Origin of the sequence: Sunxiuqinia indica, assembly GCF_009847015.1 — a bacterium.
Classification (GTDB): Bacteria; Bacteroidota; Bacteroidia; order Bacteroidales; family Prolixibacteraceae; genus Sunxiuqinia; species Sunxiuqinia indica.
The window spans coordinates 1-113,411 of record NZ_WVEM01000012.1 but is presented as its reverse complement, the minus strand read 5'-3'; the positions used below and the strand labels follow the sequence as shown (position 1 = coordinate 113,411).

At 41.6% G+C, this 113,411-nt stretch carries 117 protein-coding genes and 1 tRNA gene (1 of these 118 running past the window's edge); 32 read left to right on the top strand and 86 right to left on the bottom strand.

Annotated features, from left to right (window positions below):
- The 7 genes from GR929_RS16845 to GR929_RS16815 all read left to right on the top strand — a co-directional run.
- Positions 1-1,213: the 3' portion of a cytochrome c3 family protein gene (locus tag GR929_RS16845; RefSeq protein ID WP_159521947.1), read on the top strand. 149 nt of this gene lie to the left of the window's left edge; only the last 1,213 of its 1,362 coding nucleotides appear in the window; the start codon falls outside the window, past its left edge; the stop codon is at positions 1,211-1,213.
- Between the two features lie 21 nt (positions 1,214-1,234).
- Positions 1,235-4,210 carry a 4Fe-4S dicluster domain-containing protein gene (locus GR929_RS16840; protein WP_159521945.1) on the top strand — a complete coding sequence of 992 codons (2,976 nt, stop codon included), beginning with the start codon at positions 1,235-1,237 and terminating at the stop codon, positions 4,208-4,210.
- A gap of 17 nt (positions 4,211-4,227) precedes the next feature.
- Positions 4,228-5,598 carry an NrfD/PsrC family molybdoenzyme membrane anchor subunit gene (nrfD, locus tag GR929_RS16835; protein ID WP_159521943.1) on the top strand — a complete coding sequence of 457 codons (1,371 nt, stop codon included), beginning with the start codon at positions 4,228-4,230 and terminating at the stop codon, positions 5,596-5,598.
- Positions 5,591-6,109 carry a DUF3341 domain-containing protein gene (locus GR929_RS16830; protein ID WP_159521941.1) on the top strand — a complete coding sequence of 173 codons (519 nt, stop codon included), beginning with the start codon at positions 5,591-5,593 and terminating at the stop codon, positions 6,107-6,109. The genes nrfD and GR929_RS16830 overlap by 8 nt, the downstream gene beginning before the upstream one ends.
- A 7-nt stretch (positions 6,110-6,116) precedes the next feature.
- Complete coding sequence (locus GR929_RS16825) at positions 6,117-7,295, top strand: quinol:cytochrome C oxidoreductase (RefSeq protein ID WP_159521939.1); 1,179 nt, start codon at positions 6,117-6,119, stop codon at positions 7,293-7,295.
- A 2-nt stretch (positions 7,296-7,297) separates the two neighbouring features.
- On the top strand, positions 7,298-7,864 hold the full coding sequence (locus GR929_RS16820) for a c-type cytochrome (RefSeq protein WP_159521937.1): 567 nt from the start codon (positions 7,298-7,300) through the stop codon (positions 7,862-7,864).
- Between the two features lie 153 nt (positions 7,865-8,017).
- Entirely contained in the window at positions 8,018-8,491 is a 474-nt protein-coding gene (locus GR929_RS16815) for an FKBP-type peptidyl-prolyl cis-trans isomerase (RefSeq protein WP_159521935.1), read from the top strand.
- A 78-nt stretch (positions 8,492-8,569) separates the two neighbouring features.
- Here GR929_RS16815 and GR929_RS16810 read toward each other — a convergent pair whose 3' ends face one another.
- The 18 genes from GR929_RS16810 to GR929_RS16725 all read right to left on the bottom strand — a co-directional run bounded on the left by GR929_RS16810 (position 8,570) and on the right by GR929_RS16725 (position 25,903).
- Complete coding sequence (locus GR929_RS16810; protein ID WP_159521933.1) at positions 8,570-8,956, bottom strand: carboxypeptidase-like regulatory domain-containing protein; 387 nt, start codon at positions 8,954-8,956, stop codon at positions 8,570-8,572.
- Between the two features lie 286 nt (positions 8,957-9,242).
- Positions 9,243-10,385 (bottom strand): carboxylate--amine ligase, encoded by a 1,143-nt coding sequence (locus GR929_RS16805; RefSeq protein ID WP_159521931.1) that lies wholly within the window; start codon positions 10,383-10,385, stop codon positions 9,243-9,245.
- A gap of 427 nt (positions 10,386-10,812) precedes the next feature.
- Positions 10,813-11,652 carry an SDR family oxidoreductase gene (locus GR929_RS16800; protein WP_159521929.1) on the bottom strand — a complete coding sequence of 280 codons (840 nt, stop codon included), beginning with the start codon at positions 11,650-11,652 and terminating at the stop codon, positions 10,813-10,815.
- Between the two features lie 6 nt (positions 11,653-11,658).
- Positions 11,659-12,006 (bottom strand): heavy-metal-associated domain-containing protein, encoded by a 348-nt coding sequence (locus GR929_RS16795; RefSeq protein WP_159521927.1) that lies wholly within the window; start codon positions 12,004-12,006, stop codon positions 11,659-11,661.
- Between the two features lie 60 nt (positions 12,007-12,066).
- Positions 12,067-12,942 carry a protoheme IX farnesyltransferase gene (locus GR929_RS16790; protein ID WP_159521925.1) on the bottom strand — a complete coding sequence of 292 codons (876 nt, stop codon included), beginning with the start codon at positions 12,940-12,942 and terminating at the stop codon, positions 12,067-12,069.
- A 1-nt stretch (position 12,943) separates the two neighbouring features.
- Complete coding sequence (gene coxB / locus GR929_RS16785) at positions 12,944-13,888, bottom strand: cytochrome c oxidase subunit II (RefSeq protein ID WP_159521923.1); 945 nt, start codon at positions 13,886-13,888, stop codon at positions 12,944-12,946.
- Positions 13,889-13,894: 6 nt separating this feature from the next.
- Positions 13,895-14,179, bottom strand: a complete 285-nt coding sequence (locus GR929_RS16780; RefSeq protein ID WP_159521921.1) for a cytochrome C oxidase subunit IV family protein — start codon at positions 14,177-14,179, stop codon at positions 13,895-13,897.
- A 10-nt stretch (positions 14,180-14,189) separates the two neighbouring features.
- Positions 14,190-14,807 carry a cytochrome c oxidase subunit 3 family protein gene (locus tag GR929_RS16775; RefSeq protein ID WP_159521919.1) on the bottom strand — a complete coding sequence of 206 codons (618 nt, stop codon included), beginning with the start codon at positions 14,805-14,807 and terminating at the stop codon, positions 14,190-14,192.
- 11 nt (positions 14,808-14,818) lie between these two features.
- The gene (locus GR929_RS16770; protein ID WP_159521917.1) at positions 14,819-16,435 is read right to left on the bottom strand and encodes a cytochrome c oxidase subunit I; all 1,617 of its coding nucleotides are present in this window, start codon (positions 16,433-16,435) and stop codon (positions 14,819-14,821) included.
- A gap of 15 nt (positions 16,436-16,450) precedes the next feature.
- A complete protein-coding gene (locus GR929_RS16765) occupies positions 16,451-17,248 on the bottom strand; it encodes an SCO family protein (RefSeq protein WP_159521915.1) in 798 nt (265 codons plus the stop codon).
- Between the two features lie 223 nt (positions 17,249-17,471).
- A complete protein-coding gene (locus tag GR929_RS16760; protein ID WP_159521913.1) occupies positions 17,472-18,194 on the bottom strand; it encodes a sulfite exporter TauE/SafE family protein in 723 nt (240 codons plus the stop codon).
- A complete protein-coding gene (locus tag GR929_RS16755) occupies positions 18,191-18,640 on the bottom strand; it encodes a FixH family protein (protein ID WP_159521911.1) in 450 nt (149 codons plus the stop codon). Before GR929_RS16755 ends, GR929_RS16760 begins: the two co-directional genes overlap by 4 nt.
- A 74-nt stretch (positions 18,641-18,714) precedes the next feature.
- Positions 18,715-20,124, bottom strand: coding sequence for a cytochrome c oxidase accessory protein CcoG (gene ccoG / locus GR929_RS16750; protein WP_159521909.1), 1,410 nt, complete (start codon positions 20,122-20,124; stop codon positions 18,715-18,717).
- Between the two features lie 22 nt (positions 20,125-20,146).
- Positions 20,147-20,782, bottom strand: a complete 636-nt coding sequence (locus tag GR929_RS16745) for a cbb3-type cytochrome c oxidase N-terminal domain-containing protein (protein ID WP_159521907.1) — start codon at positions 20,780-20,782, stop codon at positions 20,147-20,149.
- 17 nt (positions 20,783-20,799) lie between these two features.
- Positions 20,800-20,979: a CcoQ/FixQ family Cbb3-type cytochrome c oxidase assembly chaperone gene (locus tag GR929_RS16740; RefSeq protein ID WP_159521905.1), complete on the bottom strand. Its 180-nt coding sequence runs from the start codon at positions 20,977-20,979 to the stop codon at positions 20,800-20,802.
- 2 nt (positions 20,980-20,981) lie between these two features.
- Positions 20,982-23,132 carry a cytochrome-c oxidase, cbb3-type subunit I gene (gene ccoN / locus GR929_RS16735; RefSeq protein WP_159521903.1) on the bottom strand — a complete coding sequence of 717 codons (2,151 nt, stop codon included), beginning with the start codon at positions 23,130-23,132 and terminating at the stop codon, positions 20,982-20,984.
- A 4-nt stretch (positions 23,133-23,136) separates the two neighbouring features.
- A complete protein-coding gene (ccoS, locus tag GR929_RS16730) occupies positions 23,137-23,346 on the bottom strand; it encodes a cbb3-type cytochrome oxidase assembly protein CcoS (protein WP_159521901.1) in 210 nt (69 codons plus the stop codon).
- A gap of 121 nt (positions 23,347-23,467) precedes the next feature.
- Complete coding sequence (locus GR929_RS16725) at positions 23,468-25,903, bottom strand: heavy metal translocating P-type ATPase (protein WP_159521899.1); 2,436 nt, start codon at positions 25,901-25,903, stop codon at positions 23,468-23,470.
- Between the two features lie 344 nt (positions 25,904-26,247).
- On the opposite strand from GR929_RS16725, the gene GR929_RS16720 reads away from it, so the two are divergent.
- From GR929_RS16720 to GR929_RS16710, 3 genes are read left to right on the top strand one after another with little or no spacing between them, the layout of a single operon-like run.
- On the top strand, positions 26,248-26,472 hold the full coding sequence (locus GR929_RS16720; RefSeq protein ID WP_159521882.1) for a DUF4492 domain-containing protein: 225 nt from the start codon (positions 26,248-26,250) through the stop codon (positions 26,470-26,472).
- Between the two features lie 7 nt (positions 26,473-26,479).
- Positions 26,480-28,051 (top strand): cytochrome ubiquinol oxidase subunit I, encoded by a 1,572-nt coding sequence (locus GR929_RS16715; RefSeq protein ID WP_159521880.1) that lies wholly within the window; start codon positions 26,480-26,482, stop codon positions 28,049-28,051.
- Positions 28,051-29,178 carry a cytochrome d ubiquinol oxidase subunit II gene (locus GR929_RS16710; RefSeq protein WP_159521878.1) on the top strand — a complete coding sequence of 376 codons (1,128 nt, stop codon included), beginning with the start codon at positions 28,051-28,053 and terminating at the stop codon, positions 29,176-29,178. Before GR929_RS16715 ends, GR929_RS16710 begins: the two co-directional genes overlap by 1 nt.
- A gap of 204 nt (positions 29,179-29,382) precedes the next feature.
- Here GR929_RS16710 and GR929_RS16705 read toward each other — a convergent pair whose 3' ends face one another.
- From GR929_RS16705 to rsfS, 7 genes are all read right to left on the bottom strand, one after another.
- Positions 29,383-30,132, bottom strand: a complete 750-nt coding sequence (locus GR929_RS16705; RefSeq protein WP_159521877.1) for a CDP-alcohol phosphatidyltransferase family protein — start codon at positions 30,130-30,132, stop codon at positions 29,383-29,385.
- Positions 30,132-30,788, bottom strand: coding sequence for a phosphatidylserine decarboxylase family protein (locus GR929_RS16700; RefSeq protein WP_159521875.1), 657 nt, complete (start codon positions 30,786-30,788; stop codon positions 30,132-30,134). The genes GR929_RS16705 and GR929_RS16700 overlap by 1 nt, the downstream gene beginning before the upstream one ends.
- A gap of 171 nt (positions 30,789-30,959) precedes the next feature.
- On the bottom strand, positions 30,960-31,775 hold the full coding sequence (locus GR929_RS16695; protein ID WP_159521873.1) for a phosphatidate cytidylyltransferase: 816 nt from the start codon (positions 31,773-31,775) through the stop codon (positions 30,960-30,962).
- Positions 31,772-31,978, bottom strand: coding sequence for a putative signal transducing protein (locus GR929_RS16690; RefSeq protein WP_159521871.1), 207 nt, complete (start codon positions 31,976-31,978; stop codon positions 31,772-31,774). The genes GR929_RS16695 and GR929_RS16690 overlap by 4 nt, the downstream gene beginning before the upstream one ends.
- A gap of 10 nt (positions 31,979-31,988) precedes the next feature.
- On the bottom strand, positions 31,989-32,624 hold the full coding sequence (locus GR929_RS16685) for a LutC/YkgG family protein (RefSeq protein ID WP_159521869.1): 636 nt from the start codon (positions 32,622-32,624) through the stop codon (positions 31,989-31,991).
- Between the two features lie 12 nt (positions 32,625-32,636).
- Positions 32,637-34,664 carry an ATP-dependent zinc metalloprotease FtsH gene (gene ftsH, locus GR929_RS16680; RefSeq protein ID WP_159521867.1) on the bottom strand — a complete coding sequence of 676 codons (2,028 nt, stop codon included), beginning with the start codon at positions 34,662-34,664 and terminating at the stop codon, positions 32,637-32,639.
- Between the two features lie 5 nt (positions 34,665-34,669).
- Positions 34,670-35,047: a ribosome silencing factor gene (rsfS, locus tag GR929_RS16675; protein ID WP_159521866.1), complete on the bottom strand. Its 378-nt coding sequence runs from the start codon at positions 35,045-35,047 to the stop codon at positions 34,670-34,672.
- Positions 35,048-35,264: 217 nt separating this feature from the next.
- Here rsfS and GR929_RS16670 point away from each other — a divergent pair, with 217 nt between their 5' ends.
- From GR929_RS16670 to GR929_RS16660, 3 genes are all read left to right on the top strand, one after another.
- A complete protein-coding gene (locus tag GR929_RS16670) occupies positions 35,265-36,008 on the top strand; it encodes a biotin--[acetyl-CoA-carboxylase] ligase (RefSeq protein WP_159521864.1) in 744 nt (247 codons plus the stop codon).
- Positions 36,009-36,199: 191 nt separating this feature from the next.
- Positions 36,200-37,012 (top strand): ZIP family metal transporter, encoded by an 813-nt coding sequence (locus tag GR929_RS16665; protein ID WP_159521862.1) that lies wholly within the window; start codon positions 36,200-36,202, stop codon positions 37,010-37,012.
- A gap of 109 nt (positions 37,013-37,121) precedes the next feature.
- A complete protein-coding gene (locus GR929_RS16660) occupies positions 37,122-37,535 on the top strand; it encodes a lipocalin-like domain-containing protein (protein WP_159521860.1) in 414 nt (137 codons plus the stop codon).
- Here GR929_RS16660 and GR929_RS16655 read toward each other — a convergent pair.
- Genes GR929_RS16655 through GR929_RS16645 form a run of 3 tightly spaced genes read right to left on the bottom strand, consistent with a single transcriptional unit; the run spans position 37,532 to position 38,793 of the window.
- Complete coding sequence (locus tag GR929_RS16655) at positions 37,532-37,873, bottom strand: hypothetical protein (protein WP_159521858.1); 342 nt, start codon at positions 37,871-37,873, stop codon at positions 37,532-37,534. The genes GR929_RS16660 and GR929_RS16655 overlap by 4 nt on opposite strands.
- Before the next feature lie 2 nt (positions 37,874-37,875).
- On the bottom strand, positions 37,876-38,424 hold the full coding sequence (locus GR929_RS16650; RefSeq protein WP_159521856.1) for an RNA polymerase sigma factor: 549 nt from the start codon (positions 38,422-38,424) through the stop codon (positions 37,876-37,878).
- A gap of 9 nt (positions 38,425-38,433) precedes the next feature.
- On the bottom strand, positions 38,434-38,793 hold the full coding sequence (locus GR929_RS16645) for a DUF6249 domain-containing protein (RefSeq protein ID WP_159521854.1): 360 nt from the start codon (positions 38,791-38,793) through the stop codon (positions 38,434-38,436).
- 428 nt (positions 38,794-39,221) lie between these two features.
- Here GR929_RS16645 and GR929_RS16640 point away from each other — a divergent pair, with 428 nt between their 5' ends.
- The 7 genes from GR929_RS16640 (at position 39,222) to GR929_RS16610 (ending at position 46,720) form a co-directional block, all read left to right on the top strand.
- Positions 39,222-40,724 carry a 2-isopropylmalate synthase gene (locus GR929_RS16640; protein WP_159521852.1) on the top strand — a complete coding sequence of 501 codons (1,503 nt, stop codon included), beginning with the start codon at positions 39,222-39,224 and terminating at the stop codon, positions 40,722-40,724.
- Positions 40,725-40,756: 32 nt separating this feature from the next.
- Positions 40,757-42,157 carry a 3-isopropylmalate dehydratase large subunit gene (gene leuC / locus GR929_RS16635; protein WP_159521850.1) on the top strand — a complete coding sequence of 467 codons (1,401 nt, stop codon included), beginning with the start codon at positions 40,757-40,759 and terminating at the stop codon, positions 42,155-42,157.
- Between the two features lie 42 nt (positions 42,158-42,199).
- Entirely contained in the window at positions 42,200-42,787 is a 588-nt protein-coding gene (leuD, locus tag GR929_RS16630) for a 3-isopropylmalate dehydratase small subunit (RefSeq protein ID WP_159521848.1), read from the top strand.
- Between the two features lie 7 nt (positions 42,788-42,794).
- Positions 42,795-44,339 carry an alpha-isopropylmalate synthase regulatory domain-containing protein gene (locus tag GR929_RS16625; RefSeq protein WP_235934424.1) on the top strand — a complete coding sequence of 515 codons (1,545 nt, stop codon included), beginning with the start codon at positions 42,795-42,797 and terminating at the stop codon, positions 44,337-44,339.
- Between the two features lie 12 nt (positions 44,340-44,351).
- Positions 44,352-44,849 carry a hypothetical protein gene (locus GR929_RS16620; protein WP_159521846.1) on the top strand — a complete coding sequence of 166 codons (498 nt, stop codon included), beginning with the start codon at positions 44,352-44,354 and terminating at the stop codon, positions 44,847-44,849.
- Positions 44,850-44,863: 14 nt separating this feature from the next.
- Complete coding sequence (gene leuB / locus GR929_RS16615) at positions 44,864-45,928, top strand: 3-isopropylmalate dehydrogenase (RefSeq protein ID WP_159521844.1); 1,065 nt, start codon at positions 44,864-44,866, stop codon at positions 45,926-45,928.
- A gap of 126 nt (positions 45,929-46,054) precedes the next feature.
- Positions 46,055-46,720, top strand: a complete 666-nt coding sequence (locus tag GR929_RS16610; protein WP_159521842.1) for a 3-keto-disaccharide hydrolase — start codon at positions 46,055-46,057, stop codon at positions 46,718-46,720.
- A 101-nt stretch (positions 46,721-46,821) separates the two neighbouring features.
- Here the strand turns inward: GR929_RS16610 and GR929_RS16605 are convergent, their stop codons facing one another.
- From GR929_RS16605 to GR929_RS16595, 3 genes are all read right to left on the bottom strand, one after another.
- On the bottom strand, positions 46,822-47,274 hold the full coding sequence (locus tag GR929_RS16605; protein ID WP_159521840.1) for a cold-shock protein: 453 nt from the start codon (positions 47,272-47,274) through the stop codon (positions 46,822-46,824).
- 279 nt (positions 47,275-47,553) lie between these two features.
- Positions 47,554-48,321, bottom strand: a complete 768-nt coding sequence (rluF, locus tag GR929_RS16600) for a 23S rRNA pseudouridine(2604) synthase RluF (RefSeq protein WP_201301042.1) — start codon at positions 48,319-48,321, stop codon at positions 47,554-47,556.
- 94 nt (positions 48,322-48,415) lie between these two features.
- The gene (locus GR929_RS16595; protein ID WP_159521838.1) at positions 48,416-49,414 is read right to left on the bottom strand and encodes a YhdH/YhfP family quinone oxidoreductase; all 999 of its coding nucleotides are present in this window, start codon (positions 49,412-49,414) and stop codon (positions 48,416-48,418) included.
- Positions 49,415-49,623: 209 nt separating this feature from the next.
- Between GR929_RS16595 and GR929_RS16590 the strand changes: the two genes are divergently transcribed.
- Positions 49,624-52,593 (top strand): glycosyltransferase family 117 protein, encoded by a 2,970-nt coding sequence (locus GR929_RS16590; protein ID WP_159521836.1) that lies wholly within the window; start codon positions 49,624-49,626, stop codon positions 52,591-52,593.
- A gap of 90 nt (positions 52,594-52,683) precedes the next feature.
- Here the strand turns inward: GR929_RS16590 and GR929_RS16585 are convergent, their stop codons facing one another.
- From GR929_RS16585 to GR929_RS16560, 6 genes are all read right to left on the bottom strand, one after another.
- Entirely contained in the window at positions 52,684-53,031 is a 348-nt protein-coding gene (locus GR929_RS16585) for a hypothetical protein (protein WP_159521834.1), read from the bottom strand.
- 11 nt (positions 53,032-53,042) lie between these two features.
- Positions 53,043-53,606 (bottom strand): RNA polymerase sigma factor, encoded by a 564-nt coding sequence (locus GR929_RS16580; RefSeq protein ID WP_159521832.1) that lies wholly within the window; start codon positions 53,604-53,606, stop codon positions 53,043-53,045.
- Complete coding sequence (locus GR929_RS22195) at positions 53,582-53,818, bottom strand: DUF3098 domain-containing protein (protein WP_159521830.1); 237 nt, start codon at positions 53,816-53,818, stop codon at positions 53,582-53,584. The genes GR929_RS16580 and GR929_RS22195 overlap by 25 nt, the downstream gene beginning before the upstream one ends.
- A 191-nt stretch (positions 53,819-54,009) precedes the next feature.
- Positions 54,010-54,621 (bottom strand): copper homeostasis protein CutC, encoded by a 612-nt coding sequence (locus tag GR929_RS16570; protein WP_159521828.1) that lies wholly within the window; start codon positions 54,619-54,621, stop codon positions 54,010-54,012.
- Positions 54,622-54,629: 8 nt separating this feature from the next.
- Positions 54,630-55,925 (bottom strand): BaiN/RdsA family NAD(P)/FAD-dependent oxidoreductase, encoded by a 1,296-nt coding sequence (locus GR929_RS16565; protein ID WP_159521826.1) that lies wholly within the window; start codon positions 55,923-55,925, stop codon positions 54,630-54,632.
- A 143-nt stretch (positions 55,926-56,068) separates the two neighbouring features.
- A complete protein-coding gene (locus GR929_RS16560; protein WP_159521824.1) occupies positions 56,069-56,575 on the bottom strand; it encodes a thioredoxin family protein in 507 nt (168 codons plus the stop codon).
- Between the two features lie 240 nt (positions 56,576-56,815).
- Between GR929_RS16560 and GR929_RS16555 the strand changes: the two genes are divergently transcribed.
- Together GR929_RS16555 and GR929_RS16550 are read left to right on the top strand one after the other, a co-directional pair.
- Positions 56,816-57,496, top strand: coding sequence for a NigD1/NigD2 family lipoprotein (locus GR929_RS16555; RefSeq protein ID WP_159521823.1), 681 nt, complete (start codon positions 56,816-56,818; stop codon positions 57,494-57,496).
- 151 nt (positions 57,497-57,647) lie between these two features.
- Complete coding sequence (locus GR929_RS16550; protein WP_159521821.1) at positions 57,648-59,738, top strand: S9 family peptidase; 2,091 nt, start codon at positions 57,648-57,650, stop codon at positions 59,736-59,738.
- Positions 59,739-59,799: 61 nt separating this feature from the next.
- Here GR929_RS16550 and GR929_RS16545 read toward each other — a convergent pair whose 3' ends face one another.
- From GR929_RS16545 to mutY, 10 genes are all read right to left on the bottom strand, one after another.
- Positions 59,800-61,392 carry a plastocyanin/azurin family copper-binding protein gene (locus tag GR929_RS16545; RefSeq protein WP_159521819.1) on the bottom strand — a complete coding sequence of 531 codons (1,593 nt, stop codon included), beginning with the start codon at positions 61,390-61,392 and terminating at the stop codon, positions 59,800-59,802.
- A gap of 277 nt (positions 61,393-61,669) precedes the next feature.
- Positions 61,670-63,391: an ATP-binding protein gene (locus tag GR929_RS16540; RefSeq protein WP_159521818.1), complete on the bottom strand. Its 1,722-nt coding sequence runs from the start codon at positions 63,389-63,391 to the stop codon at positions 61,670-61,672.
- Between the two features lie 251 nt (positions 63,392-63,642).
- Positions 63,643-64,047 (bottom strand): DUF1801 domain-containing protein, encoded by a 405-nt coding sequence (locus GR929_RS16535; protein WP_159521817.1) that lies wholly within the window; start codon positions 64,045-64,047, stop codon positions 63,643-63,645.
- 26 nt (positions 64,048-64,073) lie between these two features.
- A complete protein-coding gene (pgl, locus tag GR929_RS16530) occupies positions 64,074-64,802 on the bottom strand; it encodes a 6-phosphogluconolactonase (protein ID WP_159521816.1) in 729 nt (242 codons plus the stop codon).
- Between the two features lie 36 nt (positions 64,803-64,838).
- Entirely contained in the window at positions 64,839-66,347 is a 1,509-nt protein-coding gene (gene zwf, locus GR929_RS16525; protein WP_159521815.1) for a glucose-6-phosphate dehydrogenase, read from the bottom strand.
- A 67-nt stretch (positions 66,348-66,414) separates the two neighbouring features.
- The gene (locus GR929_RS16520; RefSeq protein WP_159521814.1) at positions 66,415-67,041 is read right to left on the bottom strand and encodes a 4'-phosphopantetheinyl transferase family protein; all 627 of its coding nucleotides are present in this window, start codon (positions 67,039-67,041) and stop codon (positions 66,415-66,417) included.
- A 3-nt stretch (positions 67,042-67,044) separates the two neighbouring features.
- Positions 67,045-67,608, bottom strand: a complete 564-nt coding sequence (gldD, locus tag GR929_RS16515) for a gliding motility lipoprotein GldD (protein WP_159521813.1) — start codon at positions 67,606-67,608, stop codon at positions 67,045-67,047.
- Between the two features lie 26 nt (positions 67,609-67,634).
- Positions 67,635-68,954: a gliding motility-associated protein GldE gene (gene gldE, locus GR929_RS16510; protein WP_159521812.1), complete on the bottom strand. Its 1,320-nt coding sequence runs from the start codon at positions 68,952-68,954 to the stop codon at positions 67,635-67,637.
- Positions 68,955-68,972: 18 nt separating this feature from the next.
- The gene (locus tag GR929_RS16505; protein WP_159521811.1) at positions 68,973-69,419 is read right to left on the bottom strand and encodes a single-stranded DNA-binding protein; all 447 of its coding nucleotides are present in this window, start codon (positions 69,417-69,419) and stop codon (positions 68,973-68,975) included.
- Between the two features lie 129 nt (positions 69,420-69,548).
- Positions 69,549-70,610, bottom strand: a complete 1,062-nt coding sequence (mutY, locus tag GR929_RS16500) for an A/G-specific adenine glycosylase (protein ID WP_159521810.1) — start codon at positions 70,608-70,610, stop codon at positions 69,549-69,551.
- Positions 70,611-70,741: 131 nt separating this feature from the next.
- On the opposite strand from mutY, the gene GR929_RS16495 reads away from it, so the two are divergent.
- The 4 genes from GR929_RS16495 to GR929_RS16480 all read left to right on the top strand — a co-directional run bounded on the left by GR929_RS16495 (position 70,742) and on the right by GR929_RS16480 (position 76,057).
- Positions 70,742-71,029 carry an HU family DNA-binding protein gene (locus GR929_RS16495; protein WP_159521808.1) on the top strand — a complete coding sequence of 96 codons (288 nt, stop codon included), beginning with the start codon at positions 70,742-70,744 and terminating at the stop codon, positions 71,027-71,029.
- A 228-nt stretch (positions 71,030-71,257) separates the two neighbouring features.
- Entirely contained in the window at positions 71,258-72,808 is a 1,551-nt protein-coding gene (locus GR929_RS16490; protein ID WP_159521806.1) for an Rne/Rng family ribonuclease, read from the top strand.
- A 64-nt stretch (positions 72,809-72,872) separates the two neighbouring features.
- The gene (locus GR929_RS16485; protein WP_159521804.1) at positions 72,873-73,919 is read left to right on the top strand and encodes a response regulator transcription factor; all 1,047 of its coding nucleotides are present in this window, start codon (positions 72,873-72,875) and stop codon (positions 73,917-73,919) included.
- Positions 73,920-74,044: 125 nt separating this feature from the next.
- The gene (locus GR929_RS16480) at positions 74,045-76,057 is read left to right on the top strand and encodes a protein-disulfide reductase DsbD family protein (RefSeq protein ID WP_159521802.1); all 2,013 of its coding nucleotides are present in this window, start codon (positions 74,045-74,047) and stop codon (positions 76,055-76,057) included.
- A gap of 75 nt (positions 76,058-76,132) precedes the next feature.
- On the opposite strand, the gene GR929_RS16475 is transcribed toward GR929_RS16480, so the two are convergent.
- From GR929_RS16475 to GR929_RS16450, 6 genes are all read right to left on the bottom strand, one after another.
- Positions 76,133-76,498: a putative zinc-binding protein gene (locus GR929_RS16475; protein WP_159521800.1), complete on the bottom strand. Its 366-nt coding sequence runs from the start codon at positions 76,496-76,498 to the stop codon at positions 76,133-76,135.
- A 13-nt stretch (positions 76,499-76,511) separates the two neighbouring features.
- Positions 76,512-77,468 (bottom strand): permease, encoded by a 957-nt coding sequence (locus GR929_RS16470; protein ID WP_201301041.1) that lies wholly within the window; start codon positions 77,466-77,468, stop codon positions 76,512-76,514.
- 62 nt (positions 77,469-77,530) lie between these two features.
- On the bottom strand, positions 77,531-78,232 hold the full coding sequence (locus GR929_RS16465; RefSeq protein WP_159521796.1) for an aromatic aminobenezylarsenical efflux permease ArsG family transporter: 702 nt from the start codon (positions 78,230-78,232) through the stop codon (positions 77,531-77,533).
- Between the two features lie 2 nt (positions 78,233-78,234).
- A complete protein-coding gene (locus GR929_RS16460; protein ID WP_159521794.1) occupies positions 78,235-78,621 on the bottom strand; it encodes a nitrophenyl compound nitroreductase subunit ArsF family protein in 387 nt (128 codons plus the stop codon).
- Between the two features lie 2 nt (positions 78,622-78,623).
- Positions 78,624-78,863 (bottom strand): thioredoxin family protein, encoded by a 240-nt coding sequence (locus GR929_RS16455; protein WP_159521792.1) that lies wholly within the window; start codon positions 78,861-78,863, stop codon positions 78,624-78,626.
- A gap of 56 nt (positions 78,864-78,919) precedes the next feature.
- Positions 78,920-79,219 carry an ArsR/SmtB family transcription factor gene (locus tag GR929_RS16450; protein WP_159521790.1) on the bottom strand — a complete coding sequence of 100 codons (300 nt, stop codon included), beginning with the start codon at positions 79,217-79,219 and terminating at the stop codon, positions 78,920-78,922.
- A 141-nt stretch (positions 79,220-79,360) separates the two neighbouring features.
- On the opposite strand from GR929_RS16450, the gene GR929_RS16445 reads away from it, so the two are divergent.
- Positions 79,361-80,413, top strand: a complete 1,053-nt coding sequence (locus GR929_RS16445; protein ID WP_159521788.1) for a M20 family metallo-hydrolase — start codon at positions 79,361-79,363, stop codon at positions 80,411-80,413.
- A gap of 84 nt (positions 80,414-80,497) precedes the next feature.
- Here GR929_RS16445 and GR929_RS16440 read toward each other — a convergent pair whose 3' ends face one another.
- From GR929_RS16440 to GR929_RS16430, 3 genes are all read right to left on the bottom strand, one after another.
- A complete protein-coding gene (locus GR929_RS16440) occupies positions 80,498-81,154 on the bottom strand; it encodes a tetratricopeptide repeat protein (protein WP_159521786.1) in 657 nt (218 codons plus the stop codon).
- Positions 81,155-81,361: 207 nt separating this feature from the next.
- A complete protein-coding gene (locus tag GR929_RS16435; protein WP_159521784.1) occupies positions 81,362-82,066 on the bottom strand; it encodes a head GIN domain-containing protein in 705 nt (234 codons plus the stop codon).
- Between the two features lie 114 nt (positions 82,067-82,180).
- Positions 82,181-82,765 carry a hypothetical protein gene (locus GR929_RS16430; RefSeq protein ID WP_159521782.1) on the bottom strand — a complete coding sequence of 195 codons (585 nt, stop codon included), beginning with the start codon at positions 82,763-82,765 and terminating at the stop codon, positions 82,181-82,183.
- 147 nt (positions 82,766-82,912) lie between these two features.
- Between GR929_RS16430 and GR929_RS16425 the strand changes: the two genes are divergently transcribed.
- Positions 82,913-84,073 (top strand): iron-containing alcohol dehydrogenase, encoded by a 1,161-nt coding sequence (locus GR929_RS16425; protein ID WP_159521781.1) that lies wholly within the window; start codon positions 82,913-82,915, stop codon positions 84,071-84,073.
- Between the two features lie 59 nt (positions 84,074-84,132).
- On the opposite strand, the gene recN is transcribed toward GR929_RS16425, so the two are convergent.
- The 5 genes from recN to GR929_RS16400 are packed head-to-tail and all read right to left on the bottom strand — an operon-like array spanning position 84,133 to position 89,136.
- Complete coding sequence (gene recN / locus GR929_RS16420; protein WP_159521779.1) at positions 84,133-85,785, bottom strand: DNA repair protein RecN; 1,653 nt, start codon at positions 85,783-85,785, stop codon at positions 84,133-84,135.
- 17 nt (positions 85,786-85,802) lie between these two features.
- Positions 85,803-86,714 carry a type IX secretion system protein PorD gene (gene porD / locus GR929_RS16415; RefSeq protein WP_159521777.1) on the bottom strand — a complete coding sequence of 304 codons (912 nt, stop codon included), beginning with the start codon at positions 86,712-86,714 and terminating at the stop codon, positions 85,803-85,805.
- Positions 86,715-86,762: 48 nt separating this feature from the next.
- A complete protein-coding gene (coaBC, locus tag GR929_RS16410) occupies positions 86,763-87,971 on the bottom strand; it encodes a bifunctional phosphopantothenoylcysteine decarboxylase/phosphopantothenate--cysteine ligase CoaBC (protein ID WP_159521775.1) in 1,209 nt (402 codons plus the stop codon).
- A 16-nt stretch (positions 87,972-87,987) separates the two neighbouring features.
- On the bottom strand, positions 87,988-88,323 hold the full coding sequence (locus GR929_RS16405) for a DNA-directed RNA polymerase subunit omega (RefSeq protein ID WP_159521773.1): 336 nt from the start codon (positions 88,321-88,323) through the stop codon (positions 87,988-87,990).
- A gap of 6 nt (positions 88,324-88,329) precedes the next feature.
- Positions 88,330-89,136 (bottom strand): outer membrane protein assembly factor BamD, encoded by an 807-nt coding sequence (locus GR929_RS16400; protein ID WP_159521771.1) that lies wholly within the window; start codon positions 89,134-89,136, stop codon positions 88,330-88,332.
- 210 nt (positions 89,137-89,346) lie between these two features.
- Between GR929_RS16400 and GR929_RS16395 the strand changes: the two genes are divergently transcribed.
- Positions 89,347-90,540 (top strand): aminotransferase class I/II-fold pyridoxal phosphate-dependent enzyme, encoded by a 1,194-nt coding sequence (locus tag GR929_RS16395; protein ID WP_235934421.1) that lies wholly within the window; start codon positions 89,347-89,349, stop codon positions 90,538-90,540.
- Between the two features lie 86 nt (positions 90,541-90,626).
- On the opposite strand, the gene trxB is transcribed toward GR929_RS16395, so the two are convergent.
- Positions 90,627-91,625 carry a thioredoxin-disulfide reductase gene (gene trxB, locus GR929_RS16390; protein ID WP_159521767.1) on the bottom strand — a complete coding sequence of 333 codons (999 nt, stop codon included), beginning with the start codon at positions 91,623-91,625 and terminating at the stop codon, positions 90,627-90,629.
- Between the two features lie 226 nt (positions 91,626-91,851).
- Between trxB and GR929_RS16385 the strand changes: the two genes are divergently transcribed.
- Together GR929_RS16385 and GR929_RS16380 are read left to right on the top strand one after the other, a co-directional pair.
- Positions 91,852-91,925: transfer RNA gene (locus tag GR929_RS16385), tRNA-Pro, on the top strand.
- Between the two features lie 153 nt (positions 91,926-92,078).
- Entirely contained in the window at positions 92,079-93,299 is a 1,221-nt protein-coding gene (locus tag GR929_RS16380) for a tyrosine-type recombinase/integrase (protein ID WP_159521765.1), read from the top strand.
- Positions 93,300-93,330: 31 nt separating this feature from the next.
- Here GR929_RS16380 and GR929_RS16375 read toward each other — a convergent pair whose 3' ends face one another.
- The 24 genes from GR929_RS16375 to GR929_RS16260 all read right to left on the bottom strand — a co-directional run bounded on the left by GR929_RS16375 (position 93,331) and on the right by GR929_RS16260 (position 113,238).
- Positions 93,331-93,696, bottom strand: a complete 366-nt coding sequence (locus tag GR929_RS16375) for a hypothetical protein (protein ID WP_159521763.1) — start codon at positions 93,694-93,696, stop codon at positions 93,331-93,333.
- A gap of 108 nt (positions 93,697-93,804) precedes the next feature.
- Positions 93,805-94,017 carry a hypothetical protein gene (locus tag GR929_RS16370; protein WP_159521761.1) on the bottom strand — a complete coding sequence of 71 codons (213 nt, stop codon included), beginning with the start codon at positions 94,015-94,017 and terminating at the stop codon, positions 93,805-93,807.
- Positions 94,014-94,322, bottom strand: coding sequence for a hypothetical protein (locus GR929_RS16365; protein WP_159521759.1), 309 nt, complete (start codon positions 94,320-94,322; stop codon positions 94,014-94,016). The genes GR929_RS16370 and GR929_RS16365 overlap by 4 nt, the downstream gene beginning before the upstream one ends.
- Positions 94,319-94,639: a hypothetical protein gene (locus tag GR929_RS16360; protein ID WP_159521757.1), complete on the bottom strand. Its 321-nt coding sequence runs from the start codon at positions 94,637-94,639 to the stop codon at positions 94,319-94,321. Before GR929_RS16360 ends, GR929_RS16365 begins: the two co-directional genes overlap by 4 nt.
- A gap of 65 nt (positions 94,640-94,704) precedes the next feature.
- Complete coding sequence (locus GR929_RS16355) at positions 94,705-95,214, bottom strand: hypothetical protein (RefSeq protein ID WP_159521755.1); 510 nt, start codon at positions 95,212-95,214, stop codon at positions 94,705-94,707.
- Between the two features lie 14 nt (positions 95,215-95,228).
- On the bottom strand, positions 95,229-95,468 hold the full coding sequence (locus GR929_RS16350) for a hypothetical protein (protein ID WP_159521753.1): 240 nt from the start codon (positions 95,466-95,468) through the stop codon (positions 95,229-95,231).
- A 24-nt stretch (positions 95,469-95,492) separates the two neighbouring features.
- On the bottom strand, positions 95,493-100,283 hold the full coding sequence (locus GR929_RS16345; protein WP_159521751.1) for a hypothetical protein: 4,791 nt from the start codon (positions 100,281-100,283) through the stop codon (positions 95,493-95,495).
- Positions 100,284-100,307: 24 nt separating this feature from the next.
- Positions 100,308-102,170 carry a coiled-coil domain-containing protein gene (locus tag GR929_RS16340; protein ID WP_159521749.1) on the bottom strand — a complete coding sequence of 621 codons (1,863 nt, stop codon included), beginning with the start codon at positions 102,168-102,170 and terminating at the stop codon, positions 100,308-100,310.
- Between the two features lie 10 nt (positions 102,171-102,180).
- Complete coding sequence (locus tag GR929_RS16335) at positions 102,181-102,318, bottom strand: hypothetical protein (RefSeq protein WP_159521747.1); 138 nt, start codon at positions 102,316-102,318, stop codon at positions 102,181-102,183.
- Positions 102,315-102,770: a hypothetical protein gene (locus tag GR929_RS16330; RefSeq protein ID WP_159521745.1), complete on the bottom strand. Its 456-nt coding sequence runs from the start codon at positions 102,768-102,770 to the stop codon at positions 102,315-102,317. Before GR929_RS16330 ends, GR929_RS16335 begins: the two co-directional genes overlap by 4 nt.
- 56 nt (positions 102,771-102,826) lie before the next feature.
- Positions 102,827-103,312 carry a hypothetical protein gene (locus tag GR929_RS16325; RefSeq protein WP_159521744.1) on the bottom strand — a complete coding sequence of 162 codons (486 nt, stop codon included), beginning with the start codon at positions 103,310-103,312 and terminating at the stop codon, positions 102,827-102,829.
- A 26-nt stretch (positions 103,313-103,338) separates the two neighbouring features.
- A complete protein-coding gene (locus GR929_RS16320; RefSeq protein WP_159521742.1) occupies positions 103,339-103,731 on the bottom strand; it encodes a hypothetical protein in 393 nt (130 codons plus the stop codon).
- A gap of 8 nt (positions 103,732-103,739) precedes the next feature.
- Positions 103,740-104,219 carry a hypothetical protein gene (locus tag GR929_RS16315; protein WP_159521740.1) on the bottom strand — a complete coding sequence of 160 codons (480 nt, stop codon included), beginning with the start codon at positions 104,217-104,219 and terminating at the stop codon, positions 103,740-103,742.
- A 2-nt stretch (positions 104,220-104,221) separates the two neighbouring features.
- Positions 104,222-104,563: a phage head completion protein gene (locus GR929_RS16310; RefSeq protein ID WP_159521738.1), complete on the bottom strand. Its 342-nt coding sequence runs from the start codon at positions 104,561-104,563 to the stop codon at positions 104,222-104,224.
- Positions 104,564-104,583: 20 nt separating this feature from the next.
- Positions 104,584-105,150 carry a head-tail connector protein gene (locus GR929_RS16305; RefSeq protein ID WP_159521736.1) on the bottom strand — a complete coding sequence of 189 codons (567 nt, stop codon included), beginning with the start codon at positions 105,148-105,150 and terminating at the stop codon, positions 104,584-104,586.
- Between the two features lie 93 nt (positions 105,151-105,243).
- The gene (locus GR929_RS16300; protein WP_159521735.1) at positions 105,244-106,521 is read right to left on the bottom strand and encodes a hypothetical protein; all 1,278 of its coding nucleotides are present in this window, start codon (positions 106,519-106,521) and stop codon (positions 105,244-105,246) included.
- A 5-nt stretch (positions 106,522-106,526) separates the two neighbouring features.
- The gene (locus tag GR929_RS16295; protein WP_159521733.1) at positions 106,527-107,162 is read right to left on the bottom strand and encodes an HK97 family phage prohead protease; all 636 of its coding nucleotides are present in this window, start codon (positions 107,160-107,162) and stop codon (positions 106,527-106,529) included.
- Positions 107,146-108,423, bottom strand: coding sequence for a phage portal protein (locus tag GR929_RS16290; protein WP_159521731.1), 1,278 nt, complete (start codon positions 108,421-108,423; stop codon positions 107,146-107,148). Before GR929_RS16290 ends, GR929_RS16295 begins: the two co-directional genes overlap by 17 nt.
- 43 nt (positions 108,424-108,466) lie before the next feature.
- Positions 108,467-110,056, bottom strand: a complete 1,590-nt coding sequence (locus GR929_RS16285; protein WP_159521729.1) for a terminase large subunit — start codon at positions 110,054-110,056, stop codon at positions 108,467-108,469.
- Positions 110,022-110,195, bottom strand: a complete 174-nt coding sequence (locus tag GR929_RS16280; RefSeq protein ID WP_159521727.1) for a hypothetical protein — start codon at positions 110,193-110,195, stop codon at positions 110,022-110,024. The genes GR929_RS16285 and GR929_RS16280 overlap by 35 nt, the downstream gene beginning before the upstream one ends.
- Positions 110,196-110,207: 12 nt before the next feature.
- Positions 110,208-110,618 (bottom strand): P27 family phage terminase small subunit, encoded by a 411-nt coding sequence (locus GR929_RS16275; protein ID WP_159521725.1) that lies wholly within the window; start codon positions 110,616-110,618, stop codon positions 110,208-110,210.
- Positions 110,619-110,804: 186 nt separating this feature from the next.
- Positions 110,805-111,230 (bottom strand): HNH endonuclease signature motif containing protein, encoded by a 426-nt coding sequence (locus tag GR929_RS16270; RefSeq protein ID WP_159521723.1) that lies wholly within the window; start codon positions 111,228-111,230, stop codon positions 110,805-110,807.
- Positions 111,231-111,283: 53 nt separating this feature from the next.
- A complete protein-coding gene (locus GR929_RS16265; protein WP_159521721.1) occupies positions 111,284-112,420 on the bottom strand; it encodes a hypothetical protein in 1,137 nt (378 codons plus the stop codon).
- A gap of 14 nt (positions 112,421-112,434) precedes the next feature.
- On the bottom strand, positions 112,435-113,238 hold the full coding sequence (locus GR929_RS16260) for a tyrosine-type recombinase/integrase (RefSeq protein ID WP_159521719.1): 804 nt from the start codon (positions 113,236-113,238) through the stop codon (positions 112,435-112,437).
- Positions 113,239-113,411: the final 173 nt, after the last annotated feature.

The following is a 113,411-nucleotide window of genomic DNA, read 5'->3' as shown; positions in this document are numbered from 1 at the left end:
TGCTGTGAAATTGTCCTCACCAACCGATACCGCATCAACCCAATCGGATTCTGTTGTTGCAAAGGCAGTCGATGAAACTGGCGCAGAAACTCAGGTTGATAGCACAGGATCAGCTGCAAAGCCAGATACGGTTTCGAATGAAACGGCATCAGCGAAGAGCAAGCCTGTCGAAGAGGATAAATTTGGCCATTACCGAAACGATATTAAGCGCGGTGAACGTTTTTTTAGAGGATTATTGCCACACAACAATGAGCAAACATCCTGTGTGTCATGTCACAATATTACACGCTCAGATACGCTTAACTGGAATCCTTCTGCAAAGGATATTGCCAATAAGTATATTGAGAAGAGTTTTGCTGAATTTAAGGCTGTCGTCATGGAACCCTCAGGAGGTAAGATGGCCGAAGTTCATAAAGATTATAATTTTGAAGACGCAGATTTAAAAACGGTAAAAGCTTATTTGGACGACTTGTCGATGCGTGGTCCTGCTCCTGTAAAACCAACAATTGATCGACTGCTGCTCTTTCTTTTCCTCGGACTGATTGTTACGTGGGCGTTGTTGGAAATGATCTTTTTCAGAAAAATAAAATATAAGGCTGTCCCGCTAATTATATTCCTGGGAGTTTTTGGATACCAGGTTAAGATGCTTTATGAGGAGGGAGTGAGTTTAGGACGATCGCAGAATTACGAACCCGAACAACCCATTAAGTTTTCACATAAAGTCCATGCCGGACAAAATAAGATTGATTGTAAATACTGCCACTTTACCGTTGAACAAAGCAAGTCTGCCGGAATACCTCCGACCGATCTGTGTTTAAATTGCCATTCGCTTGTTCGGGAAGGAACCCGCTCTGGAAAGTTTGAAATTGCTAAAGTTATTGATGCCACAGAGAATGGTGTTCCGGTTGAATGGGTGCGAATTCATAATTTACCTGATCATGTCTTTTTTAGCCACGCACAGCACGTAAATGCAGGAAAGCTGGATTGTGTTGAGTGCCATGGGGAAATAGCCGAGATGGATGTGGTCAGACAAGTGGAAGACTTGAGCATGGGCTGGTGTCTTGAATGTCACCGAACAAAAGAAGTTCAATTTGTCGATAATAATTTCTATGAATCATACGATGAGTTTCATGAGCAAATCAAAAAAGGTGAAATTGATAAGGTTACCGTCGAAATGGTTGGTGGAACCGATTGTATGAAGTGTCATTATTAATAAACAACAAACCTATTTGGAATGAAGGAACAATATTATAAAAGTTTGGATGATTTAATTTATGACGCTCGGCAGGCATCAAGCGAGCCTGATGCCGGAGATCGAAAGTCCATTCTTCAGATGAAACAAGAGGCGAAGTCAACTGGAAATTCACGACGTGACTTTTTGAAGCTTTTTGGATTTTCGGTGGCCTCTGCTGCAATTGCAGTTAGCTGCAAACAGCCTGTTGAAAAAGCCATCCCTTTTTTAATTCGACCCGAAAAGATTATCCCGGGAGAAGCCAGCTACTTTGCATCAACCTATTTTGATGGTATTGATTACTGTAGCATTTTAGTTAAGGTACGAGACGGGCGTCCGATCAAAATTGAAGGGAATACAATGTCTTCGGTGACCATGGGTGGAACCAATGCCCGAACTCAAGCTTCGGTGTTGGGACTTTACGATAACAAACGGCACAAGAATCCGACCTACGAAGGAAAGAAAATAAGCTGGGACGAAGCCGATGACAAAATCATGCTGTTTCTGGATGAGGTAAAAAAGAGACAAGGCAAAGTCGTGATTTTAAGCTCAACCATCATCAGTCCTTCTACCAAAGCTGCTATTCAGGAGTTTCTGGATGCTCATCCCGGTTCGGAACACATTCAGTACGATGTGCTGTCGGCTTCGGGTATTCTGAAAGCCAATGAGAAAACTTTCGGAAAAGGTTTTATTCCAGCTTACGATTTCAGCAAGGCCGAATTGATTGTTGGTTTTGATGCCGACTTTCTTGGAACGTGGCTCTCTCCGGTTGAATACACCAAACAATATGCAAAAAACAGGAAACTGGTTGATGGTGAACGTAGCATGTCGCGTCATATTCACTTTGAAGGCGGCATGTCTCTAACAGGATCAAATGCTGATGAGCGTTACCAAATACGACCTTCCCAGGAAAAATTGGTTCTGGCAAATCTGTACCAGGAACTTTTATCACTAAACGGACAGTCTGGTTCATCAGTTCCAAGCTCGCCGGTTGATGTGAAAAAGATTGCCGGTGAGTTGTCATCCAAAAAGGGAAAGTCATTGGTCGTTAGCGGAAGCAATGATGTGGAAAACCAATTACTGGTAAATGCTATCAATCATCTGTTACAGAATTATGGATCAACAATCCAAACTGATATTCATTTGAAACTGCGTCAGGGCATGGATGAAGACATGGATCGACTGGTTGGCGAAATGGAAAGCGGACAAGTTGAAGGACTGATTCTTTATGATGTCAATCCTGCTTTCGATTATCCTGAAGCAGACCGGTTTGTTAGTGCGCTGAAAAATATTGATCTGAAAATTGCGATGCCCATTTTGGGTGAAGAAACTTCGGAGCATGTGCATTACGTTTGTCCGGATCACCACTACCTGGAAGCGTGGAATGATGCTGAAGTGAAAACGGGCATTTATTCACTCGCGCAACCAACTATTCGACCAATTTTTAAAACTCGGGCAGCACAGGAAAGTTTGCTGAAATGGGCTGGTAATCCGGTGGATTATCATACTTACATTCGGAAGAACTGGGAAGAGAACTTATTTGCAGGTTCTGGTGAAACCTCGTTCGATGATTTTTGGAATAGCAAGTTACACGATGGTATTTATGAGTCGGGACAGCTGGAAAATGGAATGCTTGAATTTGATGCCGGAGCTGTTGATTCCGCCCTGGCTCAAGCAAAAATTACATCTGGTGACGATTCCCTGGAACTGTCGTTCTACACGAACATAAGTGTGGGATCCGGAAAGCAAGCCAATAACCCATGGCTGCAGGAACTTCCTGATCCGGTTACCAAAGTTTGCTGGGATAATTATGCTGCAGTTTCGCCAAAGCTTGCCGAGGAATTGGAGCTTGAAGACGAACAGCTGGTTAAAATTAATGACTTTGGTCCAATTCCGGTGATTGTTCAGCCGGGGCAAGAATATAAAACGATTTCGGTGGCTTTGGGCTACGGGAGACTCAATATGGGCATTCCCGATGGTACGGTTGGAAAAAACGCTTTCCCGCTTATTCAATCCAGCAATGGAATTAAGCAATACCATTTACCACAGGTGACCATCGAGAAATTGGACGGTGCCTACCAATTGGCCCGGACGCAATCTCACCACTCCATGGAAGGGAGAAACCTTGTGCGTGAAACAACGCTGGAAGATTATTTGGCTAACCCAGCCTCAGGCAATGAAATGCGTGAAACAATCAAGGCGCACATGAAGTCACTTTATGCGCAGCGTAAGTTTGAAGGATTTCACTGGGGAATGGCGATCGATTTGAACTCCTGCACCGGATGCAATGCTTGTGTCGTAGCCTGTTCGGCCGAAAATAATGTGCCGGTGGTTGGAAAAGAGCAGGTGATTAAGGCTCGTGAGATGCATTGGATTCGTATCGACCGATATTATAAAGGAGATCCGGATAATCCGGAGCTGGTCCGACAGCCCGTGATGTGCCAGCACTGTGATAATGCGCCTTGCGAGAATGTTTGTCCGGTGGCTGCCACAACCCACAGCAATGAAGGAATTAACCAGATGGCCTATAACCGTTGTATAGGTACCCGCTATTGCAATAACAACTGTCCATACAAGGTTCGACGATTTAACTTCTTCGATTATACAGGAGCCGACTCCATGCCGGGCAACAGAAAAGATCCGGCAGAGATGACGACCGACTTGAGACGTTTGGTGTTGAATCCGGATGTGACAGTTCGTGCCAAAGGTGTAATTGAAAAATGCTCTTTCTGTATTCAGCGTATTCAAGAGAAAAAACTGGTCGCCAAGAATGAAAACAGACAATTGCAGGATGGCGAAGTAGTCCCTGCTTGTGCGCAGTCGTGTCCGGCCGATGCCATTGTTTTTGGTGATTTGAATAACGAGGAAAGCCGTATTTCAAAGTTCTTTGCCGATGAGCGTAACTACCACCTGCTGGAAGAATTGCATACGCTGCCATCGGTCGGCTACCTGACCAAGGTTAAAAATAAAACCATTTAACTTAAAACGAATTAGGAATGTATACATCTCCGCTCAGAGAACCGTTAATTCGGGGGAATAAGAACTACAAACAAGTGACAGATGATGTTTTGTCACCCATGGCAGGTAAACCCTCCAAGTATTGGTATGCCGGAATTACCTTGGCAGGCATTGCCCTCCTATTTGGTGGTTGGGCTACCTTCCGAACCGTGTTTTACGGGATTGGAGAATGGGGGCTCAATAAAACCATTGGATGGGGATGGGGAATCACCAACTTTGTATGGTGGGTCGGTATTGGCCATGCCGGTACGTTTATTTCTGCTATTCTTCTGCTTTTCAGGCAGAAGTGGCGCACCAGTATTAATCGGTCAGCCGAGGCCATGACGCTGATTGCAGTGATGTGTGCTGGCTTTTTCCCTTTGATTCACATGGGACGACTCTTGCTCGGTTTTTACATCTTTCCCTATCCCAATACACGATCCCTTTGGGTGAACTTTAACTCACCCTTGTTGTGGGACGTTTTTGCCATTTCAACCTATTTCGCGGTTTCCCTGATATTTTGGTATGTTGGTTTGATTCCCGATTTGGGTACCGTACGCGACCGGGCTAAAACAAAAATCAGAAAAGCGATTTATGGGTTTCTGAGTTTTGGATGGACCGGATCAGCCCGGCATTGGTCACGTCACGAAACCGTTAGTTTGATATTGGCAGGTTTAGCTGCTCCGCTGGTGTTATCAGTTCACACCATTGTAAGTTTCGACTTTGCTACCTCGGTCATTCCGGGATGGCACACGACCATCTTTCCTCCTTACTTTGTGTCGGGAGCAATTTTCTCTGGTTTTGCGATGGTGCTCACCCTGATGATCGTAACTCGAAAGGCACTAAACCTTGAAGACTATATAACGCTGAATCATATAGAGTCGATGAATAAAGTAATCATTCTGACCGGTTCAATTGTGGGTATAGCCTATTTGACTGAGTTTTTCATGGCCTGGTATTCGGGAGTAGAGTTTGAAACATATGCGTTTTTTAACCGTGCTTTCGGACCTTATGCGTGGGCCTATTGGATCATGATGACCTGTAATGTAATTACACCTCAGCTTTTTTGGTTTCGAAAGATTCGTAGAAGTGTGCTGTTAACTTTCATCATATCCATTTTTGTAAATATTGGTATGTGGTTCGAACGTTTCGTCATTGTGGTCACTTCATTACACCGCGATTTTTTACCCTCAAGTTGGACGATGTATAAACCTACCGTGGTTGAGGTTGGCTTATATGTTGGAACATTGGGGTTATTTTTCACTTTGTTTTTGCTGTTCATCCGGGTATTTCCGGTAATTGCTGTGGCAGAGGTAAAAGGCGTTTTAAAATCTTCAGGTGAACAAAAAAAAATAACCGATCATGAATAGATACATTACAGCTTACTATCTGGATGAAGAAGATTTACTGAAGGGCTTAGGCCAGCTGAAAGCTAAAGGTCTAGAGATTATGGATGTATTAACACCTTTCCCTGTTCATGGTGTTGATAAGGCTTTAAACATGAGGCGTTCGAGGTTGACGCGGGTCGCTTTTATTGCTGGAGTTGTTGGGGCTACTCTTGGGTTTGGTTTTCAGGCTTGGGTTTTCACGGTTGATTATCCAATTAATATTGGAGGAAAGCCGTTTTTTGCCGTGCCTTCTTTTATGCCAGTCGCTTTCGAGTTAACTGTTCTTTTTGCTGCATTTGCTATGGTGATTGCCTTTTTTGTGAGCAATAAATTGGGGCCGGCTGCTAAAGCTGTTATTCATGACGAACGTATCACAGACGATCGGTTTTTGGTTGTTGTGAAAGTGGGTGATGGCGAGGGCGAAGAGAATATCAAAGAAATCGAATTAGCACTTGCTGAAGCTGGTGCTGAAGGAATCACTTTAAAAGTATAACATGGTCATGGAGAATCAAAAATTCATATTAACAAAGAAGCTTTCAACCCTGATTTACGGAATGATCGGAATTGGTGTTCTTTCGCTGGCAGTCAGCTTTTTAATTGGCACAGGAGCAGAGCGTATTGCCGCAAACCTGTTGTTGAATACCTACTATTTTCTTGCCTTGGGACTAATCGGGCTATTCTTGGTTACCGTTCACACCATTGCTGAATCAGGTTGGCACACAAGCATTCAGCGGATTGGAGAGAGTATGGGCTCCTTTATTCCGGTAGCTGGTATTTTAATGTTGCTGCTTTTTGTTTTTGGCGGATTGCACTTGCTTTATGAGTGGACGCATGAAGACCATCTGGATGAAATTCTACTGAAGAAAGTAGCTTATTTAAATGCGCCTTTCTTTTATATTCGATTTGCGGTTTACTTCGGCGTATGGGTTATTCTGGCTCATTTTATACGTAAATATTCGCTTCTGCTCGATAAGTCAGGCGATTTAAAATATTACCGGAAGTTTCGGATTTTTTCAGCCGTTTTTGTAGTGACTTTGGCGGTTACTAGTGTTACCTCGTCGTGGGACTGGCTGATGTCGATTGACGCGCATTGGTTTAGTACGCTATACGGCTGGTATGTTTTTTCAAGCATGTTGGCTAGCGGAACCGCGGTGTTGATTATTCTTTTGATTGCTTTGAAACGCATGGGCTATATGGGGCACGTCAACAACGAACATATTCATGATCTGGGAAAATATCTCTTTGGATTCAGTGTTTTTTGGGCCTACTTGTGGTTTTCGCAGTACATGTTGATCTGGTATGCCAATATTCCCGAGGAAACAGTTTATTTTTATGAACGCCACAAAAATTTCAGCACTATATTTTATGTCAATTTGATTTTGAATTTCGTGATTCCATTTTTTGCTTTGATGACTCGGAATTCAAAACGCGGTTCTTTAATCCTGCTGCCTGTTTCGGTGATCGTTTTTATTGGCCACTGGCTCGATCTCTACCAATTAATTATGCCAGGGGCTGTTGGTGGCGAAGCGTCCGGAATTGGAATTCCTGAAGTCGGAATTACCATTGGTTTTGTCGGCCTGTTCTTATTTTTTGTTTTCCGTTCATTGGCCAAAGCTCCGCTAATACCCAAGAATCATCCATTTTATAAAGAAAGTCTTGAATACCATACGCAATACTGATTATGAGAAAATCTGTGAACCTATATCTGTTGCTTTTTGTCGTGGCTTTAACTGCGGCATGCACTCGTGATAAGAACCAGCCGGGGCGGACATATTTTCCTGATATGGCTTATTCTCCCGCTTACAAAACCTATTCGGAAAATCCAGTCTTTGAAGATGGGAAGACGATGCGTTTGCCTGCAGAAGGGACTATTCCGCGAGGGTTTAAACCATATCCGTTTGAGGGGAAGTCAATGCAAGAGCAAGTGAAAGCAGGTCAGCAACTTGAGAATCCATTAAGTGCTACACCTGAGGTATTGGATGAAGGAAAGCGCCAATATGAGATTTTCTGTATTAGTTGTCATGGAGAGATTGGCGATGGAAACGGGCATCTGTTTACGAGCAGAATGTTTCCGGCCAAGCCTCGTTCACTGATTGACGATTATTTGAAGGCCAAGCCGGATGGTGAAATTTTTCATGTGATCACAGTCGGTTCTTTCTCAGGCTTAATGGGACCTCACGGCGGACAAATCACTCCCGAAAACAGATGGAAAATTGTTCACTATGTACGAAGTTTAGCAAAAAAATAGTACTTCAGTTAATCTGTGGTTTTCGAATACCCTATTACCCTAGCATCGAGATAAAAAAGTATTGATTAGAGATTCGAGGGAGTTTATGAATCTTTTATTATCCGGAGAGTATTGATATGAAACCGGTAAATGGAATCTAAAAATTGTTGTCTTTTGAAAATCAAAATAAATACGATTGCTACCGTTCAGTATACGGTTGCTGATGCGGCAGATAAAAAAATACTTCAGCAGGTTTCTGCAGATGAAGCGCAGGAATTTTTGTTCGGATATCAACTGTTGTTGGAAGTGTTCGAACAAAATCTACAAGGCTTGTCAGCCGGGGAGAATTTTTATTTTCAGGCAACACAAGACGAAGCCTACGGCCCAATTGATCCCAAAGCAATCATCGATTTACCGGTGACCACATTTGCTGAAGAAGATGGGCGAGTTGATGATGAAGTGGTTCAGGTTGGCCATGTTTTTCCAATGGCCGACAACCAGGGAAATCAGCTTTTAGGCAAAATCGTTGGCCGGAAAAATGATCAGGTAACCATGGATTTTAATCATCCGATGGCTGGTAAAGATTTAATTTTTTCAGGTGTAGTGATGAGCGTCAGGGAAGCACTTCCTGAAGAAATTCCTGACTAGCGAGACTTTTTGGAAACCCCGTGCTATCTTGATTTTAATGCAGTTGTCTAACACTAAAGTCTCAATAATTCCGGAAGCTTACTTATCGTCTTTCTTCGTCAAAAATAGAAAACTGGTTTGCTTTCGATCCTTGATTTTTTCGGGTTTCAGATAGATTTCTTTTAGTTCGTGCGAAGCACTCAACAATGGCGTAATCTTTAGTACATATGGTTGGTAGCCGTCACAGCGGATGAGAACATTAATGCTATCACCCGGAAGGTTCCAGAGGCGGAATTCTCCATCTTCGTTGGTTATGGTGCCAATACCGAGTTGATTTTCTTCAAGACAAACATTGACCCCGTAAAGAGGTTTATGCGTCTGGTTGTCCATCACCTTACCGTAAACGTTGGAGGTTTGTGCTCTGCCTGCTGTAGCCATCAGGCTTGAAATCATCAATAAGTTAAATAAGATAAGTGGTGCTTTCATACGTTAATGTTTTAAAAGGTACGTACGAAACTCACTTTAATGTTTTCATTTCTGCTTTTTGTTTTCTGAAAGATTAATCGAATGAAATTTTAAAGTTTGTTTCCTGATTTGTTTCTGTTGTTAATGACAAACAAATTAACCAAATGGTTGCTTTCCAATTCTTAATAATTGTAAAAGAGGAATAATTCATGTTAAAAGCGTTCTTTTTGTATGATTGAATACAGAGAGTTTTTATCTGGAAAGTAGTCTATAGGTAGATTAGGTGGAAGTACTTAAAATTATCAATTTAAATTTTCAACCTTTTCTTGTACTTATTATATGTATTGTAGAATTTAGTAAAAAGACTAGGCAGAGGATCCTTTATAATAAATTCTAAAAATGTATTATCAAAAAATAAATCATTTCGCTTTATAAATAATCGTTTTAGTATCATCTTTATTGCAGGTCCGGTTCTTACAACGCGTTTATTTTGCGTTTTGATAACGGGAAGCTCTCTTTTTAAACCTGAAAGGCAAGACACATATGGAAAGTTAACGCCAGCAAACAATGAAGCGGATACACTCGCCCAAAATCGGGGGTTCATCTCAATTAATTTTGCTTTTTGTTCAACTTCATCATACCTCAAATCAATATGAACAACTCCAGACCATTTGAAGTTCCGGACAACTTTTTTGACAATGTTGAATATTTCGTCATTATCTAAAAATTCTATTCCAAAAGGCCATGTAACAGAATCAGTTTCATATTTTAAGCTTTTTTGAATTGTGTGCGCAAGAATTTCTCCTTCAAGGCATAATACGCTACAATCAATGTCGTAGCCTTTTATATACGACTGTATAATGAAATCCTCAGAATGATTCGATTTATTATACCAATTTTGGAGTTCTTCAGCATTTTCAAATATTTCTATCCCTTTTCCTCCTGACCCTTTTCGTGGCTTTATTAGTATCGGAAATATTAGGGAAGAAATCGTGTCGTCTAAACTAATGGTTGAGTTGCAGAGAATAGTATTTGGATGAGGAATATTGTTTTCCTGAAGCCATAATGAGAGTAACCATTTATCGTTAGCGATATCAAATGAATGAACCTTCGGAACGGGAGCAATAGCTATCAGGGGTGTGAGTTTTTCTTTATACTCGGCAATCAAACGTATGGTTTCAACATCTACTGGCAGTAAGACATCAGCGTCTGTCTTTTTTATTGCATCTATAATTGCAGTTAGTTTTTCCTCTTTACTTTCCCCACTCAAGTAATGTATAAACTGCGATGTGTAGCGTGAAAAACGAATAGGTGCATTCTTGTGGTTAGAAAAAACAAATGTTTGAATGTTCTTTTCATCAGCTAAGCATCTTACCACAGAGGTAGCATAAGAACATTCACCATCAGGTATCAAGACAGAAAACGAACCGTTTGTTACAGATTGCTTCATATTTTATTGTAAATAACTATGGTTGACGTTAATTTTAAAATGTTAAGAGTCGCCTTAATCAATCTCTAATATATAAAATTATCTGTTTTATTTTGGTAGGTCATTCGTATAATTTTTCGGTCAATTTCCCTCGTTAAATAATTTATTGTGTAAATAAGTAGTGGGGAAGGAGTTTTTTATTGGAATAGATTTTTATGCTGCGGACATTGTAGGTTGAATCTCATTAATAGGCATATTATATTCTATAAAAAGGTATAAGTAAGAGATATACCAACCATATTTAGTATAAGCTCTTCGTTATGTTAAAACAGGTGTGCTTGTCATTGCTGTCAAATTTTTATTAGTAAGAAATTGCTTATTTGCTAAAAAGCCAGCTTTCAAATATGATCTTATTAATATCGATTTACGACTAGCTCAGGGGCATAGTTCATAGTTCTTTACGTAAAAATTGGTCAATCCCCGATTGAGGTTCGCCTAGAATATGCCAGGTTTTTTCAGCCACAAATCGCTCTTTGAAGTTCTCGTAATATCCCATTAAAGCCTTAAATTTTCCAGCGTCTTCATTAATAGGTGCTCGCTTAATCCTTAATGTCGGATTAACAAGTTCGTTATACTTTTCTCCGAGTTCTGTAAAAGTCATTGCATTTTTTCCCTGCACTGGAAACTCCTGATTAAACGATGACTTATTGTCAATTGCATTTGCAATCAGATCTGCGAAATCAGTAGTGTTAGTCCAATAAAGCGGAAACTCATCTTTGCCATACACAATAAAATTACCATCGTTTACAAACCAAGGCAGAGCATTTGCAAACCAGGTCGGATGCAATATCGTGTAATTGATTCCGGATTTCTTAATTAATTGATGACTTTTTATTCTTATTTCGTTGGGTTGAAATTTTTCACCCTTTAGGTTAAACTCAGGATGAAGAGCGCCGATAGCTGAAATTTTAATGATATGCTTTAGTGGTGTTCCCGACGCTGCACTCAACAGGTTTTTGACACCATCAATCTCAGCTTGAAAGCCGTCCGACGATGGGTGTGTTGATAAATTCAGGTAAAGCGTTTCGGTACCCTGTAAAGCACTGTTTAACGAATCAATATCTTTCAAATCAGCAACAAGTAACTCAACATCAGGAGAAAGAACCTGCTGTGCTTTTTTAAGATCGCGAACAATAGCTGTTACAGCTATCCCATTTTCAAGTAAGCGATTGATAACTGGGATCGCCAGCTTTCCGGTAGCCCCAATTACGCTGATCTTTTTTTTCATAAGCATTTATTCAACTACGTGATAACCTCTTTTTTCAATTGCTGCAATTATCTCTTTGGCATCAGTTTCAGCCGGATTGTAAACAACATGTGCTGTTGAGTCTTCGTGGTTGGCTTCAACCAACGAGATCCCATTCAGCTCATTCACCCCTTTTTGAATCGATTTTTCGCAGTGGTCGCACGTCATTCCTTCAACATGATAAACCAGCTCAATCTCTTCAACATTTTCCTTGTCGGCTGTTGTTGATTTTTTTTGATTACAGGCTATGGAAAAAAGACTAAGCGCGACAAAAAGCAAGCTTATTTTCATGCGCTTTTTCAGTTCAGTTAGAAACAGTATTGATTTTTTCTGCATGATTAGAGTATTAATAAATCCAAATATGTTGATGTAACGTCTGGATTTTTTGTTTGTTCATTAACGAAAAAGAATGCTGTCGACGATTATAGCAATCATCATAAAAAGATATAGAAAATTCAGTTTGAAGAACGTGCCTCGTACCTGAAGGTTGTGTTTTAAAAGAAGCTGTGAACTGGTGGAAATCAGCACATAGAAGATGTACGTCAATAAAATGATGATTACAACTTTGCTGATCATGATTTTGAAGGCGATGATTAATGCGGCTGCAATGGTCGATAAAATCCAGGTGTAGCTTAGGCGTTTGATCTGGTTTTCGCTAAATATATCTGTCAAACTAGGATATCCGACCAGTTTGTATTCTTTTCCAAACATGAGCAGCAGCAACCAGAAATGAGGGATTTGGCCGATAAAAAAGAAAACAGCTACCCAGAAGATAATTGGGCTAAACAGATCGCCCCCGGTAGCCAGCCAGCCAATATATGGAGGTAAGGCACCGACCAGTGAGCCCGGCACAACAGCAAAAGCGGTGTATTTTTTTAGTGGAGTGTAAAAGCCGTTGTACGAAATGAGTGTGACTGTGCTTGCGATGAGTGCTGCTGGCGGAAAATGAATGATTAAAATTGCTGCACCGGATACAAAATAAAGTAAGACGACTAACGAGGCGAGTAAAGGCGAAATTTTTCCTGAAGGAATTGGCCTGTTTTGTGTGCGTGGCATTTTCTTATCAATCTTGTGCTCTTGCAAGTGATTGATTGCTCCAGAGCTACATGAAATTAAAAATACACCAATGCCCAAGTAAAGCCCTTCAAGGCCAACGGTTCCCATTTGAAGGGCGTAACCGGTGAGGGATGATAAAGCAACGGGCAAGGAAATCCGAGCTTTGCCCAGCTGTAGAATAATTTGAAAATAGGAGCCAATGGTTTGACGCCTCATACTATTGAAGAGTTTTCAGATATTCAGTGATTTTGGCAATGTCGTCGTCACTCAACTGGCCTCTGTAACTTTGCATCAATCCCTGGTTAAAACCATCAACAACATCAGCACCCGGCTCATAAATCGATCGTTTGATGTATTCATCATCAACGGTCACGGTGCGCTCGCTGCCGTCTGTTTTTACTGTCACTTCGTGGCCATAGATTCCTTTAAAGGATGGACCAATAATTTTTGATCCATCGATTGAGTGACAAGCAAAACATCCGATGTTGGTCATAATTCGTTTTCCTGCAGCTGCAGGCGAGGTAACTTCAGCGCTGGCTACCTGTTGGGTCGTGTCAGTATACCATTTATTAAAATCTTCCTGAGGCATTACTTTCACCCAATTATACATGTAGGAGTGCTGCAGTCCACAGTACTCCGTACAAAAGAGTTCATAAATGCCTTCGTTGGTTGGTGTAAACCACATGAATTTTTCGCTTCCTGGCACCACGTCTTCTTTCACCCTAAATGCTGGAATGTAAACCGAGTGGATAACGTCCATCGATCGAAGGTTTAACTTAACGGGCTGGTCTTTTGGAACAAACAAGGTGTCAGTTCGTCTGCCGTTGTCATATTCGAACGTAAAGTTCCACATGCGGCCAACTACGGTAATTTCAAAACTATCATCCGGAGCCGTTTTCATAGGTTTCCATCCTGCCCATCCGTAGTAAAACATGATGAGCACCAAAATGGTGGGAATGATGGTCCAGGTGAATTCCAACCAGTTGCTTCCTTTAATTTGGACAGCCTTTGGATGTCGTTTTCTATTGTATTTGAATATAAAATAGATCATGACTGCTGTGAGGCCTATCAAAAAGAAAAAGCTTACAGCAAGGATGAAAATGAATGCCCGATCAACGTCGGCAACAAAATTAGAGGCTTGTGGTGATGCTAAAATATACATAGTTTCTTATCTGAAATAGTAGTCAAAAAACGTAACTAGAACGACAGCAATAAATAACAAAATAACCAATCCAACCATTATTTGGATGTAGGCTTTGTCAAATTTCAGGTGCATGAAATAGACCAGCACCAAACTCGACTTGATTGAGGCAAGCAATAGTGCTCCGGCAACAGTGAATGCTCCTAGTTCGATATTTGTTATCGCTATTGACAGAAAGGTCAATAACAGCAAGAGCAGCAAAATAATCGCATAAATTCTGTACGGAACAATATGATGTTTTTCATTCTCCATGATTCAGTTGTTAGGTGATTAAGTAAAATAATGGGAAAAGGAAAATCCAAATTAAGTCGACCAGATGCCAGTACAATCCGGCATTTTCCAATAGCGATGGGCGATCGGCGTGTACCGTGCCTTTTTGCACCCTCGCCAGGGCAAATCCCATAATGACCAATCCAGCTATAATGTGCAGGGCATGCAGTCCGGTCATGACGAAATACAATCCAAAGAATAATACTTCACCTTGGCTCATCTCCGCCTTCATAAATTCCGATCCCGGGAAAATACCATGATCAAATTTCACACCCCACTCAAAGTATTTGTTTACCAGGAAAATTAACGCCAACATGAAGGTAATTTCCAACAATACAATGGTGGTTGCTTTTTGCTTTTTCTGAAGAGCCGTTGTTGACATGGCAATGGTCATACTACTGATCAGCAGAATAACGGTATTTAAAGCACCAACAGTTGTGTTTAGCTCTTCGGCAGCCAGGTGAAATGCATCAGGATTCATGTACCGGTAAACCGAATAGACAATGAAAAGTCCTCCAAAAAGAAGCAATTCAGTAAAAATGAAGAGCCACATTCCGATTTTGGATCCTTCCGGGTCATAGTGCTCATCATGGTGAATAACTTGTGACATAGGTATAGCGTTTATTGATATTCGTATGGTCCGTCGTGTTCTTTATATTCAGGAATTTCATCAAAATTTTCAAGAGGTGGTGGGGAAGGGACAGTCCATTCCAGTGTTTTTCCATTCCACGGGTTTGCCTCTGCAATAGGTCCGTTTTTGGCTGACCGGAATAAGTTAATGATCACAATAATCAATCCCAGAGTCATGACCCACGAGCCCAATGTTGATAGAATATTGGCGGCATGAAATTCTTCCATATAATCGTAATAGCGGCGTGGCATACCTTGCATACCCAAATAGAACATGGGCGAATATAAGGCGAGAAAACCGATGGTGAAAATTAGCCATCCAATATTAGCCCAGGTTGTATCATACATGCGGCCAAACATTTTTGGAAACCAGTAGTGGATCGCTGCAAAGAAGGAGAATCCAACCCCTCCAAACACGATGAAGTGGAAGTGCCCAACTACAAATGCAGTATCGTGCAGATAAACGTTGGTAGCCAATGCACCAACAACCAGCCCGGACAATCCGCCGATCAGGAAAACAAAGATGAATGATGCGGCCCAGTAAAACGGGGTCTGCACATTGATGGATCCTTTGTACATGGTCGAAATCCAGTTGAATACTTTAATGGCACTTGGAATAGCTACCAGAAAGGTTAAAATGGAGAACGTATATTGTGCCGTTCCGCTCATCCCCGATGTAAACATGTGGTGTCCCCAAACAAAATAACCGACAAATGCGATGGCAAGAGTAGAAACGACGAGGACTTTATAACCGAATATATGTTTCTGAGAGAAAGTTGGAATAATTTCAGAAATAGCACCCATGGCGGGTAAAATCATTACATAAACTGCTGGATGCGAATAGATCCAAAACAAGTGCTGATACAAGATTGGGTCTCCTCCCAAGGCGGGATCAAAAACACCGATGCCAAAAATACGTTCGAGGGCAACCAATACCAGGGTAATTCCTACAATGGGGGTTGCCAACAATTGAATCCAGGCCGTTCCATAAAGTGACCAGGGGAACAGTGGCATCTTGGTCCATGTCATACCGGGGGCGCGCATGCGATGCATGGTAACGATGAAATTCAGCCCAGTCAATATCGATGAAAAACCCAGCACAAAGGCTCCAAATATAGCGGGGAGCATGTTGGCCCCGGTTTTAAAACTGTAGGGAGCGTAAAAGGTCCAGCCGGTGTCAGGCGATCCGTCACCAAACAAGACGGAGGTAATGACCAGAAAAGCTCCGGCAATATAAACCCACCACGACAATAGATTCAATTTAGGGAAAGCCACATCTTTGGCTCCAATCATAATGGGAAGCATGAAGTTACCAAATACTGCCGGTAGTCCCGGAATCACAATCATAAAAATCATGATAACACCGTGAACCGTAAAGACAGCGTTGTAGTCTTTGGCTTCCATGATGGTTTTGCCTGGAGCAATCAGCTCAAACTTCATGGCTAATCCCAACACAACTCCAACTAAAAACAAGGTCATCATAGAATACAGGTAGAGCAGCCCAATACGCTTGTGGTCGGTAGAAAAAATCCACGCCTTAAGCCCTTTATGCTTGCCTTTGTATTCCAAATAACTTACATCAGTGGGGATTTTAGAACTTGTTTGCATATAAATGTTCGTTTGTTAAACTTTTTTTCGTTTAGGTTTAAATACTAAATACAGGAAAATAAACAATGCAAAAAATAAAATGATTGACCCTGCAACTTTCGTGACATTTAAAACATAGGTTTGCCCTTCGGGATCATATGAATAGCAAAACTGTAATATCTTATTAATTGTAGGACCTGACTGTCCTTTGTTTGCTTCGATAACAGCCATTTTAAATTCAAAAGGAAGAAAATAGATTCCATTTAAATAGCGGGTAATTTTTCCGTCGGGACTAATTACCATGACAGATGCTGCATGCGTAAAATCGTTGCCCACTCTTTTGTATTTAAAACCGACTGCATTTGTTGCTTTGGCGATACTAGCACTGTCTGATATATAAAAATGCCAACCTTTGGCAATGGACTCTTTCTTGTTAACCAAATTGAGGTAGTTCGTTTTTTTGCGCTGCGCCAAATCAAGTGTTTCTGTAGGATCAAAACTTATAGTAAGAACCTGATAGTCTTCATTGGGTTTTAAGTCCGATCGATCCATTACTTCAGCTAAGCCTTCCATTAAAGGGCTACAAATTCCGGGGCAGCGGTAATAAACGAAATTGAGTATAGTGGGTTTATCAATTAAATCTGTCAACAGAACCCGTTGAGAGTCGATTCCAGTTATATAGATCCCATCTGGCAAGTATTCGTCCAGATGCTCAACAACGCCAATTTCAGGATCTTTTGATGATTCGTCGTTGAAAATTGTTTTTTGTCCAAATGAACTGAGCTGGAACAGTAAAATAAATAAAAATACTAATAGTTTGGGCGCTAGTCTCATATGTTTTGAACTTGTGATTCTTGATTTCTTTTGCAAACAAGATATAGATTCACTTTTTCATCATAAGAAACCCAGAACCACCATCGAATGTTTATAAAAAATAGCATAAAAGCGATATTTTTTTTTTGGCACTGATGTACACGTGCTTTATAGTGCTGAATATAGCGTATTTATTGGGTTTCTGTTCAATCTTGATTTCGGAAATAAACATCTTTTATCTGATTTAGTGACAACAACTTTCTTCCATGGTTCGTTCTACCGGAGCTAGTTTTTCTGCTTTTGGACTGATATACGGGATTCCGAGCGACAAGCCACGCAGGATAAAAAGGATGCCCAGCAAAACAACAAAATAAGGAACAACCCGACGCATGCCCGTACGTAAGCTCGAGCTTATCATATTGCCGGTTAGTGAAATCATTAACATCATGGGAATGGTTCCTAAGCCAAATAGAATCATGAACAGAGCTCCGGAAAGAACATGGTTGGTATTGATAGCTCCTGCAACGGCCACATAAACGAGTCCACAAGGCAACAGTCCGTTGAGCAAGCCAATGGTGAACAGTGATTGGTACGAATGGTTGGAGAACAGCTTGCGCAAGCGTGAAATTAACCGTCCCGCATAGCCTGTAAATAAAGCACCGAGGCTTATTCGCTGTTTGAAAAAGTAAGGGAAAAGCACCGTCAGAATCATGCTCACTCCAAGTAGTATGGAGGTCCATTGCTGAAAACCTGCCAGATGAATTCCTGCGCCAAGCAAACCAAAAAGCAAACCGAGTACGGCGTAGGTTAGCGTACGGCCAATGTTATAGAGCAAACCTCCGGCTATTTTTGCTCCCGCACTGTGGCTTTTCAAGGGCAGGGCTACTGCTATGGGCCCACACATGCCGATGCAGTGAAAACTTCCGACTAGTCCGATCGTTAACGGTGCAATGAAATCAAAGATCATGGTAGTTGCATTTCAAGTTCCTGATAATAGGGTTTCTCATTCGAAGTCCAGTCCAGCTTAACCGTGTAGCGTCCTTTGGGCAGATTTTTTACTGAGATTGATTGGCTCAAGGCTGCATTTAGCAAGATCGGCAGTTTCATGTCATTTTTTTCACTCACCGGGCTGTAGATGTGGATGGTTCCTTTCAGTTGTTCTTTTTTGAATAGTTCGGGAAAATTAATTTGGATTGCTTTGTCAGATTGAGTGAGCTTGACCGGTACAGCCAATTTGGTAACGTTGTTTATTTTGTCAATTTGACTTTGGTAATTCACCGATTTCTGGTAATAGTCTTTTTCAACCAAATAGAAATCTTGCCTTAGTGCGATGGATACCAGAAAAAGCATTCCTGAGATCATGATCAGCAGTGCAATGACAATGCCTGTTCCCCAGTTTATTTTTAATTTCATCGTTGTACTTTTTATCGTGTGAGTACTTTGTTAACTTTTATCCATATCGAAAAAAGTTAACAGCTTTTTGTGTGCTAATAGTCCAGCGAGTTCGGGCCAACAAAGCTCGAACTGATTTCGTCTACCAATTCGCCGTTTTCGAATACTCCAATACGCAGATGGGTATTGGATTTTGTTAGTTGATCTTTTCTTAAGATGATTAGCAAATTGCGTTTGGCAATTTTTCCTGCTTCCAGGTTGAGCTCGTCACCCATCATCATGATTTGTCCTTCGGGCTCCAGTAATTTTAGTTCTGCATCCAACGGCTCATTGGTTTTATTTACCATTTGCAGATTATACAAATTGCTGTATGAATCGGCACCATACTCCTGAAACATACTTCCTTGAGCGCGAATGAGCGTGGTTTCAATGTCGCTACGGTTGATGAACGAATAGCTGGCGATACCCACCAGCAATATCAAAACTACAGAATAAGCAATTGCCCTCGCATTTAAAAGTTGTTTTTTCCCTTTCAGAATGGAGTTTTCAGAAGCATAACGGATCAGGCCTTTGGGCTTGTTTACGGTATACATCACCGCGTTACAGGCATCGATGCAGGCCGTACAGTTTATGCATTCCATTTGCGTGCCGTTCCGGATGTCGATTCCGGTAGGACAAACGTCCACGCAGCGTTTGCAGTCAATGCAGTCACCTTTTTCTTCGTTTCGGCCCCGGCCGCGTGGTTCGCCTCGCACATAGTCATAGGCAACTACGATGGAATCGTTGTCGAGCATTACGCCCTGCAGTCTTCCGTAGGGGCAAACCAGTGTGCAAACCTGCTCACGAAACCAACCAAACACAAAATAGTGCATGCCGGTAAAAGCCAGTACGACGAGCAGGGCAGAAAAATTGGAGGTTGGCCAATTGGACAGAAAAACCTGCACTTCGGAAAAGCCAATGAGATAAGACCAAAACGTAAGGATTGTCCAAAAAGAAATTGTCAGAAAAAGTGAGTGTTTGATGAACCGTTTAAAAAACTTTTCCAGATCCATTTCCTGCTGTGCCAGTACCTGTTGTTTGCGACGGTCGCCATCAATCAGATACTCAATGGGGCGATACAAGAATTCCATAAACACCGTTTGCGGGCAGGTCCACCCGCAAAAAATGCGCCCGTAAACAACGGTAAACAAGATGATAAAAACAAAGAGCGCAATGAGCGGGAAAATCAATAGGTGAAGATCCTGCGGATAGAACGTATTTCCAAAGAAGACAAATTTTCGCCCGACAAAATTCAAAAAAAGAAGCGGCTCACCACCCATTTTAAGGTGTGGAGCCAGATAGAAAAACAGCAGCAATCCGTAAGCGACAACCCGCCGGTAATTGTACAACTTGCCTTTTGGCATCTTAGGAAAAAGCCAGACTCGTTGTCCTTCGTTGTCAACGGTAGCCATGTGATCGCGAAAGCTAGCTTTTTGATTGGCGGTGTTTTTTGCTGTGTTGTCCATAGTTTGCCTTTATGAAAGTCGGTTAACTTGGCGTTTCTTCTTCAGACTCCGGATCATATTTTTCACCCTGAGGTTCTTTTTGGTTTGGAGGATTGGTTCCCTGTAAACTTTTGATATAAGTGATGACATCCTGAATTTGTCTTTCGGAGAGCAGATTTTTGTAGGAGATCATCCCTTTTTCAATCACTCCGTTAACAATTACTTCGTGCATATCTTCCCGCGAACCGCCATGAATCCAGTATTCATCGGTGAAATTCGGGCCAACCAGGCCTTCGCCGAATTTACCGTGACATACCGAACAGATTTTTGAGAAGGTCTCTTCTCCGCTGGCCATAATTTCTTCCTGCGTTCGGGCAACCGGAGCTGCTTGTTCTTCTTCCTCCGCTGCTTCTTCCTCCTCCGTATAGGCTGCCATTTCTTTTTGGTATTCTTTGGCCTGAATCACCCGGTCATCTTCAAAAACGAAAACCAGGGTGAGGTAGGAAGCTGCAAAAACAATGCTGGCATAAAACAAGTATTTCAGCCAGGGTGGAAGCTGGTTGTCCAATTCGCGGATTCCATCAAATTCGTGTCCTTCGAGTAACTGGTCATTAGTCAACTCATCTATTTCGGGTTTAGCTTGATGTTGTTCGTGTTTCTTTTCTTCTTTTGTGCTCATAGGATTTCTATTTTAGGCTACTCCTGGTTTGTTCTAAATTCATCTTCCAGCGGAATTTCACTCAGTCTTCTCACCCGGCTTTTATCCATTCGGATGGTGTGTACGGTGACCAGAATAAAAAAAACAAAAAAGATCAAAAAGCCGACAATGGCATACAATTCCACTCCAATGATACTTTGCAAATGTTCTTTGATCATGCTTATTCCTCCTCTTCTTCAACTTGTGGTTTCATAATATCTGTTCCCAAGCGCTGCATGTAGGCAATGAGTGCAATAATTTCCTTGGTGCTTTCGGTCTCAATTCCGGATTCACGCAGGTTTTGGGCAATCTCTTCGGCTTGCTTCAGCAGATCATCGTTGGCTTTGTGTTCATAGTTGTCGGGGTAGGGGACTCCCAGTTTTTTCATGGCTCTGATCTTTGGCGCGGTCGACTTCAGGTTGATGTCTTTTTCGGCCAGCCACGGATACTTAGGCATGATGGAGCCTTCGTTCATCTTTTGTGGATCTATGAAGTGATTGTAATGCCAGGCGTTGGGTTTATATAGCCGTCCGGTTTTTACTCCTTCCCGGGCCAAATCCGGACCTGTTCGTTTGGAGCCAAACTGGAATGGATGATCGTAAATAAATTCACCTGCTTTCGAATACTCGCCGTAGCGTTCCGTTTCGGACCGGAATGGCCGGATCATTTGTGAGTGACAATTGTAGCATCCTTCGCGAACATAAATATCACGACCCTGTAACTCAAGCGGGGTGTAGGGTTGTACACTCGAAATAATAGGTACGTTCGAGTTGATCAGGTAAGTCGGGATGATTTCAAAGATTCCACCAATTAAAATAGCAATCGTCGCAAAAATCAGGAAGCGGATGGGTTTGCGTTCCAAAAATCCGTGCCAGCTTTCCGACTTCGTTTTCACAGCGGATTGAGCGTGTAATGCAGGAGCTTCCACCTCTTCCACGGCCACGAGTTTTCCTTGTTTTGCTGTTTTAACAACGTTGAACACCAGCATGAACATACCGACTACATACAGAAAGCCTCCAAATGCACGGGTAGCATACATCGGAATGAGCTGGGTTACTGTTTCCAGGAAGTTGGGGTAAGCCAGATAACCTTCCGGGGTGAATTCTTTCCACATCAGCGCCTGCGTAATTCCGCCAATGTAAAGGGGAACGGCGTAAAATATAATGGCCAGTGTGGAGATCCAGAAATGTGCATTGGCCAGTTTGACCGAGTAGAGTTTGGTATTGTAAATTCGCGGCACCAGCCAATAGAGCATTCCAAAGGTAAGCATGCCATTCCATCCCAAAGCACCAATGTGTACGTGTCCAACGGTCCAGTCGGTGAAATGGCTGATGGCATTTACGGTTTTGAGTGAAAGCATGGGCCCCTCAAAAGTAGCCATACCGTAGGCCGTAATTCCAACCACAAACATCTTCAAAACCGGGTCTCTTCGCACTTTGTCCCAAGCTCCACGCAGGGTTAATAAGCCGTTAATCATCCCACCCCAGCTGGGAGCAATTAGCATGATGGAGAAGGTGGTTCCCAGTGCCTGTAGCCAGTCGGGTAGCGAGCTGTATAGCAAGTGGTGCGGTCCGGCCCAGATGTATATGAAAATCAACGACCAAAAGTGGACAATCGATAATTTGTAAGAGTAGATGGGCCGGTTGGCTGCCTTCGGAACAAAATAATACATCAGCCCAAGGAAGGGAGTAGTGAGAAAGAAGGCAACGGCATTGTGCCCATACCACCATTGTACAAGGGCATCTTGGATACCAGCATACACCGGATAACTTTTCATTAAGCTATATGGAATTTCGATGGAGTTGACAATGTGAAGTACGGCAACGGTTACCCAGGTGGCAATGTAGAACCAGATCGCTACGTAGATGTGGCTCACCCGGCGTTGTAAAATGGTGCCAAATATGTTGATTCCGAAAATCACCCAAATCAGGGTAATGGCAATGTCAAGGGGCCATTCCAGTTCTGCGTATTCTTTTCCGGAGGTGTAACCAGCAAGTAAAGTAACAGCGGCTGCAACAATAATTAACTGCCAACCCCAAAAATGAATCTTACCCAACAGTTTGCTGTACATGCTTGTTTTTAGCAAGCGTGGCATCGAATAGTAAACGGCCGTGAAGATGGCATTTCCAACAAAGGCAAAAATAACCGCGTTGGTGTGTACGGGTCTGGTTCTTCCAAAGGTGGTGTATTCCAGACTGAAATTCATTTCAGGAATAAAAATTTGTAAGGCTACCAATAAGCCGACCAACATTCCTACAACTCCCCACACAATCGTTGCCACAGTAAAATCCCGTGTAATCCTGTTGTCGTAGGTGAACTTCTGTAATTCCATATAGCTATGATTTAATAGATTGCTTTTCCTGTGGCTTGTCTTTTTGCAAGTCACCTTGGTTTTCTTTCGAAGAAACCGGATCATCGAATAAAATGCGGACAGATGGGGTGTAAGAATCATCAAATTGACCGCTGCGAACGGCCCAGATAAACGCAACAAGAAAAACGGATGCCACTAATATTCCAATAATAATCAATACAAATACAACGGACATATTTTTCTCTTTTAGTTTAAGATTCAGTTTTTTGCTTCAACTTGCTTGTATATTGCGGGTCACAACATTTATTCACAAATCAACTTCAATCAACAAGATTTGTTAAACTTTGTTGTCGAAATTAAGCAATTTTTTTGAAGAGTTTTAAACGATAAACTCGACGTAGTTTATTTTTTGAACTTAGGTTTACCGAAAAGCTTGCAAACGCAACTACGGTAACAGAGCTTAATGGCATCAGGATTGCAGCGATAATCGGAGATAAACTTCCTTGCACTGCAAATGAGATTCCCACCAGATTGTACAAAAATGAAATTAAAAATGAATACCAAACAATTTTCATACTGGTTTTCGAAAATTGTATAAAACGCTGTAGCGATGCAAATTGATCGGCTTTCAAAATAGCATCGCAAGCAGGCGTAAAATTGTAAATATTGTCGGCAATAACAACTCCAACTTTGCTTTCGCTTAATGCTCCGGCATCATTTAGTCCGTCACCAATCATCAGAACAGCTTCACCGTTTTTTTGGAGGTTTCTGACATATTCCAACTTGTCGGTGGGCGATTGGTTGAAGTTGAGTTTAGCATGATCGTGAAACAGCGGGAGAAGATTTTCTCGTTCTGATTCGTTGTCGCCACTAATTAAATGGAGATCAAAACGTGTTTTTAGTTGAGAGATCGTTTCAGCCAATCCTTCGCGGTAATTATTCTCAAACTGATAGTGCCCCACCGTTTTTTTGTTGATCGAAATCCACACCTGGGTTTTCAATTCTTTGGTTCCCGATTGGTCGCCGGTAACAAAATATTTCGAACCGATATTGATTTGCTGGTTGTTAACCATTCCTGTTATTCCAAGCGAGGGAATCTCTTTAAAATTAACAACTTCAAATTGATGAACTGTTTTTATGGAGTTGCTAATTGTTTTGCTCAGTGGGTGTGTCGAATGAAAAACCAAAGACTTGATCAATTGTAATTGTTCTTCGGTTAGTTTTTCACCTTTAAAATCAACCTTTGTTGATTGCGAATGTGTTATCGTTCCGGTTTTATCAAACACAACCGTTTTTATTTTATAAAGCCGTTCAATAACGTCCGAATTTTTAAGGTAAAAACCCTTGCGCCCAAACTGTCGCATGGTGCTGCCAAAAGTAAACGGAATGGTCAGAGCCAGCGCACACGGGCAAGCAATAATTAAAACGGAGGTGAATGCAAAAAGCGCTTTGCTTGGATCTGCAAAATTCCAATAAATGGCGGCTCCCAGGGCAATGGAAATGATTACAATTGTGAAATACTGGCTAACCTTATTGATAACACTCGACATTGATTTTGACTCATGATCCGTTTTCTGATCCTGGTTCCACAGTTGGGTCAGGTAACTTTGTTCCACTTCTTTTTGAATCAACAGTTCAATAGCACTTCCCATTTGTCGGCCTCCTGCGAAAACAAAATCCCCCGTGTTTTTACTTACCGGGATTGATTCTCCGGTAACAAAACTATAGTCGATACTGGCGTTTCCTTTGGCGATGGTCGCATCAGCCGGAATGAGCTCTTGATTACGCACCAAAATGCGATCGCCGACTTTCAGTTCATCTAAGGGGATTGTTGTGTTTTTGTTATCTGTGATTTTGGTGACTGCAACCGGGAAATACGATTTGTAAGTGCGTTCAAAAGTCAGTGCTTCGTAGGTGATGCTTTGGTACCATTTGCCAACTAACAAGAAAAACACCAGGCCGGTTAGCGAATCAAAATAGCCAATTCCCTGATCGCTGATTAATTCGAATGAACTCTGAACAAACAGTGTAATAAGCCCCAGCGCGATGGGTAAATCAATGCTGATAATTTTCTTTTTCAAGCTCTTGTATGCTGACAAAAAATAGTCGTTGGCACAATAAAATAAAACTGGCAAGCTTAAAACAAAACTTAGCCAACCAAATACCAACCTGAATCCTGATTCAAGGTTTTCACTTCCCGGCAAGTATTGTGGGAAATGATATAGCATGGCATTCAAAAAACTAAAACCGGCTATTCCTATTTTAATTAATAAGCTGTTACTTGCTTTTCGGTTGGGATTTTTGTCCAGGTTTTGTCCGCTTATTTCTGGCACATAATGAATGGAGGCAAGCAATTCTACAAGTTGCCGAAGACTGATTTTTTCTTCATGAAAAGTAATGCTGACTTCTTTTTTTGGAAAATTAACCGAAGATTGGATAACTCCATTGTGAAGTGTGTGAAGGTTTTCCAAAAGCCAAATGCAGGAAGCACAATGAATTGCAGGGATAAAAAAGCGAATTTTTGAGATCCCCGAATCGGAGAAATCCAGCAGTTTGTTTTTGATCTCCTCCAGATCCAAATAAGCAAATTTCTCTTCGCTCTGGATGTGCTCGTTTTCAAGCTTTACGCCTGGCGAAGATTGGATGGAATAATATTGCGTGAGTTTTTTCTCATTGAGCAACTCGTACACTGTTTGGCAACCATTACAGCAAAATGGCTGATCATTCCAAATGATTGGTGCCGGGCCGCAATCTTCGCCACAATGAATACATATTTGGTGTTCGTTTTTCAAGTCTGTTGTATTGGTTGATTTGTTTTTGTGTTTAAAACATCGTGCGACTTCAAAGGTTGTAAAAATGTTTTTAATGATCAGCTTAACAAGTCTCAAATCGAAGATGCGAATTTTTCTGTATCGGATTGCGGGAGTATGCTCTTTATTTTTTTATCATGTGTTTTAGCTAAGCGATTAGTTGAAAGCTTTTGATTATAATGTGATTATATAATTAACGATAAAAGTATCGGTTAATGCGTTTTAATCATTTGTAAAATGAGCTCAACAATTTGACTAGGAACTTGTTTGGTGTTTGATTAATTTTCCATCCGTTTTTTTCTGGTAAACAAAAAAATAAACCAAAAATGAAAAGTAAATTCCTTTCCAGGGCATGGCATCTTTATTACGATGGTTTTCGGTCGATGAGCACCTGGGGAAAGCAGGTCTGGATCGTAATTATGGTTAAGCTGTTCATCATGTTTTTTGTTTTGAGGCTCTTTTTCTTCCCCAATTTTTTAAAAACAAATTTTGATACCGATGAAGAGCGAGGTAATCATGTGCTTGAAAATTTAGTAGAACCCGTAAAATAAAAAATCAATGTTAGAAGCTATCGACTTATCTCTGGTCAATTGGTCACGGGCGCAGTTTGCGCTCACTGCCATGTACCATTGGCTTTTTGTTCCACTCACGCTGGGATTAACCGTGATTATCGCAATTATGGAAACCATGTACGTGAAAACAGGCAATGTGGAATGGAAAAGAATCACAAAGTTCTGGATGGTTCTGTTTGGTATTAACTTCGCTATTGGAGTAGCCACCGGAATTATTCTGGAGTTTGAGTTTGGAACCAACTGGTCCAATTACTCCTGGTTTGTGGGCGACATTTTCGGAGCTCCACTGGCTATTGAAGGTATTTTTGCCTTTTTCATGGAGTCGACCTTTATTGCAGTCATGTTTTTTGGCTGGAATAAGGTGAGTAAGAAAGTTCACCTGTTATCAACCTGGTTGACGGCTATCGGAGCAAATCTTTCGGCACTGTGGATTTTGGTTGCCAACGCCTGGATGCAAAATCCGGTTGGCATGCAGTTTAATCCCGAAACAGCCCGCAATGAAATGGTTAGTTTTTGGGAGGTGTTGTTCTCGCCAACTGCTATTTACAAGTTTTTGCACACGACTTCTTCCGGCTTCGTGTTAGCGTCAATTTTCGTTATTGGTATTTCATCCTGGTTTATACTGAAGAAACGCAACCTGGTTTTTGCTCGGAAAAGTATTCTTGTTGCAGCTATTTTTGGGCTTGTATCTTCCGTTTATGTGGCATTTACCGGAGACAGCTCGGCACGCGATATTGCGCAGCAGCAGCCGATGAAATTTGCTGCTTTCGAAGGTTTGTACAATGGAAGTGAAGGAGCCGGATTGATTGCGCTCGGTGTTTTTTCAACGTCGGATTCTGATTCCACCAACCAGAATTTACTGGACTTCAATATGAAACTCGAAATTCCCAATGTACTTTCGTACATGGCCTATATGGACTGGAATGCTTTTGTGCCCGGAATTAATGATTTGATTAATGGGAATGAAAAGTATGGCTACCTATCAGCCGATGAGAAAATTGCGCGCGGAAAAGCAGCAATCGCCAAACTGAAGGAGTATAAAGACGCCAAAAATAGTGGTGATGGGCAGTTGGCAGATCAATTGAAAACTGAATTTATGGATCCTGATTTTCAGGAAAACTATTTCAACTATTTTGGCTACGGATACATTACCGACAAAAACCTGCTAATCCCAAGTGTGCCACTTTCGTTTTACAGCTTTCACATTATGGTGGGGCTTGGCTTTTATTTTATCGTATTTTTCGTCCTCGCCTTTTTATATACAATTCGTGGTAAGCTGGAAAAAAAGAAAGGCTTCCTTCGGTTGGCGGTATGGACAATACCATTGGCTTACATTGCTTCGCAGGCAGGTTGGATTGTTGCCGAGGTTGGGCGCCAACCTTGGGTAATTCAAGATTTAATGCCTACGGTTGCCGCGGTTACAAAAATTAGTACAAGTGCTGTTCAGGTAACCTTCTGGTTGTTTGCAGCTATTTTTACCATGCTCTTAATTGCAGAACTTAAAATTATGCTTCGACAAATTAAAATTGGACCTAAAATGGATGGAGGGCAGCACTAATGTTCGAAACGTTATCACATTTAGCTTTGCAACAATATTGGTGGGTAATTATCTCGCTGTTGGGTGCATTATTTGTATTCCTGACTTTTGTACAGGGAGGCCAGACTTTAATCTATACGATTGGGAAAACTGAGCCGGAACGAACCATGTTGGTTAATACACTTGGGCGAAAATGGGAGTTTACCTTTACAATTCTGGTAACCTTTGGAGGAGCATTTTTTGCATCTTTCCCTTTGTTTTACGCTACCTCGTTTGGTGGGGCTTATTGGGTTTGGATCGCCATCTTGTTTTCATTCGTTATACAGGCGGTTTCGTACGAATACCGAACTAAACCAGCCAACTTTTTAGGAACTAAAACCTTTGAGAGTTTCTTATTCCTGAACGGAGCATTGGGAACAATCCTGATCGGAACCGCGGTAGGTACATTTTTTAATGGAGCCATGTTTAGTCTGAATGATATGAACAACGTGAGTTGGGAAACACCTTTCAGAGGACTTGAAGCCGTGCTGACTTTTCACAATGTAGCTCTTGGGTTGTCTGTATTCTTTCTGGCACGGATCCTCGGTGCTTTGTATTTTATGAATTCGGTGGAAAGTGAAGCGATCTTTACACGTTCTAAAAAGCAAGTTCTGTATAATACCATTCCGTTTCTGGTTTTCTTTTTGTACTTCGTCATTTGGCTCCTGCTGAAGGATGGATATGCGTACAATGAAACAGAAGTGTTTATGGAGAAATTCAAATACCTGCATAATTTAATTCAGATGCCTTTAGTGGCTGTTGTTTTCTTATTGGGTGTAGTTGGTGTGCTTTGGGGAATTGGTGTTACTATTTTGAAGAATAGTTCCAAAGGAATTTGGTTTGCCGGAGCCGGCACGGTGTTGGCGGTGTTGGCCTTGTTTTTAATTGCCGGATTGAATGGAACAGCCTTTTATCCGTCGAACTTTGCTTTACAGGATTCGCTGACAATTGAAACCGCTTCGTCGAGTCACTTTACATTGACAGCGATGAGCTATGTTTCTTTAGGTGTGCCGTTTGTATTGGCCTATATTTGGTGGGTGTGGAAAGCGATGAACTCCAAGAAAATCGATGAGGCCGAAATGCAGGAGGAAGATTCACACGCCTATTAACTGAGTTTGTTGTATTACAATTTAAAGCTTGAAATTATGTATTTGAAACTAATTTTATATTTCCTGACCTGGCCGGCACTAATTGTTTTGTCGTATCATTTGGTCAAGTATTTTGTGAGAAGATATAGCGATGTACTGGAAAAAGTAGAAGAGTAAACTTCCTTTACTGGAGATAAATCAAGGCCATGCCAAGTCGGTATGGCCTTATTTTTTGATCACCCTTAAGAGAAATGAGGTCAAAATGTAACCGATTATAATTAATGGGATAGCATAATATTGGAGCAGGATTGTAATTACTACAGTAAATGCAATAAACAAAAAACGAACCTCGTTTCCTATCCATTTCAAATTCTTGAATTTCATTGAAAACATAGGAAGTTCTGAAATCATTAGAGAGGAGAGAATTGCAATTGCAGTGAGCAGATTAAATCGACTGAGAATGATTTTTCCAATGACCGGGCTCGTGCCAAGTTCTAAAATTAATCCGAGTGACGCGTAAAAAATAGCATTGGCCGGTATGGGGAGCCCCAGGAAACTCTCGCTTTGCCGGGTATCCAGATTGAATTTTGCCAGCCGAAATGCTCCGGAAATAGGGACCAGTAATACTGAAAATAAAAATATCCACTGCAATGGAGTTGCGTCGATTTCAAAAATGGGTTGATTTTTTTGAAACAAGGCTAGTTCGAGCATGGTAAATAGCATGGCAGCCGGAGCCAGTCCAAATGATATCAAGTCAGCCAGTGAGTCCAATTGTTTGCCAATTTCAGAATACGCGCCTAATAAACGTGCAGCCATCCCATCTAAAAAATCAAATACCGCGGCAGCAAAAATAAACACGGCAGCCCAGCCTAACTGTCCTTCAATTCCAAAGAAAACAGCCAAGCTCCCCGCGGCAAGGTTCATTGAGGTAATGAAGTTAGGAACCCAAAAAAATAATTCGCTGACTCGTTTCATTAGCTTAATTCTCCAATTATAGTTTGTGACCCCGTTACGTTATCGCCAAGTTTTACTTTAATTTCAGTATCGAGCGGTAAATATAAATCAACGCGACTACCAAATCGAATAAAGCCCATTTCCATATCCTGGGTTACGAGTTGCCCAACATGCAGGAAGTTTAGAATACGCCGTGCCATTGCTCCGGCAACCTGATTGGCCATGATCTCACGTCCGTCTTTTAGTTTGATGGCAACGCAGGTTCGTTCGTTCTCCTCGGCCGATTTGTCTTTGAATGCAGCGTAAAACTCTCCTTTTTTATGCTTTATAAAGGTGACGGTTCCGGGAGCCGGAATCCAATTGATATGCACATTTAATGGAGACATGAAAATAGAGACCTTCTTGCATTTTTGATGGAGGTACTCTTTTTCTTCGGTTTCTTCAATAGTACAAATTTTGCCGTCAGCCGGAGCTAATATTTCTTTGCTGTTGAGTGTAATTTTGCGATCAGGATATCTGAAAAACTGAAGGACAAGGACTAGCATAATTAATGTGCCAAAGGAAATAATTGATCCCACAATAGCGCATGATGCCAATAGCCAGGTCAGAAGGTTTATTATAAGAACGATTATTATTGTATTTCGGATAATTGATTTTCCTGCCGGGTGAAATTTCATAATGTCAATGTATATAATGTCAATAGTTGTCCGAATGTTGATCCATTAGAATAGCATTCGTTTTTGTCAGGACAAAAATAAGGAAATAAATTGATGCCTTGTTTATGGAGTCGTTTTTAACAAACAAATTATTAGAATTTGTATTTCATCGTGATGTAATCCTGACAGATTTCAGGTGAAGATTTTGAGATAAAGGACTATGATGGGGACGGCAAAAAAGATACTATCGAACCGATCCAAAATGCCTCCATGACCGGGTAAAAAGTTGCCGCTGTCCTTCAAACTGAATTGGCGCTTGAAAAGTGACTCTGTTAGATCGCCAAAAGTTGAAAACACAACGGTGAGCAAAGCGATTGCGATCCAGTGGTGAATTGCAATTTCAGGAATGAATTTGCTTGAAATAAGAACCGCAATGCCAACGGCTGACAGTGCTCCTCCGATCGCTCCTTCCCATGATTTTTTTGGTGAAATTCGTTCGAATAATCGATGTTTTCCTATGCTTACACCAAACAGGTAAGCACCCGAGTCATAGGTCCAAATAATTGCAAATAGTGCCAGTAATAGCGACGGATTGTAGATGTTGTTCGAGGGGAAGACCAATAGACAGATCATGCTTATTGGAAGGGCAATGTATATGAGTCCAAGGACGCCGGCGGCCATGTTTTCAAACGGAAAATCTTTTCCTCGATATAGCTCAGCAATAAAAACTAAAAGAAAAATTGGAATGAGGCAGTAGTAGGCTATTTGCGGTAAAATACCTTTCCCAACCAGAAAAAAGGAAACAAAAAATAGAATACCAATGGTGACGACCAAAATCTGGTTTGGAGAAATAGGGGATTTCTTAAAAAAGCTAAAAAACTCACGAAGTCCAATGATTATAACAGCTAAAAAAAGCAAGCCAAAGGCATACTCACTCAGTAACAAACTCCCAATAACAACCGCGGTGAAAGCAATTCCAGTAAGCGTTCTGATAAAAAGGTTTTTCAACGTTTGAGCTTTTTGAGGATTTTCTCCGCGTTTTCCAGATCTTTTTGATTCACATAAAGTTCGACAAGACCGATACTTGGGATGACAGAATCATGCTGATTAAGAGTGAAGGATTCAACACCATGTTCATCCAATAATTCCTGCGCAATCTTTACCTGATATTCCTGATCGGAAGAATAAACAATTACTAAATCTTTTTCCATAGCTTGGTTCTTAAAATAGTTCGTCAGCTAAAAGTACGAATAATTTTTTGGGACCATGCATTCCCATAACCAATGTTTTTTCAATATCTGCAGTACGGCTAGGGCCGGATATGTTGGTAATCATACTTGGAAGTCGGTCTGGATATTTCTCTTCTATTTTAGTTAATGCATCATCAAGGAAACTAACCAGCTGATCTTTACTTGCTAGTACAATGTGGCATTCAGGAAAAACAGTTAGTCGACGACCGGATCTCGAAGCTGAGCTGACTAAAATAGATCCAAGGTGTGCAACTAAGTATTCACAGGTTGTTATACCCACGCCAATATGCTCAAAATTATCCAGCAGTTTTTTATACGCAATATCTCCTTTTAAGACATCCTGTATTTCAGGCTCCAAACACACCAGGTGCTCAAGCTTTTCTGATTTAATCAGTTTCTTTAATTCAGGAATTACGCCATTCAGATTTTCAATGCGGAGAACCTTCCCACCAATCAGTTCAAGATTCGCTTGGAAACAGTCGACTAGGTTTTCCTCCAATGAAGGGTAAATTGGAGATTTGAAATCGGGGCGGGCTAAATGCTGCCCACCCCTTTTATGTTGAGTTTCTTGTAACCGACTTAGTATTTTAGCTCTCGATGAGTTCATTTGTAATTGAAATTACACTGAAGTAGCTTCGTTGGGCTCCTCTTTCGAGGGTATTGATTTAATGACTTCTTGTTTTTCTGCCGTTAATTCTTCTCTAACCCAAGGTCTTTTCCCAAATATTTCTTCCAGATCTTCACCAAAAATAACTTCTTTTTCCAGCAGGCGATCTCCTAGTTTTTTGTGGCCTTCAGCATTATCTTTCAATACTTGTAATGCCCGTTTGTATTGCGCGTCGATCAGTTTTTTTGCTTCGGAATCAATCAGTTCGGCTGTTTTTTCGCTGTATGGTTTCGTAAAACCATAGTCGTTTTGGCCGGTTGAATCATAAAAACTAACATTTCCAACTTTTTCGCTCATTCCAAAGATGCTAATCATCGCATAAGCTTGTTTGGTAATTTTCTCCAGGTCGTTTTGAGCTCCTGATGAAATTGTTCCAAAAATAATTTCTTCGGCGGCTCTTCCTCCCAAGGCTGAGCACATCTCGTCAAGTAGTTGTTCTTTTGTCGTAATCGATCGCTCTTCGGGTAAATACCAGGCAGCTCCCAGTGCTTTTCCGCGAGGAACAATGGTTACTTTCACCAATGGATGTGCATGCTCGAGCAACCAGCTAATTGTTGCGTGACCTGCTTCGTGGTAGGCTATTCGTTCTTTTTCCTCCTTCGAAATAATTTTATTTTTCTTTTCTAAGCCGCCGATAATACGGTCAACGGCATCCAGAAAGTCTTGACGACCAACATTGTCACGTTCTTTTCGGGCTGCAATCAGAGCTGCTTCATTGCACACGTTGGCAATGTCGGCACCCGAAAATCCCGGTGTTTGCTTGGCCAGGAATTGGGCCTCCACCTCATCTGATAATTTGATGGGGCGCAAGTGAACTTTGAAAATTTCACCGCGCTCATTCAGGTCGGGCAATTCTACGTGTATTTGGCGGTCGAAACGCCCGGCACGCATTAAGGCGCGGTCAAGCATGTCTGCCCGGTTTGTCGCAGCCAGTATAATTACTCCGGAATTGGTGTCGAAACCATCCATTTCAGTAAGTAGTTGGTTCAAAGTGTTTTCGCGTTCGTCGTTTGAGCCCATGTTGGGGTTTCTACCTCTGGCACGACCAATGGCATCAATCTCGTCAATAAAGACAATACATGGTGCTTTTTCTTTGGCTTGTTTAAATAAATCCCTAACACGCGATGCCCCAACTCCGACAAACATTTCCACAAAGTCGGAACCCGACATAGAGAAAAACGGTACGTTGGCTTCGCCGGCAACTGCTTTTGCCAGCAATGTTTTACCAGTTCCAGGAGGTCCAACCAAAAGTGCACCTTTAGGGATTTTACCACCCAGTTTCGTGTATTTTGCAGGGCTTTTTAAGAAAGAAACCACTTCTTCAACTTCCTGTTTGGCTTCAGCTAATCCGGCAACCTCTTTAAACGTAGTGCTAACGCGTGAGTCTTTATCAAAAACCTTAGCTTGTGATTTTCCTACACTGAATATATTTCCAGCACCTCCAGCACCTCCAGTACCTTTACTCATGCGGCGGAAAATCCACCACCAAATAGCAATGATGAGCAGGAAAGGAAGTATCCAGCTTAATATTTCGCTAAAATAATTGTGAACAGTTTGATACTCGACGGGAACTTTATCCGAATCGTTAAAGTTAGCCTGCGCTTCTTGCAGGTTACTTTCAAAAGTTTCAACTGATCCGATGGTGAATACGAAATGAGGACCAAATTTTGACGGTGCACCAAAACCGGTGTTTAATTTGTCAGAATAGTCATCATAGCTCGACTCTTTCAAGTATATTTGAGCTTCCTCTCGGTTAACCACAACAATTCGTTCAATGTCATGCTGTGTCAGCATGTTGGTTTTAACTTCGTTCCAGGTCGTCTTTACCGGTCCGCCGCCAAAGCTGAAATACTGGATGGCCAGAAAAATGACAATCACGATTCCATAAATCCAATAAGGATTAAATTTTGGTGGCTTTCCCCCGGGTTTAAAATTCCCCAGACCAGGACGCTGTTTATTCTTTTTATTGTTATCTGCCATTTCGTCTAATTTTCAGTTTGTATTTTTTCTGTGGCTGCATCAGCCCAAAGGTTTTCTAAATTATAATGTTTTCGAGTTTCATGTTGAAATACGTGTACCATGACATCAGCATAGTCTAACAAAACCCAAACGGAGTTTTGGTAACCATCCTTGTGCCAGGCTTTTTCTCCTACCATCTCTTCAACCGTCCGTTCTACTGAATGTGCAATAGCATCAACTTGGGTGGTTGAGTTCCCATGACATATGATGAAGTAATTACATTCGGAATGATTTATTTTTGTCAAGTCTATTTTCACAATATCTTTCCCCTTGATCTTATGGATCCCTTCCAGAATAGCGTTTAACAGCTGTTGACTATCTTTTCCTATTGGCGTTTTCTGCATAGATTTATTTTAGAACTACAAAGATAAATTTTTTCACTTATTTTGACGATTTTAAATACATTCGGTAACAACCTGAAATAAGCATCAATACAGTAACGATTTTAAATTCCGATTGTTCTTTATTCAGATTCAGGGGTTACTTTTTATTTAAAAAATCGGGAACGCTTGAAAATCTATAAAATAGCTTATTTAAAAATGCGAATTAATTTTTTATACTATGTGTCAGCATATCGGTAAAACCCTCGTTAAAGTAGACCGAACCGAGAGTACCAATAACTATGCCATCGGTCAAGTGTATGAAAATGAAGTGGAAGAGGGAACTGTCTTTTTGGCACACGACCAAACTGCCGGACGTGGACACTTTGCCAATAAGTGGGAAAGTGAAGCAGGGAAAAACCTAACCTTCTCAATTTTTATTCGGCCGGCGTTTTTGGCAGTTCACCAAACATTTATGCTTTCAAAGGTTGTTTGCCTTGGAATTGAAAACTGTTTGAGCAAGTTTATTGACGACGTAAAAATAAAGTGGCCCAATGATGTCTATGTAAATGATCGAAAGGTGTGTGGCATTTTAATTGAAAATGGAATTATGAATAGCCAAATTCGGCAGAGTGTTATTGGTATTGGACTAAATGTTAATCAAGCGCGCTTCCACTCTGACGCCCCTAATCCCGTGTCGTTAAAACTTATTTCGGGGGAGACCTACGATTTAGATGCTCTTCTGAAGGATATTCTTGAGTCGATCGATTATTGTTATGCGCAGTTGGTTGCGGGAAAGTTTGAATACCTCGATCAGGCGTTTCATGACCGACTATATCGATTTGAAGAATGGCATGCTTTCAAGGATGAAAATCACCATTACACAGGGAAGATTACAGGAGTAAATGAGATTGGGCAACTCAGGATACAAGAGAAAGAGGGACCAATACATGAGTATCATTTTAAAGAGGTGGTATATTTATAAACTGACTTCACTAATACTTACTTGAATTCAGTATTAATTGATGTCGAATCTGGACAAGTCCACTGAAGAACGAATAGCAGACTCCGTTATTTTTTGTAATTTCATCTCGCCGGAATTCCGAATGTTGACCAGATATTTCCATCGGGTTTGTTATTCGGATGAAAATTGAAAAACAATATAATTGAACATATATGTACTCTTGGTTTGTTGAATTGAGTCCGATTATGCAAGCTTTGCTTGCAACACTATTTACGTGGTTTGTAACAGCTCTTGGAGCTGCGATGGTTTTTTTCTTCAAAAAAATCAATCGGAAAGTGTTGGATGGAATGCTTGGATTTGCAGCAGGAGTGATGATCGCTGCCAGCTTTTGGTCCTTGCTTGCCCCAGCTATTGAGTTGGCGGAAGAAACTACAAATTCACCATGGATTCCAGCAGTAATTGGCTTTTTGTCCGGAGGAGCCTTTTTGTGGCTAGCCGACCAGTATCTCCCACACCTTCACCTTGGGTTTCCGAAAGAAGAAGCAGAAGGGATACCAACATCGTGGCGTAGGAGTGTGTTGCTGGTTATGGCAATTACCTTGCACAATATTCCCGAGGGACTGGCAATAGGTGTGGCTTTTGGAGCTGTTGCTGCCGGTATTCCAGCCGCTTCGTTGGCTGGGGCCATTGCATTGGCCATTGGTATTGGCATTCAAAATTTCCCCGAGGGGGCAGCTGTGTCCGTCCCTTTGCGACGAGAGGGAATGTCGAGAACAAAAAGTTTTATGTACGGACAAGCATCCGGTATTGTTGAGCCAATTGCCGGCGTGATTGGAGCCGCTGCTGTTTTATTGATGCGCCCAATACTGCCATACGCCTTATCTTTTGCTGCCGGGGCAATGATCTATGTGGTTGTTGAAGAGTTAATTCCGGAATCGCAGTTGGAGAAAAATACCGATATTGCTACAATTGGTGCCATGCTTGGTTTTGCTGTGATGATGACTTTAGATGTCGCTTTGGGCTAATTTTCAATCAAACTTCTTGGTGCAATAAGCTTTTAAACATATTTATCTTCGTGAACAATTCGGATCATTGAGCGTAACACTATTCAATTTTTATTTAAATCAGAAAAGCATGAATAGTGTAATTGTTGGTACCTGGAAGCTTTTATCTTTTGAGCTTCAGAAAGAAGATGGAGAATTGAAGTATCCGTTTGGGAAAGATGCAATTGGTTATGTGAATTACACCGCATCGGGTCATTTTTCGGTTCAGTATATGCCAAAAGAACAAGATCCGAATAACTTAAAAGGAATTTCTTATTTCGGAAGCTACGAATACAACCGGGAAAAAGATTACATCATTCATCATGTTGAGGGGTCGTTGTTTCCCAATGATGAAGGTCTGGACAAAATACGCAAGGCTCGGTTTAGAGGTAAAAGCCTCAAATTAACTTGCCCACCAATGAGCTGGGGACCGGATGAGGACTTGATAGCCACAATCAGTTTTGAAAAACAAGAGGAATTACCTCCCGTTCGAGTCGCTTTTTAGTCTTTTTTTCGGAGGGTCAAATTCAATAGCCAATCGAATTGGAACAGAAGTATGAGAGCTACGCCGATTTGAAGAAGATAGGCTAGTTTTTTCAACGGAATGCCAGCGAATTGGTAGTCCAGTGAAGAAGTTAAGCTTGTAATTACCAAACCGAAAAACAAGCCCAGGAAAAAGAAGACCCAGGCAATACGAGTGCTTTTTTGCACCGAAGTTTGTTGTCGCTTTTCCTCATAGATTTTGTCCATCATCCGATCTTCAAAATCCTCAAAAGGCATTTTTAAAGCAGAATGTTTCATCAGGTCTTTTACGAGCTTGTCTTCTTCTTTAAACTGCTCCATAATCAAGTCGTTTTAAATTCGTTTTGCATGAGTTGTTGAACAATGGCCAGCATGTTTTTTCGCCCACGGTGGAGGATTACCCGAATATTGGATTCCGACCATCCTGTTTCTTCTGAAACTGTCTTGGTATCTTGTTCTTCCAGATAAAACAAGCGAAGGACCAAACTTTCTTTTGGTGAGAGTCGTTTTAGTGATTCCTGAACCAGAACAATCTGTTCTTCGGCACTCAGTCCAGCGAAGTTTTCTTCTGTCGGTTCCTGGTCGAAGAAATTATCGGTGTAAAAATGTTCTTTCTTTTCATTCCTTATTCGTTGAAATGCCTCGTTGATGACAATGCGATAAAACCAAGTCTTAAAACTCGAACGTCTTTTAAATGACTTCAGATTTTTAAATACCTTGATAAACGACTCCTGGACGACCTCTTCAGCCCAAAACTCATCTTTTACGACTGAGATGGCCACAGTAAAAGCCAGATCCTTGTAGTTTGTTATAAAATACCTGAATCCTTCCGTATCACCGTTCAATACCTTTTTGATGTAAAGGTCGTCCATTCGTAACTTCTAGTTTTTGCTTGGTTTGTCGATGTAGTGGGCAATCACCATAGAGATACCTCCAAATAGAATTATTGATGCTGCTACAACCATGCCGTCTGTTCGCTTTACAAATTGTTCCAGTACCGGGTTCATCATCATTAGTACCGTTAATGTCAATCCAAAACCAACTCCGGTTATCAGCATCCCCAACTTTAGCCAGGGAAATCGAAACCGAAATTCACGTTTGGCATAAATTTCAGAAACATCCTTGTCCCGCTCAATCAGAGCCATTCGTTCTTTATTTCGAGCCTGTAGAAAGTAATACCATCCAAAGAAAATACTGGCGAAAAAACCAAGCCAAACTAATGTTAACATCAAATCTTCCATTGTTTTATTTTTTAAGTTTTGCCCCTTTGATGCAAGCTAATAAGAAATGTTACAAGAAAGAGCGGGTAATTGCAAAAAAGACTTTTGGTCTTTTAGAGTGCTTGATATTAAACGGAAAAAGAAGAATAATCAGTTTTGATTATAAAACGGACAACTCCATCTTTTTATTAAGAATCGTAAAATAAATGGCGTTTAAATTTTCAGTTTAAAATTAAATTGTCATATTTGCAGGAAATCATTGAACAAATGACACACGTTAGCTCTATTTCTATTCTCGGTATTCTACTCGGTATTCTACTATGGATGCGGTAATGAGAATGGTATGGAGTAACTAATAATAAAAAATAGACATAAAGCCATTCTCAAAAGAGAGTGGCTTTTTTTGTGGCGTAAACAATAGTAACAGATTATAAATAAATCATTTCATCATGAGCGACAGATTGTACATTTTTGACACGACCTTGAGAGACGGAGAACAAGTTCCGGGGTGTCAGTTAAACACGGTTGAGAAGATTGAAGTGGCCAAAGCTTTGGAAGAATTGGGTGTCGATGTAATCGAGGCTGGATTTCCAATTTCAAGTCCTGGCGACTTTGAATCAGTAGTCGAAATTTCAAAAGCGGTAACCTGGCCAACGATTTGTGCCCTTACCCGCGCAGTAGAAAAAGACATTGATGTTGCCGCCGAATCCCTCAAGTATGCCAAAAAAGGACGAATTCATACCGGAATTGGAACATCACCTTACCATATCTACCATAAACTCAATTCAACCCCTGAAAAAATTCTTGAACGTGCTGTTGCTGCAGTAAAATACGCTAAAAAGTATGTTGAGGATGTGGAGTTTTACGCCGAAGATGCCGGTCGTTCGGATAACGAATATTTAGCTAAAGTAGTTGAAGCAGTTATTAAAGCCGGGGCAACGGTTGTTAATATTCCTGATACAACGGGTTATACGATGCCCTATGAATTTGGTGAAAAAATCAAATACCTGATTGATAATGTTCGAGGTGTTGAAAAAGCAATTTTATCAACCCACTGCCATAATGATTTGGGAATGGCAACAGCGAATACAATAGCCGGAGTTATAAATGGAGCTCGCCAGGCTGAAGTAACTATTAATGGAATTGGCGAGCGTGCCGGAAATACATCGCTGGAAGAAGTGGTGATGACCTTAAAGAGCCGTTATCAGGTGTTGGGTCTCGATACGAATATCAATACCAAGAATATCTATAAAACCAGCCGATTGGTTTCGAACCTGATGAACATGCCGGTGCAGCCAAACAAGGCGATTGTGGGGCGTAATGCATTTGCTCACTCGTCGGGTATTCACCAGGATGGCGTGTTGAAGAATCGTGAGAATTATGAAATCATCGATCCCAAAGATGTCGGTATCAATGAATCGTCGATTGTGCTGACCGCCCGAAGTGGACGTGCTGCTTTGAAACACCGTTTGGAAGTGATGGGCTATGAGTTGACCAAAGAGAAGTTGGAAGACGTTTATGAGAAATTTCTGGAGTTGGCTGATAAGAAAAAAGACATCCGTGATGATGATGTTGCTTTATTGGTAGGCGATGCCGAGCAAAAGGAACGTCGCGTAAAACTGGAGTTCTTGCAGGTGGTAACCGGAAAGTCGTTGTTGCCAATGGCTTCCGTTCGAATAAACGTAGCCGGAGAACTATTTGATGCAACAGCCTCGGGTAACGGCCCTGTTGATGCAGCGATCAATGCGGTTAAACAAATTATTCGCCGTCAGGTTACCTTGGAAGAGTTCTTGATTCAGGCCATTACTCGTGGAAGCGACGACGTTGGTAAGGTGCATATGGAACTGGACTTTGATGGCGTGAAATTTTTCGGATTCGGAGCTCATACCGATATTATCACAGCATCGGTCGAAGCTTTTATTGATGCCGTAAATAAGATTCCGGTAAAATAATCAAGTATAATTTAACAAAAAAAGATAATAAATTGGAAGCAAAAACTTTATTCGACAAAATTTGGGATGCTCACGTAGTGAAGCAAGTAGAAGGAGGCCCAAATGTATTGTATATTGATCGTCATTTTATTCATGAAGTGACCAGCCCTGTTGCATTTCTGGGCTTGAAAAACAGAGGATTGAAAGTGTTTCGCCCAGATCAAACTACCGCAACACCAGATCACAATGTTCCAACAATTGATCAGGAGCTGAGTATCAAGGACGAACTTTCGCGTAATCAGGTAGACATGCTGAAAAGTAACTGCGAAACACATGGTATAACTCATCATGGTTTAGGAAGCGAAGGACACGGAGTTGTTCACATTATTGGGCCTGAAATGGGCTTAACACAACCTGGAATGACCATTGTTTGTGGCGATAGTCATACTTCTACGCACGGAGCTTTTGGAGCAATTGCTTTTGGAATTGGTACCAGCGAGGTGGAAATGGTGTTGGCCAGTCAGTGTATCATGCAGCCAAAGCCAAAGAAAATGCGTGTTACTGTTGATGGTGAGCTGAGTAAAGGTGTAACGTCAAAAGATATTGCACTTTACATTATCTCGCAGATTTCTACCAGTGGTGGAACAGGTCATTTTATTGAATATGCAGGATCAGCGATTACCAGCCTGAGCATGGAAGCGCGGATGACACTTTGTAATTTGAGTATTGAATGTGGTGCTCGTGGTGGAATGATTGCTCCGGACGAAACAACCTTTGAATATGTAAAAGGACGTGAGTTCGCTCCAAAGGGAGAAGAATGGGATAAAACGCTTGCCTATTGGAAAACGTTGAAGTCTGATGACGGAGCAAAATTTGATACTGAGTATCATTTTGATGCGGCGGACATTGAGCCCATGATAACCTATGGAACAAATCCGGGAATGGGAATCGGAATTACTCAGTCAATTCCTACTGGTAGCGAAATGGAAGGAACTGATAAAACAACTTTCCTGAAGTCGTTGAAGTACATGGATTACCAACCGGGAGATACAATGACGGGCAAAAAGGTGGATTACGTATTCCTAGGAAGTTGTACCAATGGTCGTATTGAAGATTTCAGAGCTTTTGCTGAATTTGTAAAAGGGAAGAAAAAAGCCGACGATGTAAATGTGTGGTTGGTCCCTGGGTCAAAAGCCGTTGAGAAACAGATTCTTGCTGAAGGGCTGGATCAAATTTTCGAAGATGCAGGGATGGCGCTTCGTCAGCCCGGTTGCTCGGCATGTTTGGCAATGAATGATGATAAAATTCCGGAAGGAAAATACGCGGTATCTACGTCAAACCGAAATTTTGAAGGCCGTCAGGGGCCAGGTGCACGCACGATGTTGGCCAGTCCATTGACTGCCGCCGCCGTTGCAGTAACCGGAGTGATAACAGACCCACGCGAATTGATGTAATCGAAAGTGGGCTTTCATTAATTTTAAAATTCAGAAAATAAAATGGCATACGATAAATTTGTAACATTAACTTCTACGGCAGTTCCATTGCCTGTGGAGAATGTGGACACCGACCAGATAATACCAGCGCGATTTTTAAAAGCAGTGGAGCGTAAAGGATTTGGCGATAATCTTTTTCGCGATTGGCGATACGACAAGTCAAATCAGCCAATAACCGACTTCCCGTTGAACGACAGTAAGTACACCGGAAAAATATTAGTTGGAGGTAAAAACTTCGGAAGTGGATCGAGCCGAGAGCATGCTGCATGGGCGATTTACGATTTTGGTTTTCGGGTAGTTGTTTCCAGTTTTTTTGCTGATATTTTTAAAGGTAATGCCCTGAATAACGGGCTGCTACCGGTTGTTGTTACTCCAGCTTTTCTGGAGAAAATATTTAAGGCAATTGAAAGTGATCCATCCACCGAATTTGAAGTGGATTTGGAGAAACAAAAATTTACCCTGCTGGCTACCGGGGAGGCTGAAGAATTTGAAATCAATCCATATAAAAAACACTGTTTGCAAAATGGATTGGATGATATAGATTTTCTTGTTGACTCGAAAGAAGATATCGAAGCATTTGAAAATAAATAAACGTGTAATGACGGGAAAAATGGTTGAAGTAAAAGACCAGGAACTTTGTATAATGGACACAACCTTGAGGGATGGAGAACAGACCTCGGGGGTGTCGTTCACGGATACTGAAAAGTTAAGTGTCGCAAAAGTGCTGTTGGAAAGTGTAAAAGTTGATCGTATTGAAATTGCGTCAGCTCGTGTTTCTGAAGGCGAATTTGAAGCAGCCCGTCGAATTATGGTTTGGGCTAGTCAACTTGGCTATCTTAATCGCGTTGAGATATTGGGCTTTGTAGATGGGAAAATCTCACTCGACTGGATTGACAGGGCAGGGGGAAAGGTGATTAATCTACTGTGTAAAGGATCTTACAAACATGTCAGCCAACAGCTGAGAAAGACACCGGAAGAACATATTGCCGATATTCAAAAATCAGTAGATTACGCTAACGAATTGGGTATTGCAGTCAATGTTTATTTGGAGGACTGGTCAAATGGAATGAGAAACTCCAAAGATTATGTGCACTTCATGGTCGGCAAGTTGAAAGAAATGAAAATTCAACGCATTATGTTGCCGGATACTCTTGGGATTTTAGATCCGGACGAAACATACATGTATTGTAAGGAAATGATTGAATCGTTCCCCGATGTTGACTTTGATTTTCATGCACACAACGATTATGACCTGGCAATTGCAAATGTTTTTCATGCGATTAAAGCTGGTATCCGCTGTGTACACACAACCGTAAATGGATTAGGAGAGCGCGCAGGAAATGCACCTCTTTCAAGTGTGATTGCAACAATTAAAGATCACCTGAAAATGGAAACGAAGGTGAACGAAAGCATGTTAAACCGGGTTTCAAAATTGGTAGAGACTTTTTCTGGAATCAGAATTCCAACCAACAAACCATTAATCGGGGAGTTTGTATTTACCCAGTGTAGTGGAGTGCATGCCGACGGTGATAATAAGAATAATTTGTATTTCAATGATTTGTTGCCGGAACGGTTTGGACGTACCCGATCATACGCTCTTGGGAAAACTTCAGGAAAAGCTAACATTAAAGCAAACCTAGAAGACATGGGCATTGAACTGTCGACTGAGGCCTTAAAAATGGTTACGAACCGGATTATTGACCTTGGCGATAAAAAGGAAACCGTAACTGCCGAAGATTTACCGTATATTGTTGCTGACGTTCTTCAAGAGAGTTTAGAACAAAAGATTCTCATCAATAATTATTCGCTGTCGCACGCCATGGGTTTAAAGCCATCAGCAACGCTCAGCATACAAATTGATGGAAAAACATACGAATCAACTGCGTCGGGAGATGGTCAGTACGATGCTTTTATGAATGCATTGAAAAACATCTATCGTCGGTTGAAAAAGCCGTTCCCAAAATTATTGGATTACAGTGTTACAATTCCTCCGGGAGGAAAAACTGACGCATTAGTAGAATCGGTAATTATCTGGCAGCTCGATCGGGAGTTTAAAACCCGGGGGCTGGATTCTGATCAAACGGCAGCAGCTATTAAAGCTACAACTCGTATGTTGAATTTATTGGAACATACGAACACTTAAAAAATAAGCCCCATGACCAGATTCACCAAACAAGGGAAAATCCATTTTCCCAAAAACAAATTCTTTCGTCCACAAAGACGATCAGCTAACATTAAAGAAACTGTTATTATTGAAAAATGCTACTGTCCGAATGGACATTCGCTACTTGATGAAAACAGTAAATTTAGTGACCACCCCGGAATTAAAGTTAAGGTGATAAGAAATGGGGGAGATGAAGGCTTTTTAGTTTTAAGCCCTAAATTTGGAGATTACTCCAAAATGAGTATTGATATCACATTCAAAAATGGCGATCTGCTTGAAATGTTTTGCCCGGAATGCAATGCGAAAATACCAATTTATTCAAGCTGTTACATATGCCACAATCATATGTTGACACTTTTTACGACCAAAGATAACTCCTATCAGCATTGTGTGGGAGTATGTCAAAAAGTAGGATGTCATAACTCAAAAATGGTTGAAAATGAACGGATGATATCAGTTATCAGATCTGGTATAAATAGGAATAATTAACAGAATAAATAAAAATGAAATTGAATCTTGCGGTTCTCCCTGGAGACGGAATCGGTCCTGAAATAACAGAGCAGGCCATGAAAGCGGTGAAAGCCGTTGCAGTAAAATTTAATCACGAATTAGAATACAAATACGCTTTAACCGGAGCAGCGGCCATCGATAAAGTTGGTGAGCCTTATCCTGATGACACACACGAATTGTGTATGAAATCTGACGCTGTGCTGTTCGGAGCGATTGGTGATCCAAAGTATGATAATAACCCAAAAGCGACGGTACGTCCGGAGCAAGGCTTGTTATTGATGCGTAAAAAATTGGGTTTGTACGCCAATATTCGGCCGGTTGAAACTTTTGAGTCGCTATTGCACAAATCACCGCTTCGTCGCGAGTTGGTTGAAGGGGCTGATTTTGTGGCTATTCGCGAGTTGACCGGAGGTATTTATTTCGGTGAAAAAGGCCGTAAAGATGATGGAAACACAGCTTTTGATACTTGTACTTATACCCGTGCTGAAATTGAGCGAATTTTGAAATTAGGCTATGAGTTTGCTTTGAAACGCAACAAAAAGTTGACTGTTGTAGATAAAGCCAATGTATTGGAAAGCTCACGTTTGTGGCGCGAGGTTGCCCAGGAAATGGCACCCAACTATCCGGATGTAAAAACCGAATACATGTTTGTTGACAATGCTGCCATGCAGATCATTCAGTGGCCTAAAAACTTTGATGTGATGGTTACCGAAAACATGTTTGGTGATATACTGACAGATGAAGCCAGTGTAATTACCGGCTCTCTCGGTCTGCTTCCATCTGCATCAATGGGAATCCATACTTCGGTATTTGAACCTATTCATGGTTCATACCCACAAGCTGCCGGAAAAGATATTGCGAATCCCATTGCAACCATCCTCTCTGCAGCGATGATGTTCGAATATGCTTTCAATCTGATGGATGAAGGAAAATTGATTCGCGATGCAGTCAACGCTTCGTTGGCTGAAAAAGTTGTTACCGAAGATATTGCTGAAGGTAAAGCGTTCAAAACCTCGGAAGTTGGCGATTGGATTGCTAACTATATTGGCAAAGCATAAATTATAAAATAGACGAAATAGCAGCGAGGCTTTCCAATTTGGAAAGCCTCGCTTGCTTAAAACAATTTTGGTTTCTGAGGGTTCTTTTGTATAGTTTTGCAATTATAAACCACTAAAAATTAAACCATGAGAAACTTGAAAGCTGTATTGACAGCACTGTTTTTATTTCTAGTGTTTGCATCCTTTGCACAACAAGAGAATTGGCTGACTTTGTTTAATGGTAAAAATCTTGATGGTTGGATCCAAAAAAATGGGCAGGCAACCTATACCGTTGAAGACGGGATGATCGTTGGAACAACAGCTAAAGACAGTCCTAACTCTTTTCTATGTACGCAAAAAGACTATGGCAATTTTGAATTGGAATTCGATGTAAAATTATTGGATAATGAATTGAATTCCGGCGTACAAATCCGTTCAACGACAAAAGAATCAGAAGGAGACGAGAAGTTTGGTCGGGTTAATGGCCCGCAGGTTGAAATTGAAGCCAGCGGGGAAAAAGGAGCAGAGGCCGGCTATATTTATGGCGAAGCTTGTGGTGGATGGATGACTCCCAAAGAAGAATTAATTCCTCATAAAGCGTTTAAGGATGGCGTGTGGAATACCTATCGGATTGTCGCAAATGGGGCAAGAATTCAAACATGGATTAATGGAGAACAAATTTCAGACTTGATTGACAATGAGAAATTTGAATCTCATCCGAAGGGATTTATTGGTTTGCAGGTCCATGGTGTTGGGCAGCGCGGACCGTTTCAGGTTGCTTGGAGAAACATCAAGCTTAAGGAACTTGAATAACCAATTTTAGACAATACAAAAAGGCTTTCTCTGTTAACAAAGAAAGCCTTTTTATATGTTTTCAGAAATTGCTCTTTACCAAAGAAAAGAGCAGGATCTCTTTATTTTATTTGATTAACTCTTACAGCTGTAGGTCCTTTTTGGCCCATTTCTACTTCAAAGCTAACAAGATTTCCTTCTTTAATTTCTCCTTCTACATTGTTGATGTGTACAAAGACACTTTCCTTGGTTTCAGAATCACGAATGAAACCGTATCCTTTGGAGTCGTTAAAAAATGAAACAGTTCCTTTTCTTACCGGATCTTCTTTTGCATTCGGATCAGCTTTAGGAACACTAACTTCGATGTCTTCGATGTTGATTTCTTCTTTTTGTGTCGGATCGGGTGGAGTATCGGTAATATTGCCATTCGCATCAACATAGGCGATCATGTCGTCCAGGCTGTTCGACTTATCGCCGTCTTTTCTGGCTAAGCGTTTCTTCTCTTTTTCTTTTCTCTTCTTTTCTTTTTTATTCCGTACTTCTTTTTTGTTAAATGTTTCTTGAGATCTACCCATAAATTAAAATTCTCCAATTATAAATGTTACTATTTTTTAAGTTTTACATTAGCAAAACCTCGTTCAGACTTTTACTGTGTAATTTCCCTTTTGTTACAGTAATAACAAGGATTATTTCAGAAGTTTTAAAAATTAGGATCATCCAAAGGGCTGCGGTCTAAAAACGAAGCAAGTTGAAATAGTCTTTCGAACCTGAATTTTTCATCTGAAATTTCGGCTAAAGTTACAATTTTATTTGTTTGATTTATAATTTCAGTTTAAAGTTCCTTTGCATGTTATTTAGTTGCGACATTTCGAACTGCTATCCGGCGTTTCACTTTTGTGGGTTTTAGACGAATCTGCGACCAGTCGATTAATTTCTTTTAACTCGTTGTTTGTTAAATAGCGCCATTTTCCAACGGGTGTATCCAATGCAATATTCATAATCCGAATGCGCTGAAGTTCGGTTACATTAAATCCCAGATATTCGCACATCCGTCGAATTTGCCGATTGAGTCCCTGTGTAAGAATAATGCGGAATGAAAACTTGCCGGTTTTTTCCACAAAACATTTACGGGTTACGGTATCAAGGATCGGAACCCCGTTGCTCATCTTCGTAATAAAATCTTTGGTAACTGGTTTGTCAACAACTACCAGATATTCCTTTTCATGATGATTACGTGCTCGTAAAATTTTATTGACGATGTCGCCATCGTTAGTCAATAAGATTAAACCTTGGCTAGGCTTGTCTAATCGTCCGATTGGGAAAATACGTTTGGGGTAGTTGATGTAGTCGATAATGTTATTTTTTTCTACCCTGGTATCGGTTGTACAAACAATACCCACCGGCTTATTAAAGGCGATGTAAACCGGTGAATCATTTGGTTCTGAAATCAATTTGCCATTGACCCGCACTTCGTCGTTGGCAGAAACCTTTGTTCCCATTTCCGGGACTTTTCCATTAATTGTTACCCGACCTTCTTCAATCAACTTGTCAGCTGCCCGGCGAGAGCAGTATCCAACTTCGCTTAAGTATTTGTTTATCCGGGTTAAAGATATTTCGGTCATGCTATATTGTTGAGATAATTAACATGCATTTTGATCTGGTTTTTGAATAGCTGCACGTGTTTTCGCTATAATCAAGTTGTGTTTACAGCGTATGTTATTCGTCAATTTTCAAGATTGTTCTTCCTTTCGATTTTCCTTCGAGCATCAAATTGATTTTTTCCTGCAGATCGTCAAGCGTTATTTCAGTACTTGTGTTAGATAACTGCTTTGGTTTCCATTCTTGTGCAAGCTTTTCCCAGACGATCTCTCTGTATTTCATCGGATAATTCTGCGAATCGATACCTACCAGGGTGACGCCTCTTAGAATAAAGGGGAAAACCGTCAGTTCTAACTTGGGTGAGGCCACGTTGCCACAACAGGTTACTGCTCCCATCGGCTTTGTCAACTTAATGATGTTCTCTAATATCACTCCGCCTACGGTATCAATTCCCCCGGCATACATGGGTTTTAATAACGGTTTCCGATCTAAGTTCTCAAACTCCTGTCGCAGGATTATTTCTTTTGCTCCTAATTTGTGTAAATACTCTCGTTCGTTTTCTTTTCCGGTAATGGCGATCACTTCATAACCTAATTTACTCAAAATCGATACACTTAGTGCTCCCACTCCTCCGGTAGCACCCGAAACAATAATCTTTCCATCTTCAGGTTTTACTAATTCTGTGAGACGATGTACTGACATGCCAGCTGTTAAACCAGCCGTTCCATATATCATAGCCTCTTTCATCGATAGGTTTTGGGGTAGCTTTACAGCCCAATCTGAGGGAACTTGAATGTATTCACCAAATCCACCATCGGTATTCATCCCCAAGTCATAACTGGTAACAAGTACTTGATCGCCTGTTTTGAAGGAAGCGTTGTCCGAATCTGTAATTGTTCCAACGGCATCAATACCAGGGGTGTGTGGGTAATTTCGGGTTACTCCTTTGTTACCAGATGCTGAAAGTGCATCTTTATAATTTAATGAACTGTATTGAACTTTGACGCGTATTTCATCTTTATCTAAAGGTTCAAAGGACATTTCTTGAATTGAACCAAGGTAATTGCCGTTTTCTTCTTTCACTCGAAACGCTTTAAATGTTGATTTTCCGTCCATCGTTTTCTCTTTTGTTAGTCATGTGCAAATATCAAAACAAATAAAATCTAAAACAAAAACTAATAGTTTATCATTTAATCGCAGCCAAGGGATTGCACGGCTGTATGATTAAATGAATAGCTTTTTTTTAGGACGAACACTTAGGTTAATGTTCGTTCGGTTGTTGAACCTTTCCAATTTGGCGTGTATCAATAGGAAAACAAACCGCCATGAATTATCAAAAATCGAAAATGCTCCTCGGATGGACTGTATTCCTGATTTCTCTGCTTGTTTACGGATTAACCATTGAACCTACTTTGAGTTTGTGGGACTGTGGCGAATTTTTGGTTTCGGCCTATAAGCTTGAGATTTGCCATGCACCGGGAGCCCCTTTGTTTATGCTGTTGGGACGGGTGTTCTCGCTGCTCAGTTTTGGAGATGTGGAGAGAGTAGCCTTGCTGATCAATTTAGTTTCGGCCTTATCAAGTGCCGGAACAGTGATGCTGTTATTTTGGATCTCAGCTTGGCTGATGGAGAAGTTTACAACAGAAAACCGTGCGGCAGTTTTGTTGGCTTCGGCAGTTGGTGCCTTAACATTTGCTTTTACCGATTCCTTTTGGTTTTCGGCGGTTGAAGCCGAAGTTTATGCTTTGTCATCCTTGTTTGTGGCTTTAGTTTTATGGGCTGCCACCCGCTGGGAACGCGAAGCCGACCATCCATCTGCGAATCGTTGGATTTTGCTGATTTTCTTTTTTACAGGCTTGTCCATTGGCGTGCACTTGCTCAATTTGCTGGTGTTACCAACAGTGGCATTAATCATCTATTTTAAAAAGTATCGTTCTTCTCTAAAAGGGATATTCTTCGTTTTGGCAGGCTCTGGTTTGTTTATTATCATTCTCATGAAGGTTTTTATTCCCGGTATTTTTTCACTGGCTGGTCCAATCGAACTTTTTGCGGTCAATCAACTTGGGTTGCCGGTAAATAGTGGCTTTTACGTTTATGTAATTTTACTGGTTGCAGCTTTGTCGGCTGGTCTTTTTTATTCGCACCAAAAACAAAAGGTTGGGCTCAATCTGAGCTTGCTGTGCCTGGTTTTTTTAATGGTTGGCTATACTTCGTATTTTGTTCCTTTTATTCGTTCCGCCGCCAATCCGCCAGTCGACCAGGGAAACCCCGAAACTACGTTTGAACTAATCAATTACCTGAATCGTGAAAATTATGGTAGCCGCCCCATTCTATATGGCGCAACATACGGGTCAGTTGCCCGGTCGTATACTGACCGAATCAGTTATGAGTACGATGGAGAACAGTATTATCCGATTAAGCTAAACCCGGATATTAAGTATGAACCCGGAACAGCGAGTTTTTTCCCACGCATGAATAGCAGGGAAGAGCAGCATTTAAAAAGGTATGCCAAATGGGTTGATTTAAAAGGGAAGAAAGTACATATTCGCACCAAGTCGGGTGAGGCAAAGCAAACGACAATACCAACATTTATGGAGAATTGGCAGTATTTCTGGCGCTACCAATTTGGACATATGTATTGGCGTTACCTGATGTGGAACTTTGTTGGCCGACAAAACGATATCCAGGGGTTTGGCGGCGTGGAGAATGGCAACTGGCAATCCGGTATATCCTGGGTTGATCAGGCTCGATTGGGAGATTTATCAACTTATCCGAAAGAACTTCAGCAAAACAAAGCACACAACAGCTATTTCTTTTTGCCTTTGTTGTTGGGCTTGGTGGGGCTGTTTTTTCATTATCGAAAAGATAAACAGACCTTTCTGGAAATGATCCTACTTTTTGGGATCATGAGCATTGGCTTGGTTGTTTACCTCAATGAAATTCCAATTACACCGCGGGAACGTGACTACGTTTATGTGGGTTCTTTTTTCGTATTCAGCATGTGGGTTGGAGTAGGCGCATTCGCCTTTTTCGTTTTTTTGAAAGAGAAAATTCGAACTAATTCTGCGTTGGTTATAGTTGGACTGATGACAATGGCCGCCGGTCCGGGCATTTTGTTTCAACAAAACTACAATGATCATGATCGTTCGGGCAGGTATACCGCTCGCGATCTGGCCCGGAATTACCTGGAGTGTTGCGAGCCCAATGCTATTTTGTTTACGCATGCCGACAATGACACCTATCCGCTGTGGTATTGTCAGGAAGTGGAAGGGATTCGGCAGGATGTTCGCATAGTGGTCATGCCCTATTTAAATGCAGGTTGGTACATGAAACAAATTCATCACAAAATATACGAAAATGAAGGAGTGAAATTGACCATTCCGGCAGACAAGTATAGCAAAGGTGAAGTTGATTATTTGCCAGTTGTACCGCGAATCAGCAAGGAGCAGGCTATTGATAGGGTGCTGGATTTTGTGGCAAACGACAGTTCTCAAACCAAGGTTAGTTTACAGTCGGGCGAGCGGGTTAATTTCATTCCCGTTTCAGAAATATATTTGCCTGTGGGTGATAACAAGATTTCAATTGGAACCGACAAGAAATACCTCATGCGAAATGAGCTGGCCTTCTGGGATATTTTGAGTTCAAATGCAGCTGAGCGTCCCATTTGTTTTACTTCGATTTCTGATGCTATGGAATACGGATTGCAGGATCACCTGAGTTATGACGGATTGGTGTACCGGTTGGTGCCTGACTACCAGAAAAGTAACTCAGTAATTGATGCCGGGATTGTAGATACTGATCGCTTGTATAACAAATTGATGAAGAAATGTAATTGGGAAAACATGGAAGATGCTGACGTGTATTTCGACTGGCACCACCGACGATTGTTTGCCTCGGCACAGATTAGACTTTCTTTTTATCGACTGGCTCAGGCTTTGGTTAACGAGAATAGAAATGAGGAAGCACTTGAAGTAATCAATAAAGCCCGGGAGATTGTTCCGTTTCGAAATTGGCCATTGGATTATTACTCCGTTTTGATGAACGAACTGTATTTCAAAATGGGGAAGGAGCAAGCTGGTGGATTGGACTTAAGGCAGTTGAGCGAAAATTTGGAGGAGTGGATCAATTATTATCTAAATATGGAGGATCCCAAGCTTGTCAGTTTATCGCGCGACCTTCAATTGAAACTTTATTTATATCAGACTTTAGTAAGTAGAGCTGAGGCAAATCAGTTCGCATCATCGGATGATATGAAGGACAAATTGGATGGGTACCTGGCTCTGTTGGAAAATTAGCAAGAATTAAAAGCAGCATGTCCCTGAAAAACAAAAAGCTCGCCTTGTTGAAAAGACGAGCTTCTTGTAATATGTAACCTTTATTTGTAATTAAAGAGCCTGATCGGTTGCTGATTTTGAATCCGTATGAAATAAGGTAGAATCCAAAACTAAATTTTGTTGAACTTGTGTGGAATCAATTAGTGGAGTAGTTCCATTGGTTGATTTAAGCTCAGGCTTTATCATTACAAAGGCAAAAAGCACAGAGGCTACGACAGCCTTGGCTCCAAGTCCTTTCAAGGAAAATATCCATCCGAAGAAACCGCTGAATGAATTTTGTCTGACTTTACTTCGGACTGATTCCAACATAAATATATAATTAATGCGATGCCCTACTTTGGGTGAAGGTTCACCAACATGATCTCGCCGAATCAGTTCTTCTATATGTTTTTCGCTCATTGCTATTGGATTTAAAATTCAATTTCACCTTTTAAGTGCTGAAACTTTTCAGCTAAATACTTTCGCGTGTAAAAAAGCCTCGACTTAACAGTTCCTGGCGCAGTTTCAAGCATTCCTGCAATTTCTTTTACCGGAAATCCCTCGCGGTAGTGCATAATAAATACCGATCGATGCTCCGGGCTTAGCGAATCCAGACTTTTGAAAATTGAGTTGACTAATTTTTCTTCCGTAATTGACTCTGGTAAAACAGGGTTTACATGCCTGTCGCCGTAATGAGTTTCCTTACGAACTTCCCTGCGGCGGTATTCATTTTTGCAAAGGTTGTATGCTACCGAAAATACCCAGGTTTTAAATGGGTAAGCAGGATTAAAATGCCCAGGTTTTTCAATAATTTTCAAAAACAGATCTTGTAAAAAGTCGTTCGCTTGCGACTCCGAATTCAACATGCGAAAGAAATAATAGTACAGGCGGTCTTTATAGCGCTCATAGAGTTGGTTGAACGCTTCCTGATCGCCGTGTCTGATACTCTGCATCAACTTTTCGTCACTTGTTATTTTCTTTTCTCTTCCGAACATCTTTTTTTCGGTTGTTTTAAAATCAGAAAGATTAAACTAAAATACGTTCCAACAATAATTAGCGGGGCCAGGGTGATTCTTCGAAAACTGAAAATGAGTTCATCAAATTTATCGGGCTGATGATTATCCGGTCCGCTCATCAGAACGTAAGCTAAAGTTAATAAAAGAAGGGCAAATATTAGCCACAAATACTTCTTCCTGTCGAATAACATATTGCTTGTAATTAGTGTTGTTTTCTACAGTACACGCGAAAATAAGAAGGTTCAATTCAGACGAAGGTAAAATGAAAACAGAATTGAATTAACTGATTGTCATAACGCGGACAGAAGGGTGAAGGCCGATACTGAAACGATTGTCTTACAGATAGTTGTGCTGCTTTCGGTTAAAAAGAAGAATCTTCGTATTACACAATTTTCTTACCATGAAATTCATTCGTGTGAATCAACTGATTCAACGAATACAAGTTGTCTTTAGTGACTTTCCCGGCCGCAACGATGGTGATTCGTCCATTTGCCTTTTCAATCAGTTGATTTAAGATGGGGACACCTTCTATGGCTGTTGATTTGGTTCCGGAAGTTAGAATCCGGTCTACTCCAAGTTGTATTAAGGTTTCAATTCCTTTTAAGGGATCGCTCAGTTCATCAAAGGCCTTGTGAAAAGTAACCTGCATGGGACGGGCACGCTCAACGAGCATTTTTGTATTCAACTCATCAATTTTACCCTTTTTTGTGAGCAGGCCAAACACGACAGCTGGAACGTTGAGTTGCTTGCAAACGTCAATATCAGCTTTCATAATTTCAAGCTCTGCTTGCGTGTATCTGAAGTCACCACCTCGTGGCCGAATCATCACAAAGGTTGGAATAGTCAGCTGTTCCACACAGATTTTGATCGTTCCGAATGATGGGGTAGTTCCTCCCATAGCTAGGTTTTCGCATAGTTCAATGCGATCAGCTCCGGCTTTTTGGGCGGATAAGCCTTCGGCATAGCTTTCGATACAGGCTTCTTTTAGATGCATGATGACGATTAATTTTGAGCATGCTCTAATTGAGCTAGTTTTACGAAAGAACTGGCTGCTAGCCAGGCTGTAGAATAAGCTATTTGTAAATTATAACCACCGGTATTCGCATCCAGATCCATCACTTCTCCAGCAAAAAATAAGTTCTTTATGAGTTTTGACTGCATCGTCTTGCCATCGATTTCGGATGTGCTAACTCCACCTGCTGTAATAATTGCCTCATTGTATCCTCGGTAGTCAACTACTTCAAAAGGCAGGTTTTTCATCAAAAGCATTACTTTTCGTCGTTCTTTTGAGTTCATCTGATGGCCTTGTTTTTTACCATCGAGTTTCAGGTAATCGAGAAAGACAGGGATCATTTTAGAGGGGAGCCATTCTTTGAAAATATTTTCGATTTGCTTTTTCCCGTTTGAAGCCAAATCACGAATTAACCGGGCATCAAGCTTGTTTTCATCCAATGCAGGTTTTAGGTCAATTGTAATTCGAACGTTGCTTTTTTTATCCAGCTCATCTACAACCAGGCGGCTTAGCGTTAAAATAATCGGTCCTGTTAACCCGTAATGCGTGAAGAGCATTTCACCAAATTCATCCTTCGCTTTTTTATTGTTGACCCAAACACTGGCGTTTACATTTTTCAGGCTTAAACCTTGCAAATTGGCAGCTAGACTTCCTGACGTGACTAGTGGAACCAAGGCGGGGCGTGTAGGTTGAATCGAATGTCCAAGCTGGCTGGCTAGTTCGTAGCCGTCTCCTGTTGAACCTGTTGCCGGATAGGATTTGCCTCCTGTACAAATGATGACCGCCGTACCGGGAATGGTTTCGACTTCTCCTTTTCTGATGATAGATACTCCCCTTATTGCTTTATTTTCAGTCGTTACTTTTTCTACTTTTGATGAATAGATTATTTCTACCTGACGTTTTTTCACCCAATTCATTAAAGCATTAAGCACCTCCAGAGCGCTGTTGTTGGTCGGAAAGATGCGACCTCCCCGCTCAACAGTGGTTTCTACGCCTTCGCTGTTTAGTAGGTTAATAATTTCGGTGGAAAAAAACGCGCCAAATGCTGATTTGAGATATTTGCCGTTCGGAAAGATATTCTTGAAATAGCTTGATTGATGAGCATCATTACTAATGTTGCATCGCCCTTTCCCTGTAATCAGAAGCTTACGTCCTGCCGATTTCATTTTCTCGATTACAAGCACTTTGGCTCCTAATTCGGCTGCTCGTCCTGCTGCAATGAGTCCTGCCGGACCTGCTCCTATTACAATCAAATCGTAAGTCGTGTTGTGCTGTTTATTTGCCATCAATTCAAATTATGAGCCCGTAAAATTAAGCCTTTTCAGTTAACTATAGCAGAAGGACTTTAACTAATATGAATAGATAACTATTGTATAAACAAAAAAAAGCAACCCGGGGGCTGCTTTCGTTAATATGTTGGTGTTGAGTATTATTCTTCGGTAAGAAGATATTTATTAATGTTGTCAACAAACATTTTTTTCGTGTCTTCTTTTGTTCTTCCAATTCCCGCCATCATGACAGGTTTTCCTTCTACCGGAATGTATAGAAAAGCAGGGATGCTTTTAATGCCAAATACTCCTGCCAGTTCTCTTTCCTTTTGAGTATCAATTTTATATACTTTTACTTTTCCGGCGTATTCATTTGATACCTCTTCCAGAATAGGCGATGCAATTTTACATGGCCCGCACCAATCTGCGTAGAAATCAATAATCACGGGTTTGTCACCCAGGAATTTCCATTCTTCGGGTGATTCTTCGTAGTTCCATACTTTCTTGACAAATTGGTCTTTCCCGATTAAACTTGTTCCACCATCATCGTTTTGCGATAGGCTCGAAGCCTTCTCAACCCCTGTTTCTTTCTTGTTGTCACGGGTTCCTGTTGCACAACCGACTGTTGTAATTGCGGCTAATGCGATTATAACTAACAGCTTTTTCATTTTATTCCTATTTTTATTCATATATTTTCTATTATTTCATTAGACGTATACCGTTGTAATTTCTTATTTGATTCAACAACTAATGCAAATATATAGAAATATGCATATCAATCATCATGCCATTCTAAATTTTGTGAGTTTCATCAGATTCAAGTATTTTTTTTTCATCTAACGCAACCAAAAGGTTTATGCATTTATCTATTAACTGAACAATTAAATTTTGAAAAGGAGAGAAAAAAAATGAAAAAGCTTTTAAATTTTAGCTTAGTTGCCATTTTGGCACTTTTAGTTTTTGGTTGCGACTTGAATGATGATGAGGGGTATTCTCTGGGAAACTTTTGGGTTGGATTTGGAATTATCGATGTTGATGGATCCGGCTACACAATTAAAATGGATGATGGTGAAGAGCTTTTCCCGGCAGATGGTTACTATCATTGGGATGAAGACGAGGACAGTACGCGTGTCTTGGTTAATTTCACGGTACTGGATGAGAAGTTGGTTGACGATGAGCATGAGGAGTATTATGTGCGGGTTAATTCAGTGCAAAAAATTCTATTTAAGGGTATTTTTGATATTACAGAGGAAACTGAAGATAGCATTGGAAATGATCCGGTACACGTGGAAGATGTTTGGGCTGCTAACAACATGCTAACTTTTGAGTTGGAATATTACGGAAGCGGCTTAACACACTATGTGAATCTGGTTAAGGAGCCCGGCGAATTTACTTCAGCTGATGAGCCAATTCAACTTGAATTGAGACACAATAACAATGATGATGAACCTGGTTATCAGATGTCCGCTTTTGTAACCTTCGATTTAAGTGAATTACAGTTAGCCGGTCAGGATTCAGTAACCTATAAAATTACCGGTAAAGATTATGGAGGAGAAACCTACGAATACGAAGGAACTTATCGATATTGATGGGTGATTACGTCAATTGATTAAGATGATTGCATCCGTTTCTTTATGAAGCGGGTGCTTTTTTTTGAAAAAACGACATTTGCATTAAGGAATCATTTTATTATTCTTTTCAAAAGTGTATTTTCCCAGCCACTGAAAAATTTACATATCCATGAAGAAAATTGTTATTTTGCCTGTTCTGACAGTATTATTTTATCTTGGAATAAATCAAAATTCGATGGCAGAAGAAAAGAAAACCTATGTGCCGGAAACGCCGGAGTTGAAATCAAATGTGATGACACCGGAGGTTTTGTGGTCGTTTGGTCGTGTCGGTAGCCCGGAGTTATCGCCAGATGGGCAGACTGTTTTATTAGATGTTACCTATTATCAGATTGAGGAAAATAAGTCATACCGAGAGCTGTATACGATTCCTGTTGCAGGTGGCGAACTTCAGCAATTTACCAATACTGCTTTAAAAGAATCAGGTGCTCAGTGGAGACCTGATGGCAAAAAGATTGGTTATTTGTATGCTGAAAATGATGAAACACAACTTTGGGAGATGAATCCTGATGGTTCGGAGCCAAAGCAAGTTAGCCAAATTGAAGGAGGAATCTCCGGTTTTAAGTATGCACCCGATCAAACGCATATTTTTTATGCAAAGGCTGTGAAGCTGGATGAAGACATTCACGACATGTTTCCGGACCTCCCCAAAGCTGATGCCCGGTTGGAGGACGATTTGATGTACCGACATTGGGATCAATGGCACGACTATACCTATAATCACATATTTGTTGCCGAGTATGGGGAGGGCGAAATAACCAAAGGAACTGATATTTTGGAGGGAGAAAAATTTGATACTCCCGATAAGCCATTTGATGGTTTAGACCAAGTGGTTTGGAGTCCTGATGGTAAAAAGATCGTTTATTCGTGCAAAAAGCTAACGGGCAAAGCTTATTCTCTTTCAACCAATACCGATTTATATCAATACGATTTGGAAACTGGCGAGACGAAGAATTTAACAGAGGAAAATAAAGGATACGACAAAAGCCCTGTTTTTTCGCCTGATGGAACAAAATTGGCCTGGACCAGCATGGAACGCGATGGATATGAGTCGGATCAAACCCGTTTGTTTGTAATGGATATGGCGACTGGGGAAAAGATCAACTATTCAAAAGGATGGGAACAAAATGCCGCTCATCTGAGTTGGGCAGATGATGGGGAAACTATTTTTTTCATCAGCGATATTCATGCCACCGATGAAATTTATCAATTGACATTAACGGAGGGAAAAATTACTCGACTAACAGATGGTGTGCACAATTACCAGTCGGTTGTTGAAACTCCAACTGGTCGGTTACTGGCGGCAAAAGTATCCATGTCGCAGCCAGCAGAATTGTATCTGGTTGATCCGAATAATGGGAAAGATGAGCCGTTAACATCAGTCAACGAAGGCTTGCTCGATCAACTGGAAATGGGCAAAGTGGAAGAGCGTTGGATAAAAACGGTTGATGATAAAGATATGTTGGTTTGGGTGATCTACCCGCCTCATTTCGATCCGAATAAAAAGTACCCGGCCATTCTGTATTGCCAGGGAGGACCGCAGGGAACTGTTAGCCAGTTTTGGTCGTACCGATGGAATTTTCAGATGATGGCTGCCAATGGATATATTGTTGTTGCACCAAACCGTCGTGGCTTACCCGGGTTTGGTATGGAGTGGCTGGAGCAAATCAGCAAAGACTATGGCGGCTTGAATATCCAGGATTATTTTTCCGCTATCGATCATGTTGCTAAAGAGCCTTTTGTTGATGAAGATCGTTTAGGGGCTGTTGGAGCTAGCTATGGTGGTTTCTCAGTTAATTATCTGGCAGGTCATCATGAAGGACGGTTTAAGGCTTTTATTTCACATTGTGGTATTTTTAATTTCGATCAGATGTACGTGACCACCGAAGAAATGTGGTTTGAGAATTGGGATATTGGCGGTCCATACTGGGATAAAGAGAATAAAGCGGCGCAACGATCCTATTCATTTTCGCCACACTTGTTTATCGAAAAATGGGATACGCCGATTTTAGTTATTCACGGAGCAAAAGACTTTCGTATTCCTTACACACAAGGTATGGGAGCTTTTAATGCTGCCGTATTAAGAGATATTCCCGCTCAGTTTCTTTATTTCCCAGACGAAAGTCATTGGGTGAGTAGTGCTCAAAATGGGATTCTATGGCAACGCGTGTTTAAGCAATGGTTAGATAAATGGTTAAAATAAAAGCTAAGTCAACAGCATAAAATAACAAGAGCCGCGAATTTCGCGGCTCTTGTTATTTTATCTATTTTTTGATGAATTTTCGAACCAGTGTTGCAGATTCTGTTTCAACCTTAAACAGGTAAAGTCCGGGTTTAAGATGTTGAACATGATAGCCAATTCTGTTCGACTGCATACCAACCTGAGATGCTTGAATTTTAGTTCCTAATGAATTGTATAAACTGATGTTGCCTTCATCTATTTTGAATCTGTTTGATGTTAGGTAAACATATTCGGAACTTGGATTTGGATAGACAACTAAATCGTTGTCTTTGTATATTAAATCATCAGTAGATGTGGCAATTGAGATGTCGGTGAAGTTTGTATTGTGACTAAAAACCACCGTTGAGTCTCCTTGAACATCGTTAAGTTCCATTCTCCATGCGTGATCAGTGGGCGGAGAATTGTACTCTCCATTACCATTGTGATCAGCAAAGAAATCAAGTTCATACGATTTTCCAACTTCAATTTTATACGATGACAGAGAAAATTCAACAGGTATGTCCGTAACCTCAATGGTGTCGATGTATGTTCCGGCTTCTACATCCAGCAAGTACAAGGTTAACATTTGTCCGGCATGCGGTGTCATTCCCGTGAAGTTGAGAGTCAATTTGTTCATCCACATGATATCGGTAAAGTTGGTGTTGTGCGCAAAATCGAGTGTTTCGTCACCGTCAACATCATTGAGCTCCATTCGCCAGGCATGATCAGTAGGCGGTGCATCGTATACTCCATTTCCGCTATGATCAGAGAAAAAATCAACAAAGTAAGATTTTCCGTCTTCGATTCCCATCACGTGAATTTCAAATGATTCCTCAACTGTAACACTTGTTCTGGCTTTTTCCATTCCGGTTGCCTGATCAATTAGTGCAAGCTTTAGTGTTTGTCCTACATGGGGAGTCATTCCCGTGAAGTTGACAGTCAATTTGTTCATCCACATGATATCGGTAAAGTTGGTGTTGTGCGCAAAATCGAGTGTTTCGTCACCGTCGACATCATTGAGTTCCATTCTCCAGGCGTGATCGCTAGACGGCGCATCATACATGCCATTCCCGCTATGATCAGAGAAGAAGTCAACGAAGTAAGATTCACCATTCTCAATTCCCAATATTTCCACCGAAAAACTTTCAGATACGGTTTCACTGGTTCTCGCTAATTCACTCCCAGTTGTTTGATTCACAACAGCAAGTTTGAGTTCCTGTCCTACATGAGGAGTCATTCCGGTAAAATTTACCGTCAGTTTGTTTGTGGGTTGCTGAATTTCTTCTACGATAATTTTTCCAGTCATCCCTAAGGCCAGATGGGGGTCACACTGATAATCGTAATTGCCGGCAATTGTAAACACATGCGAATAAGTCCATCCGGTTCCTACATTGTTCCCAAAAGATTCAGGATTTGACGGGTAGCTGGATTGTTTCCCATTTACATTGTGCGAGCCTTGAGTATTTGTCCAGACAACAGTGTCTCCAGCGTCAATTGTTAAACTAGAGGGAGTAAATACGTTGCTTGTCACTTCGATATCGTGTCGGGTTTGAGCATAGATGCCAACCGTCAGAAGGAGAAAAAAAAGAGTTAGTGCATTTCGAAGATACTTTTCAGAAGTAAATAATGTTTTCATAAGCATTAATTTTAAATTCGCGTAATGATCTCTACTTACTTATTGATACGGAGCAAAAGTTACAAGCGCTGCCTTGTAGAATAAAAAAATATCTTTTATTCTTTTAATGCGTAATTTTGAGACTCTTTTCAGAGAACCAGGGGTCTGGGATCTTTCTTTTTAAGATTAACACATTGGGTGAGTCCAATAAAATTTTATTGTTGAGGATAATTTCCGGTAGATTTGCAATGTTTGTTGGGGGACGAAATGAAAATGAGTCCGAAAAATACGAAGGTTCTTATTGGTGGCTTAGTTCGATCGCTGTTTCTGCTTTTACTGCAGAAATAACTTCTACCGGGATGCTGAGTGTAAACGTACTTCCTTTTCCTTGAATCGACTGAACTGATAATTCGCCACCCATGATATTGGTAATCCTTTGGGATATGGCTAGTCCAACACCAATTCCGCTATAAGCGCGCGTTGAGTTGTCATCTCCTTGTCTGAAAAAATCGAAAATCAATTTTTGTTGGTGATGAGGAATTCCGATTCCGGTGTCTTTTATTTTCAAGAGCAATGTGTTATCACTGATGTTAGCATGATACTCAATTTGTCCGGAATGCGTAAATTTGACGGCATTTTTGATCAGGTTAACAATTACTTGGTTGATTTTATTATTGTCGGCTATAAATTTTTGATTGACAAGATTTGGGGTCGGTTTGTAGATAAGTTCTATTTGACTTTCCTTATTCGACGATCGAACCAGTTCTTCTAAAAGAGTTTTATGTTGAAGGAACATTTCCATTCCTTTGAAGCTCTCTTTTCTTACCTTCACAAACGAACTGTCGGCTAATGCGAGTTTCAATATATCTTCAATAATTTGTAGAAGGTGGTTTCCACTCCTGTGAATTTTATCGGCAAAACTACTGATCTCATTTGGTGGAATTTTATTCATTCGCATTAACTCACTAAAACCAAGAATATGATGAAGAGGTGTACGAAGTTCGTGATTGATTGTGGCAAGAAACGCCGACTTTATTTTATTGCTCTCTTCTGCTTTCTCTTTTGCTTCAATAAGAACCTTTTGACTAGCGTTTGCATTTAATCCATTTGCGATTGTATGCGCAATCGTTTTCAATAAATGAATATCAGCTTTGGGCCATTCTCGGCTTTTCGAAATAGAGTCAAAGCCGATAAAACCCAGTAAGACTTCTCTATAATGAATGGGAACAGCGAGTAAGGAGGTAATTGATTGGCTCAATAAAATCTCCTTTTCAGCAGCAGCATATTTAGGTAATCTTTTAACTTGTTTAATGTTAATATGCTTCAGCATATTTAATTTTTTCATCCACCAGGGGAATGCCAAAGTAGGGATGTTCTGTAGGTTCTTTAATTCAGAAGGAATGCCTTTTTTACACCACTCATGCGTGTTGTTCATAATGGAGTTGTGATTTTCGAATTGAAAAACATAACAACGGTCAACATCCAGGAATTCGCCAATCTTTTTTATTGCTTTATTGATGTGTTTATCTAGATCTTTTGGCTGAAATCCAACAAAGTCAGCTGAAATAGTTGAGACTATTTTTTCAATTTGCAATCTATAATCCAGGGTGTTTTTTGATTGGTATAGTTCAGAAATGTCAGTCAACGTGCCACTGACTTCTGCCGGGCTGCCATCAGGGTTGTACCCTGAGATACCACCATTGACTTGTGCCCAAATCCAAGATCCATTTTTATGCTTTAGCCTTGCCCGAAATGCAAAATGTTTTTTTGATGTTTGGGGAAGACCATTGAGATCAGCAACTAAAGTCTCTTGATCGTCAGGATGACAAATGCTTGTCCATAAATCGCCGTTGTATGGAGCCAGTTCTTTACAACTGTATCCAATTGCTTTGGCGTAAGCTTCATTTATAATAAGTTCGTTGGAGTTAACAGACCAATGCCAAATACCAATCTGGGCAGCTTCAAAAGCATTTTTGATTATGCCAGTTTGTGAGATTTGTATTTTCGGTTTTTGTTCCAATTAATTAAGATTGACAGCCAGCGTTAATAATCAGATGTTTGAATTTTTTCTTTATGCTATTAAAATTACGATTTATTGTTGCTTTTGACTGGTTGAAGAGCAAAATCTTATTCACAATGATATTAACAATCAGAATGTTGGCTACTTTCTAATCTGGCTAAATATCGCACGGTTAGGAGTAGGTGGTTGATTATTAATGACTTACCAGTCATTGGCCTTTTCTAGAGTGTTGATTGATGGAGATAGTAATTTTACTTTCTGAATGGATGATTGTCAATTTCATGAGCTTCAAATAGGTATGTTTTTACGATGTCTAATTCAATTTCGACAACAGAAAAGAAGTGTTTCGCGCGCACTTTTTTCCGATTATTACTTTCAAGGTAGTTCAGTTCATCATTTAGTAAGCTACCTTTTGAAAAACCGAGCACAACAGCATCTTTCTGAACATTGCCCCACGGTATTGATGATGGCCAGATAAAGCAAATATTGGAACGACAGGAATAAAACGGTACATTATAGGCCAACTTTTCTTTGCAATTCGGAATGCAATCGAATATGATCTGTCGCAAAGCTTCAACCACTCTCAACTCATGCTCAGGCAAAAAGTCAAGAAACTCATCAATCGACTTAAATTTGAATGGCTGAATTTTGTTCATTGCCCCAAAGCGTTCTCAATATTAAATTACGAGATTTCTGAGGCAGCCGGATTGTCAAGGAAAAAGATTATTTGTCCTTGTTTTGGTTCGATGTGATAGCTTGGCAACTTATTCGCGCTTTTTAGATTGTTCATAATCGCCGAAAGCGGTTTTGCTTTTGATTTTCCCGATATCAGAAAATAAATGCGGTTGGCATTATTAATTACATTTCCGGTAAGGCTCACTCGTTTCTGCCCGCTCTCGGGGTGTGTGGCCACTTCACAAATTTTGTCCGATGTGAGTAATTCCATCTCATGCGGAAAAATAGACGCTGTGTGTCCGTCATCACCCATGCCAAGTATGATCAGATCAAAAACTGGCCAATCCTCCCGTTCGTTGAGGTTTGATTGAATTTGAAGGATGTAATCAGCCGCTGCTTCCTCCGGAGGTAATTCTCCCTTCACCCGATGGATGTTGTCCGCATCAATATTGATTTTTGAAAGCAAAAATTCTTGAGTCATCCCAAAATTACTGTCTTTGTGGGTGGGAGAAACGCATCGCTCGTCACCCCACCAAAAGTGAATTCTTTCCCAGGGAATTTTGTTAGCATATTGATTGGCCAAAACTTCAAAGAGTAATTTCGGTGTACTACCTCCCGAAAGTGCAATGTCAAGTCGTTGTTTGCTACTTCTAGTCATTTGAAAGAGCTCAAATGCGAAGGCTTCTGCAAGATCCTGTGCGTTCGGGAAAATCTTTACTTCTTTATTTTCATTCATGGTCGAGAGAATTAGGCGTTATTTTTTCTTTGAAAACTACAATTCACAATAGGTGCCGTCGTTCGAAAGGTTTTTGCACGGATATCGCCATTGTGACCCCTTCACCAATTGGTCGGCAACATCTGGTCCCCATGTACCTGCCGGATATCCGTAAACCGGAATGTCTTTGTTATTTTCCCAGGCATTCATTATGGGTTGAACGTATTCCCATGCTTTTTCAACAGCATCGCCGCGTGAGTATAGTGTGGCATCGCCTTGCATACAATCGAGCAGTAACCGTTCGTAAGCCGAAGGCAAGCGTACATCGGCCAAATCATCGTAATGGAAATCCATATTGACGGTCTGAACCCGAAAGCCGGCGCCGGGAACTTTCATGCCAAATTTCAGCAAGATGCCTTCGTCAGGTTGTATGCGGATAACCAGTTGGTTTGCTTGTTGTTCTGATTCGTGTTCGCTACCAAATAAATGGTGCGGTGTTTTTTTGAAATGAATGACGACTTCCGTTACACGAGTGGGGAGTTTTTTCCCGGTACGGATGTAAAACGGCACCCCGGCCCAACGCCAATTATCAATGAAAAACTTCATTGCCATAAAGGTTTCAGTTCGGCTTTCAGGATCCACTCCTTCTTCCTGCCGATAACCCTTAACTAGTTTCCCTTTGACGTGCGATTCAATATATTGTCCGCGAATCACGTGTTTCTCAACTTCTTTTTCTTTAATTGGTCGCAGAGATTGAAAGACTTTGAGAACTTCGTTTCGAATGGCATCTGCTTCAACAACCACGGGAGGCTCCATGGCAACCATTCCTACCAACTGCAGTAAGTGATTTTGCACCATATCGCGCATTGCGCCGGAGTGGTCGTAATAACCTCCACGGTTTTCTACTCCCAGGCTTTCGGCTGAGGTGATTTCGACATGATGAATGAAGTTGTGATTCCAGATTGGTTCAAAAATGCCGTTTGAAAAACGTGTTACCAATAAGTTCTGAACAGATTCTTTCCCGAGGTAGTGATCGATACGATAGATTTGATCTTCAGCAAAATAGTTTAACAGATTTTTATTTAGCACTTTTGCCGATTCCAGATCTGTTCCAAAGGGCTTCTCAACAATCAGGCGACGAAATCCGTCGGTTGAACTGTTCAGCTCCACGCTTGCCAGATTTTGTGGTATAATTTCGTAAAGCGATGGCGGTGTGGATAGGTAAAAAATAAAATTTTCGGGGATGCCCTTTTCTTTGGCGATGGTGAAAAGCCGATCTCTTAAAACCGGGTAGTCGTATGATTCGCCTGTTGATATTGCTTGATAGTGAAGCCGATCAAGAAACTTTTTCAAGAGTTCTTTATTGTCTTTTTCAGATAAAAACTCCATCATTCGTTCCCGGAAATCGTCATCGGATAATTCGGTTCGGCTGACGCCAAGCACGGCGAAATCGTCCGGAAGTAGGTCTTGTTTTTCCAGTTCCATTAAAGCGGGGATTAACTTACGCTTAGTTAAATCTCCCGAAGCTCCAAAAATAACGAGTATATGTGATTCTGCTTGTTTCATTGCATTATTGTTTTTGTCAGGCATAACAAGTTTGAGCCCTTGAAGTTCTATTGTTAATCAATATTTTTCAACTTTTATTATTCGCAAGCAAGTATACAACAAGTTGATTTTTATGCTCGAAATAGCTGATTTCGTAAATTTTTGTCAGTTCAGGGGTTCGTAGTTTTGCCGTTAGTTTGTTCTGCTTGTTTAATTCGAGTAAAATTTGGGTTGAAAAACTGATGCCCGGAATTCCGGCAGTTTTATAGACTGCCTCTTTGGCGCACCAAAATAAGGCATAGTTTTTAGCTGTTTTTTGAGCCAGTTCAATTTCTTTGGGTGAAAGGTATTTGCGCTCAATACTTTTAAAGTTTCGGTCAAGGCTTTCAAGGTCAAGTCCTACTTCTTGATTGGGGTGGATAAGAATACCGGCAAGTTGGCTGGAGTGACTAATGCTGATTTTTTTAAATTTTGGATGATGTAATTGAGGCTGTCCGGCTTCATTGTAAAAATGATTTAAGTCGGTGCATCCAAGGTGTTTTAGCATCATTTTTACCGCGAGCCATTCTTTCTGTCGCTTTTCGTTTCTTAGTTGTTTAAAGGTGTCGTCATCGACTAAATGTGGAAATTGATTTTTAAACCACTCTAAGTCTTCGGTCAACTCCCAAAGAAGCAGTAGGCCTTTGTCAATATTTTTTTCGAGAATTAAGGGCATCGGCTATTTCCATTTTGTCGTTTCAATCAATCGGATAATATCAGGACGAAAAAATTCAATAACCGGACGAAGTGAATCTATGTTAGGTACTTCCCTAAAATAGAGCGCCCCACGCAAGAAGTGTTTTGTACTGTCGGTTAAAAAAAACTGAATGGGGGAGGCGGCATTGCCTTCAATATTATAGATTGTTCCATAAACATTCTCCTTTGGATTTATGTAGATGCGTTCACTAATCGCATCCGCTTTTATTGAATGATCGTAAGCAAGTTTGCGACTTTCTTCAATGTGTTTGAGCAGGTTGTGGTCAAGTTCGTCGTAACTGATGTGGATGTCAGCTTTATTTTCAGGAGTACTTATTGTGACCCACTTCGGGGTAGCGCCTGGTTCGTTTACTCGTCGGGTAATCGAATAGCTGGGAATATCGAAAGAATAGGGAAGGTCTTTTTCTAGTTTTTTGTATGATTTTCTCGGAAAATCAATCCGAAAGTAACCGCGAGGCTTTGGTGTGTATTCTTTTTGACAACCAATTAGCAGTAAAATAGAAACGATAAAGAATATACGGTACATACAACGCGCTCTTTTTTTGTGCAAAGTTAATTTATTTCAACTTTGATTTTTTTGATCCGACGATTATCAACCGATTCAATTAAGAATACAAAATTTTTGCAAGTGATCTTTTCGTGTACAATCGGTATTTCACCTCTCAATTCAAGGATTAGTCCGGCCAGAGTATCAGCGTCTCCCTTGTAATTATCAAATGTGTGGTCGTCGGTTCCTGTGATTTTAAAAAAGTCGTGCAGCAGTATTTTGCCATCAAAAAGATACTTGTTGTCGGCAATTTTTGTGAAATAGTTTTCTTCTTCATCAAATTCATCCGCTATTTCGCCAACTATTTCTTCCAAAATATCTTCGAGGGTTACAATGCCCGAACTACCACCGTATTCATCAACCACAATAGCCATGTGCACTTTATTTTTTTGAAACTCCTCCAGAAGATCATCAATTTTTTTAGTCTCAGGCACATAAAAAGGAGGACGAATAATGGTTTGCCACTTGAAGTTTACCTTTTTATTAATGTGGGGCAGCAGGTCTTTAATGTAAAGAATTCCTTTAATATTGTCGAATGAACCGGAGTAAACAGGAATGCGCGAATAGCCCGAGTCATTGATCAGGTTAATTACTTTTGAATAGGAGTCTTTCAGTTCCAATGCTTCAACATCAACTCTGGAACGCATAATCTCAACAACATTTTTATTGCCAAACTTAACAATGCCTTCTAGTATTTCTTTGTCTTCAGCATGGTCGTGTTCAAGAGTCAGCTCAAGAGCCTGAGAAAGTTCGTCAACTGAAATGTTTTGACTTTGTCGCTGAAAGTGTTTATTGACAAACTTTGTTGAATGAATAAGAATTGAATTGATTGGACGAAAGATCCGTTCAAGCACATCTAGTGGAATAGCCATTAATCGGGCAAAGATCAGCGTGTTACTTGATGCGTATACCTTTGGAATAATTTCGCCAAAAAGTAGTAGTACAAAAGTAATAACGACAACCTGAAAGACGAACCCCAATGTTGGGGCTGATGAAAAGTCAAAGATTTTTTCAGTTGTATATGCAGACAAGATTACGATCCCAATGTTAACAAAATTGTTGGCTACTAAGATCGTAGCCAACAATTTTTCAGGGTTGTCTAAATGCTCTAATATCGTATCATTGTGCTTGCTTTTAAATGCTTTTATTTTTACTCTGTCTTGCGGACTTAACGAGAAATAGGCTACCTCGGATCCTGAAATCAAAGCTGATGATAAAAGCAATAATAAAATTAAAACAAGGCTAAATATGACAGCAGGCGTCAAGGGATATGTCTGAAAATCCCAATTGATTGCTGAGAGTATCGGTAAAGGGTCTGTTTCCAATTAATTTATTTTAAGTTTTTAAAATGGTAAATCGTCCTCTTCGTTCGGACTAAAATCAGGTTCGTTCACACTGTTTCCTTTGTCGTTTTGTGCGGCCGAAGACTGGTTTTGGTTGTCGTTGCCTCCTTGTTGATTACGAGGGCCTCCCAACATTTCCATGTTGTCGCCATAAATTTCTGTTGTATAGCGCTTGTTTCCTTCTTTATCTTCCCATGAGCGAGTACGTATACGTCCTTCAATATAAAGGCGGTCTCCTTTTTTTACGTATTGTTCAACCACTTTTGCCAAGCCTCTCCAGATAACGATATTGTGCCATTCGGTTGATGTTACTTTTTCACCATTTTTAGCGGTGTAACTTTCAGAGGTAGCAAGTGGGAAGTTTGCGACAGCCACATCCTTGTCCAGATATCTAACTTCAGGATCGCGACCGACATTTCCTACTAAAATAACTTTGTTTACTGACATAATTAGGGTTTTTAAAATTAAACAATAATAAATTTACAAAAATTCTTCCTCTGAAAGAGAATCTTTTTTAAAAATTTCATGAACGCTACATTTTTCTGGATGAAGTGTAACGTATTCACCATGAACGCATCAATGCCAATTGTAATTTTCCAGTTCTTTTTCAATTGGCTTGGGAACTGCAAAGTTAAAAATATCTTTTTTATTCACCTTAATCAAACCAGAAGGGATATTTTTTTTATCTGTTATTTGTAGGTATATAAAGCGGTAGTATATATGTTGATGACTAAGTACCTGCTTTTTCCAGCTACTTTCGTTATTGACAAGAAAATTTGAAGTGTCGGGCAGGTACTTTTGCTCCTTTGTTATTAAATGATCAAGTTCCGTTTTTTCTTTCGTTTCAGTCAGCGGGAATTCGTACAAATTCTTCCAAACGTCATTTTCTGTCCGTTTTTTCAGAAAGGTGTATTTGCCGTGATCAATAACCAAATAATTAAAATAGCGATTTCTGATTTTAACCTTTCCTTTTTTCACGGGAAGTTTTTCGATCGTATCATTATTAAACGCGACGCACATATTATTAATAGGGCAGTTTTCGCAATTTGGTTTTTTAGGGCTGCATTGAAGAGCGCCAAATTCCATTAAGGCCTGGTTGAAATTTCCAGGCTGGTTGTGGTCCAGTAGTTGGTTGGCTAATAGCGAAAATTCTTTCTTGCCCTGACTGCTGTCGATCGGAGTTTCGATTCCAAAAACTCGTGATAATACCCGGTATACATTGCCGTCAACGGTTGCATGTGGTAAATTAAAAGCGATAGAAGCAATTGCTGCAGCAGTATAATCGCCCACTCCTTTTAAATTAAGCAGCTTTTTATAGTCGGCCGGAAATTGGCTGTTGTATTCGGTTACAATAGCCTTTGCAGCAATGTGCATGTTTCTGGCTCTCGAATAATAGCCCAAACCTTGCCATAATTTTAAAATTTCATCTTCAGAGGCTGATGCGAAACCATCGACTGTTGGAAATTTTTCTGCAAACCGCATGAAATAGGCTAATCCCTGATCAATTCGAGTTTGTTGTAAAATTATCTCAGACAGCCATATCGTATAGGGGTCAGTCGTTTCACGCCATGGAAGATCTCTTTTGTTTTCCTCGTACCATTTCAGAAATTGAGCCCTTAAAATGCCAATTTTTCTCATAACTGCTTTAAAATCTTTATAGATTGCAAAAATAAATCATTTCAGGTGTTTATAGTTTTTAAATAATTTTTATTTTTGCAGACCAATTAGCGGGAATTATATAATTTATTGAAAACTAAATATTTTAAGAGATGACTAAAGCAGATATTGTTAATGAAATTAGCAAGAACACGGGAATCGAAAAAGTAACAGTTCAAAAAACTGTTGAGGCTTTTATGGAAACAGTAAAAGACTCACTTACTGACGGTAAAAATGTTTATCTTCGTGGGTTCGGTAGTTTTATCGTAAAAAAGAGAGCTGAGAAAACAGCACGAAATATTTCAAAGAATACAACAATTATTATTCCTGAGCACTTCATTCCGGCATTTAAACCAGCCAAAACGTTTGTTGCTCAAGTTAAAGACGAAGTAAAAAAATAAAGTTATGCCAAGCGGAAAAAAAAGAAAAAGACATAAGATGGCTACGCACAAGCGTAAGAAAAGATTGCGTAAAAACAGACACAAGAAAAAGAAATAGTCTGACGCCTTTTTTTAGCAGTAGCTATTAAGAGAAATTAATGATTAAACCTAAAGTGCAAAAGTGCTTTAGGTTTAATCCGTTTATTAACTAACTAAAAAATAAATTATTATTAAAATCAAAATAACGTTGTGAGTAGCGATCTAATTATTGATGTCTCTCCCTCAGAAGTCGTTATTGCCTTATTAGAAAATAAACGCCTAGTTGAACTTACCAGGGAAAAAAGCGGAGCAAAATTTGCAGTTGGCGACATTTATTTAGCCAAGGTGAAAAAAATTATGCCGAGCTTGAACGCTGCATTCATCGACGTTGGTTATGAAAAGGATGCATTTTTGCATTATCTCGACATGGGACCCCAATTTTCAACTTTAAATAAGTTTATGAAAATTGCCAGTTCCAAAAAGAACCGTATTTCTTCATTATCTAAAATTCATTCCTTGCCCGATATCAATAAAGAGGGCAAAGTAACAGAAGTATTGAAAACAGGCCAGAATATTTTGGTTCAGATTGCCAAAGAACCAATTTCTACCAAAGGGCCACGATTAACTTCAGAGCTTTCAATAGCTGGACGAAATTTAGTGTTGATGCCTTTTAGCGACAAAGTTAGTGTTTCGCAAAAGATTAGCTCAACCGAAGAAAAAAACCGGCTGAAAAAATTAATTCAAAGTATTAAGCCGAAGAAATATGGTGTGATTGTTCGAACTGTTGCCGAAGGAAAACGGGTAGCAGAACTAGACCAGGAATTGAAAAGACTGGTTGCTAAATTTGAAACTACTTTCCAAAAACTCAAAAAAGCTACCGCCCCAGCTTTAGTAGTCGGAGAGATTGACCGAACAACAGCATTACTACGAGATATTTATAACCCAACGTTTAACAGCATCATTGTTAATGATACAGCTGTTTCTGATGACGTTGCAGACTATATTGCAACGATTGCTCCTGAAAAAAGGAAAATGGTTAAAACCTACACCGGTGGACAACCCATTTTCGAACATTTTGGGGTCGATAAGCAAATTAAAGCGTCATTTGGTAAAACAGTTTCGTTTAAAAACGGAGCTTACCTGATTATTGAACATACAGAGGCTTTTCACGTGATTGACGTTAACAGCGGCAATCGGTCAAAAGCCGGAGTGGATCAGGAAACCAATGCAATGGAAGTTAACCTGGCAGCAGCTGAGGAGATAGCAAGACAGTTGAGGTTAAGAGACATGGGAGGTATCATTGTTATCGATTTTATCGATATGCATGAATCAGGAAACCGCCAAAGGGTTTTCGAACGTATGAAAGAGGCGATGGGAGTCGACCGTACCAAGCACAACATACTTCCGTTAAGTAAGTTTTGTTTGATGCAGATCACTCGCCAGCGGGTAAGACCCGAAGAACATGTGGACACAGCTGAAGTATGTCCATCATGCAAAGGCACCGGAAAAATTACGCCTAGTATTCTCTTTACTGATGAATTAAGTAGCAAAGTCAACTACATTTTTAAAGACTTAAATAAAAAGAGTTTGACCTTGAAAGTTCATCCGTATGTAGCGGCATTTCTGACTAAAGGAATTCATTCCATTAAACGGAAGTGGGCTTTTAAATATTTCAAAAGAATCAATGTTGAATCGGTTAACGCCTACAGCTTTTTGGAATATCATTTTTATGACGATAATTTAGAAGAAATTATTCTTTAATATTGAAATCCCGGACTTTGTTCGGGATTTCTTATTTTTAGGGCTAAATTAATTGGGTCATTCTATGTTGAGATATTTATACACAGTTCTGTTTTTATTTTTCTCATCGTTTGCTGGAGCATACGAAATTTCAGGAAAACTGAATCTGTCAGATGATTGGCAGCCTCGGGTTTACCTGGCGTCAATCAATGCGCCGGAAAACTTGTTTGTCGCTTCACCCGAGTTTATTATTAATGAGGCATTGATTGACGCCGATGGCCAGTTTTTGTTGACCGGAAATGATTTGCCTGAAGAACCCCGGTTTTATCGTATTTACGTCGTTCGGAATAATCTTTTTGCCGTTGAGTTTATTGCCGGCTCGGTGCGTAATTTTGCACACTTGTTATTGAGCAATTCGTCAATAATAGAGATAGAGAGTTCTGACAATAAATCTGTTTTTGATTCTTTAGTTGTAAGAGGACCAAAGATAAACTCCAAAATCAGTCAGTTTGAGAAGAGCTATTTTGAGAAACAGAAACGCCTGAATTCTATAAACACCATTGCAAAGCGCGATTTTCAATCACAAAGTCTTAACAGGTATATTCGGAATTTTGTAGATAGCTGTGAAAATTCTATGGTTGCTTTGTTTGCGATATACCATATTATTGATCCCAAAACGGACTTTTTGAGAAACAGCCAGTTTTACTTCCATTTTCAGGATCGGTTGAAATTGGATTTTCCATCGCATATTTATACTTACGCTTATGACGATATGCTAACAAACCTGGTTGGTTACCGTGATCTGGTTTGCGAAATTCCACGAATTACAAAGCCTTGGCGCGACTGGATTATCGCAGGTGAGGGATTGGTGATCCTGTTGTTGGTATGGTGGATTTTTAGAATACGTCGATCTCTTAATAAAAAGGAAGTGGTTGATTATCGCTCTTTACTTACCGACAAGGAATTTAAAATTTGGGAACGGTTGGCAACAGGAAAAAGTAATAAAGAAATTGCAAGTGAACTGTTTATTGAATTGAGCACGGTAAAAACCCATATTAATAGCTTATACCGCAGGTTAAATGTTGCTAATCGCAAAGAGGCTATTAAACTCTATAGCGACTCGCAAAGCTAATGTTCTTGGGGGTCTAGTCCCTATTTCAAACCAATTGCCTCCGGGTTGAAGCCGTAAATAGTAAGTCATTTCCCAATTCGCATGCTTATATTTGTGTTGAACAAATAAATACAAATTCAAACGCAATGAAGCAACCTATTTTAATCATCACCTTTTTAATTATCTCCTTCACATCATTTGGTCAGATACTGGAACCTGTAAAATGGTCTTTCGATTCAAAACAAGATGGAGATCAGGTTCAGCTAATTTTTAAAGCAACGATAGAAGAAAGTTGGCATTTGTACGACACTTACCTGCCTGAAGGAGGTCCTGTCGCAACTTCAATTAATTATGAGGATACGACCCGGTTTGCGTTTGTGGGTGATTTGCAGAAAACACCAGAACCCTCTGAAGAGTTTGATGAAACATTTCAGATGGTTTTACGATACTTTAGTCACCAAGCAGAGTTTGTCCAAAATGTGAAATTGAAGACAGATGAACCGGTTACCATAAACGGCTATGTTGAGTTTATGTGTTGTGATGACGAAACATGCCTGCCTCCAACAGAAGTTGATTTTTCATTTACGTTCAATGATTCAAAAGAGCAGGCGGTCGGAGAGAGTAAAATAAATGTTGAGTCGAATACAACCAAAATATTAACCGATAAAGGAAAAGAGGGTTCCACGGAGACACTTTGGTTGTTTTTCTTCTTTTCGCTTTTGGCAGGGTTTGCAGCGATTCTAACTCCCTGCGTTTTCCCGATGATACCGATGACGGTGTCATTTTTCATGCACAGTGGAAAATCAAAATTGAAGTCCAGACTACATGCTGCCTTCTATGGATTCTCGATTATTGCAATCTATACGATTGTCGGTACACTTGTAGCTGTAGTGTTTGGACCAGATGCAGCCAATTGGTTGAGTACTCACTGGTTACCCAATACCTTGTTCTTCATTATTTTTGTTGTTTTTGCCTTTTCCTTTTTTGGTATGTTCGAAATAACTTTACCAAGTTGGTTGGTTAATCGGTCAGATAAACAGGTCGATAAAGGCGGGTTTTTGGGATCTTTTTTCATGGCGCTGACCTTAGTTTTGGTTTCCTTTTCTTGTACCGGTCCCATTGTTGGAGCTATTTTGGTTGAGTCGGCTGGGGGAGCGGTGTTGAAACCCATTGTAGGAATGTTTGGGTTTGCATTAGCTTTTGCTTTGCCATTTACCTTATTTGCATTATTCCCGGGATGGTTAAACAATTTACCCAAATCAGGAGGTTGGTTAAATTCGGTGAAGGTGGTTCTTGGATTTCTGGAGCTGGCACTTGGTCTCAAATTTTTAAGCATTGCCGATCAGACGTATCATTGGGGAATCCTGGATCGTGAGGTTTATCTGGCTCTTTGGATTGTCATTTTCATTTTAATGGGCTTTTACTTATTAGGTAAATTGAAGTTTTCGCACGATAGTGATGTGAAATTTGTTTCGGTACCTCGACTGATGATGGCAATTATAACTTTTTCGTTTGTGGTTTATTTAATTCCTGGAATGTTTGGAGCACCATTGAAGGCTATTTCTGGTTACCTGCCCCCACAAACAACCCACGATTTTGACTTGCATAAAATTATTCGGGATGAGGTTAAATTGGTTGGTGCTACGGGTGGAACAATTGGTTTTCATGAAGGAAACGAGCAGTGTGAAGATCCTAAATTTGCAGAGTTTTTACATTTACCACATGGGCTCGACGGTTATTTCGACTACGAGCAGGGAATGGCTTGTGCAAAGGCTTTAAATAAACCCGTATTCATCGATTTTACAGGGCATGGTTGTGTAAACTGTCGCGAGATGGAAGCTAATGTTTGGTCTGACCCACGCGTGTTGGAAAGACTAAAAAATGAGTTTGTGATTATTGCTTTGTATGTAGACGATAAAAGTAAATTACCCGAAAGTGAATGGGTGACTTCAACTTACGATGGAAAAGTAAAGAAGACTTTAGGTAAAAAATATGCAGATTTTCAAATTACACGATTTGGTGTAAATGCTCAACCGTATTATGTGCTTTTAGATAATAACGGAGACTTGTTGGTTGATCCAAAGGCCTACGATTTGAATCCGGATAATTTTATCGACTTTTTGGATCGAGGGATGAACGAATTTAAAGAAAGAAACTAGATTTTTCTGTTGTAGTATTTCAAAGTAGCGGTTCGGTGGAAACTGAACCGCTATTCTTTTTTTTTTCGTTTCTTTTTAGTTGTTTATCATTCTACAATAAACTTCTTCTACGTTGTGTGAGTTGGCTGGCGTTTCTCCTTTTACATAGCCAAAATCAGTAAGTCGCACGTGAGTAAAGTTATCCAGGTTATTTTTTTCCATCGTGTGTTTTCCGCAATCAAGCGGACATCCATCAATGATCAGCATCTCAGAATCTTTAATCGAGTTAATCATGTTTTCAATACCGGCACCAATAAAAGCCAGGCATTTCATTTGTCGGTCGCCATTTTGATGCATCTTGCGGGCTACCAAGTCAGAGATTTGTCCCAGATCAGCTGCACCGGAACATGCAAATACTGTTTTTGGTGTGTGTTCATCACAAGAACAAGTTTTCTTTTCCATGATTTTTTTTATTTTAAGTGAATATCAGGTAGTTGAACGTAAAGCCAATTAGTATAATTCCGGAAGCGACGACAAGCACAAAGACTGCAATCAGTTGCCATCTTAGTACTTTTTTCAGAATGATTACTTCAGGAAGAGAAAGCCCGATTACGGACATCATAAAGGCTAGAGCAGTGCCTAGTGATACACCTTTTTCAATTAGCACACTTACAATTGGAATAATACCAGCCGCATTGGAGTAGAGCGGAATCCCAACCAAGATAGCTAGTGGAATGGAATACCAATTTTGATTGCCAAGTGCGGAGGATAGAAAATCGTTGGGGACAAAGCCATGTGCTCCTGCACCAATCGCGATACCAACTAAAATGTAAATCCAGATTTTGCCAATAATTTCTTTTACCGAATCCCAACCCGCTTGAATACGTTGTTGAAAAGTAAGGTTTGCGTTTTCTTCCTCCAGTTGGGTTGCTTTTACCTTGTAAACCCACTCAGCCACATATTTTTGGAGGTGAAGTTTTTCAATGATGAACCCCGCCATAATCGCGATTAGCAAGCCTGAGACAACATAAATGACAGCCACCTTCCAACCAAACAGGCCAATGAGCAATACCAAGGCTACTTCGTTGATCAGCGGAGCCGCAATCAGAAATGAAAAAGTAACTCCAATTGGTATTCCCGCTTCAACAAAACCCAGGAATAGCGGAATTGCCGAACAGGAACAAAACGGCGTAACAATTCCTAACAGAGAAGCCATTATATTGCCCGTGAATAGCGATTTCCCTTCCAGTACCTTTCGTGTTTTCTCGGCCGAAAAGTAGCTTCGGATGATGCCGATAATAAAAATGATCAATATCAACAGCAGGATCACCTTGGGTACTTCGAACAAGAAAAAGTTGACTGCCTGTGTCAAATGAGCTTCCGGATTCATATGAAAAACGTCATAAGTAATCAGGTCAGCAAACCATTGCATATTTACGTATATCAATATCCAAATCGGGAGGCCGAGAAGTAAGAGGTATGTTTTTTTGTTTTTCATGAAAACCAGATAATGATGATGTAATAAATGCCGACACCAATAAAAAGGGTGGCAACGATTCGGCGGAACCAAATTTCAATTACTTTGAGGTGATTGTATATGGAGCCAACTTTCGCAATGGCGAAAGCGATTAGCCAGGCAAATACAATCACGGGCAGGGCTGTTGCAATCGCAAATATTATGGGAAGAACTAAGCCGGACGCCGATTGAATTGTCATAGGAATCAGCATTCCAAAATAAAGCACACCACTGTATGGACAGAAAGCCAAAGCAAACAAAACACCAACCAGGAAAACATCCCAAAAGCTGTGTTTTTCTTTAGCTTCAAATTTTTGACTGAGCTTACTGAATCCCGGGAAGTTCAATTTAATTATTCCAAGCATGACCAAACCAATCAGTACCAAAAGTGGCCCTAAGATGCGTTCGCCATATTGTTGAAAAATTCTCGAGAACTTCAGTTGATCGGCACCCAAAAAAAGGATAAAAGCCAGGCTGGTGTACGAAAAAGCTCTTCCCAGTGTGTATACCAACCCACTGATAAATACCCGTTTCCTGTCGCTAACATCTTTACCCAAGAAACCAATAGCGGTTATGTTTGTGGCCATCGGGCAGGGGCTGATAGCCGTCATCAAACCCAAAATTAAGGCTGACAATGCGGCATAATTGGTATTTTCAAGTATGCTTTGTAAAAGCTCCATGTTTATTCGTTGTCCAATTCTTTCACCGCTTTTTCAATCGCAGCTTTCAATTTGTCTGGATTGCTTCGGGCATACATAAATCCTTTGTTGGTCAGATCGATGTTTTTCTTTCCGTTAGTAATAATCAAAGCCTGTCCGCCAGCTCCAACCTTTTCTGCAATAGCCATATTTTTATCCTCGTCAATATTGAGTGACTTGAGTTGGATTTGCATGGTCTTTAGTGCTTCCGAAGAAACATTTTCAACAGCTTTGCAGGTTTCGCAACGGCGCGTATTGTGGAAATAAAACGCTTCGATTTTCGTATCTACTTGTTTCTCGGCAGAACTTTCTGTTTGTGCAAAACAGCTTACTCCCAACATTAATAAAAGGCTTAAGAATACAGTTTTCATGATTATTGGTTTTTGGTGATAAGTTCGATAATTTCTTTTTTTGAAGGCACTTTGCCGCTTAAAACAACTTTTTCGTTAATGACCAATGCAGGAGTACGCATGACGCCGTATTGCATGATTTTAAGCATATCTTCCACTTTTTCAACCTTGGCTTGCACTCCCATTTCCTTAACAGCCTCATGAGCTGTTTTTTCAACCGTTTTGCACTTCGCACATCCGGTTCCTAATACTTTGATTTCCATGGTTCTTTATTTTTATTGTCAGTTCGTAAAAGTACGAACATTGTAACTAAATTTTTTTAGATCTTAAAATGGCGTTTAAATAGTTGTCTTGCTTTTTCCCAATTCTCCCGATTAATACAATATTTAATTTTTGGGGCTTCAATTTCTCCCTGAATCAATCCGGCATCTTTTAGCTCTTTCAGGTGTTGTGAAAGTGTCGATTTTGCAATTGGAAGAATCTCTGACAAGTCACCACTATAGCAGCATGCTTGCTTGGTGAGCAATTCAAGAATGTACATTCTTATTGGGTGGCCCATCGCTTTAGCATAGCGGGCTGCCAGTTTTTGTTCTTCAGTGATTATTTCTTGCTCAATCATTTTTGTTCGTTAAATTACGAACAAAAGTATGAAATAATCTTTTAGATCACATTAAGTTTTTTGTTTTATTATTTCAACTGCGGGAAAAAGCATATTTTTACAGGACACAGTTTGCTGAAGAAAAATTGATAACTCCTATTCATGAAAGAATATATCGAGCTTTTACAGACCTTAATCAGAACCCAATCGTTTAGCAAAGAAGAAGAGCCGGCTGCAAATTTGGTTCGTCAGGTGTTAGCAGAAAAGGGAATTCCATTTCAAACCAAGACAAATAATACCTGGGCAAAAAATGCAAACTGGAAGGATGGTCTTCCGGTTATTTTGCTCAACTCACATGTGGATACGGTTCGCCCCGGGAAAAGCTGGACTAAAGATCCGTTTGGTGCTGAGCTAAAGGATAATTGCTTGTGGGGATTGGGAAGTAACGATGCGGGTGCTTCATTGGTCACGTTATTAGCCGTATTTATTCATTTCAATAAACAGGCTGATTTGCCATTTAACTTGATTTATGCTGCGTCGGCAGAGGAAGAAATTTCAGGTCCGAATGGCATGGCGAGCTTGATTGACGAGTTGGGAGAAGTTGATCTGGCCATTGTTGGAGAGCCAACTCAAATGCAAATGGCGATTGCCGAAAAAGGCTTGATGGTATTAGATGGCACGGCACACGGACAAACCGGTCATGCTGCCCGTAACGAAGGAGAGAACGCACTATACAAAGCGTTGGATGACATTCAACTGTTGCGTAACTATCAATTTGAGAAATCTTCAGAAGTCTTGGGTGATGTAAAGATGTCGATTACTCAGATCAGTGCCGGAACTCAGCACAATGTCGTGCCTGATCAGTGTTCTTTCGTGGTGGATGTGCGAACCAATGAGTATTATTCAAATCAGGAAGCATTCGAGATTATAGATTCCTTGATTGAATCTGAAGTCAAAGCACGTTCGTTCCGTTTAAACTCTTCAGGGACTGAATTGGATCATCCAATTGTTAAGCGTGGACTGGAATTAGGACTGACTTATTACGGATCGCCCACAACCTCAGATCAGGCGGTAATGCCATTTCGTTCAATAAAGATAGGTCCCGGGGACAGTGCTCGTTCTCATACACCTGACGAATACATCTTACTTTCCGAAATTGAGGATGGCTTTAAAATTTATGTGGACTTGCTGGATGGCTTACAGCTTGCTTATTAACACACTACGTTTTAATTGAACGATTTAAATGTGCAAAAAAAAGCTGTCCGAAGACAGCTTAATATCATTATTCGAATAAGAAAATTATCCGTTGATGGCTTGCGTTGCAGCAGCTTTAAGTTGTTTTGCAGTGTCGTTGTTTGGAGTTAATTCCAACGCTTTATCAAATAAAGGTAATGACTTTTTAAACTCTGCTTTAGCTTTAGCTGTTGCTTCAGCGTACTGATCGTCGGTTGTTTTATATTTTCCGGCGGAAACATCTGTAGCAGCTTGTTTTAGGATTGCAGCACCTTCTTTGTAAAACGCATTTCCTTCTTTTAAATAGTACTTAGAAAGCATGCTTTTCATTTTCGAACTATTTGGATTTGCAGCAATACCGGTTTCCAGCGTTTCAACAAAACCTTCTTCATCACCACTTTTCAGGAGTGAGTTGGCCTTATACAAATAGGCCGTAGACGTTTTGTACTTACTATCAATAGATTGCCCAAAAAATTTGGCTGCTTTTTCGTACTCTTTTGTTTTATAGGCACAATACCCAGCGTTGTACACCATTGCATTGTCTGTTTCTTCCTCGCCCCAATTTGCTAATGACTTCTCAAATAACTCGAGGGCTTTCTTGTAATCTTTTCCCCTTAATGCATCGTTGCCTTCATTTTTTAATTGAACGGCATCAACCGCATCTTGTGCAAAACCTGCAATCATCCCCAGGCAAAATACAATTACTAAAAAAAATCGCTTCATAATTTTATCCTCTTTCAGTTTTATAATAAAATAAAGTTAAATTCTTACTTATTTCTAACGAAGTTCCCCAAAAATAGTAATAATGATTTAAAAACCTAAACAAAATTGATACCGCTTTTTTGTTGAGGCTTACTTCCAGAGTTTATTTCAATAAAAAACAGGAAGCTCAACGCCTCCTGTTTACCGATTTACTAATTAATCTAATGACTAATCAGGACTTACAAAACCAATGCCTTCAATATTTTTGTCAACTCTCGGATCTCCTTTGTATCGTATTTTCCCCACTCCTTCAATTGTTGCTTTTAAATAGTCGGTGGCATAAACCGATGCTCCACCAACCCCTTCAATTTCGATGGTGACTGATTCTGATTTTAATTCATCGGCATCTAAATTTCCGGCTCCGGAAATCCGGGCATCCATTGATTTTGTAACCCCTCGAAAATCAAAACTAACTCCACCTTCGCCAACAACTTTAAAATGATTGGCTTTCATACCCATTTCAATTTTCGCTCCTCCTTCAACATGCAGTGCAAAATCATTCAGCTCAACATATCCTTTTGTTTCAAGCTTTACTCCTCCTTCAATTTCAATTTCATTCAGTTCAACAAACTCAATGTATAAAACCATGCTTTCGAAGGTGAAATGTTTTTCTTTGAGTTTGATCGACAGTGTTCCGTAGTTGCTGTTAACATCAATGTACTCAAAATCTTCTTCGTCAGCTTTTATGCGTAAGGCAGGTTGGTCAGATTGTCTTAAAATTACTTTATAACCACCTTCAATCTCAATACGGTTGAAATTTGCAATGTCGTAAGTTTGAACGTTGTCATCGTCCCACTGTGGAGAAGCCATCAGTTTTGTTGGCGACTTGAACGTTGCCAATAATAGAAGTAAAAGGACCGGAATTGTTCTCATCGCTTATTCTGTTTCGGTTTGGATAGAACAAAACTAGTTAAAATGGAAACTGAAGAGATTATTTATTCGATGAAAGTCTGTTTTTTTCGGGTGAATGAAGTTTTAAGGATGAGCTTACCGGGATTTGTTTCTACGATTCTGTAGGACATAGAGGTATCCAAGTATGTATAAAACCAGTGAAATGGCTATGGAAACAACAATCCAATCTGATAATTTAAAATAGATGGAAAAGGGTTCCCGATAAAAAGTAAATGCCACTACGATGCTGAAAATAATAGCTAGTATGAAAGGAAGTTGAATGCTTGGTTTCTTTTGTAACAGGACACTAAGTCCAATCCACAATGCTGCAGAACTTATTAGGAATATGCCGTCGAGAATTTGAGATTCAATAATTTTTAGGGCGCCAAAAAAAGATGGAATCATAGCAATAAGATATAATATTCGTACCAGGCTGGTGAATATTTTTGTGACTTGATTTTCGCTAGAGAGGTGAGGAAAAAACGATCGAGAAGGCTTGGGTACGGGCTGAAAACGTTGAGTTTTTAAGTCTTCCTCCGAATCAATGATCTTTCGATTCTGCGCTTCTTGTATGGCTATTTCAATCGCTTCTTTTCGGTAGCCATTGCGCTGTTGCAATAAGGTTATTAATTCCTCATCTTTTAGCGAACAAATTTTCTCTTTCAGATCTGTATTTTCCATGTGGCAAAAATAGAAAAGTTATAATTGAGAACCAGTATTTTGTGGGAGCAACATCCATTTTCTTTTTTTCAAAGCTTTAAGTTTATTAACAGTCTTTCTGTAATAGGTTTTGTATTTTTGAGATACAAACCAAAAAATGAAAACGAGATGTATAATTTCAATTTTAAAAATCCGGTTAAAATAATATTTGGAAAAGGGGAGATTGCCAAAATCAAACAGGAAATTCCGAAAGACAAAACTATTTTGCTGACCTATGGAGGAGGAAGCATTTTTAAAAATGGTGTTTACGATCAGGTAAAAGCGGCTACTCAGGAAATGAATGTTATTGAATTTGGTGGCATTGAACCAAATCCGCGTTACGAAACATTGATGAAAGCCGTTTCTATTGTGAAAGATAAGAATGTAGATTATCTGTTGGCTGTAGGCGGCGGATCGGTACTCGATGGAACGAAATTTATTGCTGCTGCTGCCCTTTATAAAGGGGATAATTCGTGGGATATTTGTGCTAAAAGCAATGAAGTTACTGTAACCGAAGCTTTGCCGATTGGAGCCGTGTTGACTCTTCCGGCAACCGGTTCTGAAATGAATGGAAATGCAGTGGTTACCCGAGCAGAAACAGAAGAGAAACTGGCATTTGGCTCACCGGTCGTTATGCCACAATTCTCGGTGCTTGACCCCGAGGTGATTTTTTCATTGCCCGATAGGCAAGTAGCCAACGGAGTGGTTGATGCCTTTGTGCATGTGATGGAGCAATACCTGACTTTTCCCGTCAATTCGCCTATTCAGGATCGTTTTGCAGAAAGTATTCTGATAACCTTAATAGAAGAAGGTCCCAAGGTTTTAGCAAATAGAAAGGACTATGAAGCAGCAGCCAATTTTATGTGGAGTGCAACTTTGGCTTTAAACGGACTAATTGGAGTTGGGGTGCCGCAGGATTGGGGAACACACTTGATTGGTCATGAGCTAACGGCTTATCATGGCATTGATCATGCCCGAACGCTGGCAGTTGTTTTACCAGGAATGATGGATATTCGTCGTAAAGAGAAACAAGATAAGATTTTACAGTATGGAGAGCGTATTTGGAATATAACTGACGGAAGTGTTGATGAGCGAATTAACCAAACAATTGCGAAGACGATTGCTTTTTTCGAATCGGTGGGTATTAAAACAAACCTGTCAGATTACGATGTCCCCAAGGAAACCATTGACCGAATTTCAAATCGATTTGAAGAAAGAGGATTTAAGTTTGGCGAAAAAGGAGATATTGGTCCTGCTGAAATTAAGGAGATACTGGCTCAGCGTTATTAATTTGGTACGTTAAATAGAATAGGAGAAGGCTTCACTTACAATAAATAGTGGAGCCTTTTTTAGTCCAATAATTCGCGTGCAGTTTCGCGTGCGGTATCCGAATTGCGGTCGCCACTAAGCATTTGAGCCAGTTCATCAATGCGTTCGTTATCAGTCAATTTTCTTATTGAAGTAAAGGTTTCGTCCCCTTCATCAAATTTATGAACTTGATAATGATGATCGCCTTTGGCTGCAATTTGCGGGAGGTGGGTAATATTAATGACCTGCATGCGTGTAGAAATGGTCTTCAGAATATCGCCCATTTTTACGGCAATTTCGCCCGATATTCCCGTGTCAATTTCGTCAAAAACAATGGTCGGTAACGATTTGCTATCAGTGATCAGGCTTTTCAGTGCCAGCATTAATCGAGACATCTCACCTCCCGAAGCTATTTTTGAAATCTCCTGAAGAGCAGCACTTTTATTTGCACTAAATAAAAATCGGACTTCATCTTTCCCGGTAATCGTATGTTGTGGGGTTTGCTCAAAATCTAGCTGAAAGGCAGCATTGGTCATACCAAGTTTCTGAAGCATTCCCACCACCGAATCACCAAAAACCTGAGTGACTGACTTACGGCTTGTTGTCAACTCCTCAGTGACTTGGTTAAGTTCAGTTTTTTGTTCGTTCAGTTGGTTTTCCAGTTCTGCAATTTCATCATCGAACGAAGCAATCTGGTTGATTTTCAAATCCAATTCATCACGCTCAGTTAACAATTCATCAACGGTAGCGACATTGAATTTTTGTTGAAGTGAATAAATGGCATCGAGTCTGTCGTTTACCAGTTGAATGCGACTAGGGTCATGTTCAACTTTCTCGGCAACACCGGCACTTTCATCCGAAATATCTTTCATCTCCAGATAGCACGATTCCAGTCGCTGATGAAGCTCTTTGGCCTCCGGTAAGAAATCGCTCAGTTTATTTAAGCGATTTACCTGGTCTTTTAAGTTGGAAAGTAATCCAATTTCATCGCCTTCTAACGCGTCATTCAATTGACCAAAGGTGAGCTTGATTTCTTCAGCGTGCTCCAACTGATTTTGTTCGGCTTCCAGTTCTTCCTGCTCGCCTGGTTTTAACTTCGCTTCATCAAGTTGATTGAATTGAAACTCAAAATAATCCAAGTCTTTTCTGGCTTGATCAGCTTGCTCAATAAGTTTATTGTATGTTGACTTAGTCGATGAATACAATCGAAATGCTTGCTGGTATTTTTCCAGGATTGATCTGTTTTGGGCTACCAGATCAACCAGTTTTAATTGAAAAAGTCGGTTTCCCAATTCCAGGTTTTGATGCTGGGAGTGGATATCGATAAGTTGCAAAGCCAACTCCCGAATCGTTTTTAAGTTAACAGGAGTGTCATTTATAAAAGCTCTTGATTTTCCGGCAGGCGTAATTTCGCGTCGCAAAATGGTTTGATCATCATAGTCTAATTCATGCTGATCAAAAAAATCGGAAAGCTGATAGTTTTTGATATCAAAACTACCTTCAACAGTACACTTCTTATTTTTGTCGCGCAATACCGAAAGATCGGCACGTTGGCCAAGAATTAAGCCCAGCGCTCCCAGTAAGATGGATTTGCCGGCGCCGGTTTCGCCGGTTATAATATTGAAGCCAGTGTTTAATTCAATCGATAGTTTATCGATTAGTGCGTAATTTTTAATATAAAGTGTTTGTAGCAAGGGGGCGTTTTTAAGTGTTAAAACTCTTCAGCTGCTTCTTTTATTTTTTCGTATTTGCTTCCATTCGATGGATCGACTTCGTTGAGGATCGCCAAAACCCGGTTGCGTTCATCGGGATACGATTTAGAAAAGACGTTTACCAATTCATCGGACTTAGCATCGAAAAAAATCTGTAAAATGTACAATGAAGGACGTGACCGGAAGACTTTTTGAATTGACTTTAATGACTCCGCAATTTGGGCTCTTCCTTCTTCAATTTGATCTGACATTCGATCTAAGCCTTGCCGGTGATATTGGTAGGTGCAATCACGAAATGATGAGTACGATTTATTCAACAGGTTTTCAATCAGCCAGTAGCGGTTTCTTTCACTTTCGTAGGCTTTCCATCCCGAATAACGCACATTTTGTACGTTGTTTACAATTTGCTGTGCTTTTTGGAAATACTCGGTGCCTCCATTCGGCGAATACGAATCATAGTCCATCCCTAGAATAATATAGGCGTAGTAGGCCATAATATTAGTCAGGTTATCACGATTCGAAGTTTCATTAAATTCCATATTCTGAAATTCCACGTATTCAACATGAAAATTATTGTCTTTAATGTTGAGCAGTGGACTTTCGTAGTCCGAGTTGAAAATCGGGCGACGTAACTGAACCTGAATACTACCCTTAAATTCGTTGGATGAAACCTGCTCGGTTAGACGGATGTAGATGCTACATTCAATCCGCTCGTCCATCGAATAAACATGATCGGTCCATTTTGTATTGTTCATGAACTCATACAAGTCGGCTTGCATGGTTCGAAACGCATTTTGGTTTGCTCCCTTTATTTGTTGTGCCGAAACACTAATGTTACAACGAAGTTCTTGAGCCAAGGATGACGTAACGATCAGTAAAACAAATAGAAATATAAAGCTGATTTTCTTCATAACTAAAAAATACCTAAGGAGTAAAAATAATTAAATTCTGCGGAAGTATTACAGCTTTTGCAATTCCTGCGAAAGCTTTTCCACAATGTCGGCTGCTACTTCCTTCTTTTGTTTTAACTCAAATTCCTGAGCATTATTGTCTTTCGACAGGATCGTAATTTTATTGGTGTCAACACCGAAGCCGGCTCCTTGATCTTGTAAGCTATTTAGCACTATGAAGTCCAAATTTTTCTTTGCCATTTTGCTCACAGCATTTTTCTCTTCATCGTTTGTTTCCAAAGCAAAACCAACCAACATCTGATTATCTGTTTTCAGCTTTCCAAGAGCTGCAGCAATGTCGGTAGTCGCTTCAAGCTCAATGTTCATCTCGTCAGCTTTGCGTTTAATCTTTTTATCGGCAATAGCTTTGGGCCGGTAATCGGCTACTGCGGCGCACATGATGGCAGCATCCATTTCGGGGAAATAATTTAGGCAAGCGGCGTGCATTTCCTGGGCAGACTCTACATCAATTCGATGAATGTTGAAATTGGAAGTTTCTAAATCAACAGGACCGGCTACTAAGGTAACCTCAGCACCCTGGTTCGCCAATTCTTCTGCCAGAGCAAAGCCCATTTTGCCCGATGAATAATTCCCAATAAAACGAACAGGATCAATTTTTTCGTAGGTAGGTCCGGCAGTTACCAGCACCTTTTTATTCAGAAGTTTTTTTTTTGAGTTGAAGAAAGCGACAACTTCTTCAACCAACTGTTCCGGTTCCTGCATTCGGCCTTTTCCGTGCAAGCCACTGGCCAGTTCTCCTTCTCCCGGTTCAAGAATCACATCACCATACGATTGAAGGATTTCCAGGTTTTTTAAAGTCGAAGGATGTTTAAACATATCCAAATCCATGGCGGGTGCCAGATAAACCGGGCACTTGGCCGACATGTATGTCGTTACCAATAGGTTGTCGGCAATTCCATGCGCCATTTTACCAAGCGTTGCCGCTGTAACGGGCGCTACGAGCATTAAGTCAGCCCACTGCCCCATGTCTACATGCGAATGCCAGGTGCCATCATTTGCCGCAAAAAACTCAGATGCCACCGGCCTGTCCGAAAGTGCAGACATGGTGACCGGTGTAATGAATTCTTTGGCAGCAGGGGTCATCACAACCTGAACCTCGGCACCTTCTTTCACTAGGCCCCTTAAAAGATAAGCTGCCTTGTAGGCAGCTATACTTCCGGTTATCCCTAATATGATATGTTTGTTTTTTAGCCTCATGAAGGCTGTTCCTTTTTTAAAGTCCTTTGCGGTTTTCTTTCGCAGGATTACGATGATAAATTTGAGCTTGTTTTAATTCTTCAAAAGCAATTAAAGTAGGCTTTGGCAAACGTTCGTAATACTTCGAGATCTCAATTTGCTCACGGTTTTCAAATACTTCCTCCAAATTATCAGAGTAAGATGCAAATTCCTGAAGCTTTTGGTTCAATTCTTCTTTCATTTCTGAAGCGATCTGGTTTGATCGTTTAGCCAGAATCATTACGGTTTCGTATACGTTTCCGGTTTGGTCTTCTAAATCGTTTAAATCTCTTGGAACTGTTGAGTTCTCTGCTTTGATTTTCTTATAATCCATATCTATTTATAAATTAGCCTCTTCGTTATAATTCAGTAATTTTGCTACCTCTTTGTAGAACTTATCAGCATCTTTCCGGTCTTTACTTTCCGGAAATTCATCGACAAAGGTAAAATATTCATCCAAAGCTTCGCTTAAACGTTGCTCTTTTTTTTCTTCTATACTATTGACTGCCAAAAGGTACTTTGCTCTCAAAAGCATAAACATTAGCTCTTCCCGGTACTTGGTGTCCGGAAAATCTTTAAGCGAATTGGTTAAAGCAACAACAGCAGCTTTATAATTTTCCAAATCATAATATAATTTTCCGCTTAAAAATGACTTGTAAACCAATTTGTCCCGAAGTTCAATAATCAACCGATTAGCCTCTTCAATACGGTCGCTGTTAGGGTAAAGATTGACATAGAGTTGCAACGCATCAATTGCTTTTTGTGATACCTGTTGATCAAGCCGTGGCTTGGGAGAATCCATATAAAAGCAGTATCCAATCATAAATTGAGCTTCTTCGGCATACTTACTCCTCGGAAAATCTTTAACTAAGGTTCGAAACCAATGTCCCGCCATTAAGTAGTCCCGCATTTCGAAATGACTTTTGGCGTAATAGTAATACATCTCGTCAGCACGACTGGTACCACGGTAGATATTGACCAGCTCATTTAAAAGTTGTGAAGCACGAACAAATTCCTCGTCTTCATAGTATTCAAGAGCCTTTTTGTATTTGAACTCGTAGTCGGTACTTTTTAGTACTTTATTGTAATCGCTACACGAAGTCGCAATAAGAATAACAAACAATGCAAAAAGGGAAAAATTCTTCATTTTTATAAACATGGCGCAAAGATACATTTTTCATTAAAAACCAGCGGCAAATTACGCAAGAATTACTTAAGTAGCGACTTGGTTTAATATAAATTAACAAATTTGTAGACTTATTAAAAAAAATTACATTTGCAGAGTTAATTTTTAAAGCTTTTTGAAGTGGATATTTTTGAAAAATTTCGATCAAATAAAGGTGACATAGGCAAGCACATGGCAAAAGCCCATGGCTATTTTGCGTTCCCAAAGTTAGAGGGTGAAATCAGTGCCAGAATGAATTTCAGGGGAAAAGAAGTTTTAACCTGGAGTTTAAATAATTATATTGGATTAGCCAACCATCCTGAGATTCGCAGGGTAGATGCCGAAGCTTCCAAAGAGTGGGGATTAGCCTATCCGATGGGTGCCCGGATGATGTCGGGGCAAACCAGTCAGCATGAAGAATTGGAGAAGCAACTTGCAGCTTATGTTGGAAAGCCAGATTCCTTTCTTTTGAATTTTGGTTATCAGGGCATGGTGTCAATTATCGATGCTGTTTGCGGTCGTAACGATGTAGTCGTCTACGATAGCGAAGCACATGCTTGTATTTTGGATGGAGTACGTCTACATATGGGTAAACGCTATGTCTATCCGCATAATAATATTGAAAGCCTAAAAGTGCAGTTAACCCGTGCTACAAAGCTTGCTGAAAAACAGGGTGGTGGTATTTTAGTTATTACTGAAGGTGTTTTTGGTATGTCAGGAGACTTAGGCAAGTTGGATGAGATTGTCGCTTTGAAAAAGGAGTTCAACTTCCGCTTGTTGGTTGATGATGCTCACGGGTTCGGAGTAATGGGACCAACAGGAGCCGGAGCACCCGAACACTTTGGAGTACAAGATCAGGTTGATCTTCATTTCTGTACTTTTGCAAAAGCGATGGCCGGAATTGGCGCATTTATCGCTTGCGAAAAAGATATCTGTAACTACCTACGTTATAATATGCGTTCTCAAACGTTTGCAAAATCATTGCCAATGCCGATTGTGGTTGGTTCAATGAAGCGTTTGGAGTTGCTAAGAACAAAACCAGAACTACGCGAGCAATTATGGACTGTTGTTAATGGTCTCCAATCAGGCTTGAAAGAAGCTGGATTTGACTTAGGGCGTACGAACTCGCCGGTAACTCCTGTTTATATGAAGGGTGGGGTAGTAGAGGCAACTAAAGTTGTTATGGATTTACGCGAAAATTACGGTATTTTCTGCTCGGTAGTTGTTTATCCTGTCATTCCGAAGGGTGAAATTATTCTCCGTTTGATTCCTACTGCGATGCATACGTTGGAAGATGTTGACATGACTATTAAGGCATTTAAAGAAGTGAGAGATAAACTTGAGGCTGGAGAATATCAAGGTACGGAAGTACCTGATATGGCTTAGAAATACAAACTTAAGACTATACATGTAAAAATAGCCGGTTGATATTTTCAACCGGCTATTTTTGCATCTAAATAGGTACTTCAGTACTATGCGTGTTTTTCAGACAGGTATCTTTCTGTATCCATTGCAGCTTTACAGCCAGACCCGGCAGCAGTTACTGCTTGCCGATAAATGGAGTCCATGACATCGCCACAGGCAAACACCCCGGGAACGTTGGTTTTTGATGTCCCTGCTTCAGTTTTGATATAGCCAACTTCATCGGTTTCAAGAAAGTCTTTTACAAAATCTGAATTAGGCTTGTGGCCGATAGCCAGAAAGAATCCATCAATTTTAATTTTAACTTCTTCTTCGTTAGGCTCACCTTGGTTCTTTACTAAAATTGCTCCTTCAACCACTCCATCACCAGTTAGCCCTTTGGTTTGGTGTTTCCAAAGAATTTCAATGTTTGGTGTTTTTTTCACGCGATCAGCCATCACTCTCGATGCTCTTAGCACATCGCGACGTACAACCAAATATACTTTTTTAGCTAGCCCGGCTAGGTAAAGCGCTTCTTCGGCCGCAGTGTCACCACCTCCAACAACAGCTACATCTTTTCCTCGGTAGAAGAATCCATCGCATGTGGCACAGGCAGAAACGCCTCCACCGGCATATTTTTGTTCATCTTCCAGTCCCAGGTATTTAGCAGTTGCTCCGGTTGCTAATATCACAGCTTCAGCTTCGATCAATTTTTTACCATCAATCCAGACTTTGTGAATATCGCCGGAGAAGTCAACTTTGGTAGCGTAGCCAAAGCGAACATCAGTTCCAAAACGTTCAGCTTGCTTTTTAAAGTCTTCCATCATGACCGGGCCGGTTACTCCTTCGGGATAACCCGGATAGTTTTCAACCTCGGTTGTTGTGGTTAACTGACCTCCCGGCTGAAGACCTTCATACATCACCGGATTTAAATTTGCGCGGGCCGCATAAACGGCAGCTGTGTACCCAGCCGGTCCCGAACCAATAATCAGGCATTTCACTCTTTCAGCATCGCCTGTAGGCTCTGTGTTTTGTTTCTCGTTTTCGTTAAGATCTAATGATTTAAACATGACTTTGTATCTTAGTGTTTTTTATTATCTGGCTAGCAAAATTACACAACATCTAGATATTTACAACATTTGATCAATCAATAATAATGAAGGTGTGATAGATGTAGACTATTGAAAAATGATTTTAATAGTCGAAATTAATTTTGCAGAATTCGCCGCTTTATATACTTTTGCAAGCACTTCAGTAAAATCAGCTGGATGCTTGGTTTTAGGTAGAAGGAATAATCGGGATGTGGCGCAGTCTGGTAGCGTACTCGTCTGGGGGGCGAGGGGTCGCAAGTTCAAATCTTGTCATCCCGACACTGTTAAAAACCCTGCAATAATCGTGAAAGCGGCTGTTGCAGGGTTTTTTTGTGGGTGGGTACTTTTTATGCTTAGTTGCATTTTTGTCTATTTAAACCGTATCTTTAATGAGTAGAACGGGTAAAAAACGGGTAAAAAATACGATGTTGTATGGCTACGGTAAAATTGTTTTTGGATGAACTCCGACCAACGAAAGGCGGGCGCTTTGCTATTCGGCTACAAATTGGCCACAAATCAAGTAAAACAACGATTAAAACTCCTTATGCTATTCCAAAGGATTATTGGGAGAACGGACAAATTAAAAAGCGTTGTCCGGGTATTGCTAATGTGGCGCGGGCCAATGCCGACATTAATAAGCGACTAAGCAAGGCTACTGAGGTTATTGAACAGTTAAACGGTACCGCATTAATCAGGCGGCTGAGCTTAACTGATTTGAAACGACGTATTGAGGTGGCATGCTCTGATAGTGATCTAGTGGTGAGCGATTCGTTTCTTGATTATATGGAAGCGTTTGAGGTGCGAAAGCGGGCAACCAATAAACGAACCGCAGAAATATACGGTATTACAAGGCGAAAGATATTAGCGTTTCAAAAAGGGGCTCCGCTGATGTTTGCTGATCTTTCGGTGAGCTGGTTGAATCGGTTCGACTTGTGGATGATCAACCGGGGAAACTCGGCTAATACCCGGTCAATTGAATTTCGAAATATCCGGGCGGTGTTTAATGCGGCGATTGATGATGATGAGTTGCCGGGGGTTACGCTGGGCGATTACCCGTTTCGAAAGTTTAAAGTGATGCACGAAAAAACGGCTAAGCGTAATTTTTCTATTGAATTTCTCCATGCTCTGTATCACAAAAAGGGGCTCAAAAATACGGAGGCTCGCGACTTGTTCTTTCTGATCTTCTTTTTAATTGGCATTAACCTGATCGATTTGTTTTACCTCGAGGCGGTGCATGATGGCCGGATCGAATACCGGCGGCGGAAGGGTGGCAAACATTACAGTATTAAATTGGAGCCTGAAGCGATGGCGCTGCTCAAAAAATACAAGGGTAAAAATAGATTGTTGTTCTATGGCGACCGGATGAAGGTGTACAATAGCTTTAAAAAGTATGCAACTTCGGCCATGCGCGAACTGGCAAGCGAGTTGAATGTTCCGAAACTGACGACTTACTACGCGCGGCACTCATGGGCCAGTATTGCGCGAAACATCGGTGTGAGTAAAGATGATATTCGCAGTGCATTGGGGCATGGAGATAATACGGTGACGGACATATATATCGATCTGGACCGCGAGTTGATTGACAAAGCGAACCGACAGGTGATTGATGCGGTGATTAATTATAAGCCAAAAAAAAAGCCCGCCAACTCGTGACGGACTTCTAACCAATAAACCTGAAACTAAACTATGCTGCTTTTTTCTTTTCAATCCAGTTTTTTACCAGCCTGATGATGAACCGGACTCCATCAACAAACATAACTTGCTCGGTGTCTTCTTCCAACAGGGGTATGTCAATTACCTTGTTAAGTGCGGTGCCTGCCAGTTCTGAGGCTTCGCTGTAATTGCCTTCGAATGCCATGTTGATCGACTGGTTTAACAACGGATCGATGTCGTCGGGAATGAATTTGTCGGCCTTTTCATCCAAAAAGTTTAATACAATCTTTAACGCCGGTCCGTCGAATGGCTCCGCGTAAAATGGTAATTTAATCATGTCGTCGCCTGCTTTAGCGATCAGTTTTTTTGTTTCGGGTGTGAATACTTTTCCGTCCATGTTTTCGATTTTTAAAGAGTTTTTTTATTGTGCTGAATTTTATTTTTAATCGGAATGAACGTTTAATCATTCCGTCAATTTGCTTTTGGGTAAGGTCTTTGCCGTCTGCTACCATTTTTGTTTTTTTGCTTTACTGAACAGACCAAAGCCGGTCCACATCGAAATGACTGCCTGTACTTCTACATAGGTCGAATTTGGTATTAATCCGGGCTTAACGAGGTTTGCGATAAACAAACCGGTTCCGGCGGCTGCTCCTAAGGTTGTTTTTTTACCATCGAGCCACTGCCATGCTTGTTTTAATTTTTCGAAAATCTTTTTCATCGGTAACGGGGTTGAAATTCAATATGTATGTGGTCGGCTTCCTGTATCACATCGTAGTCGATGCCGAGGCGCTCTTTTATTTCGCTGCGTACTTGCTGCGCTTCTGCCTTGCTGAAAAAACGGGTGCGAATGTCAATGGCATTGCCTGAGTAGTGCAGCGAGGTGAGGGAGTGTTTGCCATCTACACCGCTGGTTATAACTACCTCTTCGCCATGATCGCGACATACCTGGTCGGCTATCATTCCGGCCAAAAGTATCTCGGGAGTGATGCCTTTTACTTTTACTGACTGGTCTTTTATTCTCATCCTACTTTTGTCTTTAAAATGGAGATGTCTTTGTCGTGCTCATTTAATTTTTCATCGTGTGAGTGAAGACGATGATTAACAACTGAATGATTTTTGTCGCAATAGGTTTCGTAAATTGTTTGCTTTGTTTTAAGTACTTCAACCGCGGCACGAAGGGTTTTCGAGGTATCGTTTAACGTCGCTATTGCTTCGGTTTGCTTTTCGTCGCGGGTGTCCTGGTCTTTGAAATACTTGACAATGAAAAACCCGATAATCGCAAATACTACTGTTACTGTTATTGAGGTCAGCGCGATGGCTAATTTTACGATCAACTCCATATTGTTTACTTTAATATATTTGCTACACAGTCGCCCAAAATAATTGATGGGCGACTGTGTGTTTTTTACTCCCCGTCCTCCTCGGGTTTTATCAGCTCCCAAATGGCCATTGTTTGGCTTTGGTTTAGCTGTAACCCTTTCAACTTTTCGATGTTAAAATAGTGCGGCTCAAAGTCGCTTTTATTCATCATGGCCAGCTTGATGTGCTCGCGCCACTTTTGGTGCAGGGGCTTAACTTTCGACCAGCCTTTTTGCTTGGCGTAAAAGTCGGTTTCGGCGGCTTCCATTTCGGTTTGCGAATAGGTGAACCTTTCGTGTCCTGCTTCGCGGGCTGCCTTCATCTTACCATTGATGTAGTCGTTTTGCGCTTTATCGGCTCCTTCTTTGTGCGCATCCATCCATTCGACTAGCTCTTTATCGCGGGCTTTTAAAATTGCTTCGCCAATGTCTTTCTCGGCTCGTTCCAGTCGCTTGATGTTTTTTCCCAGAATGTATTGAAACTCAAAGTCGGCGATGTTGTTAAAGTCGGCTGATTTCAATTTTTGCAGTTGCAGTTTAATTTCTTCGTTTTTCATTTTACTGGTTCAATTTAAAAGGTGAGTGATTCGTTTAAGGTCAATACTTCGGCTTTTAGCTGGTCGAGTAGCGCGGTGCTGATGTGTTCGGCCTGCCCGGTAATGACAAATTCGCCCGTTTCGCGGTTAAATGCAATGCGGGCATTCAAATGCAAATCAATACTTACCTCGGCGCTGTTGGCGGTTAAGTTTGCTTCTACGTTGTCGATGCCTTCCGGCTTTACGATTCCTCGTGTGCTTGTTTGTGTAATCATGATTATTTAATTATTTGGTTGATACTAATTCAAATTTACCCATCCGGCCGAGGCGTATCCCCTGAACTTGCCGGTTGATGTGTTGTAATATATATCGCCAACCTCTCCACTAGGGTCTGAGGTGCGAACAGGAACTTTAAATTTTTCCAAGCCGCAGGTTACCCGTGCGTTTGGACCATCGAGCCTCAACCCTTCGCTATAGGTGCCGACCTCGGAGCTCGCATTTACGCTAATCCGCATAATACCCGCGCTCGAAATAGCGTCAATCTGGCTCCATTTGCCGAGCGAGAAAAACCGAAGCCCGGCGGTGAGTGCAACGGTTCCGCTTACTTGCAGGTCGGCGGTGCCTATTGCCGACGTTGTACCAACGCGCACCAGGTCGGTTGGGTCGGCTTGGGCTATCACGCCTGTTAAATCCTGCCACAGGCCACTGCCTCCACTAACCGTTGTTGGTGTCCAGCTGGTGCCGTTCCAGCCTAATACCTGCCCCGAGGTTGGCGCTGTGGTTGCTACTGTTCGCCCTTGTAACTCGAAGGCGTTGTTTACGTCGATGGCTGCGCCTAATGTGGCAAGTGTCATTCGGCGGTTGGTGCCATAAAAGCTGTCGTAAAAGGCAAGGCTTACCGCGTCGCTTGTTGGTGCTGTATTGGTGAGCCCGGCAATGTCGAGCGAAATGGTGCCGCCCGTTATGTCGATGCCTGATCCTTCGCTGTAACTGCTTGCTGATGCGTTGAATGTTATCGTATTGTTTGTTGATGAATAAACAAGCGACATGCCGGAACCTGCTTTAAAGTTGACATTTTCGCTTTTTGAAATGGTGCCTTTGTTCGAGTCGTCAACATAGAGATTCCAGCTGTATAGGTATAGCGGTGCAATCTTCCGAATACCCCCCGCACTGGCGTCGTAAATAGGAATGTAATCGAGCGAGGTGCTCGGGTCTATTATTGCCGTTAGCCCGTTAATATCCATCGAAATAATTGATCCGGTTATGTCGATGCCCGTACCTTCTGTGTAAGTTGGTGCCGAGGTGATGTAGCCTGCATCGTTTGTAAACGTAGATACCGGCAAAGCGTTAACTTGTGCTGAGGTGTAATAGTTTGATTTTTCGGCTGTCCAAACGGGGTCAGTTTCGGTGTAGCCTGTGAGGTATCCGGCATCGTTATTAAAGCCTGAAATATTAATCGAGCCGGGCGAAGTCCAAACGGGGGTTGATGTTGAACCGTTACTTATGTAGAATTGACCGGCGGCGCCTAGACTGCCGGATTTGTGGGCGTCTAATAATAATTGCGTTCCTTCCTTTGATATTTCGCCATTTACGTCTAAAGTAGTGTTTGGTGTCACCGTTCCTATACCCACATCCCCTGAGTTCCTAAGAGTCATAGTTGGGGTATTTCCAGTGATTCCAGTTGTAAAAAACTGAAGCAAGCCCCTATCGTCTGCTCCATCTCTACGTGAATAAATTCGGCTGAGCGTCCCCTGCGTTACCCCTGTCGGTGATGAGTCGTCTTGAACTGAAAATATAACACCGCCTCCAAATCCATCAAACATATCTCCAGATGTTACTGTTCTAAGACTGTAGCCACTTGCAATCCCTGCCGTTGAATTCAAATCACCCCCCGTAACAGTTGTTGTTCGCCTGAATAGTCCGACTGGATATCCGGTTCCAACAACATCCAATGGTGCATCTGGGCTTGTTGTATTTATGCCTAATTCCCCCGCAAAGGTATGGCTTCCAGTTCCCGTAAAATTATGACTTGTTGCATCCAACTTCGCCAAATTACTACTCACAAAACTCAACTCCTGAGTACTTTCGTTCAAGCTTAGTATTGCCGTATCATCGCTCACAAGCGAGGCGGCGGGGTGGGCGGCGGCGGTTATCAGGTTGTTGACTTGCCCGAGTGTGGCACTTTGGGTATCAAGGGTAGCGTCGGCATGGGTTACGGTGCCTGTTACGGTTACGGTGCCTGTAAACTGGCTGGTGCCTTCTACGCGCAGGGCATTGCCGCCAGCGCTGTTTATGAGGTGGGCGGGCAGTACGTTTATGCGGCTGGTTTCCATGTGCAGCAGGTGGTCGCCCGCGGCGCCATTGGGTACCGTGCTGTTGTCAAACACTTCAAATACATGTCCGCTCCATCCGCCTGTCATGTTAATGAGCATGCCGCCAATGGGGTTGGTAAACCGCCACTCAACGAGGTTTCCGCCCATGCTCAACAGCGTGTCGGCCGCGGGGTCTTGTATTTCATCTAACCGCACGTTCGCCCAATTATCTATGTCGGCTTGGGTAAAATCGGCATCGGTCCATAGGTGATGCCATGCGGCCGAGTGGTAGCCCTGAAATTCGGCGGTGCTTGCTTTAAATTGCAGGGAGCCATCTACAGGCAGCTCGGCGCCGTGTACATAGTCGGCTATGGCTATGGCGTTGGTGGCTACCTGGTAGCCGCTTTTAAAAATCGTGTGCGCGTCGGCTCGGTTTAAATCGTCCTCACCCACACCAACCACTACGAGGCGGTCGGTATCTACCCAGCTATCGGCAGTGCCTGCCACCTGCGTAGGAAACGAACCGATAGCGACCTCCCGAAATGCGGCGGCCTCGGTACCCTCACCAATAGCAATGGAGTTGTCGCCGGTGGCAATGGGGTTGATACGGTCGGTAACATTATCGTGAATTAAGCGGGTTAAGGGATGTATTTCTACCAAGCCTGTTACGGAATCTTCGATGCCTTCGAAATAGTCAGCGTTTAGTCGCCCGGGTTGGTTCACCTTCTGAAATTCGGGGGTAATAAAGCCAACCATTTCGTCGGTGTTCACAACCTTTTGACCGCCACTTCCCGAATTTGCATTGCTGCTTTTGGTGTAGTTGATTTTTTCGCCTACGGTGAAGGCTGCTAAATTAACCGACAGGACTTCTATGTAACGGCCTTCAATGGTTTGGTTGCGGTCGTTGTAGGTGATTCCCGCCTCAACAAGTAGTTTGTCGCTGTTGTCGGGGTCGGAGATTACCATGTCGGTGCCGGGCAGCATTTTAAGAAGGGCACAATCGTACGTTTGTACGGGTTGGCGCATGCTGCTAGCAATTAACCGGGCTACTATTTCGGCGTAGGTGTAGGTACCTGCAACTCCGTCGAGCTTCCATAAGGCGGAGGGGGTATCGTCGGTTAATACAAATCCGCCTTGATAGATTATCAGGTTGTTCGGTATGTCGGGCAAATCGCCGTTCAGAACTTCCAGATCGTCGGGCGTGTAGTTGTTTTTAGGGTTGTTGGTTAGTAATAACTCGCGGTCGGTTGGTAGTTCTTCGTTGTTTTCGTCGGCAAATTTTAAGCCTAGTTCCCTGAAGCAAGAACCCGCCACCTCGGCAGCTGAGCTGTCGGCCAGGTATAAATAAAACCTGAGCTGCCCTGTTTCCGGTATTCCTTCTTTCAGGCTAATGTCTAATTGCTTAAAATGCTCTGCAACTTCATCAAACGGGTATGCGGTTATTACCTTCCTTTTTATTTCAGTTTCCCAGCCGCCACCGTCAAAAATGCTTTTTTTAAACCTGTTTACATATGCATCAATTGGAATGCCGTATTTCAGTGTTGGCTCGGGGGCCCACTCGTAATAAATGTCGAGGTCAAACGGGTAGTTGTAAGTTGGTTTAATGACGTAGCGGGTGCCTCCGTCTCCAATCAGTTCAATTCCGAAATACATAAATGCACTAGCTCCTGTGGCTCCCATAAGTGCATAGGATAATGATAAGGTTGGTATTGCTGTTGTTGCATAAACGCGTATGGCGTCGGTTACTCCGTATTTGGTATGCGAATAGGTGTCCCAACTTTCGCCGGGCACTGCTTCTTTTCCCGGTATATAGATAAACTTGTTGCCTTTATCGTCGTATATCCGCTGCTGCGGTGTGGTGCCTATAAATGTCCAGTCTTCAAAATTACCATTTTCGAGGGATGTAAAACTGCCGTTCTCAATGAGGTTCGATTTGTAGCCGTAGTCTTGCTTGATGGTCATTTGTTTGAGCGCCGGACTGACGTCCATATTGGCAATACCAAGGAATGACCATTCTTGCGCGGTTTGTGGGTTTAGCGTTCCGCTGCCTGCGGCTGTACCTGCCGAGGTGTAGGTGTAGTAGCTTACGGTGGTTTTGTTCCATTGGTCGTTGCTGATGATCCACCACTGGCCATTGCGTTGCATAATGCGGAAGGGCCTGAACAGTTGTTCGAGTACTTCGTAACAGCTTTTATCTTCGTAAGTGAGTAATTCTTTTTTGTATTGCGTTAAGGGGTCGGCGCCGGTGGCCTGGGTGCTCTCGCGCAGGGTTACGGCGGTGTTGATGTTTAACGATAGTCCTGTTTTTGCGAGTATGAGCGCGAGTATTTCAATGGGGGTGCTCTCGCCTGAATAGGGTTCGTTCAGGTCGTCGGTAAAGTCTTCGTCTTTTAACAGTCCCAAGCCATCGAAGGCGGTAAGGCTTACGGGGTAACGGGGCGAAATTAGTGGCTCGCTCCATTTGTCGGGCTCAATGAAGCCTTTGAACAAGACATCGGTGTCGTTCTTAAATATTTCGACATATACGTCGCGGGCATTGGCAGTATACAGGTCGAGAAATTCATAATCGTTTTCGGCATAGAATTCGACGGTAGCCTCGGCGCCGTAAATGTTTGGCAGCTCTTGTTTGCTCTTGCTGCCCCACTTGACGGTGAGCATTTTTTTGGTGCCCGAGCGTTCCTCAACGGGTCCGGCATAGCCTTCGAGCCATACTTTAACGGTTGTGGTGTTGCCATATATGTTGTCGCCTTCAATGGTGAGCCGGTGTCCGAGTGCCATACTTATTGGTTTGTTTTAATATATCTATGTTCGTTGTCGTTCGCGGCGTTCGAGTTTGCGAATGGTGGTTATTATTTTTTCTCCGTCGAAGGTGTTGTTTACCTGGAAGGTGGTGCCGCCACTGTTGCTTGGTAGCATGCTTTTTAACTTGTCGAGCGGGGCGATTACTTCGGGGTTGGCGCGGGCGTTGGAGTATTCACCCACGCGGGCAATGGTGTCGCCATAGGCTATACCCCCACTAGCCAGTGCGGGGGGCTTGGTGGCTAAGGCTGCAATAATTGACCCGACGGTGGCGGCCAATGCAATGAGGTTAAATGGGAATGGCACGCTTTGCGATTGCTCGGTTCCCTTTGCGATTGCGGCTGATCCGGCGGCGGCGGTTTTGGCTTGTGAGCCTGCTACCTCGGTGGCTGTTAATGCTGCCAGTTGTGTTATTAATTGCGGTATCATCCCCAATATAGTGCTGGCCATGTTGGCGAAATGACCGGCGGCGCCTCCTATGGCTGAGCCTAGTTGTCCGAATGATTGCGACATGATGCCTACGTTTTCGGCGGCTGATGAGGTGTTGACCACAGCGCCCGTAAACTCGTCAATCATTTTTTGCGTTGCTTCGATTTGCGATTGATATTCGGTCCATATCTCCGGGCTCAGGGCTTGCGATTGTTGCTCTCGTAATTGGCTCATACGCTCCTGCATTGCTCCAAGCGGACCAACAATTTTTTCAATGTCGATATCTGATTTACCGGTTACCGTAAATTCGCTTTCGGTGTCGGCATCAATTTGCGCGTTTATCGCTTTTTGTGTGTTTAATGTTTTCTCTAATCCGGCGTTGTAACTTTTTGTGAGTGTGTTTAATTCACGCTGAATTTGTCGGGCTGCATTTTGTCGGGCTGCCTGAATCTGGTAAACCTGTGCTTCGAGTTCGGCTTCGGCGTTTAAGTTTTCGGCGTTTGACCGGGAGTAGGAGTTCTTTTCTTTTTGAATTTCCAAACGGGCTTGTGCGATATCTAAGTCGGTTTGCAATAATTTGTCTTGCAAAATGTTGGCTTGATTCAAATATTTAATAGCGGCTTCCTGATCGGTGTATTGTTCTTTCCTTGACTTTAATCTTAGTTCGGCTATTTGTGCTTCCAGTTTTGCTTTTTCAATTTTTTGCTTGCGCTCTTTTTGGTCTGTTTCAAGTATTTTATCAGACAGCGCCGCCGCCTTCGCCATTTCCTTGTTGTTTTGCTTTCCCCATTCGGTTACTGTTTTTAGCTTTTTATCGTCGAGCCCGGTGGTGAGGTGGGTAAAGGCTAAGCCCATTTCCTTAAGTGCTTCGGTTGTAGAGTCGTCGTTAAACACACTTTTAATCACCCTGAACGCTGCTTGTACTAATTCGGGTAGTGCTTTTATTCGGGTTACAAAGTTGCTTTTTATAAACTCCCAAAGTCCTTGTACTGCTTCTTTGGGGTGTTCGAATGACCAGATTATTTTCTCGCCCAAGTCGGCGGCAATGTCGGTTAGGTTTCCGAGCAAAACACCAAGCGGCATTGTGATTTTTCGCAACTTTGCGGCTCCTTCTTCGGTTGATGTGAACGCGGCGGCCAATGCTCCTACGGCAATGACAATAGCTCCAATACCGGTAGAGATTAATGCGGTCTTTAAAAATCCTAATCCTTTGGTGGTTCCTGCAATTGATTTTGTGGCCGACTTAAATAAGTCAGGCATTGCCGTAAGATCGCCGGACAATAATCTCGTGAATGATGATTTTACCGAACTAAAGTTAGCGGTTACATTTTTTGCAAAGGTTTTCGAGGTTGATTGTGCTTTTCCTAAACTTTGCTGGTAGTTGCGAAGATCGGCAACGAGCTTAATGCCTATTGATGTTTCTTTATTGCCTGCCATTTTTGTTTGCTTATGCTGTTTTTTTCTTTCGGTTCATAATGTCGGTTACCTGGGCGGCCAGCGATACCCGTTGTTTGGCGTTGAATTTTGGCTTTTTGCGGGTTTCCTTATCCCATGGGAGTGGGTAATCGTGCCCCATGGCGATCATGGGGAGCCGCGCTTTTTCCCAAGACTCGCGATAAGCTTGACCAATAGCTTCAAACTCAGCAGAACTGCAAAAATCCCAGAAATAACCGGGAGCCATACCGGCAAAACCAACAGCAATAGCGAAAGCATCCATAACATAAAAGTCTCGCGGAGTGTCGCTTTTTTTTTATTGTCCGGCTGGTCTGTCTCGGCTTGCTGGGCTTCGGTCTGGGTGGTTTGAAATTGAATTAAGAGGTCGGGCCGTTTGTCCATTTCATCGATAAACTGCTCTAAATTCATCTGAAAGTCTTTGTTCAGTGCTTTTAGTGTGGAGTAGAAAAACAGCAGGTTGTCGTAGGTGCTGTTGGCGTTGGTTATTGAGCGTTTTGTGAGTTCTTCAAACTCGCGTATGGCTCGAAATGAAAAGCCAATTTTGTAGTCGGTGCCTTGTATGTTTATGGTTTCGGTGCTCATTGGTGTGATGGTTTAACGAAAGGCGCATGAAACACATGCGCCTTTCGTGGTTGCTACTATGCTGGATCAATTGCTGTTAAGGCGAGTGATGGGGTGATCGTTGCCGTGGTGGTTACCTTGTCGCGGGCAGGGCCGCTTAATGGCAGGTTGACAAAGCCTTGCCCGTACCACATGCGTCGGGTGGTGTCAATTACTACGGCGTCTTCGGGGGTTGCTCCCTCGGTTACCCAGGCGAATACCCAATCGAGCAATGTTCCGGCCTGGCTGGCGTCGGCCAGTTCGTTGTAGTCTACTTCGTTTGCATCAACATCGAGCTCGTCGGTGACGTCCATTTCTACAGAGGCGGTCCAGTCTTTCCCGCTGGGGAATCGTTTGGTCCAGCCGTTAAGGTTCTTTGCCTGACTTTCGAGGTAGTCGGCTACTTGTGGGTCGAAGCTTACGCCCGTTTGCCCTGCGATGGCCCGATAGGTGTACGCGCCTTCGATTCCATCACGCAGGAAGGCCATTAAATCGGAGCCTCTTTGAATTTTTCGGTTACTCATGGTATTGTCTTTTTAAGGTTTTGACTCTATGTTATTTTAATGTTTGCCGTGTTGACGGTGAATTCAAGCTTCTGACCAAAGGTGTTGATGTTGAATTCGTAGTCGTCGGTTATGTTTGTACAGTGTATTTCGTTTAACTTGATGCTTGCTTTTGTTTTTCGGTTCGCTTTGTTAAATGCCTGCAATAGTTTTGAGGCCAGTTGCCAGCTTTCATCGTAATGTTTGCACATGGTTAACAGCGTAAAGCGCCAGTCTTGCATGGTTGGCCCGTTCTTTACATAGTCGGGGGTAACCTGTACAATGTAATATATCGCGGGGGCGCCTTGGTCGTAGTCTGATACCGGAAATAACCGTCCGTTAATGATGGCCTGAATGGCTGCGTCTTCGGTGATAATTTGTGTTATTGCTTTTCCAATCATGTTGATTACTATTTGTTTATTTTTTTAAGATTGCGTTGTATGAGCTTGTCGAGTGCTTTGAGCATGTGGTCCTGGCTTTGCCCGACGAGTTGTTGTTCGGTTTGGTTGATGGCGTCGGTAAAGAACTTTGATGCGGGCATGCGGCCGCGGGAATGCCCGGCAGTGGTTTGGCGCTCGGTGGTTCCGGCGTCGTACAGGTGACCGTGAAACCCGCGGTAGTTTCCGAACTTGCGGGCGCCAACTTTGGCGGTGATAAATACGGACTTGCCACGGCTGCGACCTGCTACAAACCCGATTGATTTTTCGAGGTTGCGCGTGGTTGACCTGGTTTGCATGCGCGAGCGTAGCAATTGCCTGGCTGTTGTGATGAGTGGCTTGGCACCTATGCGGAAGCTGGCGAGTATTAACCGGCGTTGTTCGGCGCGCTTCATCTTACCGAAAAAATCGTTTAGTTCTTTTACTCCGAATAGTTCTACTTTGCTGCTCATGGTTATACAATGTCTATTGTTCCGGTGGGTATGCGGTCAATGGTCAGGATCATGTAATTTCGGCGGCGGTCGGGGTCGATGCTGCGAATGTTGTAGTACTCGCTGCGCCATGCGATTACCTGGCGCTCGTTGAACCGGCCAATGCGGAAACGTACTTTTGCTTTAAAGGTGCGGTTCTCGGTTCCCATACGCCCGATCATGGCCTCGCCACCACTGGCCCACGATATATTGGCGCGGTCGTAAAAGGCATGGGTGTAGCTTTTATTGCGCCCGCTATAGCTGTCTTTTGCTGCTTCTACTTCGTTGAGTATTTCGATCCTGTCTCTTTGGTTTCCGGGTAGCATGGTGCTTGCGTGTTAAAGGTTTACCAATTGCGGCGGCGGTGCTTGGCAATTAGTCGCTCGTAGGTTTTGTTTTCGGCGAGGTTGTTCAGGTTGTAGCTTTGACGCTCGGTGTCGTACATGTCGGCACTTTTTACTAATACTGCTTGTTTTAGGCGCTTGGGTAGTTTTGCGGTGGTGTAGCCTGTTTTAAATGTAAAGCGTACTTTCTCGATGTTGCCTGCGGGGGTGCTCGAAAACTCAACTTCGAAATAATGGAAGGCTTTTTCGGCTTCGTATGTTGATGCTTCTACAGTGGTCCAGTTGGTGCCGTCGTAAACCTCAACGCTTGTTAAGCTTAAAAACGGGGCTTGCATGATGCGCCAAAGGGTTTGGAAACCGCAGTTGAGCTTTACTTCGAGTGCGTTGGTGGTTTCCAACATGTCGGCATTACAGTCATCTTCGACCAACTCGGTGGCTACGTCAATTAATCCTGTGATGTAATCGTCGTCGTTGTCGAAGTCTTCAATTTGTAGCTGCGCCTTTGCTTCGTCGAGCGTGATGGGTGAGGCTACTTTTGTTTTTTCGGGTTCGTTGGAAACAATGATCATGGCGTTTGCTTTTTTAGTGAATGAAAAAAAGGGAAGGGCTCTCCCTTCCCTTTTGGGTTGTTGTTGTTGTAACTATAACGAGTGTTGGATGGTCTACGCTGCTGGGTCTAAGTCTGGTGACTTAACGAAGGCGGCATCGTTGCGCGATACTGCTTTAGCCAGCTTGTTTACGGTAATTTCGATTTCAGCTTCTTTCTGGTAAGAGAATGGGTTGAACAGTACTTCGGTTGCTCCCCACATGCCTAACCAAATTTCGGCCCAGATACCATAAAGCAAGTATTGTTGATTTGCTCCATCGGCGAATAAATCGTGATAATACGCACGAGTACCACGGTGAGTTGTTCCTACTCCGTTGTCGTCGCCGTTCATTGATGTCAGGAATTTACCTGATCCGGTGTCTACCTTTACGCCTTGCGCGTCGAAAAATGTGTTTCTGTTCATGGCAAAAGCACCGCCACCGGCGTTTACTGACTTCATCAAAGAAAGGAAACCAGGATCGGTTAAATCAACTCCTGCAACTTCGGTTGCTGCGGCTAATGCTACGGCGTATATTTCGGCAGTGATTTTGCGATCGCAACCGCGCATCATGTCGTTAAGATAGGCCATGTGCACTTCCGGGTTTTCCTGAACCAATAGCTCTTTAGACTGCGTGTCGGTAATTCCATAGCGCTCTGGGGCCATGGTTTTAAAGGTGGCTTTGTTTCCGGTCTCGGTAACTGTTGCACCTTCTGCATATTTCCCGGCTACATCTTTAGCCTTTGCTCCAACTTTGAACGTGCCTTGCAATCCTTCCAAAATGGTTAAACCCATTTGGCGATACAGTGCTGCTTCGGTGTCAAGTACTGATAACCCACCGGCGATTTGCACATCAATAGAACCGGCATTGGTGGTTGTGTTTGAAGTTGCTGCACGTTTAAAAACGTTGTTCGGAATTAACAGACCATCGGATGAAATGCCTCTCGCCATTTCGTCCTGCGTTTCTTTTTCAAGGCCGGTAAGGCGTGAAACATCGCCACGCGCTGACGTGTATTCCTTCATGGCTTTACCAAGGTTGTACACTTTTGCTTCACGCTTGATAAATGGACCTTTTCCATCGCGCTGGTGCTGGGTGGGGTCGTCGTCGTCGTCTGTGTCTGTGTCCTGACGCTGGCTCTTTGTTTTTTTACTTGTAAATTGCCCGAGTTCTTCCATGCGCTCGGCGCGCTGGATTTCGGTTGTCAGACTGCGAACCTCGCCGTCGAGACGGTCCCATTCGGCTTGTTCGTCGTCAGTCAATGATCGTTTTTTCTCTTTTTCGGCTGCGGCGACAATGGCTTGCATCCGTTCGATCTTTTGTGTTTTTTCGATGCGAAGTTCTTCTGATCGTTTCATTTTGACTATGAATTTAATTTGTGAATTGCTGTTCTTTTCTTTAATATATCGAGCGAGGCGTTTGAGTTTTCGGAGGTGGGTTGATTTTGGTTTTCTTCAAATTCCAGCAGCCCGCGGATGGCTACACCGTTTGTAGCAAATGCCCCATCCTGAACTATTGAGACATCAATTAGATTCCGTAAATTAGATACATACCTTACCGGTGTTTTTTCGGCGCGGTCGTAACGAACGCCATTTTCAGCGATCGTGTAAATAAATGATCCTTCGAAATAGTCGCCGCGCTTTACTTGTTCGTAGGTGTCGTTCCCGACTGTTGTGTTAGGTACCTCAACGATTGCTTTAACTCCGTGATCGTCCTGGCGTAATTGTAATGTTCCCGACTTGGTACGCCCCAACATCTTGCTGCGGTCGTGGTCCACTGTAGCTTTTGTATTTATTGATTCGTCGCGTAAAATAGACTCGGGTGCTGATGGCTCAATCACTTCGTAGAATTCTTCGCCATACTCCCTAATCAACCTGCTTCGTTGGTTAAATACAATCGGGTACCATTCTATGTAGCGTTTGCCTTCTTCGGTGTTTTCTCTTACGCTTATTTTTTCGGCGCTTGTGGCTCTTACGCTTATTTTATTTGCTGTTGTCATTTGGTTTGGATTTGAGGGTTGGATCAACTTTCATGAGTGTATTGTATTTGTCGTAATTTTCGAGCGGGATGTATTGGGCTTGCATGTAGTGTTTGTTGGCCCACTCTCCGGGGATTGGTTTGTTGCCTAATTTTTTGGCTCCTTCGTTTGGCGACATGAGGCCATTTACGACCTGGTCTTTAATACCGGCTACCAGTGTGGCATAGTCCATGCCTATGAGTGAAAGCACGTCGAACATAACCGAAAAGCCGCTGGTTAGCTCTTGCGAGGTGAGTAGCTTGCTGTTTATTTCGGCCATGTACTCGGCCACAATTGGGCCCATGGTGTTGTTCTTGAACAGGGTGGTGAGTTGCTCGACGTCCATTTTTTCGAATGATCCGTCGACCATGCCGAGTAATACGCCGTATGCTGAGCTGATGTCTTCGCGGGTGAACCTCAACGTGTCGATTAATTGGGCGTCGACAAATTGCATGGCGATTGATTTCGCCTTTGTCCCCATGGGTAGGTGCATCCATTTACCGGCGTTCTCAGGCCCGGCGTTCTCGCGCTGGAATTGTTCTTTTTGCTCTTTTAATGTTCCGGCGGCCGGTCCTGACAAGTTGCCTACCATGTCGGTTTCCAATACCGTTGGGGTGATGGCGTTGTTTTTATAAAAGTTGTCCATGGTAGCGGTGGCGCGCTCGTTTATGTTGGTTTGTCGTTGGATGGCTACCAGTGGCGAGAATCCAATAATGCCGTCTTCGCTGATGTTGCGAAAGTGTAGTATTTCGGTGGCGGGAATATCTTCGTAAATCTCGCGTCCTACATTGTAGATTGAATAATAGAGTATTCCGTTTTCAAAGAAGTATTCTTTAAATTGTGACGGATGGATGATTTCCATTGAGGTAGGGTAGCCGGTGTTCTGGTTTTTGTAAACGCGGGCCAGTCCGTTGCCGTATTTACTGCGGTGAAATTCAATAGTACTCCAAAAGGTTTTGGCCGACTGGTAATTGTTGGGTTTGTATTTCAATAGAAAGGTGAGGCGGTGGCGGGTCATTTCAATGCGGCCATTGCCTTGGTCGAGAAATACCGACAGGGGCATGCGCGACAGGTTGTCGGATAATATCCGGCAGCAAGTGAATACGGTAGCTATTTTTTCGGGGGTGCCTGTTACTCCATTTCGTGGAAGGCTGAATAGTTCGGTGCCCCATCGCCAAACTTGGTTTTTGCCTTTTTGCAACCAGTTGTATGCACCAGTTAGCAGGCTTGCAAATATGTTCATTTTCGCGCGCTTTTGTTGTAATATATCGAAGCGCGGCGGTGGGTTATGCGGCGTCGCCTTTTTGCTGGTCCATTAGTTCTTTGAAGAATGCGGCGGTAGCGTCGCCATTGTATTGGAGCCAACCGCCAATGGCCATGGCTAACGAGACGGGGCCGTCGACACTGTCGAGCGATTTGTTTTTCATGATCTTAATATTGCCATTGCCGTCGTAGTAGAGTACAATGTTTCGGAACATCCACCGCAATACGGGGTTTTCGCTCATGGCGATTGCTTCGTCAAAGAATAGACGTTCGATGTATTTCAGCGGGAAGTTAAACCAGGTGGTTTGTTGCTGGAAGTGCTGGCACATGATGTATAGTTCTGCCTCAACCTTGGGAATAATAAAGCCTGAGTTCCATTTGTCGTAATTGATTTGGGTGATTTCGAAAACGGTGTTCCAGTATTTAATGCGCTCAAAAATTAATTCTTGGTTTATTGTGGGGCTATCGTGTTCCATGATGTAGCCTTTCTTTATCCACTCGCCCAGGTCGATGCCGCTTTCGCGTATGCGCTTGACTTCGTTTTGCGGGAAATAGAATTCGGGCATAACACACATCTTGCCGGTGGCGGGGTCGGTCCATACGATGACAATGGATGCGAGGTCGCGGGTGGCCGACAGGTCGATGCCCATAAATGCCTGGACGCGCTGATCGGTTGGCGGTGCGATGTTAGTAAAGCATGTTTTGTAAACGTCGTCGGGAATCCAGTTTTCTAAGCCGTCTAAATAGCGGTTCAGGTTTTTGGTAATGAAGTTGTTTAACTCGGATATGGTGAGCTTGGCTTTGCTGTATTCTTTTTTAAGTGCGTCGAGCCTGATGGTTTGCCCGATGTTGGGGTTTGCTTTTACCCAGCATTCATAGTCTTCAATGTCGTCGTCGTCGTCCAGGCAATAGAGTGCGTAGAATGTAATGTCGTCGTCAATGACTCCCTCTAGTGTGCGCTTGCCTGTTTCAACCATTTTAAAGAATGGGTAATCTTTGTTAAATCCGGCGGTGCTGGTGATGATGCCGAGCGGGTTTTCGCGCGACATGACACCGGACTTCATCACGTTGAAAAAGTCGAGCGTGGGGTGTGCGTGCATTTCATCGATGATAAACACGTAGGGGTTAAGCGAGTCGTTTGAGTCGGGCTTGTTGGCTAGTACTTTCAGGATGCCGGACCGCTTGTTGTACAGGATTTGGAATTGCTGAACTTTTAACCGGCGTTTTAATGCGGGTGAATTTTTAACTATATTTTTTGTGTAGCGTAATGCTTGCCCGGCTTGCTCGCGGGTGGTGGCGCATAGGTAGGCTTCGGGGTCTGCTTCTCTGTCGCTTATTAGCATGTATAATTCTATGCCAACTGAAAAGACTGTTTTGCCTGACTTCCGCGCTGTGTAAAGAATGGCGTAACGAAACCGGCGGCTTTTGTCGGCGGTGTAAAACCAGCCAAATATCTCGGATAAGATCCACGCCTGGTATGGTGTTAAATTAAAACGTCCGTAGCGTTTGCCGTCTTTTATCTTGATGTAGAAAAAGAAGTCGTAAACACGACGAACGGCCTCAACGTTGAAATAAATGTCAGCGCGTTTCTCGTCGGAACGGCTCCGGGCCACGGCTAACTGAATCCACTTGCTTGCTGTTTGATTTCCGTTTTCTATGTCGCGCTTGTAGTTTTCCGCCTTCGTTAATGATTCGGATATGTACGCGTCCTTCTGTTTCTGGTTGTCCTGTTTCGCCATTGAAGTAGTTCATGTGTCTTTCTTTTTAGTCTGGCATTCCGTCTTCTATTGGCATTTCAACTTTCAACTCCTTGCGATCCAGTGCTGATAGTCCTAGCTTCTTTGATGTGTCGTTGATCATTTTCGACATTTGGTAGAAGGTGCTTATCGAGTGGTTCTTCTGCTTTACCTTTTTGTCTTTGTCAACATACATGATTGAGCCGGTAGCAACAACGTCCATCAAAGCACGCATTTGTATTTCTTCACACATGCAGATTGTAACGATGTGCATTTCGTCCGTGTCCTGGTAATCGATTTCAGAGTTTTTAAGCTGCTTCTTTATTTTGTTAAATCTCTTGCGCAAAGCATCCATTGTCTTGCGGCCCTTCTCAACCACTTCAAGGTCGTAACCTAATCGCTCGAAGAAACTTTCAACCTGTGTTTTATTGAATGACATTTGATTTTATTTAGATGGCGTTTTGCGCACGTTATTTTATGTTAATATTTTAATATTCAGACTGTTAAACTTTGCACCCCCTCCCGTTCAATATTGGCCTGATTGACACCCCCCGTTGGTTCAACCTTGACAAAAAAAAAGTGCGATTCCTGTCTTGTGGTTTCCAAAATGGGTTATGTTTTGAACCTACCCCCCTGGGGTATTGTGTTTTGTTTCAAACTGTTTCATTAGCATTCTGCCTCTGTTAAGCTTGTCCTGTTGCTTCTGCTCTCTCTTGTCTTCCTTTGTCTTCCAGCTGTGGCATGATGTACATATATGCTGCGTATTAGTGTAATCAAGCGCCTTGGCTGGCTCAACATCAACAGGGATGATGTGGTCAACAACTTTGCCGGGGCGAAGTATTCCCTTTTCCTCACATAACTGACACAATGGATTCTCGTTTCGCCTCTTGTCTCTTATCTTCTTCCATGCTTTTGTGTTGTAAAATCCTGCTCTACTTGCTTCGGTCCAGCCTTGTTGTTGTGTTTGTCTTTGTTGTTGTGCTGGCTTTATTACTTGCTCTCTGTACATCTTACACCACAATGGTTCTTCTTTATGGTTGTTGTTCTTCATTGTGTTATTGTTTAATCCTGTCGGAGTGATCAGCTCCGACAGGATGTTATTACCTAGTTGATTGTGTGTGTAGGCGGTGACCTACAGTTTAAATCTATCCACCTGCTGAAACCTGTTAATAGGTTTGGTGTGGGTGGACGTGGTAACGGCGTTCCTCTCGGACTGTGCACATGATAGAATTGTCGGTGATCGTGTTCGTGACTTTTGAGGAAGTACCTCAAAAGGTCACGAATTCCCGCTACAATAAGAGTGGAAATGCGGACCTTTTTGCGTGTTTTCGATTCTTCCGGTTGTACAGGCCGGATGGTGGTGAGCTCTTGCCACTTTTCATTTACCAGCCTTGCCAATACGTCTACCGGGTCGGGCTGGTTTGCTTTTTCGAAAATGCTTGCGAGTTGCTTACGTTTGCGTTCGCGTTGCTTTGAGGTCCATTCTTCCCAGCTGCGGGCGTCTCTGCATTCGTAGAATGTGAGGCGTTGTTTCGGCGACAGTTTTGATGTGTCAATCTGACGTGGTGTCAGTATCAATGAACGTACTTTCTGTGCTAATATATCGCCTAATATCTTTATGTTATCCTGATCGAGTAAATCTGATAGGTATAAGTCTTTCTTTTTATTGAATCCATACTGGTCGAGCCATCGGGTGCGGTTGACTTTTATTTCAACTCTTATTTGATCTGTGTTACCATTTTTTGCCAGATATCCTTTATCGTACACCTTTATACTAAAGTCGTGAAACTCGGCAATGTAACCAACGGCGGGGCGTTTGGGGTTTAATTTTTCGAATGGCTTTGTATATGCAGCGACCAGGTACTTTTGAAAATCCTGAGCATAAACGCCTGGCGGAAGGTTTATATTGACGCCAAACTCGAAGTTAATAACTTTTGAATAACGCGGATTGATACTAAATTGACTCTCTAGCCTCTTAAACGTCTCGCAAACTTGTGCGAGATTGTAGTCGTCGTCGTTTTCTCCGCCTGATTTATAAAACTTGTGCAGTGATCCTTGAAGTGTGTGACGGTGCCCTGTTAGGGTTGGAATGCGATTGAATGTGCATGCCGATACATGACAATCAGAAGGTAATGGCAAAACCTCGCCGGTGGCATTACTATGCCTGCCAACGAGTTGGAGTGTTTCTTCCCATTTGCGCGGGTTGTCAACCTTGCATTCTATTTTAATTCCGTCGTACACTTATGCTTTTTCGCTTAAATAGGTAGAGTTACTTTCGATAGGCTTTTGTTTGTTACATGGGTGTAAATTTCTGTTGTCTTGCTTGATGCGTGCCCGGCTATTTTTTGTATTATCCGTAAATCGGTGCCAGTTTCGAGCAAGGCGGTGAATGATGAATGTCGTAAGATGTGGAAATGTGATTTCTTGTCGATGTGCTGCTTAAATATTTTTTGACATGATGTTACGGAGTATTTCAATGATGTTTGGCCGTTGAATAGATATACTTTCGGCCTGTGTATTTTAAAATAGGCCCTCAACAAATTAAGAATATTCATGGATAGTGGAACGATTCGGTCCTTCCGACCTTTGGCGTTTTTTATGTGAATTATCATGCGGGTTGAGTCAATGTCCTCTATTTTTAAGTTGACAACTTCACTAACCCTCAACCCAACCGAGAAAGCCAGCGAAAGAATGGCCTTGTGCTTGATGTTTTTTATCTGATTTATTCTTTTTATGATCAAATCTTTGTCAATAACCTGCGGCAGATGCTTTTCGGATCGTGGATATTCAATGCCTCTGAATTTGCGAGGCTGCTTTATTGTGTATTTATAAAATAGCTTTAAAGCCGACATCCTTTGTTTGCACGTGTTGGTCGTTTTGGCCTGCATGATCCATTCTTTTATTTGCTGCTGATTTACTTCGCTTGGCTTGGTTGCTATGCCTGTAAAATCGACCAAAAATAGCTTTACTTGTGAAGCATAGTTTTCTATCGTGTTCTTACTGTAGTTCTTAAACTCTAAATCTTTGGTAAACTCGTTAACGTACTTTCCGAAGTTCATTTGTTATCTGTTTGATTTATTGGTTGTTTTATGGCTGTCTTTATATATACTAGTTACCGCAAATACTACTTTCGGTATCTCATTGAAGCCTCGCGCATTCTTTCCTTGCATATTTCTTCGTGCTGAGCTTGCTCGGATTTGTTTAAAATCAACGGTCTGCAATAATCCCTGCT

What these genes read in the sequence shown, in the direction of transcription:
- GR929_RS16325 (WP_159521744.1), bottom strand. Translation starts at nt 103,312, where the DNA reads ATGAGTAACCGAAAAATTCAAAGAGGCTCCGATTTAATGGCCTTCCTG.
- GR929_RS16605 (WP_159521840.1), bottom strand. Translation starts at nt 47,274, where the DNA reads ATGGGTAGATCTCAAGAAACATTTAACAAAAAAGAAGTACGGAATAAA.
- rluF (WP_201301042.1), bottom strand. Translation starts at nt 48,321, where the DNA reads ATGACCGAAATATCTTTAACCCGGATAAACAAATACTTAAGCGAAGTT.
- GR929_RS16355 (WP_159521755.1), bottom strand. Translation starts at nt 95,214, where the DNA reads ATGAAAAACGAAGAAATTAAACTGCAACTGCAAAAATTGAAATCAGCC.
- GR929_RS16775 (WP_159521919.1), bottom strand. Translation starts at nt 14,807, where the DNA reads ATGTCACAAGTTATTCACCATGATGAGCACTATGACCCGGAAGGATCC.
- porD (WP_159521777.1), bottom strand. Translation starts at nt 86,714, where the DNA reads ATGAAGAAAATCAGCTTTATATTTCTATTTGTTTTACTGATCGTTACG.
- GR929_RS16360 (WP_159521757.1), bottom strand. Translation starts at nt 94,639, where the DNA reads ATGGAGTTGATCGTAAAATTAGCCATCGCGCTGACCTCAATAACAGTA.
- ccoG (WP_159521909.1), bottom strand. Translation starts at nt 20,124, where the DNA reads ATGGACAACACAGCAAAAAACACCGCCAATCAAAAAGCTAGCTTTCGC.
- GR929_RS16685 (WP_159521869.1), bottom strand. Translation starts at nt 32,624, where the DNA reads ATGAACTCATCGAGAGCTAAAATACTAAGTCGGTTACAAGAAACTCAA.
- GR929_RS16450 (WP_159521790.1), bottom strand. Translation starts at nt 79,219, where the DNA reads ATGATTGAGCAAGAAATAATCACTGAAGAACAAAAACTGGCAGCCCGC.
- GR929_RS16275 (WP_159521725.1), bottom strand. Translation starts at nt 110,618, where the DNA reads ATGTCATTCAATAAAACACAGGTTGAAAGTTTCTTCGAGCGATTAGGT.
- GR929_RS16655 (WP_159521858.1), bottom strand. Translation starts at nt 37,873, where the DNA reads ATGGAGCAGTTTAAAGAAGAAGACAAGCTCGTAAAAGACCTGATGAAA.
- GR929_RS16440 (WP_159521786.1), bottom strand. Translation starts at nt 81,154, where the DNA reads ATGAAGCGATTTTTTTTAGTAATTGTATTTTGCCTGGGGATGATTGCA.
- GR929_RS16350 (WP_159521753.1), bottom strand. Translation starts at nt 95,468, where the DNA reads ATGATTACACAAACAAGCACACGAGGAATCGTAAAGCCGGAAGGCATC.
- coaBC (WP_159521775.1), bottom strand. Translation starts at nt 87,971, where the DNA reads ATGAGGCTAAAAAACAAACATATCATATTAGGGATAACCGGAAGTATA.
- GR929_RS16745 (WP_159521907.1), bottom strand. Translation starts at nt 20,782, where the DNA reads ATGAGCACAAAAGAAGAAAAGAAACACGAACAACATCAAGCTAAACCC.
- GR929_RS16535 (WP_159521817.1), bottom strand. Translation starts at nt 64,047, where the DNA reads ATGAACAAAATTCAGCCATTCAAATTTAAGTCGATTGATGAGTTTCTT.
- GR929_RS16365 (WP_159521759.1), bottom strand. Translation starts at nt 94,322, where the DNA reads ATGAGAATAAAAGACCAGTCAGTAAAAGTAAAAGGCATCACTCCCGAG.
- leuB (WP_159521844.1), top strand. Translation starts at nt 44,864, where the DNA reads ATGAAATTGAATCTTGCGGTTCTCCCTGGAGACGGAATCGGTCCTGAA.
- GR929_RS16705 (WP_159521877.1), bottom strand. Translation starts at nt 30,132, where the DNA reads ATGAAACGAGTCAGCGAATTATTTTTTTGGGTTCCTAACTTCATTACC.
- GR929_RS16520 (WP_159521814.1), bottom strand. Translation starts at nt 67,041, where the DNA reads ATGCCCTTAATTCTCGAAAAAAATATTGACAAAGGCCTACTGCTTCTT.
- GR929_RS16460 (WP_159521794.1), bottom strand. Translation starts at nt 78,621, where the DNA reads ATGAAAACTGTATTCTTAAGCCTTTTATTAATGTTGGGAGTAAGCTGT.
- GR929_RS16640 (WP_159521852.1), top strand. Translation starts at nt 39,222, where the DNA reads ATGAGCGACAGATTGTACATTTTTGACACGACCTTGAGAGACGGAGAA.
- ccoS (WP_159521901.1), bottom strand. Translation starts at nt 23,346, where the DNA reads ATGTCCGTTGTATTTGTATTGATTATTATTGGAATATTAGTGGCATCC.
- GR929_RS16805 (WP_159521931.1), bottom strand. Translation starts at nt 10,385, where the DNA reads ATGAAGCAATCTGTAACAAACGGTTCGTTTTCTGTCTTGATACCTGAT.
- GR929_RS16340 (WP_159521749.1), bottom strand. Translation starts at nt 102,170, where the DNA reads ATGGCAGGCAATAAAGAAACATCAATAGGCATTAAGCTCGTTGCCGAT.
- GR929_RS16580 (WP_159521832.1), bottom strand. Translation starts at nt 53,606, where the DNA reads ATGTTCGGAAGAGAAAAGAAAATAACAAGTGACGAAAAGTTGATGCAG.
- GR929_RS16795 (WP_159521927.1), bottom strand. Translation starts at nt 12,006, where the DNA reads ATGCAGAAAAAATCAATACTGTTTCTAACTGAACTGAAAAAGCGCATG.
- leuD (WP_159521848.1), top strand. Translation starts at nt 42,200, where the DNA reads ATGGCATACGATAAATTTGTAACATTAACTTCTACGGCAGTTCCATTG.
- GR929_RS16810 (WP_159521933.1), bottom strand. Translation starts at nt 8,956, where the DNA reads ATGAAAGCACCACTTATCTTATTTAACTTATTGATGATTTCAAGCCTG.
- GR929_RS16430 (WP_159521782.1), bottom strand. Translation starts at nt 82,765, where the DNA reads ATGGAAAATACAGATCTGAAAGAGAAAATTTGTTCGCTAAAAGATGAG.
- GR929_RS16315 (WP_159521740.1), bottom strand. Translation starts at nt 104,219, where the DNA reads ATGAGCAGCAAAGTAGAACTATTCGGAGTAAAAGAACTAAACGATTTT.
- GR929_RS16345 (WP_159521751.1), bottom strand. Translation starts at nt 100,283, where the DNA reads ATGGCACTCGGACACCGGCTCACCATTGAAGGCGACAACATATATGGC.
- GR929_RS16820 (WP_159521937.1), top strand. Translation starts at nt 7,298, where the DNA reads ATGAGAAAATCTGTGAACCTATATCTGTTGCTTTTTGTCGTGGCTTTA.
- GR929_RS16840 (WP_159521945.1), top strand. Translation starts at nt 1,235, where the DNA reads ATGAAGGAACAATATTATAAAAGTTTGGATGATTTAATTTATGACGCT.
- GR929_RS16595 (WP_159521838.1), bottom strand. Translation starts at nt 49,414, where the DNA reads ATGGACGGAAAATCAACATTTAAAGCGTTTCGAGTGAAAGAAGAAAAC.
- GR929_RS16260 (WP_159521719.1), bottom strand. Translation starts at nt 113,238, where the DNA reads ATGAACTTCGGAAAGTACGTTAACGAGTTTACCAAAGATTTAGAGTTT.
- GR929_RS16425 (WP_159521781.1), top strand. Translation starts at nt 82,913, where the DNA reads ATGTATAATTTCAATTTTAAAAATCCGGTTAAAATAATATTTGGAAAA.
- GR929_RS16765 (WP_159521915.1), bottom strand. Translation starts at nt 17,248, where the DNA reads ATGAGACTAGCGCCCAAACTATTAGTATTTTTATTTATTTTACTGTTC.
- pgl (WP_159521816.1), bottom strand. Translation starts at nt 64,802, where the DNA reads ATGAATGAAAATAAAGAAGTAAAGATTTTCCCGAACGCACAGGATCTT.
- GR929_RS16620 (WP_159521846.1), top strand. Translation starts at nt 44,352, where the DNA reads ATGACCAGATTCACCAAACAAGGGAAAATCCATTTTCCCAAAAACAAA.
- GR929_RS16465 (WP_159521796.1), bottom strand. Translation starts at nt 78,232, where the DNA reads ATGGAGCTTTTACAAAGCATACTTGAAAATACCAATTATGCCGCATTG.
- GR929_RS16485 (WP_159521804.1), top strand. Translation starts at nt 72,873, where the DNA reads ATGTTGAGATATTTATACACAGTTCTGTTTTTATTTTTCTCATCGTTT.
- GR929_RS16665 (WP_159521862.1), top strand. Translation starts at nt 36,200, where the DNA reads ATGTACTCTTGGTTTGTTGAATTGAGTCCGATTATGCAAGCTTTGCTT.
- GR929_RS16760 (WP_159521913.1), bottom strand. Translation starts at nt 18,194, where the DNA reads ATGATCTTTGATTTCATTGCACCGTTAACGATCGGACTAGTCGGAAGT.
- GR929_RS16495 (WP_159521808.1), top strand. Translation starts at nt 70,742, where the DNA reads ATGACTAAAGCAGATATTGTTAATGAAATTAGCAAGAACACGGGAATC.
- GR929_RS16480 (WP_159521802.1), top strand. Translation starts at nt 74,045, where the DNA reads ATGAAGCAACCTATTTTAATCATCACCTTTTTAATTATCTCCTTCACA.
- GR929_RS16585 (WP_159521834.1), bottom strand. Translation starts at nt 53,031, where the DNA reads ATGAGCGAAAAACATATAGAAGAACTGATTCGGCGAGATCATGTTGGT.
- GR929_RS16435 (WP_159521784.1), bottom strand. Translation starts at nt 82,066, where the DNA reads ATGAGAACAATTCCGGTCCTTTTACTTCTATTATTGGCAACGTTCAAG.
- mutY (WP_159521810.1), bottom strand. Translation starts at nt 70,610, where the DNA reads ATGAGAAAAATTGGCATTTTAAGGGCTCAATTTCTGAAATGGTACGAG.
- GR929_RS16690 (WP_159521871.1), bottom strand. Translation starts at nt 31,978, where the DNA reads ATGGAAAAAGATTTAGTAATTGTTTATTCTTCCGATCAGGAATATCAG.
- GR929_RS16375 (WP_159521763.1), bottom strand. Translation starts at nt 93,696, where the DNA reads ATGGACGGAAAAGTATTCACACCCGAAACAAAAAAACTGATCGCTAAA.
- GR929_RS16370 (WP_159521761.1), bottom strand. Translation starts at nt 94,017, where the DNA reads ATGAAAAAGATTTTCGAAAAATTAAAACAAGCATGGCAGTGGCTCGAT.
- GR929_RS16470 (WP_201301041.1), bottom strand. Translation starts at nt 77,468, where the DNA reads ATGCAATGGTTTGCTGACCTGATTACTTATGACGTTTTTCATATGAAT.
- GR929_RS16290 (WP_159521731.1), bottom strand. Translation starts at nt 108,423, where the DNA reads ATGAACATATTTGCAAGCCTGCTAACTGGTGCATACAACTGGTTGCAA.
- GR929_RS16545 (WP_159521819.1), bottom strand. Translation starts at nt 61,392, where the DNA reads ATGAAAACATTATTTACTTCTGAAAAGTATCTTCGAAATGCACTAACT.
- GR929_RS16445 (WP_159521788.1), top strand. Translation starts at nt 79,361, where the DNA reads ATGAAAGAATATATCGAGCTTTTACAGACCTTAATCAGAACCCAATCG.
- GR929_RS16700 (WP_159521875.1), bottom strand. Translation starts at nt 30,788, where the DNA reads ATGAAATTTCACCCGGCAGGAAAATCAATTATCCGAAATACAATAATA.
- GR929_RS16380 (WP_159521765.1), top strand. Translation starts at nt 92,079, where the DNA reads ATGGCTACGGTAAAATTGTTTTTGGATGAACTCCGACCAACGAAAGGC.
- GR929_RS16280 (WP_159521727.1), bottom strand. Translation starts at nt 110,195, where the DNA reads ATGAACTACTTCAATGGCGAAACAGGACAACCAGAAACAGAAGGACGC.
- GR929_RS16755 (WP_159521911.1), bottom strand. Translation starts at nt 18,640, where the DNA reads ATGAAATTAAAAATAAACTGGGGAACAGGCATTGTCATTGCACTGCTG.
- GR929_RS16330 (WP_159521745.1), bottom strand. Translation starts at nt 102,770, where the DNA reads ATGAGCACCGAAACCATAAACATACAAGGCACCGACTACAAAATTGGC.
- GR929_RS16295 (WP_159521733.1), bottom strand. Translation starts at nt 107,162, where the DNA reads ATGACAACAGCAAATAAAATAAGCGTAAGAGCCACAAGCGCCGAAAAA.
- GR929_RS16270 (WP_159521723.1), bottom strand. Translation starts at nt 111,230, where the DNA reads ATGAAGAACAACAACCATAAAGAAGAACCATTGTGGTGTAAGATGTAC.
- GR929_RS16830 (WP_159521941.1), top strand. Translation starts at nt 5,591, where the DNA reads ATGAATAGATACATTACAGCTTACTATCTGGATGAAGAAGATTTACTG.
- GR929_RS16625 (WP_235934424.1), top strand. Translation starts at nt 42,795, where the DNA reads ATGACGGGAAAAATGGTTGAAGTAAAAGACCAGGAACTTTGTATAATG.
- GR929_RS16715 (WP_159521880.1), top strand. Translation starts at nt 26,480, where the DNA reads ATGTTAGAAGCTATCGACTTATCTCTGGTCAATTGGTCACGGGCGCAG.
- zwf (WP_159521815.1), bottom strand. Translation starts at nt 66,347, where the DNA reads ATGAAACAAGCAGAATCACATATACTCGTTATTTTTGGAGCTTCGGGA.
- GR929_RS16565 (WP_159521826.1), bottom strand. Translation starts at nt 55,925, where the DNA reads ATGGCAAATAAACAGCACAACACGACTTACGATTTGATTGTAATAGGA.
- GR929_RS16550 (WP_159521821.1), top strand. Translation starts at nt 57,648, where the DNA reads ATGAAGAAAATTGTTATTTTGCCTGTTCTGACAGTATTATTTTATCTT.
- GR929_RS16780 (WP_159521921.1), bottom strand. Translation starts at nt 14,179, where the DNA reads ATGGAGAATGAAAAACATCATATTGTTCCGTACAGAATTTATGCGATT.
- GR929_RS16335 (WP_159521747.1), bottom strand. Translation starts at nt 102,318, where the DNA reads ATGATCGCCATGGGGCACGATTACCCACTCCCATGGGATAAGGAAACC.
- GR929_RS16505 (WP_159521811.1), bottom strand. Translation starts at nt 69,419, where the DNA reads ATGTCAGTAAACAAAGTTATTTTAGTAGGAAATGTCGGTCGCGATCCT.
- GR929_RS16720 (WP_159521882.1), top strand. Translation starts at nt 26,248, where the DNA reads ATGAAAAGTAAATTCCTTTCCAGGGCATGGCATCTTTATTACGATGGT.
- GR929_RS16650 (WP_159521856.1), bottom strand. Translation starts at nt 38,424, where the DNA reads ATGGACGACCTTTACATCAAAAAGGTATTGAACGGTGATACGGAAGGA.
- GR929_RS16395 (WP_235934421.1), top strand. Translation starts at nt 89,347, where the DNA reads ATGGCAAAAGCCCATGGCTATTTTGCGTTCCCAAAGTTAGAGGGTGAA.
- GR929_RS16610 (WP_159521842.1), top strand. Translation starts at nt 46,055, where the DNA reads ATGAGAAACTTGAAAGCTGTATTGACAGCACTGTTTTTATTTCTAGTG.
- GR929_RS16305 (WP_159521736.1), bottom strand. Translation starts at nt 105,150, where the DNA reads ATGATCATTGTTTCCAACGAACCCGAAAAAACAAAAGTAGCCTCACCC.
- rsfS (WP_159521866.1), bottom strand. Translation starts at nt 35,047, where the DNA reads ATGCAGAAAACGCCAATAGGAAAAGATAGTCAACAGCTGTTAAACGCT.
- coxB (WP_159521923.1), bottom strand. Translation starts at nt 13,888, where the DNA reads ATGTATATTTTAGCATCACCACAAGCCTCTAATTTTGTTGCCGACGTT.
- GR929_RS16475 (WP_159521800.1), bottom strand. Translation starts at nt 76,498, where the DNA reads ATGGAAAAGAAAACTTGTTCTTGTGATGAACACACACCAAAAACAGTA.
- GR929_RS16800 (WP_159521929.1), bottom strand. Translation starts at nt 11,652, where the DNA reads ATGAAAAAAAAGATCAGCGTAATTGGGGCTACCGGAAAGCTGGCGATC.
- GR929_RS16710 (WP_159521878.1), top strand. Translation starts at nt 28,051, where the DNA reads ATGTTCGAAACGTTATCACATTTAGCTTTGCAACAATATTGGTGGGTA.
- GR929_RS16320 (WP_159521742.1), bottom strand. Translation starts at nt 103,731, where the DNA reads ATGATTGGAAAAGCAATAACACAAATTATCACCGAAGACGCAGCCATT.
- GR929_RS16645 (WP_159521854.1), bottom strand. Translation starts at nt 38,793, where the DNA reads ATGGAAGATTTGATGTTAACATTAGTTTGGCTTGGTTTTTTCGCCAGT.
- GR929_RS16405 (WP_159521773.1), bottom strand. Translation starts at nt 88,323, where the DNA reads ATGGATTATAAGAAAATCAAAGCAGAGAACTCAACAGTTCCAAGAGAT.
- trxB (WP_159521767.1), bottom strand. Translation starts at nt 91,625, where the DNA reads ATGTTTAAATCATTAGATCTTAACGAAAACGAGAAACAAAACACAGAG.
- ftsH (WP_159521867.1), bottom strand. Translation starts at nt 34,664, where the DNA reads ATGGCAGATAACAATAAAAAGAATAAACAGCGTCCTGGTCTGGGGAAT.
- GR929_RS16825 (WP_159521939.1), top strand. Translation starts at nt 6,117, where the DNA reads ATGGAGAATCAAAAATTCATATTAACAAAGAAGCTTTCAACCCTGATT.
- GR929_RS22195 (WP_159521830.1), bottom strand. Translation starts at nt 53,818, where the DNA reads ATGTTATTCGACAGGAAGAAGTATTTGTGGCTAATATTTGCCCTTCTT.
- ccoN (WP_159521903.1), bottom strand. Translation starts at nt 23,132, where the DNA reads ATGGAATTACAGAAGTTCACCTACGACAACAGGATTACACGGGATTTT.
- gldD (WP_159521813.1), bottom strand. Translation starts at nt 67,608, where the DNA reads ATGTACCGTATATTCTTTATCGTTTCTATTTTACTGCTAATTGGTTGT.
- GR929_RS16770 (WP_159521917.1), bottom strand. Translation starts at nt 16,435, where the DNA reads ATGCAAACAAGTTCTAAAATCCCCACTGATGTAAGTTATTTGGAATAC.
- GR929_RS16400 (WP_159521771.1), bottom strand. Translation starts at nt 89,136, where the DNA reads ATGAAGAATTTTTCCCTTTTTGCATTGTTTGTTATTCTTATTGCGACT.
- GR929_RS16740 (WP_159521905.1), bottom strand. Translation starts at nt 20,979, where the DNA reads ATGATCAAAGAACATTTGCAAAGTATCATTGGAGTGGAATTGTATGCC.
- GR929_RS16670 (WP_159521864.1), top strand. Translation starts at nt 35,265, where the DNA reads ATGTGTCAGCATATCGGTAAAACCCTCGTTAAAGTAGACCGAACCGAG.
- GR929_RS16590 (WP_159521836.1), top strand. Translation starts at nt 49,624, where the DNA reads ATGAATTATCAAAAATCGAAAATGCTCCTCGGATGGACTGTATTCCTG.
- GR929_RS16660 (WP_159521860.1), top strand. Translation starts at nt 37,122, where the DNA reads ATGAATAGTGTAATTGTTGGTACCTGGAAGCTTTTATCTTTTGAGCTT.
- nrfD (WP_159521943.1), top strand. Translation starts at nt 4,228, where the DNA reads ATGTATACATCTCCGCTCAGAGAACCGTTAATTCGGGGGAATAAGAAC.
- GR929_RS16300 (WP_159521735.1), bottom strand. Translation starts at nt 106,521, where the DNA reads ATGAAACGATCAGAAGAACTTCGCATCGAAAAAACACAAAAGATCGAA.
- GR929_RS16455 (WP_159521792.1), bottom strand. Translation starts at nt 78,863, where the DNA reads ATGGAAATCAAAGTATTAGGAACCGGATGTGCGAAGTGCAAAACGGTT.
- GR929_RS16790 (WP_159521925.1), bottom strand. Translation starts at nt 12,942, where the DNA reads ATGAGGCGTCAAACCATTGGCTCCTATTTTCAAATTATTCTACAGCTG.
- GR929_RS16560 (WP_159521824.1), bottom strand. Translation starts at nt 56,575, where the DNA reads ATGAAAAAGCTGTTAGTTATAATCGCATTAGCCGCAATTACAACAGTC.
- GR929_RS16555 (WP_159521823.1), top strand. Translation starts at nt 56,816, where the DNA reads ATGAAAAAGCTTTTAAATTTTAGCTTAGTTGCCATTTTGGCACTTTTA.
- GR929_RS16310 (WP_159521738.1), bottom strand. Translation starts at nt 104,563, where the DNA reads ATGCTACCCGGAAACCAAAGAGACAGGATCGAAATACTCAACGAAGTA.
- GR929_RS16570 (WP_159521828.1), bottom strand. Translation starts at nt 54,621, where the DNA reads ATGCATCTAAAAGAAGCCTGTATCGAAAGCTATGCCGAAGGCTTATCC.